General features: G+C 40.1%; 103 protein-coding genes and 1 tRNA gene (2 of these 104 cut by a window edge). 65 read left to right on the top strand and 39 right to left on the bottom strand.

Going from position 1 to position 115,343, the window contains the following annotated elements; translation table 11 throughout:
* From ACNKW3_RS08230 to ACNKW3_RS08220, 3 genes are all read right to left on the bottom strand, one after another.
* A protein-coding gene (locus ACNKW3_RS08230) for a hypothetical protein (RefSeq protein WP_427398806.1) crosses the window boundary here: on the bottom strand, window positions 1–153 show its 5' portion. The gene continues 447 nt to the left of window position 1, outside the view; only the first 153 of its 600 coding nucleotides appear in the window; it begins with the start codon at window positions 151–153; the stop codon falls past the left edge of the window.
* Between the two features lie 81 nt (window positions 154–234).
* Window positions 235–2,163 (bottom strand): bifunctional diguanylate cyclase/phosphodiesterase, encoded by a 1,929-nt coding sequence (locus ACNKW3_RS08225; protein ID WP_427398805.1) that lies wholly within the window; start codon window positions 2,161–2,163, stop codon window positions 235–237.
* Window positions 2,164–2,223: 60 nt separating this feature from the next.
* Window positions 2,224–2,838 carry a transglutaminase-like cysteine peptidase gene (locus ACNKW3_RS08220; protein WP_427398804.1) on the bottom strand — a complete coding sequence of 205 codons (615 nt, stop codon included), beginning with the start codon at window positions 2,836–2,838 and terminating at the stop codon, window positions 2,224–2,226.
* 225 nt (window positions 2,839–3,063) lie between these two features.
* On the opposite strand from ACNKW3_RS08220, the gene ACNKW3_RS08215 reads away from it, so the two are divergent.
* The 11 genes from ACNKW3_RS08215 (at window position 3,064) to ACNKW3_RS08165 (ending at window position 15,610) form a co-directional block, all read left to right on the top strand.
* Window positions 3,064–3,837 (top strand): WecB/TagA/CpsF family glycosyltransferase, encoded by a 774-nt coding sequence (locus ACNKW3_RS08215; protein WP_427398803.1) that lies wholly within the window; start codon window positions 3,064–3,066, stop codon window positions 3,835–3,837.
* Window positions 3,838–3,843: 6 nt separating this feature from the next.
* The gene (locus tag ACNKW3_RS08210; RefSeq protein ID WP_427398802.1) at window positions 3,844–4,929 is read left to right on the top strand and encodes a glycosyltransferase; all 1,086 of its coding nucleotides are present in this window, start codon (window positions 3,844–3,846) and stop codon (window positions 4,927–4,929) included.
* Window positions 4,929–6,035 carry a glycosyltransferase gene (locus tag ACNKW3_RS08205; RefSeq protein WP_427398801.1) on the top strand — a complete coding sequence of 369 codons (1,107 nt, stop codon included), beginning with the start codon at window positions 4,929–4,931 and terminating at the stop codon, window positions 6,033–6,035. Before ACNKW3_RS08210 ends, ACNKW3_RS08205 begins: the two co-directional genes overlap by 1 nt.
* A complete protein-coding gene (locus tag ACNKW3_RS08200; RefSeq protein WP_427398800.1) occupies window positions 6,032–7,309 on the top strand; it encodes an O-antigen ligase family protein in 1,278 nt (425 codons plus the stop codon). The genes ACNKW3_RS08205 and ACNKW3_RS08200 overlap by 4 nt, the downstream gene beginning before the upstream one ends.
* Complete coding sequence (locus tag ACNKW3_RS08195; protein WP_427398799.1) at window positions 7,302–8,192, top strand: beta-1,6-N-acetylglucosaminyltransferase; 891 nt, start codon at window positions 7,302–7,304, stop codon at window positions 8,190–8,192. Before ACNKW3_RS08200 ends, ACNKW3_RS08195 begins: the two co-directional genes overlap by 8 nt.
* Before the next feature lie 82 nt (window positions 8,193–8,274).
* The gene (locus ACNKW3_RS08190) at window positions 8,275–8,820 is read left to right on the top strand and encodes a serine O-acetyltransferase (RefSeq protein ID WP_427398798.1); all 546 of its coding nucleotides are present in this window, start codon (window positions 8,275–8,277) and stop codon (window positions 8,818–8,820) included.
* Window positions 8,817–9,587, top strand: coding sequence for a sulfotransferase family 2 domain-containing protein (locus ACNKW3_RS08185; RefSeq protein ID WP_427398797.1), 771 nt, complete (start codon window positions 8,817–8,819; stop codon window positions 9,585–9,587). Before ACNKW3_RS08190 ends, ACNKW3_RS08185 begins: the two co-directional genes overlap by 4 nt.
* Window position 9,588: 1 nt before the next feature.
* The gene (locus ACNKW3_RS08180; RefSeq protein ID WP_427398796.1) at window positions 9,589–11,004 is read left to right on the top strand and encodes an oligosaccharide flippase family protein; all 1,416 of its coding nucleotides are present in this window, start codon (window positions 9,589–9,591) and stop codon (window positions 11,002–11,004) included.
* A gap of 48 nt (window positions 11,005–11,052) precedes the next feature.
* Window positions 11,053–11,736: a sulfotransferase family 2 domain-containing protein gene (locus ACNKW3_RS08175; RefSeq protein WP_427398795.1), complete on the top strand. Its 684-nt coding sequence runs from the start codon at window positions 11,053–11,055 to the stop codon at window positions 11,734–11,736.
* A gap of 182 nt (window positions 11,737–11,918) precedes the next feature.
* A complete protein-coding gene (locus ACNKW3_RS08170; RefSeq protein ID WP_427398794.1) occupies window positions 11,919–13,034 on the top strand; it encodes an acyltransferase family protein in 1,116 nt (371 codons plus the stop codon).
* A gap of 236 nt (window positions 13,035–13,270) precedes the next feature.
* A complete protein-coding gene (locus ACNKW3_RS08165; protein ID WP_427398793.1) occupies window positions 13,271–15,610 on the top strand; it encodes a M12 family metallo-peptidase in 2,340 nt (779 codons plus the stop codon).
* 89 nt (window positions 15,611–15,699) lie between these two features.
* On the opposite strand, the gene ACNKW3_RS08160 is transcribed toward ACNKW3_RS08165, so the two are convergent.
* On the bottom strand, window positions 15,700–16,455 hold the full coding sequence (locus ACNKW3_RS08160) for a sulfotransferase family protein (protein ID WP_427398792.1): 756 nt from the start codon (window positions 16,453–16,455) through the stop codon (window positions 15,700–15,702).
* A 201-nt stretch (window positions 16,456–16,656) separates the two neighbouring features.
* On the opposite strand from ACNKW3_RS08160, the gene ACNKW3_RS08155 reads away from it, so the two are divergent.
* From ACNKW3_RS08155 to ACNKW3_RS08145, 3 genes are read left to right on the top strand one after another with little or no spacing between them, the layout of a single operon-like run.
* Window positions 16,657–17,457, top strand: coding sequence for a hypothetical protein (locus tag ACNKW3_RS08155; RefSeq protein WP_427398791.1), 801 nt, complete (start codon window positions 16,657–16,659; stop codon window positions 17,455–17,457).
* 30 nt (window positions 17,458–17,487) lie between these two features.
* Complete coding sequence (locus ACNKW3_RS08150; protein ID WP_427398790.1) at window positions 17,488–18,180, top strand: sulfotransferase family 2 domain-containing protein; 693 nt, start codon at window positions 17,488–17,490, stop codon at window positions 18,178–18,180.
* Window positions 18,181–18,191: 11 nt separating this feature from the next.
* Entirely contained in the window at window positions 18,192–19,163 is a 972-nt protein-coding gene (locus ACNKW3_RS08145) for a sulfotransferase (protein ID WP_427398789.1), read from the top strand.
* 24 nt (window positions 19,164–19,187) lie between these two features.
* Here the strand turns inward: ACNKW3_RS08145 and ACNKW3_RS08140 are convergent, their stop codons facing one another.
* The 5 genes from ACNKW3_RS08140 to ACNKW3_RS08120 form a co-directional block, all read right to left on the bottom strand.
* Window positions 19,188–19,907: a hypothetical protein gene (locus ACNKW3_RS08140; RefSeq protein WP_427398788.1), complete on the bottom strand. Its 720-nt coding sequence runs from the start codon at window positions 19,905–19,907 to the stop codon at window positions 19,188–19,190.
* Window positions 19,908–19,955: 48 nt separating this feature from the next.
* Window positions 19,956–20,603 carry a hypothetical protein gene (locus tag ACNKW3_RS08135; RefSeq protein ID WP_427398787.1) on the bottom strand — a complete coding sequence of 216 codons (648 nt, stop codon included), beginning with the start codon at window positions 20,601–20,603 and terminating at the stop codon, window positions 19,956–19,958.
* Between the two features lie 174 nt (window positions 20,604–20,777).
* Complete coding sequence (locus tag ACNKW3_RS08130; protein WP_427398786.1) at window positions 20,778–22,469, bottom strand: right-handed parallel beta-helix repeat-containing protein; 1,692 nt, start codon at window positions 22,467–22,469, stop codon at window positions 20,778–20,780.
* A 7-nt stretch (window positions 22,470–22,476) separates the two neighbouring features.
* Window positions 22,477–23,880 carry a mannose-1-phosphate guanylyltransferase/mannose-6-phosphate isomerase gene (locus tag ACNKW3_RS08125; RefSeq protein WP_427398895.1) on the bottom strand — a complete coding sequence of 468 codons (1,404 nt, stop codon included), beginning with the start codon at window positions 23,878–23,880 and terminating at the stop codon, window positions 22,477–22,479.
* A gap of 72 nt (window positions 23,881–23,952) precedes the next feature.
* Entirely contained in the window at window positions 23,953–26,301 is a 2,349-nt protein-coding gene (locus tag ACNKW3_RS08120) for an EAL domain-containing protein (protein ID WP_427398785.1), read from the bottom strand.
* Window positions 26,302–26,457: 156 nt separating this feature from the next.
* Here ACNKW3_RS08120 and ACNKW3_RS08115 point away from each other — a divergent pair, with 156 nt between their 5' ends.
* The 5 genes from ACNKW3_RS08115 (at window position 26,458) to ACNKW3_RS08095 (ending at window position 34,397) form a co-directional block, all read left to right on the top strand.
* On the top strand, window positions 26,458–27,003 hold the full coding sequence (locus tag ACNKW3_RS08115) for a heme NO-binding domain-containing protein (RefSeq protein ID WP_427398784.1): 546 nt from the start codon (window positions 26,458–26,460) through the stop codon (window positions 27,001–27,003).
* Complete coding sequence (locus ACNKW3_RS08110) at window positions 27,003–28,952, top strand: response regulator (protein ID WP_427398783.1); 1,950 nt, start codon at window positions 27,003–27,005, stop codon at window positions 28,950–28,952. The genes ACNKW3_RS08115 and ACNKW3_RS08110 overlap by 1 nt, the downstream gene beginning before the upstream one ends.
* A gap of 4 nt (window positions 28,953–28,956) precedes the next feature.
* The gene (locus ACNKW3_RS08105; protein ID WP_427398782.1) at window positions 28,957–30,099 is read left to right on the top strand and encodes a response regulator; all 1,143 of its coding nucleotides are present in this window, start codon (window positions 28,957–28,959) and stop codon (window positions 30,097–30,099) included.
* A gap of 102 nt (window positions 30,100–30,201) precedes the next feature.
* Entirely contained in the window at window positions 30,202–31,260 is a 1,059-nt protein-coding gene (locus ACNKW3_RS08100; protein ID WP_427398781.1) for an efflux RND transporter periplasmic adaptor subunit, read from the top strand.
* A gap of 2 nt (window positions 31,261–31,262) precedes the next feature.
* Entirely contained in the window at window positions 31,263–34,397 is a 3,135-nt protein-coding gene (locus ACNKW3_RS08095) for an efflux RND transporter permease subunit (protein WP_427398780.1), read from the top strand.
* Here the strand turns inward: ACNKW3_RS08095 and ACNKW3_RS08090 are convergent.
* The 5 genes from ACNKW3_RS08090 to ACNKW3_RS08070 form a co-directional block, all read right to left on the bottom strand.
* Window positions 34,388–36,133, bottom strand: a complete 1,746-nt coding sequence (locus tag ACNKW3_RS08090; RefSeq protein ID WP_427398779.1) for an ArnT family glycosyltransferase — start codon at window positions 36,131–36,133, stop codon at window positions 34,388–34,390. The two genes, ACNKW3_RS08095 and ACNKW3_RS08090, sit on opposite strands and share 10 nt — an antisense overlap.
* On the bottom strand, window positions 36,134–36,850 hold the full coding sequence (locus tag ACNKW3_RS08085) for a TVP38/TMEM64 family protein (protein ID WP_427398778.1): 717 nt from the start codon (window positions 36,848–36,850) through the stop codon (window positions 36,134–36,136).
* Window positions 36,837–37,565 (bottom strand): glycosyltransferase family 2 protein, encoded by a 729-nt coding sequence (locus tag ACNKW3_RS08080; RefSeq protein WP_427398777.1) that lies wholly within the window; start codon window positions 37,563–37,565, stop codon window positions 36,837–36,839. The genes ACNKW3_RS08085 and ACNKW3_RS08080 overlap by 14 nt, the downstream gene beginning before the upstream one ends.
* Before the next feature lie 160 nt (window positions 37,566–37,725).
* Window positions 37,726–38,130: a phosphate ABC transporter substrate-binding protein gene (locus tag ACNKW3_RS08075; RefSeq protein WP_427398776.1), complete on the bottom strand. Its 405-nt coding sequence runs from the start codon at window positions 38,128–38,130 to the stop codon at window positions 37,726–37,728.
* An 11-nt stretch (window positions 38,131–38,141) separates the two neighbouring features.
* Entirely contained in the window at window positions 38,142–39,263 is a 1,122-nt protein-coding gene (locus tag ACNKW3_RS08070; protein WP_427398775.1) for a hypothetical protein, read from the bottom strand.
* Window positions 39,264–39,666: 403 nt separating this feature from the next.
* On the opposite strand from ACNKW3_RS08070, the gene ACNKW3_RS08065 reads away from it, so the two are divergent.
* Window positions 39,667–40,062, top strand: coding sequence for a phosphate-starvation-inducible PsiE family protein (locus tag ACNKW3_RS08065; RefSeq protein WP_427398774.1), 396 nt, complete (start codon window positions 39,667–39,669; stop codon window positions 40,060–40,062).
* Window positions 40,063–40,082: 20 nt separating this feature from the next.
* Here ACNKW3_RS08065 and ACNKW3_RS08060 read toward each other — a convergent pair whose 3' ends face one another.
* From ACNKW3_RS08060 to ACNKW3_RS08045, 4 genes are all read right to left on the bottom strand, one after another.
* Window positions 40,083–41,168, bottom strand: a complete 1,086-nt coding sequence (locus ACNKW3_RS08060; RefSeq protein ID WP_427398773.1) for a hypothetical protein — start codon at window positions 41,166–41,168, stop codon at window positions 40,083–40,085.
* A 105-nt stretch (window positions 41,169–41,273) separates the two neighbouring features.
* The gene (locus ACNKW3_RS08055) at window positions 41,274–41,906 is read right to left on the bottom strand and encodes a hypothetical protein (RefSeq protein ID WP_427398772.1); all 633 of its coding nucleotides are present in this window, start codon (window positions 41,904–41,906) and stop codon (window positions 41,274–41,276) included.
* Window positions 41,907–42,048: 142 nt separating this feature from the next.
* Window positions 42,049–42,429, bottom strand: a complete 381-nt coding sequence (locus tag ACNKW3_RS08050; protein WP_427398771.1) for a helix-turn-helix domain-containing protein — start codon at window positions 42,427–42,429, stop codon at window positions 42,049–42,051.
* A gap of 179 nt (window positions 42,430–42,608) precedes the next feature.
* Window positions 42,609–42,685: transfer RNA gene (locus ACNKW3_RS08045), tRNA-Ile, on the bottom strand.
* A gap of 194 nt (window positions 42,686–42,879) precedes the next feature.
* On the opposite strand from ACNKW3_RS08045, the gene ACNKW3_RS08040 reads away from it, so the two are divergent.
* The 7 genes from ACNKW3_RS08040 to ACNKW3_RS08010 all read left to right on the top strand — a co-directional run bounded on the left by ACNKW3_RS08040 (window position 42,880) and on the right by ACNKW3_RS08010 (window position 48,215).
* Window positions 42,880–43,209, top strand: a complete 330-nt coding sequence (locus tag ACNKW3_RS08040; RefSeq protein ID WP_427398770.1) for a hypothetical protein — start codon at window positions 42,880–42,882, stop codon at window positions 43,207–43,209.
* Entirely contained in the window at window positions 43,091–43,573 is a 483-nt protein-coding gene (locus ACNKW3_RS08035) for a CidA/LrgA family protein (protein WP_427398769.1), read from the top strand. The genes ACNKW3_RS08040 and ACNKW3_RS08035 overlap by 119 nt, the downstream gene beginning before the upstream one ends.
* Window positions 43,560–44,243: an LrgB family protein gene (locus ACNKW3_RS08030; protein WP_427398768.1), complete on the top strand. Its 684-nt coding sequence runs from the start codon at window positions 43,560–43,562 to the stop codon at window positions 44,241–44,243. Before ACNKW3_RS08035 ends, ACNKW3_RS08030 begins: the two co-directional genes overlap by 14 nt.
* 114 nt (window positions 44,244–44,357) lie before the next feature.
* A complete protein-coding gene (locus tag ACNKW3_RS08025; RefSeq protein ID WP_427398767.1) occupies window positions 44,358–45,350 on the top strand; it encodes a response regulator in 993 nt (330 codons plus the stop codon).
* Window positions 45,351–45,409: 59 nt separating this feature from the next.
* Window positions 45,410–45,853, top strand: a complete 444-nt coding sequence (locus ACNKW3_RS08020; RefSeq protein WP_427398894.1) for a hypothetical protein — start codon at window positions 45,410–45,412, stop codon at window positions 45,851–45,853.
* Between the two features lie 86 nt (window positions 45,854–45,939).
* The gene (locus tag ACNKW3_RS08015; protein WP_427398766.1) at window positions 45,940–47,673 is read left to right on the top strand and encodes a DUF1566 domain-containing protein; all 1,734 of its coding nucleotides are present in this window, start codon (window positions 45,940–45,942) and stop codon (window positions 47,671–47,673) included.
* Entirely contained in the window at window positions 47,673–48,215 is a 543-nt protein-coding gene (locus ACNKW3_RS08010; RefSeq protein ID WP_427398765.1) for a DUF1566 domain-containing protein, read from the top strand. Before ACNKW3_RS08015 ends, ACNKW3_RS08010 begins: the two co-directional genes overlap by 1 nt.
* 4 nt (window positions 48,216–48,219) lie before the next feature.
* Here the strand turns inward: ACNKW3_RS08010 and hemW are convergent, their stop codons facing one another.
* The 4 genes from hemW to ACNKW3_RS07990 form a co-directional block, all read right to left on the bottom strand.
* The gene (hemW, locus tag ACNKW3_RS08005; RefSeq protein ID WP_427398764.1) at window positions 48,220–49,368 is read right to left on the bottom strand and encodes a radical SAM family heme chaperone HemW; all 1,149 of its coding nucleotides are present in this window, start codon (window positions 49,366–49,368) and stop codon (window positions 48,220–48,222) included.
* Between the two features lies 1 nt (window position 49,369).
* The gene (locus ACNKW3_RS08000) at window positions 49,370–49,960 is read right to left on the bottom strand and encodes an XTP/dITP diphosphatase (protein WP_427398763.1); all 591 of its coding nucleotides are present in this window, start codon (window positions 49,958–49,960) and stop codon (window positions 49,370–49,372) included.
* Between the two features lie 2 nt (window positions 49,961–49,962).
* Window positions 49,963–51,168: an ATP-dependent RNA helicase SrmB gene (gene srmB / locus ACNKW3_RS07995; RefSeq protein ID WP_427398762.1), complete on the bottom strand. Its 1,206-nt coding sequence runs from the start codon at window positions 51,166–51,168 to the stop codon at window positions 49,963–49,965.
* Window positions 51,169–51,254: 86 nt separating this feature from the next.
* On the bottom strand, window positions 51,255–52,499 hold the full coding sequence (locus ACNKW3_RS07990; protein ID WP_427398761.1) for a multifunctional CCA addition/repair protein: 1,245 nt from the start codon (window positions 52,497–52,499) through the stop codon (window positions 51,255–51,257).
* A 154-nt stretch (window positions 52,500–52,653) separates the two neighbouring features.
* Here ACNKW3_RS07990 and ACNKW3_RS07985 point away from each other — a divergent pair, with 154 nt between their 5' ends.
* The gene (locus ACNKW3_RS07985; RefSeq protein ID WP_427398893.1) at window positions 52,654–53,565 is read left to right on the top strand and encodes an ExeA family protein; all 912 of its coding nucleotides are present in this window, start codon (window positions 52,654–52,656) and stop codon (window positions 53,563–53,565) included.
* Window positions 53,558–54,736 (top strand): general secretion pathway protein GspB, encoded by a 1,179-nt coding sequence (locus ACNKW3_RS07980; protein WP_427398760.1) that lies wholly within the window; start codon window positions 53,558–53,560, stop codon window positions 54,734–54,736. Before ACNKW3_RS07985 ends, ACNKW3_RS07980 begins: the two co-directional genes overlap by 8 nt.
* Window positions 54,737–54,757: 21 nt before the next feature.
* Here the strand turns inward: ACNKW3_RS07980 and ACNKW3_RS07975 are convergent, their stop codons facing one another.
* Together ACNKW3_RS07975 and ACNKW3_RS07970 are read right to left on the bottom strand one after the other, a co-directional pair.
* Window positions 54,758–54,991 (bottom strand): hypothetical protein, encoded by a 234-nt coding sequence (locus ACNKW3_RS07975; RefSeq protein ID WP_427398759.1) that lies wholly within the window; start codon window positions 54,989–54,991, stop codon window positions 54,758–54,760.
* Window positions 54,992–55,243: 252 nt separating this feature from the next.
* A complete protein-coding gene (locus ACNKW3_RS07970; RefSeq protein WP_427398758.1) occupies window positions 55,244–55,552 on the bottom strand; it encodes a hypothetical protein in 309 nt (102 codons plus the stop codon).
* A 4-nt stretch (window positions 55,553–55,556) separates the two neighbouring features.
* On the opposite strand from ACNKW3_RS07970, the gene ACNKW3_RS07965 reads away from it, so the two are divergent.
* Complete coding sequence (locus ACNKW3_RS07965; RefSeq protein ID WP_427398757.1) at window positions 55,557–56,153, top strand: substrate binding domain-containing protein; 597 nt, start codon at window positions 55,557–55,559, stop codon at window positions 56,151–56,153.
* A gap of 3 nt (window positions 56,154–56,156) precedes the next feature.
* Here ACNKW3_RS07965 and ACNKW3_RS07960 read toward each other — a convergent pair whose 3' ends face one another.
* The 8 genes from ACNKW3_RS07960 to ACNKW3_RS07925 form a co-directional block, all read right to left on the bottom strand.
* Window positions 56,157–57,356 carry an HD-GYP domain-containing protein gene (locus ACNKW3_RS07960; protein ID WP_427398756.1) on the bottom strand — a complete coding sequence of 400 codons (1,200 nt, stop codon included), beginning with the start codon at window positions 57,354–57,356 and terminating at the stop codon, window positions 56,157–56,159.
* A gap of 136 nt (window positions 57,357–57,492) precedes the next feature.
* Entirely contained in the window at window positions 57,493–58,092 is a 600-nt protein-coding gene (gene leuD / locus ACNKW3_RS07955) for a 3-isopropylmalate dehydratase small subunit (RefSeq protein ID WP_427398755.1), read from the bottom strand.
* Entirely contained in the window at window positions 58,092–59,495 is a 1,404-nt protein-coding gene (gene leuC, locus ACNKW3_RS07950) for a 3-isopropylmalate dehydratase large subunit (RefSeq protein WP_427398754.1), read from the bottom strand. The genes leuD and leuC overlap by 1 nt, the downstream gene beginning before the upstream one ends.
* Before the next feature lie 4 nt (window positions 59,496–59,499).
* A complete protein-coding gene (gene leuB, locus ACNKW3_RS07945) occupies window positions 59,500–60,606 on the bottom strand; it encodes a 3-isopropylmalate dehydrogenase (protein ID WP_427398753.1) in 1,107 nt (368 codons plus the stop codon).
* A 1-nt stretch (window position 60,607) separates the two neighbouring features.
* Entirely contained in the window at window positions 60,608–62,161 is a 1,554-nt protein-coding gene (gene leuA, locus ACNKW3_RS07940; RefSeq protein WP_427398752.1) for a 2-isopropylmalate synthase, read from the bottom strand.
* 268 nt (window positions 62,162–62,429) lie between these two features.
* The gene (locus ACNKW3_RS07935) at window positions 62,430–64,604 is read right to left on the bottom strand and encodes a malate synthase G (RefSeq protein ID WP_427398751.1); all 2,175 of its coding nucleotides are present in this window, start codon (window positions 64,602–64,604) and stop codon (window positions 62,430–62,432) included.
* Between the two features lie 110 nt (window positions 64,605–64,714).
* Window positions 64,715–65,659: a LysR family transcriptional regulator gene (locus ACNKW3_RS07930; RefSeq protein ID WP_427398750.1), complete on the bottom strand. Its 945-nt coding sequence runs from the start codon at window positions 65,657–65,659 to the stop codon at window positions 64,715–64,717.
* Window positions 65,660–65,931: 272 nt separating this feature from the next.
* On the bottom strand, window positions 65,932–67,533 hold the full coding sequence (locus ACNKW3_RS07925; RefSeq protein ID WP_427398749.1) for an isocitrate lyase: 1,602 nt from the start codon (window positions 67,531–67,533) through the stop codon (window positions 65,932–65,934).
* A gap of 475 nt (window positions 67,534–68,008) precedes the next feature.
* Here ACNKW3_RS07925 and ACNKW3_RS07920 point away from each other — a divergent pair, with 475 nt between their 5' ends.
* Together ACNKW3_RS07920 and ACNKW3_RS07915 are read left to right on the top strand one after the other, a co-directional pair.
* Window positions 68,009–69,766 (top strand): patatin-like phospholipase family protein, encoded by a 1,758-nt coding sequence (locus tag ACNKW3_RS07920; RefSeq protein ID WP_427398748.1) that lies wholly within the window; start codon window positions 68,009–68,011, stop codon window positions 69,764–69,766.
* 160 nt (window positions 69,767–69,926) lie between these two features.
* Window positions 69,927–71,282, top strand: coding sequence for an alkaline phosphatase (locus ACNKW3_RS07915; RefSeq protein ID WP_427398747.1), 1,356 nt, complete (start codon window positions 69,927–69,929; stop codon window positions 71,280–71,282).
* A 6-nt stretch (window positions 71,283–71,288) separates the two neighbouring features.
* Here the strand turns inward: ACNKW3_RS07915 and ACNKW3_RS07910 are convergent, their stop codons facing one another.
* Both ACNKW3_RS07910 and ACNKW3_RS07905 read right to left on the bottom strand, forming a co-directional pair.
* On the bottom strand, window positions 71,289–72,005 hold the full coding sequence (locus ACNKW3_RS07910) for a VC0807 family protein (RefSeq protein WP_427398746.1): 717 nt from the start codon (window positions 72,003–72,005) through the stop codon (window positions 71,289–71,291).
* A 149-nt stretch (window positions 72,006–72,154) separates the two neighbouring features.
* Window positions 72,155–73,174: a potassium channel family protein gene (locus tag ACNKW3_RS07905; RefSeq protein WP_427398745.1), complete on the bottom strand. Its 1,020-nt coding sequence runs from the start codon at window positions 73,172–73,174 to the stop codon at window positions 72,155–72,157.
* Between the two features lie 339 nt (window positions 73,175–73,513).
* On the opposite strand from ACNKW3_RS07905, the gene queA reads away from it, so the two are divergent.
* The 5 genes from queA (at window position 73,514) to secF (ending at window position 79,034) form a co-directional block, all read left to right on the top strand.
* Window positions 73,514–74,548, top strand: a complete 1,035-nt coding sequence (gene queA / locus ACNKW3_RS07900; protein WP_427398744.1) for a tRNA preQ1(34) S-adenosylmethionine ribosyltransferase-isomerase QueA — start codon at window positions 73,514–73,516, stop codon at window positions 74,546–74,548.
* A 140-nt stretch (window positions 74,549–74,688) separates the two neighbouring features.
* Entirely contained in the window at window positions 74,689–75,804 is a 1,116-nt protein-coding gene (tgt, locus tag ACNKW3_RS07895; RefSeq protein WP_427398743.1) for a tRNA guanosine(34) transglycosylase Tgt, read from the top strand.
* 39 nt (window positions 75,805–75,843) lie between these two features.
* Window positions 75,844–76,182 carry a preprotein translocase subunit YajC gene (gene yajC, locus ACNKW3_RS07890; protein WP_427398742.1) on the top strand — a complete coding sequence of 113 codons (339 nt, stop codon included), beginning with the start codon at window positions 75,844–75,846 and terminating at the stop codon, window positions 76,180–76,182.
* Between the two features lie 40 nt (window positions 76,183–76,222).
* Entirely contained in the window at window positions 76,223–78,067 is a 1,845-nt protein-coding gene (gene secD / locus ACNKW3_RS07885; RefSeq protein ID WP_427398741.1) for a protein translocase subunit SecD, read from the top strand.
* A 10-nt stretch (window positions 78,068–78,077) separates the two neighbouring features.
* Window positions 78,078–79,034, top strand: a complete 957-nt coding sequence (gene secF, locus ACNKW3_RS07880; RefSeq protein ID WP_427398740.1) for a protein translocase subunit SecF — start codon at window positions 78,078–78,080, stop codon at window positions 79,032–79,034.
* Between the two features lie 121 nt (window positions 79,035–79,155).
* On the opposite strand, the gene ACNKW3_RS07875 is transcribed toward secF, so the two are convergent.
* The gene (locus tag ACNKW3_RS07875; RefSeq protein ID WP_427398739.1) at window positions 79,156–80,592 is read right to left on the bottom strand and encodes a GGDEF domain-containing protein; all 1,437 of its coding nucleotides are present in this window, start codon (window positions 80,590–80,592) and stop codon (window positions 79,156–79,158) included.
* 192 nt (window positions 80,593–80,784) lie between these two features.
* The gene (locus ACNKW3_RS07870; RefSeq protein WP_427398738.1) at window positions 80,785–81,582 is read right to left on the bottom strand and encodes an inositol monophosphatase family protein; all 798 of its coding nucleotides are present in this window, start codon (window positions 81,580–81,582) and stop codon (window positions 80,785–80,787) included.
* Window positions 81,583–81,709: 127 nt separating this feature from the next.
* Here ACNKW3_RS07870 and trmJ point away from each other — a divergent pair, with 127 nt between their 5' ends.
* The 22 genes from trmJ to ACNKW3_RS07760 all read left to right on the top strand — a co-directional run bounded on the left by trmJ (window position 81,710) and on the right by ACNKW3_RS07760 (window position 105,685).
* Window positions 81,710–82,438, top strand: a complete 729-nt coding sequence (gene trmJ, locus ACNKW3_RS07865) for a tRNA (cytosine(32)/uridine(32)-2'-O)-methyltransferase TrmJ (RefSeq protein WP_427398737.1) — start codon at window positions 81,710–81,712, stop codon at window positions 82,436–82,438.
* Window positions 82,439–82,440: 2 nt separating this feature from the next.
* Window positions 82,441–83,244, top strand: a complete 804-nt coding sequence (gene cysE, locus ACNKW3_RS07860) for a serine O-acetyltransferase (protein ID WP_427398736.1) — start codon at window positions 82,441–82,443, stop codon at window positions 83,242–83,244.
* 164 nt (window positions 83,245–83,408) lie between these two features.
* Entirely contained in the window at window positions 83,409–83,888 is a 480-nt protein-coding gene (iscR, locus tag ACNKW3_RS07855; protein ID WP_427398735.1) for a Fe-S cluster assembly transcriptional regulator IscR, read from the top strand.
* A 12-nt stretch (window positions 83,889–83,900) separates the two neighbouring features.
* Window positions 83,901–85,124, top strand: coding sequence for an IscS subfamily cysteine desulfurase (locus ACNKW3_RS07850; protein ID WP_427398734.1), 1,224 nt, complete (start codon window positions 83,901–83,903; stop codon window positions 85,122–85,124).
* An 18-nt stretch (window positions 85,125–85,142) separates the two neighbouring features.
* Window positions 85,143–85,526 carry a Fe-S cluster assembly scaffold IscU gene (gene iscU / locus ACNKW3_RS07845; RefSeq protein ID WP_427398733.1) on the top strand — a complete coding sequence of 128 codons (384 nt, stop codon included), beginning with the start codon at window positions 85,143–85,145 and terminating at the stop codon, window positions 85,524–85,526.
* Window positions 85,527–85,565: 39 nt separating this feature from the next.
* On the top strand, window positions 85,566–85,889 hold the full coding sequence (gene iscA / locus ACNKW3_RS07840) for an iron-sulfur cluster assembly protein IscA (protein WP_427398732.1): 324 nt from the start codon (window positions 85,566–85,568) through the stop codon (window positions 85,887–85,889).
* Between the two features lie 26 nt (window positions 85,890–85,915).
* The gene (gene hscB, locus ACNKW3_RS07835; RefSeq protein ID WP_427398731.1) at window positions 85,916–86,428 is read left to right on the top strand and encodes a Fe-S protein assembly co-chaperone HscB; all 513 of its coding nucleotides are present in this window, start codon (window positions 85,916–85,918) and stop codon (window positions 86,426–86,428) included.
* A 45-nt stretch (window positions 86,429–86,473) separates the two neighbouring features.
* A complete protein-coding gene (gene hscA / locus ACNKW3_RS07830) occupies window positions 86,474–88,333 on the top strand; it encodes a Fe-S protein assembly chaperone HscA (RefSeq protein ID WP_427398730.1) in 1,860 nt (619 codons plus the stop codon).
* 15 nt (window positions 88,334–88,348) lie between these two features.
* Window positions 88,349–88,687, top strand: coding sequence for an ISC system 2Fe-2S type ferredoxin (fdx, locus tag ACNKW3_RS07825; protein ID WP_427398729.1), 339 nt, complete (start codon window positions 88,349–88,351; stop codon window positions 88,685–88,687).
* A gap of 93 nt (window positions 88,688–88,780) precedes the next feature.
* Window positions 88,781–89,212: a nucleoside-diphosphate kinase gene (ndk, locus tag ACNKW3_RS07820; protein WP_427398728.1), complete on the top strand. Its 432-nt coding sequence runs from the start codon at window positions 88,781–88,783 to the stop codon at window positions 89,210–89,212.
* A 105-nt stretch (window positions 89,213–89,317) separates the two neighbouring features.
* The gene (locus ACNKW3_RS07815) at window positions 89,318–90,472 is read left to right on the top strand and encodes a bifunctional tRNA (adenosine(37)-C2)-methyltransferase TrmG/ribosomal RNA large subunit methyltransferase RlmN (RefSeq protein ID WP_427398727.1); all 1,155 of its coding nucleotides are present in this window, start codon (window positions 89,318–89,320) and stop codon (window positions 90,470–90,472) included.
* Between the two features lie 19 nt (window positions 90,473–90,491).
* A complete protein-coding gene (pilW, locus tag ACNKW3_RS07810) occupies window positions 90,492–91,709 on the top strand; it encodes a type IV pilus biogenesis/stability protein PilW (RefSeq protein ID WP_427398726.1) in 1,218 nt (405 codons plus the stop codon).
* Window positions 91,702–92,769 carry a RodZ domain-containing protein gene (locus ACNKW3_RS07805; protein ID WP_427398725.1) on the top strand — a complete coding sequence of 356 codons (1,068 nt, stop codon included), beginning with the start codon at window positions 91,702–91,704 and terminating at the stop codon, window positions 92,767–92,769. Before pilW ends, ACNKW3_RS07805 begins: the two co-directional genes overlap by 8 nt.
* Entirely contained in the window at window positions 92,769–93,908 is a 1,140-nt protein-coding gene (gene ispG, locus ACNKW3_RS07800; RefSeq protein ID WP_427398724.1) for a flavodoxin-dependent (E)-4-hydroxy-3-methylbut-2-enyl-diphosphate synthase, read from the top strand. The genes ACNKW3_RS07805 and ispG overlap by 1 nt, the downstream gene beginning before the upstream one ends.
* 90 nt (window positions 93,909–93,998) lie before the next feature.
* Complete coding sequence (hisS, locus tag ACNKW3_RS07795; protein ID WP_427398723.1) at window positions 93,999–95,276, top strand: histidine--tRNA ligase; 1,278 nt, start codon at window positions 93,999–94,001, stop codon at window positions 95,274–95,276.
* Between the two features lie 32 nt (window positions 95,277–95,308).
* On the top strand, window positions 95,309–95,965 hold the full coding sequence (locus ACNKW3_RS07790; protein WP_427398722.1) for a YfgM family protein: 657 nt from the start codon (window positions 95,309–95,311) through the stop codon (window positions 95,963–95,965).
* The gene (gene bamB / locus ACNKW3_RS07785) at window positions 95,958–97,181 is read left to right on the top strand and encodes an outer membrane protein assembly factor BamB (RefSeq protein WP_427398721.1); all 1,224 of its coding nucleotides are present in this window, start codon (window positions 95,958–95,960) and stop codon (window positions 97,179–97,181) included. The genes ACNKW3_RS07790 and bamB overlap by 8 nt, the downstream gene beginning before the upstream one ends.
* 107 nt (window positions 97,182–97,288) lie before the next feature.
* A complete protein-coding gene (gene der, locus ACNKW3_RS07780; RefSeq protein WP_427398720.1) occupies window positions 97,289–98,734 on the top strand; it encodes a ribosome biogenesis GTPase Der in 1,446 nt (481 codons plus the stop codon).
* A gap of 239 nt (window positions 98,735–98,973) precedes the next feature.
* Window positions 98,974–102,213, top strand: a complete 3,240-nt coding sequence (locus tag ACNKW3_RS07775) for an MHYT domain-containing protein (RefSeq protein ID WP_427398719.1) — start codon at window positions 98,974–98,976, stop codon at window positions 102,211–102,213.
* Window positions 102,197–103,189, top strand: a complete 993-nt coding sequence (locus ACNKW3_RS07770; RefSeq protein WP_427398718.1) for a response regulator — start codon at window positions 102,197–102,199, stop codon at window positions 103,187–103,189. Before ACNKW3_RS07775 ends, ACNKW3_RS07770 begins: the two co-directional genes overlap by 17 nt.
* Before the next feature lie 127 nt (window positions 103,190–103,316).
* Window positions 103,317–105,188, top strand: a complete 1,872-nt coding sequence (locus ACNKW3_RS07765) for a choice-of-anchor I family protein (RefSeq protein WP_427398717.1) — start codon at window positions 103,317–103,319, stop codon at window positions 105,186–105,188.
* Between the two features lie 122 nt (window positions 105,189–105,310).
* The gene (locus ACNKW3_RS07760) at window positions 105,311–105,685 is read left to right on the top strand and encodes a PH domain-containing protein (RefSeq protein ID WP_427398716.1); all 375 of its coding nucleotides are present in this window, start codon (window positions 105,311–105,313) and stop codon (window positions 105,683–105,685) included.
* A gap of 42 nt (window positions 105,686–105,727) precedes the next feature.
* On the opposite strand, the gene ACNKW3_RS07755 is transcribed toward ACNKW3_RS07760, so the two are convergent.
* Entirely contained in the window at window positions 105,728–106,735 is a 1,008-nt protein-coding gene (locus tag ACNKW3_RS07755; RefSeq protein WP_427398715.1) for a hypothetical protein, read from the bottom strand.
* A gap of 111 nt (window positions 106,736–106,846) precedes the next feature.
* Entirely contained in the window at window positions 106,847–108,262 is a 1,416-nt protein-coding gene (gene xseA / locus ACNKW3_RS07750) for an exodeoxyribonuclease VII large subunit (protein WP_427398892.1), read from the bottom strand.
* 107 nt (window positions 108,263–108,369) lie between these two features.
* Here xseA and guaB point away from each other — a divergent pair, with 107 nt between their 5' ends.
* From guaB to ACNKW3_RS07730, 4 genes are all read left to right on the top strand, one after another.
* Window positions 108,370–109,839 (top strand): IMP dehydrogenase, encoded by a 1,470-nt coding sequence (gene guaB, locus ACNKW3_RS07745; RefSeq protein WP_427398714.1) that lies wholly within the window; start codon window positions 108,370–108,372, stop codon window positions 109,837–109,839.
* 25 nt (window positions 109,840–109,864) lie between these two features.
* A complete protein-coding gene (gene guaA, locus ACNKW3_RS07740; protein ID WP_427398713.1) occupies window positions 109,865–111,442 on the top strand; it encodes a glutamine-hydrolyzing GMP synthase in 1,578 nt (525 codons plus the stop codon).
* A gap of 88 nt (window positions 111,443–111,530) precedes the next feature.
* Complete coding sequence (locus ACNKW3_RS07735; protein WP_427398712.1) at window positions 111,531–112,145, top strand: pseudaminic acid biosynthesis-associated methylase; 615 nt, start codon at window positions 111,531–111,533, stop codon at window positions 112,143–112,145.
* Between the two features lie 9 nt (window positions 112,146–112,154).
* Window positions 112,155–112,607 carry a GNAT family N-acetyltransferase gene (locus ACNKW3_RS07730; RefSeq protein ID WP_427398711.1) on the top strand — a complete coding sequence of 151 codons (453 nt, stop codon included), beginning with the start codon at window positions 112,155–112,157 and terminating at the stop codon, window positions 112,605–112,607.
* On the opposite strand, the gene ACNKW3_RS07725 is transcribed toward ACNKW3_RS07730, so the two are convergent.
* Window positions 112,604–113,020 carry a hypothetical protein gene (locus ACNKW3_RS07725; RefSeq protein ID WP_427398710.1) on the bottom strand — a complete coding sequence of 139 codons (417 nt, stop codon included), beginning with the start codon at window positions 113,018–113,020 and terminating at the stop codon, window positions 112,604–112,606. The two genes, ACNKW3_RS07730 and ACNKW3_RS07725, sit on opposite strands and share 4 nt — an antisense overlap.
* Window positions 113,021–113,310: 290 nt before the next feature.
* Between ACNKW3_RS07725 and ACNKW3_RS07720 the strand changes: the two genes are divergently transcribed.
* Together ACNKW3_RS07720 and ACNKW3_RS07715 are read left to right on the top strand one after the other, a co-directional pair.
* The gene (locus ACNKW3_RS07720; RefSeq protein WP_427398709.1) at window positions 113,311–114,528 is read left to right on the top strand and encodes a YjgN family protein; all 1,218 of its coding nucleotides are present in this window, start codon (window positions 113,311–113,313) and stop codon (window positions 114,526–114,528) included.
* A 2-nt stretch (window positions 114,529–114,530) separates the two neighbouring features.
* Window positions 114,531–115,343, top strand: partial view of a M48 family metallopeptidase gene (locus ACNKW3_RS07715; RefSeq protein ID WP_427398708.1) — the 5' portion only. 240 nt of this gene lie beyond the right edge of the window; 813 of the gene's 1,053 nt are visible here — the first part of the coding sequence; the start codon lies at window positions 114,531–114,533; the stop codon falls past the right edge of the window.

Below are 115,343 nucleotides of genomic sequence, written 5' to 3'. Positions count from 1 at the left end.
TTGTTTGCCATTTTCAATACTAGCCAGTATCTCAGAATGCAAATTAGTACCAGGCTGTGACGGATCTCCAAACGGTGAACTTACTGGCTCTTGAGCAACAGAAATCCCTGAGAAGATCACAAATACAAACAACAAAAAATTACGGCGAAACATGTTTAGTCCTTAGTTTTATAGGGAACTACTTAAATCCTATGGGCCTATTTTAAACCGTGTACAAAAGTTAATCAACAGCGATTACTGTGGAGTACCTATAAAATATCCTTGTACTAAGTCTACGCCCGCATTTTTAAGCCATTCCAATTCTCCTTCAGTTTCCACCATTTCAGCGATTACGTTGATGGAAAGTCCTTTGGCAATTCCGATTAAAGAATTAACAAAAAGTTGATTATCTAAATGTTGATCAATGTTGCGAATAAATCGACCATCGATCTTTAAATAATCAGGCATAATATTGCGTAAGTGACTAATGCCTGCAAGTTGAGCACCAAAATGTTCAACTGCTATCTTAATGCCAAGGGATTTAAGCTCTTTCACCAGATTTTTGATAAATTGGATATCTTGCACCAAGGCTCTTTCGGGTATTTCTAGCACTATCTTGGGGCAAATTGCACTGTGAGAGTTCAGTGTGTGTAAAAACCAACGAGAAAAACCTGCGTCTAACAATGAAAATCGCGATAAATTTAATCCTATAGCCACTTCACTAGTACGAGCCACCTCTAATAAATTGATCACAATTAGTTTGTCAATCTGGGTCGCAAAATCCAATTTTATTGAAGCCGGCATAAGCTGGTTCATGGGAACGCCCATGCTGTTCACTTTATTTGGAAGCCGAGCAAACCATTCTTGATATTCAATGCCATCATCAGCACATCGTTTTATGGGTTGCTGAACAAATTCAGCTGAACCTCGGGCCAATAGCTCTTTTATTTTTTCACGCCAAACTTCGTTAGAATAGTTCACAGCGTTATCTTGGGCTAGGAACCAACGATTTTCATTTTCCAGTGCGCTAGTAAGCGCTGAATCAGCTTGCTCTAATAAGTCTGCTAATTCTTGTCCTGTACTGAATTTAGTAACGCCTACATGGGCAACGCCCAAGGTATGCTCAGACTTCTCTATGCGCTTAGTCGCTTGAATAATGGCAGAGGCTATTTCGGTTGAGGTATTTTCGTCAATGTCTTCGATAATCAGGGCAATATCAGCGCCATTCATTCGATAAATTGAAAAGTGCTGTACCTTAGATGCACTAACTTCTTTAATCAGACTTACTAGGGAAGCCAAATATTGATCACCCGCCAGTCCGCCTAAACTTTTATGAATAGAGCCTAAGCTGGTGGCTTTAATAAAGAACAAATGCCCCTGCGCATGATTATTCGCGTCACTTAATAGCTTCATTATTGCCAGTTCAAAAGAACGTCGATTACCAGCGCCTGTGGTCATATCAACGTAAGCAAAACGACGATACTCTTCACTTTGTCGAGTAATTTGTGCAAACATAGTCGCCAGCTTATTCGACATTCTATTGAGTGCTTGAATTATGCGCGAAAACTCAGGGGTTTTGGGTTGTAAATTTATGGTATTAAATTCTTGATGACTAATTTCATCTGCTTGTTTAAGCACTGCAGCCAAAGGTTTAGAGACAACTTTGGATATTAATAACCACACAAACAACCCAGTAAGCAAAAACGCCAGAATAAATATAACAAAGCTACCTTGAGCATTGGCATACAGTTGTTGGTAACCTAAACCCACATTACTAACTACTAATAAATTCCCTTTAATGTTCCAGCCATCGTTAATTTGAGTCTCAGCCTCAGGTGCATTCAAGGGAAATAACGAGGTGAACCAGTCGGGAAATTGCTCGGAAGTCACTGGATTACTCATAGTAACCAAAACTTTGCCATCAGTATCGGTTAATACAATTTTTTGATAATAACCGCGATCAAAAATCGCTTGTTGCATGGTTTCTACTATTGCTAAATCATCGTCATTGCCTATATAGGGAGTAATCGATAAGCCCAATGAGGTAGCTGTGTCTTGGGCATGAGATTCTAATTGCTGCTCTATATATTCTCTGGTGTTTTGAATATTCAGCCAAAGCGTACCAACAAATATCAGTAATAATATGAGAAAAAAGCCAATGCCAAGTTGTTTAGATAGTGACATCGCTAGCTCCTTGAGTGCCTTTTTTTGGTGCAAGTTGTGAGTGATGAATATTATGCATGGTTAATATCCTTGTTGCATACGTGAATTTAGTTCGATCCACATGCTATTGTTGTTTTTCCCTCGCATTTTACGCCCTGTGCCTTGTGACTTAGCTAGCCATAGCCCATCACCGTTAAAACTGTAAATAGGGATTAAATCACGACGCTTTGATGCTGGCAAAATTTGTTTATTTATATTATCTAAAACTAATGGTATTGAATTTGCTTTATCGTAGTAAGCTAACACCATATGAGGCTGACGAACAGGACGAGTTGCTGTAACATACATGAGCCTTAGTTTTTCTTTGGGAACACCCATGGATACCAAGGTGAAATATTTTGCAATGGCAAAGTCTTCACAGTCGCCTGCATAGGTGCCTAAAAATTCAATTGGCGTGGCCCAGTAATCTTGTTGCCCCCAATGAGAGAAGTCATCAACGAAGTTTACCTTGTTAAAAAAGCGATTAACTTCAAAAAGTTTGTCTTCAATAGTTGCAGCACGGTTTTGTTCAATTATTGATTGCCAATATTTAACTTGTTGATGAGCTGCATTACCGTATTTTGATGCAACATAGGCATATAATTTATCGGAAAACTTGATGTCGGAAATCGACTTTCCTAGCGCGAGCAGAAGCACAATAAGGCTTAAAATTTTAACTGGTCGAGCTATAAACATATTGGAAGTATGGTAATGTGCAATTGAAATATGGAAAGTTATAAGTATTTAACGGTTTGTGTCATCAAAACTTAATGTTTTATGGGATAATTAGCTGAGAATTGTATTGGTAATCATCAATAGCATTCTCAAATTTTGAATTAACCGCTTAGGGAATGCTTAATAAGCAAGGAATAAACAAGGCGTATGAAATTAAGTGACGTGCAAAACGTTGATGTTGGCGGTGTCTCAACTGCTTGTATTGATAGAAAACAGTTAGTTGAAATAATGGTTTCGTCTATCAGTGAATACCGAGACGGGCAAAGAACAAACCCGGTGGTTATTTTTGATTCGAACGGACATGGTATTTCCATGGCGAATTCGGACATAGAATTCAATGAAGCGCTAAAGCAAGCCGACATCATCCATGCTGATGGGCAAAGTGTTGTTAAAATGTCGACTTGGGTCAAAGGGCCTAATATTCCAGAGCGCAGTGGAACTACAGATACAATTCACGATGTTGCGACTATGCAGCCGAATCCTATGCAACATTTTCTATTAGGTGGAAAAGAAGAGATAGTGCAAAGCTGTGCTTCGATACTGTCTAAAAAATACGATAATTTTCTAATAGCTGGCATTCATAACGGCTATTTCTTAAATAAAAATGAAGAAGAAGTTATTGAGTTAATTAATAAAAGTGGCGCAGATGTTCTGTGGGTAGGTTTAGGAAAACCATTAGAGCAAAAGTGGGTAATCGAAAACAAAGATAAATTAAAAGTACCGGTTATTATTACCTGTGGTGGTTGTTACAACTATGTCACCGGAGATTATGCTAGAGCGCCGATGTGGATGCAAAATCTAGGGCTTGAATGGCTGCATCGTATGTTAACAGAGCCTAGAAAATTATTTTGGCGTTACCTTACAACAAACCCCCATAGTATTTATTGTGTTTTAAAGCATAAATATAAGTCTGAGCGTTAGTAGTTTATGGATAATATTTTGTTTTTACACAAGTGTTTTGTAAAAAGTGGCGGAATAGAGCGAGTCCATACAAATTTAGCAAACGGACTTAAAAGTGTCGGGAAGAATCCTTATTTTTTTGTTCTAGACGGATTTGGAGAGAGCGAAGAAGGGTTTCAGCGATTAGCGGAAGATTTTCCCGCAGAAAGAGTTAGCTCAGAGTTATCTTTTTATAAACGATTGGAAAAACTTTGGGCGTTTATCTCAAAGCACCAAATTCAGGGCATCATCAGTGCTACTGAAACAGCCAACATGTTTGCTTTTCTAACAAAAATAAGATTTCCAAAACTGAAAGTTATTTATACTCGACACTGTGCTTTTGATGTAAGTGATCAAAAGCTTTCGCCATTCGCAATTAAGTTACTTTATTCTTTATTTGCATTTAATGGGGCAGTGGTAGGGGTGTCAAAGTCTTTAAGAGACCAAATTAAACAGGCCGTAGTTTTCAAAAGAAAGCCCATAGAGTTTATTCCCAATGCCGTTATTAGCGATGAAATTTTACTCAAAGCAGAAAAATCTGATCAACAGTGGCCTGAGAAAAAATATTTTGTCGCAATTGGACGATTAGTTGAACAAAAAGGCTTTGATTTATTATTACCTGCTTATGCTTCCGCAGCAAATAAAGACGCTGATTTACCTGATTTAGTAATTATTGGGGAAGGTAAAGATGAACACGAACTTATACAACAAGCTGCCTCTTTGGGCATAGCCGAAAAAGTAATCTTTGCGGGCTTTACAACAAATCCTTACTATCCTATTAAAAATGCGCAAGCCTTTATTTTGAGTTCTCGGCATGAAGGAATGCCCACAGTGCTTATTGAATCGCTCAGTCTAAACACGCCTGTTATTGCATTCGACTGCCCAACGGGCCCCGCAGAAATTATTCAACATGAAGAAAATGGATTTTTAGTGAAACACCTAGATATCAATGCGTTATCTTTTGCTATTTTAAACTGGCAACAGTTGCCAACAGAAAATTTAGCCAACGGCGTTTCAAATTTCACTTTTGAAGCTGTTGCCAATGCTTACCATTCAATGTTGGAGAAAGCATAATGCATAAAATTACGCTTGTCTTGCATGATTTACGAGGTGGTGGCGCAGAAAAAATGATGGTCAGATTGGCAAACCAAATGGCCGAAGACGGTGATCAAATCGAAATGATTTTGATTACTGAAGGTGGTTCCAACAAAGCATTTTTATCAGACAAAGTAACCCTAACAGAATTAAAATGCATCAGAACGTTAAATGCCTTTGGGCCACTTAGACGAGCTTTGAAAAAATCAAAACCCGATGCAATTCTTGCAGTGTTAACCCACATAAACGTGATAACAGCAATTGTATGTTTTAGCTTAGGGTGGATTAAGCGATTAAGCGTGAGTGAACGCAACACCTTTTCGTTAGATAAAAAAGTTAACACCAATGCAGTAATGCGTACCGCTTACTTTTTAGCTCCATTAGTTTATCGATTGTTACCTAAGCCTGTAATAGCAGTTTCACAAGGTGTAGCGCAAGATTTGGTTGATACAACCATGGTCAGGCAAAAAGACGTAATAACAGCACCTAACCCAGTGATTACAAAAGAAATCGAAGAAGCATCCAAAGCACCACCATCTCACCCATGGTTAAAAGATAAAACAAAACCAGTGATCATTAGTGTAGGTCGTTTAGCCTACCAAAAAGGTTTTGACATGTTATTGGATGCGCTTTTTAGAGTAAGAGAAACCATTGATTGTCGATTGATTATTTATGGTGAAGGTGAATTAAGAGAACAATTGCAAAAACAAGCAGAAAGTTTAGGAATAACAGAAGACGTGGATTTTCCAGGTTACACTGACAACCCCGTAGCCGAGATGAAAGCTGCTGATTTATACGTATTGTCATCAAGGTTTGAAGGAAGCCCCAATGCCATAGTTGAAGCTATGTCGGTTGGAACGCCAGTTGTTGCGTTTGATTGTCCTCATGGGGCAAGAGAAATTCTGAAAGATGGTGAAATTGCGCCTCTGGTGGAGTATCAAAATGTTGAAGAGTTGGCTTGTAAGATGGCTAGTACATTAGCTAAAACATACGATACAGCTAAAGCTACTGAAATAGTAAAAGATAAGTTTACCAGTGAAAACTCTGCTCAAGCATACAGAGATCTACTTGTGAGTAAAAAATGAAATTAGAGCTCGTTACATTCAAACGAATGTTCTTGGGAATGTCGCTTTTTTATTACATGGGTTTTCTTAACTTTGTTACATCGTTTCTAGGATCTAGAGGCGATGACGTTTTTGCTGCAAATGCTTCAGGTTCTTTATCAAACCAAATCTTAGGAATAATTTTACTTGCTATGTGCTTGATATTAATTTTTCAGGCAAGAATTGTGAGTTTGAATAGCTTTGCAAGGCAATTTTTTCTTTGGGGACTTTTGATTTTTTGGGTTTTCCTTTCAGTTTCTTGGTCATATGCACCAGCAGTTACATTTCGAAGAGGAATTGCGTTTACAATTCTAGTACTTACCGCTTTTTGTCTTGTGCAAATATTTACACCAAAATCCTTGCTAAGAGCTTTTGTCATAGCTGTTTTGCTCGCAGCCGTTATAGGTTTAATTGAGGCTGTTATTTCCCCGAGTAGCGCCTTTGTTAGTTCTGGAATTCGCGCTGGAGCTTTCACCGGAATGTATTTTGATAAAAACGGCGGGGCTAGAGTTTATGCTTATGCCTTACTTCTGTTATTCGGTTTAGGTTTTTACAAACAAAAGTGGGGAATGTACGGTTTTCTTATACTGAGTTTATGTCTTCTGATGACTAGATCTGCGACTGCAACAGTTTTAGTAGTTGCTGGTATCACTATGCTTTTCGTTTTTAAAGCATTTAAAGGTAAAAACGCTACTATAAACTTTTTAAGGTTCGGCTTACTTGCAATTTTGTCCATCATTTGCGTTTACGCATTAATGCTTGCATATGAATTTATTCTCAGTTTGTTAGGCAGAGACCCGGGCTTAACCAACAGGACTATTATCTGGGAATTACTTGATAAGTATATAATGGAAGAGTTTTTCTTTGGCTATGGATTTGGAGCTTTTTGGGCAAGTGATGCCGTAAGCGGGTTTATGGAGCGTTGGGGCTTCATAGGAAATGCGCATAGCGGATATTACGAGGTTATGCTCAATATTGGGGCTATTGGTTTTATAATTCTTGCGGGCATCATGTTATTTTCATTTTTTAGATTAATACAAAGCTTTATTTTTGACAGAGATATCTCACTCAGCACCACGCTATTCGTTATATTAATTTTACAAGCTGTGGTGAATTATATTGGATTTATTATCTTAAATCATAACAGTGTTGACATGTTTCTTTATCTAATTTGTTTTTTCATATCAATGAAACAACATACAAATAAAAATCAAAGTTCAATTAAGTCGTATATTAGGAAGAGCGTCTATGAGTAACATCGGTTTTATCGTTTTAACTCATGCAAATCCGGAGCAAGCCATTAAATTGAATAAGGCATTAAATTCGCTTTATGATTACCCCCCAATAGCTTGGCATCATGATTTTTCTAAATGTGATCTACCAATAGAACAATTTTCTAAGAATGTTGAGTTTGTTAAAGAATATGAAGTCACGGGCTGGGGGACGTTCAGTTTAGTAGCCGCTAAAATGAAGGCCTTAAATCTTCTCTACAAAAATAATAAACCTGACTACTACATTATTCTAAGTGGAGCCGATTACCCCACAAAATCATCAGATGAGGTTTTTGAATTCTTAAAAGCCCAAGGTGCAGATGCTTTTATGCGCTCTGCTAAAATAGAGTATGGCCATTTCGATAAAAAGTGGAAAAAAAGATATTATATTCGCTATTGTAGCTTGAGTTTTTTATTTAAGAGAAAAGATAAAAAAGGATTGGAAGTCGTCAGTCAGATACCATTACTCAAGCATCCACTATTGGTTTCAAGGTTCACACCATTTAATGACAAATATAAATGTTGGGGGGGAGAGTTTTGGTATACAGGCTCAGCAAAATGTGCTGAATTTTTAATTGAAAAATTTGCAGATAAATCGAACTCTGTCATTAACCACTTTAAAAAAACTAAGATACCTGACGAGGCTATCTTTCATACAATGATAAATAACGCCTCTGAACTTAACTGTTTCCATGATAATAGAAGATATGTTGATTGGTCACAGGGGCTTCCTCATCCAAAAACCTTAATTTTACAAGACTTGGAAAGTATATTTAATTCACAATGTCACTTTGCAAGAAAGTTTGAATGTAATCAATCTAAAGAATTAATTTCTAGCATAAACGTAAAACTAAATATTAATCCTTAATAAGGTTTTAAACAAAAGGTTGAGATAAAAAAAGCTGGCTTAGCAAAATGGCTCTATATTCAAGATTGGCAGAAACTGAAAAATGATTAGCAATAAAAAAACGTTGAGAATCTATCTGGAAAAGGATAGAAAAAATAATAAAATATCTTCGACTTTCAAGAACTATTTGTTTTCTGATACATGGCGTTTTCTTCGTTTACTTCGGAAGGCTGAATATTATAGAAATGTTCGCTTACCAATCTATTTAAGGTGGCTTCGGATTTACACTGACTTTCGTTTCAAAGCTCAATCAAAAAAACTTGGTTATAGTATTCCTCCAAATGTGTGTGGACCAGGATTAATGCTACCTCACTATGGAAACATCATTATAAATAGAAAATGTAAAATAGGAGAAAATTGTAGAATACATGTTGGAGTTAATATTGGTGCTGGACATGATGGAACGGGCATGACTCCTCAAATTGGAAATAATTGTTATATTGCCCCTGGAGCAAAAATTTTTGGCGGTATAAAAATAGCAGACAATGTTCAAGTCGGAGCAAATGCCGTCGTAAATAAAAGCTTCGAGGAGCCCCATATAGTCATTGCAGGGATTCCCGCCAAGATAATTAAGAAGATCGAGCCATGAAAGCTAACTGGAAGTACAAAAAAAGAATTAATATATTAATTAGTAAATTAGTCAAGTTTCCTTTTATTGCAAAACTTGTAACTCGAATAGTTTATACATTTCGATATCTTCTAAAACGAGGAAACCCCGCTTTTTCAGATTATCTTTGCGGTATACATGTGAATTCCAAGCGAAATTACGCTTATGTATCAATCCCCAAAGTTGGCACTACTACAATTTTACGGCACTTAAGAAAAGTCGATGACACATCGCTAAAACAGTTCAAAATTAATCTCGATGAATTGGAAAAGAGTAAACTTATTGATTCAAATAGCTTTTGCTTTAGTGTAACTAGAAATCCATGGGCAAGGATTTACTCATGTTGGTTTGATAAAATTTCTGGACAGAAAAGATTTTGTGATTTTTTTATTATAAGTCGTTATAAGAATCTCTATCCAGGTATGCCATTTAGAGAATTCTTGGAATGGTTACAAACAGAAGAGGGGGGGGACTCCTTTGCAGATAGACATTGGATATCACAGCACGTCCTTTTAGAAAACGCGAAAGGAAAAGAGAGATTTAATTTTTTAGGTAAAATAGAGTCTTTCGACGAAGATTTTACTACAATATTGGATTTTCTAAAAATAGAAGACAAGAACTTTGAGAAAGCAAATAGTTTATCGAATAGTCCCTCTCAATCTTATAGACAATTTTATGATGATTACCAAAAGGAACTTGTAGCAAAACGTTACTCAGAAGATATTGCTCAGTTTGGGTATAGGTTTTGAAATGAGCAAAAGTAGGTTAATAAACGTATTTTGGCTATTTTTTGAAAAGTTCGGATTAATTCTCTTATCTGCAGCTTCGTTTTTTTGTTTTGCTATATTTCTCACTCCAGCTCAATTGGGAATGGGAACCTTAGTAATCGTTTATTGTGAACTTGTAAGTTCGTTTTTCAACGCTGTTTTTGAAAACCCCTTAGTTCGAAGAAACTGTGAATCAAACAGAGAATTAGCAACTGTATTTTGGTTGGGGAGCATTTTAGCAGTACTCTCTATATTGTTAATAGCATTGGTTTATTTTTTCATTGATGATGTATCTGTAGTTTTTCTACTGATTTTTTCATGTATTTCAGCAATCTCAAGTGTGATGGCTAGACCTTTTATAGCGGTACTTCGTTGTAAAAGGCAGTTTAAAGCCTTAGCAATTAGAACCATTTGGGGTAAATTGTTGGGAGCGATTTGCGGTATTACAGCAGCAATTTATGGATTAGGGGCTTGGTCTTTAATCATCCAATTAAACGTTATGAATCTATTAGCACTAATTATTCTACTTCTTCGAAATAGCAATCTAATAGCTGTCCGTCCTTCGTTTGAAGACCTCTTTTCTTTATTTCGTGAAGGTAATTCAATTGGGTTAAGAAAGTTACAGAATGGTCTATTCGGTCGAGGTTTGGTTATTATCCTATCAATTGCGACAAGTGCGGCGACCATCGGTTACTACTCATTTGCTCGCCGACTAATTGATCTACCGAAACAATCGATTGTTTCGTCAGTTAATTCTTATTCACTTCCCGTCTTTTCAAGCAGAACTAAGGACTCTAAAGTTATCTCTAATCTTTTTAGCGAATTGACAATATGTTCAATAATTTTACTGTTCCCTATATTTGTTTTGATGGGAATTTTTGGTAAAGAACTTGTCATTTTTGTATTTGGCGAAAAGTGGCTTGGCGCAGTTGATTTTCTGATGATATATGCATTTATTAGTGGCATTCACGTACTAACATATTTTACAGACAGTTTGTTAGCGGCATATGGTCAATCGAAAATAGGATTAAAACTAGAATTCTTAAAGTCAATTATTTTGCTTATTATTGCTTATTACATTTCATCAATATATGGACTATTGGGAGTGGCGTTAATAATCTTACTTGATGTAGTGTTTACCATAGTAATAAGGATTCTATCAGTTAAAAAATTAATTGTTTTAAATAGTTGGATTATATTTACAACGGTTTTAAAAGTAATTATTCCAGTTTCAATAATAGGAGGGATAGTCACCTACTGTCTCTTTATTTACGACTTTTCCATTTTTCAGATATTCATAATAGGCTTCGGGACTGTGATGATTATGTTTAGTGTTCTATTTGTTACATCTGGAAATTATATAAGCCGACTTCAACGTCTAATTACTGACCGACATTAGTAAAAACTTAACTTCAGATGATTATCAATTTCAAAAAGGATTTTAAACATGCCAATTTTAAAAAATAATAAAGGGAAAATGCTGTTTTTTATCCATATTCCAAAGGCTGCAGGTACCTCGATTAAAAAAATGTTATTACCTGATGTGCAATTACTCTTCGATAGTGAATTCAAAAAAGAATTACCATGCCCACCACAACACTTTCACGCAGAAGTGCTTAATAGATTAGGAATAGATGAGCTTGTAAAAGATTCGTTCGCAATAGTAAGGCATCCAGTGGCTCGTTTTCTTAGCGAGTTTTCGTATCGCAAAAAAGTGGATAGGAAGTTCAAGTACTTTAATACCTCTACCTTTTTTTATTTTATTAGAAAGGCCTATGCCTATAATCCCTATATCTTATCAAATCATATACGGCCGCAATCAGGCTTTATTTGGGATCAGAGTAAAATATTTAAATTAGAAGAGGGTATTGAAGCAATTTGCAAAAATTATCCAGAATTTTTTATCCAAGACGGTCATGACAGTATTCAAGCAAACAGCTCAAATTCAAAAAAAGTTCGTCTGGATCCAGTTATCTTGCACGGGTTATGCCAGTTCTATAAACACGATTTTGAGCTTTTTAATTATAACAAAAAATATGAAGTTGAATTGGTACAAAATAGTAGAATAAAGCGTTTTGTTTTTAAATGCATAGGCACATTGTTTTTCCATTTATACCGAATCAGCAATTAGTGAGCAACTCTATTGAGATTTCTATGTTGCAAACATTTTTGACAGGTAAAAATAACGATGGCATATTTAGTTTAGCCATTTACAAATGGTGGCACCTTTGGGATTGATTTTTATATAGTTGCAACAAAGCTGCGTCAAAATTGGTTGATTGCTTTTAGCTTTTAGAGATAAGGTGTCATTGGATGATACATAGAGAAATATCAGATAAGAAATATCAAATGGACTCTCTCGATGGGTTGAGAGGTTTGGCTGCGTTGATTGTTGTTATGAGCCATACAAGTAACGCAGGGATGTTTTATCTTCCGTTTTTGGATTTACGCGGTACTGGTAAGTCGGGTGTATTTTTATTCTTTTTATTGAGTTCATTTCTTCTTACGTTACCCCTTTTAAAAAAGGGCAAGCAGATCTTTACCTTTGCAAATATGTCTCACTATTGGCAGAGACGTTTTTTTAGAATTTATCCTCTTTATACCATCTATCTGTTACTTGCCGTGTTTAGTACTATTGCAATTGGTATGTTCTTAGGGCGAGAAGACGCTGGCGTACCTTTTAGCCTTGATTGGTTCGGGTTTTTAAAACATCTAGCCCTTATGGAAGGGAAAGGTGTAACTTGGAGCATCGCGGTAGAGTTTAAGTTCTACTTTACACTTCCTTTTTTTGTTTTTGCGATAGTTCTTGTTCGTCCCTATGGAGCGCCTGCATTAATTGCTATGTTCCTGTTGTTAATGGTGTTATCACAACTTATTTCTCCCCAAGATGAGTCTCTTCGAAATGATGCTAGGTTATTACCCTACATGCCTATTTTCATCATTGGGATGTTTTTAGCGGTTTTACAAGATTATATAAATAACTCCTCCAATAAACATATAAGCACAGTTTGTCGATATTTGGGCTATGTAGGTTTGATTGGGGTCGTGTGTATGACTCCATTAGTGTTTTCATTATTCGGCGAACGTGTTGAAAATAATTACTTTCATAAGCAATTTATTCTGTATGCAATATTTTGGTCGTTAGTGCTTCTTTCTTCAGTAAACTATGACGGTATGTTAAAGAAATTTTTTACAATGCCAATTTTGCGATTTTTTGGTGCGTTAAGTTTCAGTCTATATTTATTCCATCCAATCTTTATTAATACCTTAAGAAAAACGGAATTAAACGGATATCTAAGCGCTTGGCTTGTTTTGTTGGGCGCAACCTGCGCCGCGTATATTTCGTTTAAACTTTTCGAGGGGCCAATATCAAAGTTTAAGTTAGAAAAACGATTGTTTGAAAGGAAGACCTCATCTTCAAATAGTTAACCTTATTCACTAAGGATAAGCTGACGTTGTTTAAATAATGTAAAGCTGATATAACGACTTGAACTTAAAATCCTAACCATAAATAATTTACAAATTTTGCTAATGTTGACTATTCTCTAGTATTAGATAGTAGCTCTAACCAACCGCACTCCAAATTTTGCATGGATAGTTTTTTTGCAGATGCATTTTAAAAAATTTAAAAAAAAGAAATAGAAACCATTCTTAGGATTAATTCTATGTTTAATAAATTTAAAAGTGTTTCGACCAATAACAAATCATTGTTACTGGTAGTTGCTATTTTTCTTATGTCAATTTCTACAATACCACACGCAAGTGTGGAGCATGAAGTTATTTCAAAAGCCTACAATGTCGAAATTCTCGATTCGAGCCAAACTGATGATGGAAAATTAAGCAGACTAAGCGTTGAAATAGCAGGTCAAAAATTACAATTTATACTGTCAACAAATAACGGGATTTATACGTCAAATGTTCCTGTTAATTTTAAAAAAGAAACATTTTTCTATAAAGGCAAGATTGATACTGTGACGAACTCTTGGATTCGTTTAAATTACTTTAATGGTAAGTATAGTGGGGCTTTTTTTGATGGAAATGCGCTCTTTTTGCTCGCAGCATATAGCGACATTAGCTCCCGGCTTTCCCCGGAAATTAAACATCAGTTTATTGCATCTGACAGTGACCTTTTTGCAGTTAATGTCAAAGACATTAAGCATAACGGAATTTGTGGTAACAACTCTCATAATCACAATAGCTTATCAATTGATTACTCTAAGTATGTAAGCGATTTAAATGACTTGGTTAAAAGTTACGCAACCCGAGAGATACAAATAACTTTGGTAGCAGATACTGAATATGTAACAAGTAGTTCTGATGCTACTGTTGAGATGTTAGGAGAGCTAAATATTGCAGATGGAATTTTTCAAGAGCAATTAGATATCACTATTGTTGCTGATTCAGTTATTCCATTAACTTCTAATGAAAATTTAACATCTACCAATCCTGAAAGCCTTTTATATGCGTTTACTGGCAGTGGAATTCCGAATCCTGGACTACGTCATTTGTTTACAGGGAAAGATTTAGATGGATCTACTGTCGGGATAGCCTTTGTTGGTCAACTTTGCAATTCTTACTCTTCAGGCTTAAGTCAAAGGCTTGGACTTCTAACATCGCTCGTGTTTACTCATGAACTAGGGCACAATTTTGGTTCTCCACATGATGGACAACCAGGTACCGCTTGTGCAAGCGTGGGCGCCGGCTTTATTATGTTTCCATCAGTCAATGGTAACCATACAAGCTTTTCTTCATGTAGTGTAGATCAGATGGTACCTTTGATAGAACAAGCAAGTACAGGTCCCTTCGCTTGCGTTAATGAGATCTCAGGCGAAAGTCCCATTATTGTTTCAACGCCAAATACAGAAGCTGATGTCGGGGAAGCTTATACCTATGATGCCGACAATAGGGTAGATATTGAAGGAACTGAACCGGTAGAGTTCACGTTGGAGCAGTCTCCAGAGACAATGCAAATAGACAGTACTGGACTAATTACTTGGACGCCAACTGTTAATGAATTAGGTGACAATACAGTTGTAGTGCGTGTCGATAATGCTTTTGGAAGTGATTTTCAAACATTTACTATTTACGTGACCTCTGAATATATAAATTTTGAAGAAGTGGTAATTAGTCCATTTGGCGGTAATCAAGATGGTATTGGTGAAGCAAGTATAGGGGAGAATGCTAATCAATTGGTGCTGAGTGGAAACGCTTGGAAAAGCATACCGATTGATTATAACTTTACCGTTAATACAATCCTGGAATTTGAATTCAGTAGCACTGAAAAAGGTGAAATTCATGCAATTGGGGTTGAAAGTGATAATACGGCAAGTACAAGAACTATATTTAATTTATTTGGTAGCCAAAGGTGGCTAAATATGTCGTATCGATATTCAAATTTTGGTACTAGTCAGAGTTTCAGTATTCCCATAGGTGCAATTGCTTCAGGTGACTATGATCGCTTAGTTTTTGCGATGGATAACGATTCTAATTTTGGCAACCCAAATGCAATTTTCACTAATGTAAGATTATATGAGCGTGAAACCGAAATATTGCCGTCTGAGGCTTTAAATTTAGATAACTACAATATTTCTTCGTACGAAGCGCAAGATGGTTCTGGCAGCTTAGAGATAGTAGAAAATGGTTATGGAGCAGAACTATACGGGAATTCATGGAAAGTAGTCGATTTAACTGATATCGAAATTAATGCTTCCACCGTTTTAAGTTTCGATTTTAAAAGTACAAAACAAGGTGAAATTCATGGCATTGGTTTTGTAAGAAAAAATGAAAGCTTACAACCTAGAGTATTCCAAGTTTATGGCACTCAACGCTGGGGAAACAATACGTTTAAGTATTCTGGGTCTGGTGTGTATGAAGAGATTACAATTCCCATTGGTGAATTTCATACGGATTCACCGGTAAAAATGATTTTGATTATGGATCAAGATGCCGAAAACGATGAGGTTAACAGCAGCTTTAGAAATATAATCTTCAACAATGTCGAATAAAAAATAACTTTCAAGATGGTTGAAAATATTTAGTTGTTAAAGTTTGTACCAAAGCGGTTTCCGCTTTGGTACAAACATCATGTCCATGATTATTGGAATTTATTGTGTAATCGATTGAAATTGCTTTTTTCTTCATCAGAAAATATTGAGCTGAGTAAACTAGCTTCTTTTTCGTTTAAATCGTTTTTAGTTTTTATTATTTTACCACTTTTGATGTTTTCGCTCATATCACCTTTGCCGCTCTGGCCGGTGTGCTCATTGGTTTTATATTCAGGCTGAAGCGGGTTAGCTAAATCCAAGAAGTCAGTTAACTCGGCTAATACATGGGTTGGTTGTTCGATTAAAGTATCTGAATTTATGTATATACGTTGCTCTGGATTCAATTTATCCCAAAGCGACTCCATAAATATGAGTCTTTCATTGTAGTAGCGTTTAAGTTTAAAAATAGAATCTTCGCCTTCTATTTGCAAATGGCGCTTTAATAGGCTTTTAAATGTATCCTCGGGGTCTCTTAGGTTGAATATAAACTTCGCATTAGCATACCTTTCTAAATTGATTACAAGCCTGTTATGCAGCAATTTATCGCATATATATCTTGCTTCATTATAATCTTTTTCGTGTACGCGAAGCATTTTAGATTTTAATTCATCTATCGCATGCCTGTATCTCACATGCAGTTCTGTATTACCTACTATTTCTGGTGATGAATCCAATAAATGAGAGATAAGTGTGGTTCTTGCTCTCATATGAGAAATTATAAAAATATAATTCTTTTCAGCAAATAAAGGGATTAATTTGGGTAAAGCCTTTAAGCACAGTAATGCATTTTGTTTGTAATTTGCCATGATGAAGTTTCAAAGTCCCTGAATATGTAAGTCAATTGGAAAATAATCGTTAACCAGCGTGATAATTTGGTTAGATCAAAGCTTATTTAAATGAATTCATTTGATTTCTATTGCTATATTGAAATGCATAAATAACAATGAAACTATGATTCAAAATATATCAGAGAGTTGAAAGTGTTATCAAGGAAGAAACAAGCGTTTGTGTTATTTGCAAGAGAGCTATCTCCTGTAACTTATAAACTTGCAAAAAAAATACAAACAGATGTTTCTGAACATGCTGATTTTTATATTTTAAGTTATAGAGAAGAAACTAATCTCAATAAGTATGAATCTGAATTTAAAGATTGTTTCTATGTGGTAAGCAGAAAAGACCTCTCAGAGCATTGTTCGCAATACCATAATAAATATAATGACACCGCGGAATGGAAAATAATGCCGGGTAATTTGGATTTGGCTCAGATTGTGTTTACTTCAATTGTATCTGGTTACAGTTATTATTGGTTTTGTGAAGATGACGTTAGGTTTACCTCAAATTATGGATCATTAGTTACAGCGTATGATGCAGTAGAGGATGATCTTTTGTGCACTAATCTACGGAAAATACCTGACCGTTGGTTCTATAAAAACACTTATTTAAGTAACGATAGTGTGGTCCCTGACAAAATTGGATTTTTACCATTTTTTAGAGTTTCTTCCAGTGCGATTGACTGTTTAATAGATGAATATTCGAAGGGAGCAGGTGGCCATCATGAAATTAGTTGGCCTAATTTGCTAGCTCGAAACAATTTATCAGTTAAAGATTTAAAAACATATGTCCCTAATCTGTACACTTCCAATAAAAACAGGCTAAGCCTAGGTTGGGGGACATTTTGTTACTTTCCTCCGAAATATTTTGTTGTTCCAGGTACTAAGCGGCTTTATCATCCTGTAAAACCTTTTGCAGCTTACGTAACATTGTATAAAAAATATTTATTGAGGAACCTCTCGAAAATATTTAATTGACATAAAACTACAATTTAAAGAAGTATAATAATGATAAGTCACGAGCATAAATGTATTTTTATCCATATCCCTAAGTGTGCAGGATCTAGTTTTGAAAAGCTTCTTGGCCATTTTGATGAATATAGTGGGCGCGAAAGACAGGATCATCGTTCGGTTAGAATGATTCAACAGCCAGTTAATTATATAGACGTTATTCGTTCTACTGAAAACGTAAAAGACTATATTAGAAGGATCCGAGAATACACTCGAACACAAAAAAATCCCAAAAACAGACTTACTGTCAACTCCAGTCAATATAAAGAATATTTTAAATTTACTTTGATACGAAATCCTTGGGATAGATTGTTTTCCTGGTATAAAAATGTACAGAGAGACCAAGCACACCAGAAAAATTATAATATACCTTCAGACATTAGTTTTCTTGATTTTGTTAAACGGTTTGCAGGTACAGGCTATTTAAGGCCCCAAACCTATTGGTTGGAGCAGTTTGATGGAACAATCAATTTAGATTATGTTGGAAAGTTTGAAGAGCTAGATTCTGTATTTTCTACCGTAGTCAGCAAACTCAATTTACCCGGAGCTCCAGAGCTTCCTCATGAAGTTCACGGAAGCGAAAAGAAGACGCAGAAACCATATTGCCAAGAAGTTGTTGACTTTATTGCAAATTATTACCAAGAAGAAATATCCTTATTTGATTATTCGGTGCCAGAAATTTCGGAGTAACTGGATTTTTAATGAAAGCAGTAAAAAGTCGTTCTATTGAGCTATTAAAGAAAGCTATTGTTTTCCCATTAAGAGATAGTGCCATTTCAATTAATCAACGGTTGGGGGCATTTGAGAACGTATTGTGGTTAATTGGAGATGGGCGTAGTGGCACAACTTGGGTTAGCTCTATTTTAAACAGTCAGGGGAAAGCTAGAGAGTTATTTGAGCCTTACCATCCATTAGTATTGCCGGAATACTGCAAAGATTATAGACCATACGAATACTTTGAGGTGTTAAACAGCCAAGATCCTCTGGTTAACCTGTATAAAGAAATATTTTCAGGAAAGTTTAAACATCGAAGAATAGACTTTGATAATAGAAAATTGAAATACAATGGCTTACTAGTAAAAGACATTTTTTCGACTACCTTTGCGCACGCCATTTTGCCTCATTTTCCAAATGTAAAAACATTACTTTTGGTTAGAAATCCATTCTCTGTTGTAATGTCGAAAGCCCAAAAAAAGCATTGGTTTTGGCCTCAAGAACTTAGCATTTATTTATCTAACGAAGCGCTTATTGGAGAATTAAATTCGCAACAAATTGCTTTAATAGAACAATCAAGTAAAGAAAATGATTTTTATAACATTCAATTAATACATTGGTGCGTTAATTATTTTCTTGCTTTTAAACATCTTCCGAAAACAATGTACTTAACCGTACATTATGAGAACTTTGTAATGGCGCCCCAAGAATGTTTAGACAACATCAATCGGTATGTTGGAGATGCATTCAATTTCATTCCTAAGATTGTCGATAAGGCGGTTCTAGAAAGACCAAGTAGAGTAATGGGTAAACAGAAAGGTTTTTCTAATCCTATGCTTACTGAGGAAAAAGCAGTAGAAAAGCTCGGTAAAAAACGAGTTTTGCAGATGAAAGCTATTTTAGAAGTATTTGGATTAGATGATCTATATGACGCGGCAGGCGCCCCTAGGAATGATTAGGGGCGATGACTACAACTTAGTTGATTAGTTGAGTTTTGCAGTTCTTTTTCTAAAGCTTGCAAAATAAACACCTAGCAAAACCAAAACCATGATTGCTATTGCAGGTGCTGGAACTTCATTTGCAGAGGCTCCTGAAATTGACCGACTTCCTTGCGTAAATTCATAGATACCTTCGACATCAGTAAAGTCTTTAGTAACAGCGTTGTCGAACAAGCCATTGCCAAAAGATACAAATGAAACAGTATCAATATTTCTGGTATTGGTAAGGGAAAGGTTTACGTTCCAAACGTCAGTGTTATCAAATCCTGCATAGATAAAGCCATCGTTACGGAAACCATGCCAAAGATAACTTCGTGAGTATAGAGAGCTAAGCGTACCCCTTTCATCTGGGTCATCCGTAAAAATGATACTGCCTGACTCATCTAAAAAATCAATACTTATATCACCGCCTTTTTTTGATTCAGCAGAACTGAAAAGACCAAAAATCGCGAATTCATTATTCACCTCTGCACCAAAAAGTACAGTCCCGCCGACTTTTTCTAATCCAGTATTTGATGAGTAAATATTAGCAGTGTCATAGTCATAAAAGTCGTAAAAGGAAGTGTATCCATTTTTTTCTAAATCTAACACTTCCATTAGCTGACCATTGATACGCATGAAACTTGCGTTCGCTGCCGTGCTTGCGAATAGTAAAACTGCTATTACCAATGCAATAACGCTTGGTGTTTTCATTGCGTACTTCATAACCACAACTCCATTTATTAAAAACTTACTTTACAACTACGACCGGAATTAAAGCTTTTTTCTTCCAAACAAAAAGCCTAACCCCATTATTAATAACCCTGCCATCACAGGTTGAGAGACAAGGTTTGCACTAACTTGATTAGCAACTACGAATGTACCGTCTGGTCTCATGATGTCGCTATAATCAGTGCTTATTAAATGACCATCTTCAAATGATGCATATCTCACACCGCTAAGAGTTGAATTGCTGAAAATTGAAGTAAACATCCAATCAACATCTGCTAATCCAGACCAAATATAACCATCATTTCTGTCAGCTGCCCAACGGAATGAAATACCGCTACCAGAAACAGTTTCATCAGGGTCATCTAAAAACAAAAGACTTCCAGCAGTACCAGAAAGATTGGCAAATACACTACCATTGCTACCATATGGACTACTAAATGTAGTGAAAACTGCATATTGGTTACTTAGTTCCGCTACAAAAATTAATGCTTCGTCAGTTAATTCAATGCCGATGTTTGATGACCAACGATTTGCGTTGTCATAATCATAGAAGTCTTCAAAGCTTGAGACGCCAAGGGTGTCAAGATCTACAGCTTTTACTGCGTTGCCATTGATGGTTAATAAACCAGCATTGGCAATAGTGGTTACGAGAATACTAGTTGTTACGAATAGAGCTTTAATTAATTTCACGGAGATAAAATCCTTTTGTTACGGCTTGCTCGCATCTTAGAGATTGTACAGTTTTTATGCAAGCGATTTATATCGTATATTCTTAAATGTTCTAAATAAATGTTATATTTGCATATATTTGATTTCTAAAGGTTAAAATAATGTTAATGAGGCATCAAAAAACATCAAATTACATTAAAAAATCGTTCCTTCCACCCAAACACTGCTGTCTTTTTGAAGCCCAGGAAATGCAATTTTCAATTTTGGATTATAAAATTGATTGTCGGCAATTAAACTAACGCCTCCTGGGGCAACAAATAAGCCTCCACTTTTTATATTGCTATAGGATCTTCCTCTTGAATCACCTAACATTAAGAAGGTGTTATTAAAAATATAGCTAGGTCCCCACATATTCGGGGCTATACTTATCCCGCAAAATCCATATTCCAGCTTATTATTATAAAAAGCCACATTACTTTGACCGCCATCTAATTCGATCAAATCATCATTTGAATATGCTAAATAATTATTGTGGATGACGGAATCTCGAATAAACCCGCCATGGCGTCGACCATTCATTTTACTTTCAATAACATCGTTAAAGCGGTTATTGTCAGAACCATAAAATTGGTTAAAGCGAATAATGTATTGACCTTGTTTTTGTTTATTAGGATGGTCTGCACTTATTTGTAGGGCGCTGGCACCGCGTGGGTGGCCGAACTTCCAACTATTCGCAGAATGGTTGGGCGAAGTGATCTTACAATGTTCAATTACCACCTGACCACTTTGATTAAGAAATATGCCGGCATCGCGGTTGACTGCTGACGTATCTGATGCAGCCGCATATCCTATCCCATTGCGATGTTCAACTATGTTACGTCCAAAATTTCGAATATCACAACTATCTATCCAAATATTAGAGGCTTTATGGGCATAAATGCCGAATCGTTTAGCATAATCAATTTTAATATTGGTTAAATACACATATTCCAAATTACCAAGATTGATAGCAAAATCACTGTTCTTATCTCCCGTTATGGTAACGCCTGTGCCGTCAATTTGGGTCCATCCGTTTTTCGTTATTTCTTTTTCTAAATCAAGTACGTCAAGGCTACCGCCTTTATATAGGTCTTTTAAATAGATGATTTTTTCAATACGGGGTTTATTCGCTCGCGTTTTAAAAGAATATTTCTCTTTCTTGAGGAGTTCAGATTCTATTACTACTTCGTATTCTGTTGCTGGATTCAGATCAAAGGCACTTCCTGACATAGTACCGTATATAGGCTCCCAATGAAGTTTTACTTGTTGATAGCGAACTTTTTTATCTTTAGGTTTAATCTTTACATTAACCAGTTGATTGGCCTGAGTGTTTACTGTGATGCTTGCAGAATTAATAAGCGGAGTGATTCTAACTGTCTCAAGCGTTTCTATTGGAAATGACATTTTTTGTTTATATGAAGCACCAATTTGCCTTAATGCTTTTTTTATATCGCTTCTCGATAAAACATTATCCTTCATCAATTGATAGGCGAGCCATGGTTGATCCAATGGAAGTAAAGCAGATATCAGCGCAAATGTCTGAATTTTTTCATCAGTGCTGGTTTTTGATTTAATATTGGCTAACATCTGCGGCCGAGTCAGAGCCTTATTTGCAACGAGATCATTTAAATCGTCTTTGTTATTGTTTAAAAATTTTTTCGCTTTGTATTTTAAATGGCTTACTTGACTTAATGACGTGTGTGGTGGGGAAGAAGAGACAGTAGATAATTGCTTGAGTTGTTCACCAGGTTGTAATGTGTTGCTATATTTTTTCTCTTCAAACACACTGGTACAAGAAAGTACCAGTGTTAATAACAAGAATAAGAGGAAGTTTCTTATTTGCCACAAGTGTAGCTTACTCCGTACGCCCATACCGATCAGAGAAGCGTACAATATCGTCTTCTCCAAGGTAAGAGCCAGATTGAACTTCGATCAGTTCTAGCGGGATTTTACCTGGATTTTCTAGTGCATGAACTTCACCAATCGGAATATAAACCGATTCGTTTTCAGTCACTAATTGGGTGTCTTCACCTATAGTAACACTGGCAGTGCCACTTACTACAATCCAGTGTTCAGCTCTATGATGGTGCATTTGCACCGAAAGCTTCTCTCCAGGTTTCACTGTGATGCGTTTTACCTGATAACGTCTACCATTGTCTATGCTATCGTAGCTACCCCAAGGTCGGAATACTTCACGGTGGAATTCAAACTCCGGACGTTTCTCTGCTTTAAGTTGAGAAACCACGGTTTTGATGTCTTGCACTTTATTGCGATTGGCGACCATGACTGCATCTTTGGTTTCAACAACCACAACATCATCAAGACCAATAACGCTAATTAAACGCTCTTCAGCATTGATATAACTGTTATGCACGCCGTTGACTATGACGTCACCAACACACACATTACCATCTGCGTCTTTCTTGTTGGTATCCCATAAAGAGCTCCAGCTGCCAACATCATTCCAGCCTGCATCTAAAGGCACCATACAAGCATGAGAGGTTTTTTCCATTACCGCATAGTCAATGGATTCGTCTGGGCACGCAGCAAATGCTTCAGCATTTAGGCGAATAAAATCAAGATCTGTGGTGGTATCTTTGCAAGCTTTTTCGCAAGCTTCATATATGTCAGGGCGATATGTTTTTAGTTCTTGCAAATAGATATTAGCTTTAAACATAAACATGCCGCTATTCCAGTAATAGTCACCACTATCAATATAGGTTTGTGCTGTTGATTGGTCGGGTTTTTCAACAAAACTGTCGACCTGATAACTACTAGCAATACTTTCGCCGGCCTTAATGTAGCCATAACCCGTATGGGCTTCTGTCGGCACAATACCAAAGGTAACTAGCTTGTCTTGCAAGGCGAGCTTTTCAGCTTCGTCAATGGCAGTTGCAAATGCGCTATTGTCAGAAATTAAATGATCAGCAGCTAGTACCAATAAAATTTGCTCAGGGTTTTGTTTAGCCATTAACATAGCCGCAATGGCTATGGCTGGGGCAGTGTTTCGACCCACTGGCTCTAACAAGACATTACCGCTTTGACTGCTGATTTGGCGTAATTGTTCGGCCGCTAGAAAACGATGGTCTTCATTACAAATCACCATAGCATCGCTCACTTTATCGGAAGGTAAACGAAGAATAGTATCTTGTAACATAGTGTTTTCTGACGTGAGCTTTAAAAATTGTTTTGGCAAAGCAGCGCGAGATTTTGGCCATAGTCTGCTTCCAGTGCCTCCGGCAAGTACAACAGGTTTTATCATTTTTCCTTTTCCCTTATAGGTTTTGCTCAGTATAACAAACTCAATTGCAAAAAGAAGCGTAAGGCTGGGCTATACGTTTGCATCTTGCGATAAGTTATTTGCTTGGTATTCTTTTACCCAACGCACAAATTCTTTGGCTGGTACAGGACGATTTATATAATAACCTTGTCCCCAATGACAGCCCCAAGATTTTAGTAATGTTAAAGATTCGACATCTTCGATACCTTCAGCCACCACTTCCAATTCGAATTTACTCGCTAATTCTATTACAGTTTGGCAAATTGCTTGGTCACCCGTTTCTTTCGCCAAGTTACGCACAAAGCAACGATCGATTTTCAATAGGTCGATAGGTAACTGGGTTAAATATGAAAGGGAACTGTAACCTGTCCCAAAATCGTCTACCGCAATTTTAAATCCGGCATCACGTAAGATTTGTATGCGTTCAATGGCTTTTTGGGGTTCTTTCACAATAACACTTTCAGTTAGTTCAAATGAGATAGCTTCACAATCTAACTGACTTTCATCTAACAGTTGCTGAATGTAGGGCACAAATTCGTTGTCCATAACATCTTCAGGGGAGATGTTTACCGCAACATTTATGTCGATACCGTGGGCTTTGAATGCCAACACATCTCTCACTGCGCGTTTAAGTACCCACTTGGTAACAACGCTAACGAATCCTGCTTGCTCTGCTATACCAATAAATTCATCTGGCGCAACAAAACCTAAGGCGGGGTTATTCCAGCGGATTAATGCTTCAGCTTGATGAATACTGTTATTGATCAGATCCAGTTTAGGCTGGTAGACCAAGGCTAACTCTTCAGAATCTTCAAACAAGGCTTTTTTCAGGTTTGAGATAATAGACAAACGCCGCAAATATTTACGTTCAATAGAATCGTCAAAGGATAAAAATAGTTTTCGTGAAATTTGCGCTTCGTCAATAATAATATTGAGTCGTTTAAACAGATCTTCTGGATTTGTAGTCGAGGTTTGACAATCAACAATACCCACAGCTGTTTTTAGGGGCACTTTAAATTCTTTATAATTAACCGGTACATCAAAGGTGCGCTTGATTGCAATGAGTTCATCTTGGGTTTTTACTGTATCAGGAAGCCAAAGGATTTCACCACCCGTTAATCGAGCGGTTTCGCCACCTAATTTTTTGACGCGATTTGCAAGCTCTTGTAGACATAGATCGCCGCAGTGATAACCAAACACGTCGTTGATGCCTCTAAAACCAAAAATATTGATACCAATGGCTTGAAAATATCGAATACCAAGGTATTTTTCTTTTAAAAGTTCTTTTACATAAGTGCGCGTGTGCAAGCCTGTTAAGGGATCGGTTTGTGCGGTTTGTACTATTTCTCTTTCGCGTTCTTGCACACTATTTTGCATTGCATTAAAAGCGTGGATCATCTTTTCCAATTCAATAGAGCAGGTATCCATGGAAATAGGCTGAGAGTATTCGCCTTTAGATATCTGACTGGCGTGTTCAGCGACGACTTCTATTGGCTTGGTTATATCTTTTGATAATAGTCTTCCGGCAATAAGGGCTACCCCAACAGCAGATAAAGCAATTAGCGAGATAGTAAGTTGTAGTTTTAAAAAGTCTTGGGTGACGGTTTCAGCATTTAATGAAAGATAAATCGTGTTAATAATGGGGTTTTGAAATTCGGAAATATCATAATTTTTTGAAAAGTAATGTTGTTTGCTCCAAAGGGGGGCTAGTTTCCAGGCGAAGCCAGAATCATCATCTATTAAGCTATTTTTCAGCGACATATGACTTACTTTATCTGCCGGCAAGGTGCTTAACACATAGTTTGATTCTAGCCCGGTAATAAAGGAAACTTCTGCGTTAATAAGTGCTTTTATACCCTCAACAAATCGTTTGTTAACCACATAAGTTATGATAATTAATTTGGCATCATCCAAAGATTTTGTAGGCACATAAAGGGTGTAATACAGTTGACTACCAATCTGTCGAATTTCTGCGGTGACGCCAGTTTCTCTTGCTAAAAGCGCCATTTTTGAAAGTTGTTCTTGGGGAATAGAAAAAATCAGACTATCGGTAGAACTTTGGATTTTATCGTTCTCATCTAAAAGCGTAAGCATATTGGCTTTAAGAAAAGATTTTGCGGACTCCATGGCCTCTGAAATTTCAGTTTCATTGCCATTAGTGAGTGCGTTTATAAATTTGGGATTATTCGACAAATTATGCACATTTAGCATAAGTTTATCTTTTTGCTTGTCGATTTGCCGCATCATAGTGGCATGCGCCAGATCAAGGCGAGAATTTAGCGTGTTGTGAATATTCTCAACATTGTTATTCCAAACCGCCATCAGCAAGATCGCCGACGTTGTCACCATAGTGATCACAAGCAGTCTGAAAATACGATTGTTAAGAGTATTTTTTATCATTCAAATCATACTAAATGCTAAGTCTACACCGTATATCGGTTCTGCTAGCAAATTCTTTATTTGATTACTTGCTTAAAATCCTGGTTTTGAGTTTATTTTTTCTCGTATCTTGCCGATAAAAAACAAACCCATCTCACTTTAACTTTGAGGTTATTGATGAAAGGTATAGTGTTTACCGAATTCGCCGAACTAGTGGAGGGAACTTTTGGCGAAGATATGATGGATACATTAATAGAAAATACCAATCCACCTTCTGAAGGTGCGTATACGGCTGTTGGCTCTTATGACTTTGAAGAACTAGCGGCTATGGTGACAGAATTGTCGAGATTGACCAATATAGAAGCGTCAAAACTTCTTTATGTGTTTGGTGAGCATTTAGCCAAAACATTTACTTCCAAATTTGCCCAATTTTTTGTTGAAGCAGGTTCTGCAACTAAATTCTTAAAGCATGTTGACGACCATGTGCATGTGGAAGTGAAAAAGCTTTACCCAGATGCAGAAACACCTGCATTTGATTTTCGAGAAGATCCTCAGACCGGTATAGTGACTATGGTGTATGAATCTCGCCGCCCTTTGGCAGATGTTGCACACGGTTTGATCGTCGGAGTATGTAGCTATTACGACGAGCAATTTAATATCAGCCGAGAAGACTGGTATGTTGAAGATGTTTATTGCTGTCGGTTTACGTTAGAAGCTGCATAATGAATGACGAAATCGAAAAACTAAAACGCAGAGTCGCCCGCGAAAAATCAGCGCGACAAGAATCAGAACGACTGCTAGAAGAAATTAGTGCTCAGTTATATGAGAAGAATTTAGAACTTTATTCTTTGAGCGAGAGTTTGGAAAAGCTAGTGGCTCAAAGAACCGCTCAGATGCAAAAGGCAAGAGACGAGGCTCTAAGTGCGTTAAGAGTACGCTCAGATTTTATTGCGAATATGAGCCATGAACTACGAACACCTATGAACGGTGTTTTAGGCGTGCTGACCTTACTAAAAGATACCGCCTTGAATGATGACCAAAATGAATTGGTGCAGGTGGCCGAATCTTCAGGCAAGCACCTACTTGAAGTCATCAATGATATTCTTGATTTCTCTAAAATCGAAGCTGATAAAATCAGTTTGGAAATGTCCAGTTTTGCTATCCGGCCTTATTTAGAAAACCTAGTTAGCGGCTTCAAGCTGCAAGCAAAACAAAAGGGCATAGAGTTAAATCTGCTCATAGATGATGATGTGGAAACCATTATGGAGTCAGACTCCTTAAGAGTGACCCAAATCATTACTAATTTATTGTCTAATGCGATTAAGTTTACTAACGAAGGCGGCGTAGAGCTTCACTTTTCACGTCTCAGTAATGGTCTTTATCAAATCATGGTCAGTGATTCTGGCATAGGCATTAGCCAGGATAAACTGATGTCAGTATTCTCAGCTTTTGAACAAGCCGATACTAGTATTACACGCCAATTCGGTGGCACTGGTTTGGGCATGAATATTACCAAACGCTTGGTGGAACTTTTTGGTGGCAAGATTCATGTAGAGAGCGAACTGAATAAAGGCACACAATTTTTTGTGACCCTACCCATGAAGGTCATTGAAGACAGCGATGCAGTAGCCGCGATGTCAGAGAAGATTCAAGACAGTTTGCAATCAGATGCGCATGTACTCTTGGTAGAAGATAATCATGTCAATCAAATGATAGCGCAACGCCTATTGCAAGGATTTGGATTTAAAGTGACCCTTGCCGAAAACGGTGAGCAAGCGCTGGCTGAACTCAATAAAGAAGCTGATTTCGACATGATTTTTATGGATCTTCAAATGCCAGTGATGGGCGGAATAGAAGCCACCCAACAAATAAGACAACAACAACTTATAGAGCCGCATATTCCAATTATTGCTATGACCGCACATAGTTCGCCTGAGCATGTGAAAGAGTGTATTGAAGCGGGTATGCAATCCCATATTTCTAAACCTATTGATAAACAAAACCTGATAACTGTTATCAAAGAGCATTTAGAAATTAAGCAGCAAGTAGAACATCAAGAAAAGCTGGATTTACCCGAAATTCAAGGGGTCGATATTGCTAATGCAATTCAACGAATTAATGGTGACTGGAATTTATATCAGCGTCTGGTTGAGCATTTCTTGCAAGAACACAGCGACACTTTTGAAAGATTTAGTAGCCTCAAAAGTGATGTTTTGGTAATCGAAGAATTAGAAAAGTTAGAAGCAATTTTTCATCGTTTGAAAGGTAGTGGCGCTAATTTAGGTATGGTGGCATTAGCAGATTTGGCCGCGGATTTGGAAGCTAAAATTCGATTATTTAAAAGCTTGGATGCATCTAAGCTTGCAGCCCTGTCTAGGGAGTATTTTAAGTTAAAAGAAGCTTTCGATACTGTTATTCGAAAGGATAACCAAGAATCTCAGGATAATCTCAGAGAAGTGTCAACTGCCGACATTAGAGCTAACCTGCAAACCATTAAAGAAGAAGTTTACAAAGATTTATCGTTGGCTGAAGGACATTTAATTTCGTTACTGCAATGCAAAATGCCAGAAGCCACTTTGGCATCAGTTCAAAAAGCTAGCCAAGCCTTGCAGACATTTGATTTAGCAAATGTTGATAAAGCTATCAACCAAGCCCTTGTTACATTGGAATAAAACTATGCAAAAACATCGAATTTTACTCGTTGATGATTCTCCTAATGAATTACGCATTATGATGGAAGTATTGAAACATGATTACGCCATCGTTGTAGCGACTAATGGCGCACAAGCCATTGATATGGTGAAAGACGATAAAGAAATAGAATTAGTCATGCTTGACGTTAATATGCCTGAAATGGATGGATATCAAGTGTGTGAGCAAATATTGGCAATAGCACCTAAAATGCCAGTGCTATTTGTATCGGGTAATGATTCTAATGAAGAAATTCTCAAAGGTTTCGATGTGGGTGGTTTGGATTATCTGACCAAGCCCATTGATAACCATTTAATGTATCGCAAAGTAAAACTCATCTTAAATGAGCGCGCGCACTTACATGAGTTAGAAGCGGAAAACAAATCTAACTCTGACATGGTAATGTCAGTCATTACTAGTACTGGCTATTTAGGAACTGTACTAGGCTTCTTGCGATCAGGGCTTAAAATCAAAACCCATGAGGGTTTGCTTGAAGCACTTTTTGATGTTTTTCATTCGCTCAATATGGAAGCTTGTTTACAACTGAGAGCACCGAAAAAGATCATCAATCGTTCCACAACCGGCAGTTTAACGCCTTTAGAGCTGGATTTACTCGACCGCGCGGCTACGATGTCCTCTCGATTTCTAGAAAAGGGTACTCGCTATATAGTTAACTTTGGTACTGTTTCAATCATTGTAAAAAACATGCCCTTGGATAATGACGTTTTGCGCGGTGAAATGCGTGACAATTTAATGATGATCTTAGAAGATACTGATGCTTTAAATAAAAATCTTTCCGCGTCTTTAGCCTATCCAGTTGCTGCTATTTCACCATCTGCCGGCGGGCAAAAAGAGGAATTGACGGATATTGCCAGTACCCTAGATATGCTGGCTAAGATGCATGAAAAACACAAGCAAGCCATAATGAATGTGATAGAAAATATGCAGTCAGAGTTTGAAGATAGTTTTTCCCAATTAGGTCTAATGGAACATCAAGAAGAAGTCTTAATGGAAATTGTCAATAAAAAGACCAGCGCTTTTACAAAACAGGTCGAAAAAAGCTTAGAAGTAGAAGACGGTTTTTTTGCCATTCAACAACAGCTTAAGAAGTTGGTGAGTAGCAATTAATAGAATTTTACAAATGACTTTGCGCAAAAGGCTTGTGATCGCGTCGAGGGATGACTACATTGAAGTTATAGTGGTTTAAATACGCTCATTGGGTAAAGGAATATGAAAAAGTCATACATGGTTGCAGTTGGGTTGGTGATTGTGTTTACATTGTGGATGCTATCTGGCTTATTAACACAAGACACCGAACTCAACGCTGATTCAGCCAAAGATGACCAAGCTTTTTCAGTTGAAGTTAAACAATTAAAGGCACAATCAACGCCTATTTATTTGGTGGTTCAGGGGCAATCGGTACCCAACCGTACTATCGATATTCGTGCCCAAACCGAGGGTGTAATAACACAGATTGACGTAATTGAGGGCACTTTGGTGGAAAAAGGCGCTCAACTACTTAAACTGGATTTAGAAGATAGACAGGCCCAACTAGAGCAAGCGCAAAGTGCCTTAAGCGTCAGTCAAAAAAACCTCCAACGTATTTCTAAATTAGCAACAAAACAATATCAAAGCGATAACGAATTAGAGCAAGCTAAGGCCGATGTAAAAACTGCCGAAGCTAACATTGCGCGCATTCAATTAGATATCAAACACACCACACCTGAGTTGCCTATTACCGCTTTTATTGAACGTTTACATGTTGAGCAAGGTGATTTTCTGCGTGTCGGCGATTCAATTGCCAGTATTATTGAAACAGATCCCTTGGTGATAGAAGCTCAAGTTGCGCAGCAGCAAATCAATCATATCGAACTTGGCACCTCTGCAGAAGTGATGTTAGGCACAGGTAATAAAACCACTGCTCAAGTACGTTTCATTTCGCCTAAAGCAAATGAAGAGTCGCGCACATTTTTAGTGGAATTGGCAGTTGAAAATCCAAACCATCAATTAAAATCCGGCACCAGCGCTAGGGTGAAGTTTTTACTGAGGCAACAATTAGCACATTATGTGTCAGCTGCGCTTTTTTCCTTGAGCAGTGAAGGAGAGATTGGCATAAAAACCGTCAATGCAGCCAACCAAGTGGTGTTTAACCAAGTCGACATTGTGCAATCGGATGAGAAGGGCAGTTGGGTACTAGGTTTACCAGAAACCGCTAGGGTTATTGTTACCGGTCAGGGCTTTGTGCAAGCAGGCGCTACCGTAAATGTCGTTGAAACAGGCGACAACTGAGTATGAATGCACTAATTGACGCCGCTTTTGCCCGATCTCGTACCGTTGGTCTCACATTTTTGATGTTAGTGATCGCAGGTGCAAGTGCTTATTTTGCTATTCCCAAAGAATCAGAACCTGATGTTGCCATACCTATTATGTATGTGTCTGTGGTGTATGAAGGTATTGCCCCAGAAGACAGTGAACGCTTATTGATTCGGCCTTTAGAAAAAGAACTGCAATCTATCGAGGGCTTAAAAGAGATGCGCTCCAGTGCCACCCAAGGTTTTGGCTCGGTAACCCTAGAATTTGATGCTGGGTTTGATGCAGACCAAGCGCTTTTAGATGTACGAGAAAAAGTCGATCTAGCTCGCGCAGAATTACCACCAGGCAGTGAAGAGCCAAGAGTAACAGAAGTGAATGTGTCTCTGTTTCCTGTGTTAACAGTTGTGCTTTCTGGGGATTTGCCCGAGCGGACGTTATTAAAAGTTGCACAGCAACTCAAAGATAGCATTGAAGCTTTATCTGGCGTTTTAGAAGTAGATATTGGTGGGGATAGGGAAGAACTGTTAGAAGTTATTATCGATCCTTTGGCATTAGAAACTTACAACTTATCTTTTACCGAAGTGTTTAACTATGTTAGTCAAAATAACCGACTTGTGGCTGCCGGTGCCATAGACAACAACGCTGGACGCATGGTATTTAAAGTGCCAGGCGTTATTGAAACCCTAGAAGACTTGGCGACGTTACCAGTAAAACGCGTGGGCGATACCATTATCACTTTTGATGACGTTGCCACTATTCGCCGAACCTTTAAAGATCCTAATAGTTTGGCCAGACTGCAGGGCAATAATGCCATTGCATTAGAAGTTTCAAAGCGCACAGGGGCTAATATTATTGAAACTATCGCTGAGGTAAGAGCCTTGGTTGATTATGCGCAAACTCAATGGCCTTCAACCTTAAAAGTTACCTATCTACAAGACAAATCTGATCAAATAAAAGATATGTTAGGGGATTTAGAAAACAACGTAATGACAGCTGTGATATTGGTCATGATTGTCATTGTTGCTGTGCTAGGGATTCGGCCTAGCATACTGGTGGGGCTTGCTATTCCCGGCTCGTTCTTGGCGGCGATGTTGGTGATTTTCTTTTTCGGAATGACATTAAACATAGTGGTGTTGTTTAGCCTTATTCTAGTTGTAGGTATGTTGGTAGATGGTGCCATAGTGACCATTGAATTGGCAGACCGTAAAATCAGTGAAGGTGAATCACCAAAGACAGCTTTTGCTTCAGCTTCCAAGCGCATGGCATGGCCAATAATAGCATCGACAGCGACTACTTTAGCCGTGTTCTTTCCTTTACTTGTATGGCCGGGCTTAGTGGGCGAGTTTATGTCGTTTTTACCGCTAACGGTTATTATTACCTTAACTGCATCTCTTTTCATGGCCTTGGTTTTTATTCCGGTGCTTGGTGGGATTATTACGAAAAAAGTCTCGGTGGATAATGAGTCGACAACGGTACAAAGTATTCGAGCAGCCGAGAGCGGCAATTTAGATGATATTACAGGTTGGCTGGGAAGCTATTTAGGTATTTTAAAAACAGTACTAGCTCATCCTTTGAAAACACTGTTAGGCGCGGTTGTTATTATGTTTTTGGCATTCTTTGGATATTTTTCGTTAGGTCGAGGAATGGAGTTTTTCCCTGCGATTGAACCTGAATTTTTGCAGGTACAAGTACAAGCAAGGGGAGATTTGTCGATTCATGAGCGGGATAAAATTGTGTCCAAAGTTGAAAACTATTTGCTAGAAGAAGACCATATTAAATCCATTTACACCAGAACGATGGGCGGAGGAACCAATCCTCAAGAAGACATGCCTGAAGACGTGATTGGGGTCATTCAGCTTGAGTTAGACGATTGGCAGTTAAGACCTAAAGCTGAACTGATCATTGATAAAATTCGTGACTACGTTCAAAGTATTCCCGGCATTAAAGTACAAGTTAGAGAGCCAGCAGCAGGACCTACGGCTGGTAAACCCATTCAATTGACATTGCAAGGTAATGACCAAGCCGTTTTAGCTAAGGGCGTTGAGCATTTATTAAAGCTGATGAACCAGGTTGGTGGTTTTGTGGATGTCGAAGATAGTCGACCTTTGCCTAGTATTGAATGGAAATTGGTAGTAAACCGCGAACAAGCTGCCAAGTTCAATGTTGATGTAACCCTTTTAGGCAATGCGGTGACTTTAATTACTAATGGGGCACTATTAGCAGAATATCGGCCTGATGATGTGGAAGAAGAAGTGGAAATCAGATTGAGATTCGCTAAGGACTTCCGCAGTATTGAACAGTTGTATCATCTTCGCATCCCAACTCCAAACGGCGCAGTACCTATTACTAATTTTGTGTCTATTGAGCCGGCGGCGAAAACTGGACGAATTACTCGCACAGATGGGGCCCGTACTTTGACCGTGAAAGCGGATGTGGCGCCTGGGCTTTTGGCTGATCAATTAGTAGACCAGGTAAGGCAAGCATTACAAAAAGATCCATTACCTGAAGGTGCTCGCATTGTATTCAAAGGCCAAGACGAAGACACTCAACAAGCGGTAACCTTTTTGAGCAACGCCTTTATTGGCTCCATCTTCCTAATGCTGATTATTCTGGTGACCCAATTTAATAGTTTTTATCAAGCCTTTGTGGTGTTAAGTGCCATTATCTTTTCAACAGCAGGGGTGTTGATTGGCCTGTTAGTCACAAATCAAGCCTTTGTGGTAGTGATGAGTGGTATTGGTGTCATTGCATTAGCAGGCATAGTGGTTAACAACAACATAGTGTTAATTGACACCTTCAATGATTTGAAAAAGCAAGGGATGCCAATCACAGAAGCCATTTTACGCACCGCAGCTCAGCGTGCGCGGCCCGTGCTACTCACCTCAGTAACCACCATTTTAGGACTCATTCCCATGGTATTTGCTTTAACGATAGATATTGTGGGTAGAGACATTTCAGTAGGAGCGCCATCAGCACAATGGTGGACGGTATTGGCAAGTACTATAGCAGGTGGATTGACTTTCGCTACAGCGTTAACCCTGTTACTAACACCAGCGTTAATTGCCATTGGTGAAAATTTAAAGAATAAATGGATGAATACAGTTCAGCGTTGAACAGGTTTATAGTGATATTCTTGTATTGGATTTTCTATTCCAGCACATTGCTCCTGCTTACTCTCTACATTCAACAGAACCCAGTCGGTGCGGTGAGCATAGCCTACAGAAATAGCCCTGTTTTGATCATAGCAGCCTTTGTTGAGTAGCGTTTTGTCAATGAGTATAAAACGTTTTGAGTTTTCGCCTTGCCAAGCAAAAGCAGCTCTTAATTGTTGAGCTGGCTCGCTGTGATAGCCAAAGTGGGTAATTGGATAGGGCGAGAAAAATATAAATTGTTCTGAAAAGTCGACCAGAGCCAATTCGGCATCCTCGGGCATATAGGTTTGCATTGCTTTAAATACATTCTTTGGGGTTTTAACTTCATCTAACAACATATATCCCCATGAACTGTAGATTAACCATAAGACAGTTAAAAAGCTTGGCCAGCTTAACCAGCGATATGAACGACTAACGCCCAAACAAATGAACCCCAAGATTCCCGCACTGATAAAAAGTAACCAAGGAGAAATGTTAAATTTATCTGCTAATTTGCTAGCAAACGAAAGCTCTAAAATGCCGCCGATACCAAAAGCTAAAATGAGTATCGATAAAATTAAAACCAGTCCCCAGATGAGCCGTTGAATTATCTTTTTGTTTAGCAGGTCTGTTAAATAGGGCGCACTTATTAGGGCTAGCATAGGTAGAGCAGGTAATACATAAACGCCGCGTTTACCAGGGCTTAAGCTAAAGAATAAAACTACCAAAAGTATCCAGCTAAGAGGCAAGATGATACGTCCGTCTACTTGATAAATTGCTTTTTTCCATTGTATTACCAACCAAGGCAATAATAAGCTGATGGGCAACCAAAATACGGGAATAACCGCCACTATGTAGTACCAAAATGGTTTTAGATGGTGCCATGAATCGGAATATCGAGTGACAGTTTGCTTGAACAAAATGTTGTTCTTGTAGATCTCTAACAGCGGATTGTCACTGATATGTACTAACCACAGCATAGGAAAAAACCAGAGCCCTATGGCGAGCAACATAATTACAGGACCCGCTAGCCATTTCAGGAGGTTTTCGTTGATAGGAACAAGAAGCTGATTTGTTGCTTTAAATTTGCGGTAGATAAAATAGGGTATAAGCATCAACAATGGTAAAAAGCCCACGCCTTTGGTAATAACGCCAATCCCCATGAAAAACCAAGCCAGATAATACCAACGCCATTTGCCATCAAACAGCATGAAGCGCAATAAACCATAACATCCGATAGTGATCCAACAGGTCACCATGGCATCTATTTGAGCGGATTTTGCCTGTAGAGTGAATTGGATGCTAAATAAGAGTAACAAGCCAGCACTAATGCCTGTATTAAACGACCATAGTTTTTTACCAATATCTACTAGCAAATAAAGGGTGAGCATTGCACACAGGGCAGAAGGAAGCAAAAATGCGAAGGTAATGGATCCAGTAAGAGCATAAAGCAGAGCAATGCTCCACATGAATATTGGCGGTTTATCTGGATAAAATTCGCCAGCTCTGGCGGGGAAAAACCATTGTCCGGTATCAACCATTTCTTTGGCAATAAGCGCAAAGCGGGGTTCATCAGCGGGCCAGGGATCACGTAAACCTAACCCGCAAAAAATTATGACCAAGGCAAGCACCATGAATCCGACTAATTTTTGCTGGTTGCTTAACTCACTAAAAATGAGGGGGAGTTTCAATGTTGAGTAAGAAGTTTGTTGCTGCATTTATTTAGCCGAATAACCGATGTCATTTTTACTCAAGGCACTTAGTCTTTTATCCGCTTTATATTGTTTAAACAAATATACGCCAAGCATGCCGGAAACAGCCAATAAGACTGCACTCAAACTGATTTTGAAAGTTGATTGTATGATGACGCCTTTACCCATCAACGCGAACACCGCCATTTGCGGAAGGTAACCAATAAAAGAACCAGATACAAAAGTTCCTATATTAATTTTGGTGACACCTGCAATTAAGTTGGTTGCTAAATTGTTTCCAACAGGCAGTAAACGGATGATAATTGTTTTTAAAAAAGGCCCTTGAGAGAAAAAGCTATCTAACTTGCAGATTTTCTGATTAAAAAATTTACAAACGATTGGGCGCGCATAGAAACGAGAAAAAACGACAACAAATAGGCAGCTAAGAGTAACTGCGATTGTGGAAAAAAGCATACCTTCCATAAAACCGAAAGCGTATCCGGCTAAAAAAGCCACGATTTGTCTGGGGATGCCTAAACCGCTTAATAGAGCGGCAATCAAAGTAAATAATACTATGCCTTGAACACCATTATCTCTTGTATGAGCGTCGATCCAGTTTTGATTAAATGCATCAAAGGACGGAACCGCTTGCGCTATTTCACTTGCACCTACTGCTAAAATCAACAAAACGAGTGATTTTAACAGTACTTTTGTGGTGTTTCTGTTGAGATTAAATGTCATCATTAGGAACAATCTGCGCTAACTTATTTCTTCGAAGCAGCCACATTACGCCGATAAGATCGACAACTCCTGCACCTAACCTTCCTAACATATTGTATTTAGATACACCGTGGCAACGGTCTCTATGATTCACTTCTACTACAACTATTTTTCCACCTAAGCGCTTTATTAAAGCTGGTAAAAATCGGTGAATGTGATCAAAATATGGGAGCTGTAAAAAGGTCTTTCGAGGAATTATTTTTAGACCACAACCTGTGTCGGGCGTGTTGTCTCGTAATATTTTGCTACGCACGCCATTTGCGATGCGAGATTGAAATCTTTTCCAAGGTGTGTCTTTACGATTTTTACGATAGCCTGCAATGCAAAAGTGCTCAGAATCAGTAAAAGCGTTAGCTGCTTCTAGCATTTTGGGGATATCCGCAGGGTCATTTTGACCATCCGCATCCATGGTGATGATCAATTTACCTTTGGCATGATTAACCCCTGTAAAGATCGCAGTACTTTGACCGACGGATACGCGATGTTTTATCACCACTAGGTTGCATTGAGTATTTTCTGATAAGCGAGTCAGGGTTTGGTAAGTTGCATCGTCACTACCGTCATCAATATAGATAATTTCAAAAGAGGCTCGACCGTGCAAAGCATCTACTATTTCGGCCACCAAAGGCAATATGTTTCCTTCCTCGTTTTTGGCAGGAATAACGACAGATATGTCCACTAAAACTCCTTTTGCAACTTGAAATTTTTACAAAAGCTGTGTGCGCTTTTTTAATTTTATGTGCAGAGTCTAGTAGTTAATTCTTAAGACAAGCTTAAGATTTGGATAAAAAAAGCCTAGTGCAGAAAAACCGAACTAGGCTTTTGTCTTTTGCTAAGAATTAGAGTTTAAATAGTACTTTTACTGAATCATCGACAGAAGCAGCATCTACAAAACCAATGCTATCAGCAGAACCTTTAACAGTATTGATAACATCTGCGTCACTAGACAATTCTTTCGGAGGACGACCACCGCCTGTGAAAGCTAATTTTGCCCAATAAGCTTTAAATTGGCTTGAATTTCTGGACAGTACTTTTTCAACAAATTCATCAGTCACGCCGCCTTTTTGCATCAGTGGCGTTAACGATTTGTCTTTGCCTAGATAAATCTGGGCTACTTGATCTTTATCAGCACCGCCGGAATAGCTTGGGTTTACAATAACAGCAACTTCCGCCATGGCATTGAAACAAATGCCAGATAGCAGAATCAACCCCGCAGCGCTTTTATATAAGAATGAACTTTTCATGTGCGTACTCCTTAAAAAACAAACACAACGGCAGCCTGTAAAGCCCCAGATTTTTCACCACCTACAACTTCAGAGTGCGTATATTCTGTTTTAAATGCCGCCGAAGGATGGAAATCCCATCGTAAACCGATTGAGTAGAAGGGGAGAGAAAAATCTCTAGCGTCAAGCACTGCTTTGGTGGTGTAATAAAGTGCGTCCAAGCTTGGATCTAAGCCTACGGGAACATTATTCAAATTATCTCTGTACGGCTCATTTACATCTTCTCCAACTGTTGCATGAAGCATAAAATTATCAAAGCGTTTGCCTACAGAAACCATCCAAGGTTTATAGTCACCTACTATGGTTTCATCTACTTGAGATGGAATATATTCAGCAACGAATAACCAATCTTGGTTGTCGAAGATGACCCCAAATTCCAAAGCAACGGATTTGTCATCTTTGATTTCTAGATCGGTACCAACGCCAGGGAATGGCGTCATTTGCCATGCAGCAATCAGCGGGTCTAAGCCGATATTGCCTTCAAAAGTAAAGGTTAGAGCGCTACTTCTGAACGTCCACGATCCATAGTTGACACTAATAACGCCACTTAAGATGTTAGACATTTTGTAGTCATTACCAAAGGTAGTGAAATCTTCTTGACCGAAATATACGCGTAAATTTACGTTTGCGTCACCAACGGAAAAGTCATGTATTGAACCAATGCCGTTAATAGAATCGAAAGGTGCTTTATATACTTCTGTTGGTGGCGTAATCCAATGATAGGCAAAAGATACGTCCAAATAGTCAGAATACAAGTACATGGGAATACGTTGGCGTCCTAATTGAATGCGCCAAGAGTCATTGACTTCATAAGATAAATAGGCCCATGTGAATTCTGGATCCCAGTCATCACGTCCTCTAGCTCGGATCTGCATAGTTGCGCTTAAGCCTTCAGATAAGTCTGAATATGCTTGTAGGGCGAAGAAAGAGCCTTGTTTAAAGTTGATATCGTCTGAATAGTTTCGAATAGGTATATCGCTGTCGGTCGCTATGCCGCCGACTATGCTACCAAAGCCGCTAAAATTAACTTCGGCATTTGCCTGCATTGTTAGAGTTGAGAATAACAGTGCAGCTGTAGTTACTATTTTTTTCATATTTGTTTCCAGTTGGTGTTGTCAATCAAGCCTTTTGGGCCACCTTCGTTGTTATCACTGCCAAGAATCCGTTGGCTTGGTTGGTTTCGCTCAATCAAAACTTCAGGTTGGTAACTAAGTGTGTGAATCGAAACGTTACAAACCTGTGTCTTGTTATCGGCATAATCCTTATAAAATTTAGGGTTAATTTATACTTAAGTTGACTTTAGGTGTTGCGAGCGAAGGCTTTGGGGAGGTTGTTAATGGTGATCACATTAGGATTGAAGGAGTTAATTGGCTTAGTGTTTGATAGTTTTAAGATTTTTTATTATCGATGTTTACGAAATTTATTAAACAAATTACTTGAGGTAGTTGTAAACTTCACGCAAACTGAATTGATTGTTTAATTTTTGAGTTGCTAATTATGATGTCTAAATTCATTGAACAAGTAGAAAAGGCCCTTTTAATACTCATCATGTTGGCAACGCTCGTTGCCGTTGGTGCAGAAATCATGCACATGATTAAACAAAGAACCGTAGAGCTATCAGACCTTTTATTGCTATTCATCTATGCAGAAGTCATGGGAATGTTGGCGGCTTACTACAATAGCAGCCGAATTCCAGTCACCCTACCTTTAATTATTGCGATGACAGCGCTTAGCCGCATGATCATTTTACAAGATAAAGAACTCGATAAAATAGTCCTGCTTTATCAATCGGGCAGTATTTTACTGTTAAGTATTGCCGCGCTTATCATGAGCATTAAAGATAAATACAGTTTAGATAAACTAAGAAACCGTATAATTCGAACGCCAGATTAGCGCGTTTTTATCTTTGTTCATTAATAACGTTCAGCTTGGGATTTTAGGGCGTCTAAATCTATTGCTGCTACTCCTTGTTGCAGTTTTTCATCAGTGAATCCTTTGGTCGATAGGTATTCAATGACGAATTTAGGAAAGGGGTATTTAGACACTTGAACGCTGTCTGGAAATCTGAACGTAGAGTTAAATTGAACCGTGATTTTACATTCAAATTTAGCGCTTGATTTTTTTGCACAATAAAGCCCACGTTGGTTTGTACCTTGATTAGTGACTAGCTCAAATTTTTCTTTGGTGCCGTCTACGCCACCGCTGAAACGCGGTATTTCAATCGGCAAAATATTAGTTAACGAATAAAACAGGTAAGTATAGCTAATGTGATTGTTTTTAATTAATGATTTGTAGACTTGCTCTAAAAATGAATACGAAGGTCCCATATAAAAACTCTCTACGTATTTTGAGTCTAGTGTCTTTTTTCCCATTTGGTTGGCGAAAAATGTGCCGTTTTTAAATACTATGTTCACATCTTGAGTAAAGGCATTTGTATCTACCAAGTTTCTAACATTGTAATTTTCACCGTTAATCTTATCTACTTCCTCAAATGCAGAGTAGGGATCATCCAACGCATACGAGGACGAAAGATAAATATGCTGCTTAACAAATACATCTCGTTCCTCTTTATTTGTGACGTTATGGTTGTTTAACACATGGTTGACAGCGTTTGAAATAGTATTGTGAGGCGCAAATTTTTCTTGAAAACTCAGTTTGGATTGTTTAAACCAATATGAATCGTCATAAGCATAAAAATCGTCAAGCACGATGGAGAGTTTTACCGTTTTATCTTCCCATTTTCCTGGTTCGTCAGAATAAACAAAATTTTGATATGGACTATCAGGTGCTAATGACCTATCTGGTTTAAATTCAATTTTTGAACTTTTAAACACCTTGTCGCTAGATAATCGAATGCCACTTCGAGTTTGGTTTACCACACTCATTTCAAAGCTATATTCGGTGGTAATGGACAAATGTATATCAGCGTTGCCGTAACTAGATGTTTCGGCAAAGGCTAAATTTGCAAAGAATAGCGATAATAAAACTAGGTACTTCATATTTTGACCCAATAACGGTAATAAGATTGGTATCGGCAGCGTTGTAAATACCGCCAATTAGCTTACAAAACTAGATATTAGTCTTTTTAAACCTGGAAGTCGTCACTAAAACCATCCTGAAATTTTTTCATAATATCCTTCTGGTAGTAAATGACCACTATCAAAACGTATATGTTTTTTATTCTGCGTAGGATTCATCTCAAACAAACTATCATTTTCTTGACCATGGGTCGCTAAAACAGCACCGCTGGGGTTATCTTTATTCGATTCCTGTAGTTTACACTCATCTAAATCAACTCCCATGCCTTTGGTAAATTGAAACATGAGCCTTTTGAATACGTCACCGAGTGGGCCCATGGTCCCCACATTAGGCATTTTTATGGTTTTTTCAGGTAGTTTTGGTCCTAGAACGGCATATCCATCGCTCAAATTCCCCTCTGCACAAGACCATTCACTCCAGTGCTTGATGCCACCGGAACTCAAAGATAAAGCGTTAGAAGAGCCAGAGTTAAAATACATAGTCATTACCCATACGTTATCAGGATCTTTAACAAGAACTCGGCTCCCTGAACTGTTTTGGCTAGGTACATATTCGTATAGATACTGATTTTGTTCTGCGTAAGCTTTAATTGCATCATGTTTGATTTTGGTACGTCTTGCCGCATGCATCATAAATAGTGCGCTAAGTAGGCTGGCGCCCGCGAAAAGAATTATTATTCCCTCCAGTTCCATGTTCATAGTTCCATATTCCATACACTTTCAATAGATATCAGTCTAGGATAGATGAAGAATTAGTCATCCCCCAAGTAGGGTAGATGAGTATCTATTGAAACGAAGTAAATAGTAGAGGGATTTTTCTTTCGTTAGTTACGTTTTTGTTTTAAGAAGAGGTTTTGGACTGAAAACTTGCTAGTAAGCGTTTTGCATATTTTAACGCATCGAGCTCGATTTTCGTTAACAGCTTGTTTTCTCTTTTGTTAGGGTTGCTTAATATTGATTGAGCAAATTCTAAGGCGTCCCGTTCGATTTTCAGTAACTGCACTTTTTCAGTTTTATCGTTGTATTTTTGATTAGTCATTGTTTGCTCATGTACCAGAACGCTGATTGAGGTTTCGAACACAGCGGCAAGACATTTTAAAGATTCTAAACTAGTACTTTTACTTGTCTCTATTCTTTGAATTGTGCGTGTGCTTAGTCCTGAATGTCTAGCTAACTCCTCTTGAGTCCAGCCCTTTTCAATTCTGCGTTCTCGAATACTCATACATTTTCCTATTAAACTAGTCGCCTAATTTATAACGTAAAACATTGAATAAAAACACGACATTGTCGCGACATGTCATGTTGTACCCGTAAATATTGGGCTTAGCAAGGTTATATAGTTTACGATCAATGCGGCTCCCTCGTTTTTGGGGTAGAGCCTCTTTTTTGAGTAGGAAGAAATGGTGGCCCCTCCCAGACTTGAACTGGGGACCTACCGATTATGAGTCGGGTGCTCTAACCAACTGAGCTAAAGGGCCATGCTTTGAAGCGGTGCGCAGTATAATGAACTTTTTTTCGAATGTCACCCGCTGAAACCAAGATTTTTATAAAAAAGATTGCTAACTCTTTGCTTAAATTAAAGTTTAGCTTTGTTCTGCCGTAATAATAGTGCAAACAATATTAAAATTTGCTATTTTGATATAGCACTTCATAACTTTAGTGGAGTATAGCGATGAAAGATGCGCCGTATTTATTAAGCGGACGTAACACCATTATTCACAAACTACGAAAGGTCGACTTACTGGTTGTTAACAGTCGTCAAGACCCTGTGTTAATGGTTGTACATAATGGTATTGAAGAGTACAACGGATCAATCCCTAAGAATAAACTTGAAGCCAAGCGTATGGACGTAGCCGTGGTCGATGTTTCTTCTGCAGAGAATTTTGGGGATTATAAAAACATGTTGTTTATTCAAACACTCAATAATAAAGAATTTAAAGTTGATTACACCCGAAAAGGAACGCCTTACTTCATTACAGTACATCAAGAGAGTACTTTTTAACGTCGGTTTTGCCTTACTAGGCTTACTGGCGTTAATCCTTGTATTTGAATGCGCGGATTTTCTTAAACGGACGTTTAGTATCAGGTTATCCTCAGGATTAATCGGTCTCGTAATACTTTTCATATTTTTTATTATCTATAAAAAAGTTCCTAATCCAATTGCGACAATAACGTTGCCTTTGCTCAAGCATATGTCATTGTTATTTATTCCTGCGATTGTGATGATAGTGTCATATCAAGAGATTCTGCTTAAGCATCAACTGGCGATCATATTGGCGATTGTGGTAGCCAGCTTAATTGCCTACCTAGTCACATTGTTAATAGCAAAGCTAACCCTGTCAGGTGTATCAAATGACACAGATTAGTTGGGTACTGGGCTCTTTATTAGCAACACTTGTTATCTATTTTGCTTTTTTTACTTTATATGTGCGATGTCGCCAATTTCCGCTTTTGCATCCTCTCATTGGCAGTACTTTGTGCATAGTGGGCTTGCTATCCTGGTTTGGTATGAGCCTTAGCGATTATCAAAAAAACACCCAATTACTTTCTTATTTACTTGGTCCCGCAACCGTTGCTTTAGCTGTTCCTTTATTTAAGCAACTACATCTTCTAAAACGTTTTGGTTGGCGAGTATTACTGCCAATAGTACTGGGTGGCATGCTAGCGCCATTGCTGTCATGGTTGAGTATTTATTGGTTAGATTTGCCGATAAATTTACAAATGACAATGTTAGTAAAATCCATTACCACGCCCTTAGCGATGGATACTTCGTCACTTATTGGCGGAATCGCCGATTTGGCGGCTGTGTTGGTGATTTCTACCGGTATCATTATTGCCATCCTCGGCCCTATGATTTCGCAACTGCTGAAACAACAAAATCAAATGGTAAATGGAATTGCATTAGGAACCGTTGGACATGCCATAGCTACAGCTCGCGCGGTAAGTTATGGTGAAGTTTGTTTAGCATTTTCATCATTAGCGCTTTGTTTAAATGGCCTAGTCACTTCTATTGTTTTGCCTTTACTGTTTGGTTAGCGGTTACTTCTCTCTAATTTCATTGATTTCCTATGTTTATTCCTAAAGCCAGAGTGCTTTACAGCCGATAACTTCTAGTAGTCTTAAAATTAACCTAATCACTAGAGAGAACACATGTTATCAGTTTTGATTTGTGACGATTCAATGGTTGCTCGCAAACAAGTCGCTAAATGTTTACCTCAGGATTTAGGGGCTAGTATTCATTTTGCCAAGCATGGGCAAGAAGCGATCAATGCGATTGCGGATGGAAAGGGAGAGTTGCTGCTTCTAGATCTCAATATGCCTATTATGGACGGTTATGAAACCCTTGAAACTATTGGTTCATTGAGTTTACCCACCAAAACCATAGTTATTTCTGGGGATATTCAACCTGAAGCGGCGCAGCGCGTTAAAAACTTAGGTGCACTGGATTTTATTCAAAAACCAGTCAATGCAGAAGAACTTAGAAATACCTTGATAAAACAAGGGTTTATTCAGCAAGAAGAAAGTGCATCTCCAGAGCCTGAAGACCTACCAGAAGAAATTCGCGATTGCTATCAAGAAGTTGCAAATGTCGCTATGGGGCAGGCGGGTGATTATTTAGCGCGCATTATGAATGTTTTCGTAGAATTACCAATCCCCAACGTCAACTTAATTGAAATTTCTGAGTTGCACATGATGCTATCTGATGTTGATAAGCAAGAAAGCACTTCAGGCGTATGCCAAGGATTCTTAGGTGATGGTATCAGTGGCGAAGCCTTATGTATTTTAAGTGACTCTAGTTTTGAAGATATTGCCACCATTATGGGTGTCGAGTCTAAAGTGGATGACCAGTTGCAGTTAGAATTGCTAATGGACTGTGCAAGTTTGTTAGTCGGCACTTGTTTAAGTGGCATAGCAAACCAACTGGATATGCATTTTAGGCAAGGTCATCCGGTGGTTTTGGGCCAGCATCAGAACATTCGAGAACTGATTAAAGCCAATGAACGCACTTGGAAAAAAACCTTAGCCATTGAATTGAGCTACGGGCTAGAAGATTTTAACGTCAAGTGTGATCTCTTGTTGTTGTTTACCGAAGAATCAATGGACATGATGACTTCTAAATTATCTCATCTGTTGGAGGATTAATTTTGACTTCTTCTACTGTTGAAAAAGATGCACTTAGCGAATTACTCGAATTTCATTGGATGATGGACATGATCCAAACTGTAGATGTGGGTATTGTGGTGCTCAATCGCGATATGAAAATCAAAGTCTGGAACGGCTTTATGGAAGCTCACTCAGGTTTGTTACCTTCTCAAGTACGAGATTTGCCTATATCTGAGCATTTTCCTGATATTAAAGAAAGCTGGCTGAAACAAAAACTCAAACCAGTATTTGAGCTTAAAACTCGCGCTTTTATTACGTGGGAACAACGTCCTTATTTATTTAAATTTCGCAATTATCGTCCAATCACCAGCTCGGCACCTTATATGTATCAAAACGTGGTGTTTTCGCCCTTAGTGTCTGCTACTGGTGCGGTAGATAACGTTTGCATGATGATCTACGACATGACAGACGCAGCTTCTGCCAAGAAAATGCTATTGGCATTTCAGGTGAAAGAAAGCGAAGCCCGAGAGCGTCCATATTAGAAATTTTTTATTCAGGTTAACTTGGTCTGTTATTTGCTGAATGCCCGTTATCTTTTACTGTAAAATGTCGTGTGATTTGACCGAAGATGGCCAAGAAATTTTTAAATAACCTAAGTAAATTTATCCTTGTTGTAACTGTAATGGTCATCGTCGGATGTGGGGGCGGTTCGGAAGATAAAATTCCACCAAGTCCAGTGCCGATAACAGTTTCTGCCAATGTTGACCTTGTTATGGACGAGCAAACGTCGGTGAATATCTCAGGCGCGGCCTCTGGCGGAGATGGCGTGTTTACCTACAGTTGGCAGGTGCCGGCAGACTTCGGTATAGAGCACACAGATACCAGTATTCCTGACGCAATTTTGACGGCGCCAAGCTTAATTACTCAAACCCAATTTGACGTGACATTAGTGGTGCGTGATGCCAAAGGCACAACGAGTTCGGACACTTTTGTGGTAACTGTGATGCCGGTAAATATAGCGCCAACGGCTGTGGTGACGGTTAATCAAATTGACGGTTATTCGCTAAATCATTATCCCGTAGATACCAGTATCATGTTGGACGCTAGTAACAGTTCAGATACAGACGCGCCAGACCAATCACAACCAATTGCTAGCTACCAATGGCAACAAATTTCCGGTGTCGATATTACCCAAGGGCTAGATTTGACCGCAGCAGTGCTTGAAATTGTAACGCCCATTGATAATGTTCAAAATGCAGTAACCATGCAATTAACTGTGACAGATCATGAGGGTGCTCAACATTCCGTCCAACAGCAACTAACCTTGGTCGGTCAGTCTGGCACCTTACCTGAGTTAACCTTTATTCAACCCAGTGACGTATTTTCTGGTGAACGCATTTTGTTATCTGCAATACCCTCAAGTAAAGCGCCTGCTGCTGCGCCATTTTCAGTGGTTTGGGAGGTTCAAAATCCTCCGTCCAATGTCACTGTATTTGTGGATAATGCCCAAAGCGCGCAAACCTTTGCCCTTGCACCTTTGGTTGAACAAGATTATGAGTTAATCGTAAACGCACAACTTACGGATAGCTTTGGTAATCAGTTATCTCAGTCTCAAACTATCACGGTTTATCCTCAAAGGAATGCCACTATCAATGATACAGGCATTAGTCGTCATGGCTCTTTAGACGCAGTGAGTTTTACCTATGACCCTGCGTATGCTGGCCAAGATGCGGATTATGGGAATGACCGTATTTCATTGTCGGGGATCTCCGATAAAGCGGGTAGGGGTGATAAAGGCTTCGATTTTACTCGTTTGAACACCAATGGGGACCAAGTGGACGATGAAAATTTGCCTTGGGAATGTGTGCGGGACAATACAACTGGTTTGGTATGGGAAAATAAAATGTTGAGTGATAGCGCCCATATTCAATATGCCGATAGTGTGTTTACTTGGTATTCAGAGGATGAAAATGGCGGGTTTGAAGGCGCTATTAATGCTGCTTCTGCAAGTTGTAATTTGACCAGTCAAAATTGTAATACTCAGGCCTATGTAGACGCGATTAATCAGCAGGGGTTGTGCGGATTTTATGATTGGCGTTTGCCTAGTCATGAGGAATTGCAAAGCATAATGCACTACGGCTCCATTGTTGGGGTGGCGGCGGATGTCAATTTTTTCCCTGTGTGGTCAGCGACAACGCAAAGCACGTTATGGTACTGGACCAGTCAATCCAGTGCAGATGGCGTTAACAATGATACCGCTCGTAATGCGTGGGCATTCGATTTTGTGTCTGGGGTGGATAATTTTATCAATAAAAACACTGAGCTTCGTGTGCGTTTAGTCAGAGCGGGTAGAGGTAACTAATGAAAAGTAGAACGTTAAAGCGATTATGCTTAGTCAGTTTTTGGGCCGCATTGGCGATGGTGAGTATGTACGTAGATGCTGAATCTATCTGTCCTGCGGGCATTCCAGAAACCGCTAAAGACGAAGAGTTTATGCTCACAACTAACGGTGAAGCCATTCATTTACCAAGTAACCTGGTATTCATGCGCTGTAGTTTCGGCCAAACTTGGACGGGGAATAACTGCGAAGGAGAGCCTCAACCCTTAACTTGGCAAGAAGCGCTAAATTATGCAATGGGGTTTGAATATGCAAACTCTAAAAACTGGCGCTTACCCAACGTAAAAGAGCTCGCCCAAATTACCGAAAAAGCTTGTGTACGACCCGCTATCAATGAAGCCATATTTCCGGTGACTTCATCAGATGATTATTGGACTTCCAGTCCTTCGATTCAGGATGTATTAAGAGCTTGGTCAGTATCATTTGAAAATGGCAGCACATCGCTGAAAGCCAAAGATAGAACTATTTTTGTTCGTTTGGTCAGAACTCGACTACCCCAAGAGTAGTAGACTACACAAAGTCAGCAAGTAGCGAGTTTAAATAGCGTCGGCCTAGGTCAGTGACTTGCCAATGTTCTGATGTTTCATCTATTAAGCCTTTTTCCACATTTCGCTTTAAAATGCTTTGGGCTTGGTTTGAAAGTGGCTGGCCTGTGTTTTGGGTATAAGCTTCTTTTTCACAGGCTTCTAAAAGCCTAAAGCGATTCATGAAAAATTCAAAGGCTAAATCTTGCGCTTGTATGGGGCTTTGAGTATCCAAGTAATCCTTACTCAAATCCATGTAGCCAATGGGGTGTTTTACCTTAACCGTGCGCATAATTTGTTTAGTTACCAAGTCTGTAATTTTACCGTGGGCGCCACAACCAATGCCTAAATAGTCGCCGAAGCGCCAATAATTGAGATTGTGCTGCGCAAATTCTGCATTTTTTGTATACGCAGAGACTTCATACTGCTGATAGCCATTTTCTTCTAACAGGGCGTGACCCTGTTGTTGAATTTCCCATAGCACATCATCATCAGGCAATTCAGGCGGCTTAGAAAAGAATTGCGTATTGGGTTCTATGGTCAACTGATACCAGCTAATGTGTGGAGTTCCCAATGCGATAGTTGTTCTTAAATCATTCAGTGCCTGTTCTGCGTTTTGCTCGGGCAATCCATGCATTAGATCCGTATTAAAAGACCTTAAAGGCAGTTGTTTGGCTAATTCAATAGCTTTTATCGCTTGTTGGCTATCGTGGATTCTACCCAGTTTTGTGAGATGGTCATTTTCAAAACTTTGCACACCAATTGAAATGCGATTTACTCCAGCCTCAACAAAACCCGCAAACTTATTGGCTTCTACAGTACCCGGATTGGCTTCCATGGTGATCTCAGCGTCAGGTTTTACGGGAACCAAGGTTTTTACGCCACTTAGTAACAGATGCATCGCATCTACACTGAGTAAACTCGGAGTACCGCCGCCAATAAAGATGGTGGATATTTCTCTGCCTTGTTGGCGTATCTTATACTTTTTAAGATCTTGTTTGAGATCGTCTAGCAGGTGAGCAATATAAGCTTGCTCAGGAATCACGCCTTTTTGCTTATGTGAATTGAAATCACAATAAGGGCATTTTTGCACACACCATGGGATGTGGATGTATAAAGATAAAGGGACTTGCACGTTAAATGATACCGTGCAGCTTTTGCATTAGCGCTCGCAGTGCCTGTCCTCTATGACTAATTTGGTTCTTCACTGCTTTATCCAGCTCTGCTGCTGTGCATTTTTGTTCAGGCACATAAAACACAGGATCGTATCCAAAACCACCGTTACCAAAAGGCGTTTGGGTAATTTCGCCGTGCCATTCACCTTGGCAGATAATAGGTTCTGGATCTTCAGCATGTCGCATAAATACTAAAACACATAAGAATTTAGCTTTACGGTTTTGATTGTCGGTTAAGTTAGCTAATAGCTTTTCATAGTTAGCTTGGTCATTGCCATGCTCGCCGGCATATCGCGCTGAATAAATGCCCGGGCCACCATTGAGGGCATCAACCACCAAACCACTATCGTCAGCAATGGCGGGTAAATTAGCTTGTTCCGAAGCATGTCGGGCCTTAATAATAGCATTTTCCACAAAGCTTAAGCCTGTTTCATCCGCGTCACTGATGGAAAATTCTGACTGCGGTAAAACGCTAATGTTGTATGGTTCAAACATGCTCGAAAATTCTGCAAGTTTTCCTTTGTTACCACTGGCTAAAACGATTTGTTGCATGCTTACTTTTTACCCTTTTTCTTTGCAGATTTCTTCTTCTTGGGTTTTTTACTCAATTTAGGCGCCTTGTGCTTAGGCCGCAATTCATCAATCACTCTTGGTTTGAAAGGTTCACCGGTAAATCGTGCAACCTTACCTACCCAAACAAAGTCATGTGCTTCGATTAAGGATATTGCAGTGCCTTTTTTACCAGCTCTTCCTGTTCTGCCAATTCTATGTAAATACACATCTGCGCCGCGTGGCATATCGTAGTTAATAACATGCGATACATCAGGAATATGAATACCTCTCGCGGCGACATCTGTGGCCAATAAAATATTGATTTGGCCTGTGGTGAATTTTTCTATTGCCGCCATTCGTTTATCTTGCGGCATTTCACCTTGTAGCCAAATCACATTAAATTCATTTGAAAGCCTATCTTTCAGGGCTTGTAAACGCTCGCGTGTTTTAACAAACACTATGCAAGACGTAATGCTATTTCTCAGGTGGTAGCGTAATAAGGCTTCTTTATGTGCAGCGTCATCTGCTAAGTGGTACCACTGTTGAATTTTGGCTTTTTCCCGACGGGACGGATCAGCATTAATGCTAACAGGGTCGGTCAATAAATCCCGTGCAAAGTTCTTCACACCTTTGCTGTCTAAGGTGGCAGAAAATAACATAGATTGTTTTCGCCATCTGGCCTCAGATGCGATTTGATTTACTATCCCTGAAAAACCCATGTCTAGCATGCGATCTGCTTCATCAAGTACCAAACTTTCAATATCTCGACAATCTAGGGTTTCTTTTTCAATATGTTCAAACAATCGTCCTGGAGTGGCAATTAAGATATCAGGTCGAGTTTCTATGACTTCTTTGTCTGTACCGTAATTGATGCCACCTGTAATTACGCCTACGGACAAGTCAACATGGGCAGTGATCAATTCTGCTTGTTTAGCCACTTGCAGTGCTAACTCACGGGTAGGGACTAACACTAAAGAACGGCACTGGGTTGGATGGCCCGCTGGATGATCCAACAAGTATTGGGCTAAGGGCAGCAAAAAGGCCGCAGTTTTTCCCGTTCCAGTTGGCGCTGAAGCTAGAATATCGTTGCCCTCTAGCGCGTGGGGAATCACCATGGCTTGTACACTTGTTGGCCGCGAAAAGCCCATTTCTGCCAGTGCATAGCAAAGTGCATCGTCTAATTCAAGTTGTTCAAATGTTGTGCTCATGGCATTCCAAGTATAGTAAATCTGTTTTTAACGTGGTGCCCACACTATAAACGTTATAGCACCAAAATATTGTGGTGGAGTTTACCCTAAATCTTAAGGGTTTGCTCATGTTCCCGTTGCAAGAATTGATGAATAATTCTGATGCGCTCTTCTTCAATACCTTGTTTTATAGCTACGCCAGTTAAGCCTTTTTCTACAAAGGTTTTGGCGGTAACCTTGGCACACTTACGAGACAGCCAAATAAGATCGGGTTTTTGCGGGTAGGCCCGCGCAGAAAAGTACTTTCTGCCAAGAAAATCGGCTTTGCAAACGGTTAACAGTTTTTCAAATCTTTCGGGTTTACGCCAAACATCAGCGCGATTAAACAAATTCAACACAGCTTCCGCCGATTGAGTGTATAACCTATGGATCAAACTATGATGCTCACTGGTTAGCAACGCTAGATCACGACAATCATTGGGGACTAACAAGCGCTTACAACAAGCTTCTATCGCTGGCAACCCTAAGGTATCGTGGCCATGATGAGACGGCCAGTTGGTGGTATCTGTCAATGCTTTGCCTAGATCATGCACTAGGGCTGCAAATCTAACATCAATATCCTGTGACATCATTACGGCTTGTTGTAACACCATCATGGTATGCACGCCGGTATCAATTTCTGGATGCCAAGTGGAAGGATTGGGAATGCCCCATAATTTGTTCAACTCAGGAAACCAATACCTCAACGCATCAACAGCCTTGAGCACAGTAAAATATATTTCCGGTCGGTTTTCACCTAGGCTTTTAGCTGTTTCTTGCCAAACCCTTTGCGCACTTAAGGCTTCTAGTTCTTTGGTTTTGGCGATATCCCGCATCAGTTTTAAGGTGTCGTTGTGTATGGCAAAACCATACTCGTTATAACGAGCGGCAAATCTGGCGACTCTAAGTACTCGTAATGGATCTTCAATAAAAGCATCGGATACATGGCGCAAAATGCGTTGAGAGAGATCTTGTTGACCATTAAAGGGATCTATCAGGTTGCCATGCTCATCCATTGCCATCGCATTTACGGTGAGATCTCGGCGTATTAAATCTTCTTCAAGAGTTACTTGAGGTGAACTGTCACAAACAAAAGCGGTATAACCTTTACCCGTTTTGCGCTCGGTACGCGCCAGCGCATATTCATGCTTGGTTTTAGGGTGCAAAAATACGGGAAAATCTTTACCGACACGTACATAGCCGAGGTCTAGCATCTGTTGCTCAGTTGCGCCCACCACTACATAATCTTTGTCTGTTACTGGGTGGCCAAGAAGATTGTCTCTTACTGCGCCGCCCACCAAGTATATTTGCATTTGAATCTTAACCAAATTTAGATGTCTCAATTGTATCAAAATAGGTTTGAATTGCAGTACTTAGATTTGAAGCAGGGAAATAGTGCTTGGGATATTGACTGAACTTGCATTCATGTTACCTTTTACCCAAGTTGCAAGAGATAGAAGAACAATAGTGTACTTGAATTATTATGGATTGACTGACAATCCATTTTCCATCGCGCCTAACCCCGACTATTTGTTTATGAGTAATCGACATCAGCAGGCGCTAGCTCATTTGACCTATGGATTACAAGAATCCGGTGGTTTTGTGATGTTAACCGGCGAAGTAGGTACGGGGAAAACCACTGTATCAAGAAAGCTCATGCAAGAGCTGTCTGACGATACTCAAACTGCAGTCATATTAAACCCTACCTTGTCTGCACTTGAGTTGTTGGCAACTGTTTGTGATGAATTACATATACAATATGATGAAAATGCAGCTTCGTTAAAAGTGTACACTGACAAGATTTTACAAAAGTTGGCGGATAACCACGAAAAAGGCATTAATACTGTTCTTATTATTGATGAAGCTCAGCATTTATTACCTGAAGTGCTGGAGCAGCTTAGGCTTTTAACGAATCTAGAAACTAATCGCGAAAAACTACTTAAAGTGGTGTTAATAGGACAGCCCGAATTACAACAATTGTTAAGACGCAATGAATTGCGACAGTTAGCGCAGCGAATTACAGCTCGGTACCATTTGTTACCTCTAACTAAAGAAGAAGTCGGGCAGTACGTGAGTCACAGGGTTTCGGTGGCAAACGGAAAACAACGGCTTTTTAATAACGCGGCTTTAGCTCACCTATATGCCATTAGTGGTGGTATTCCTCGGGTGATAAACTTACTTTGTGATAGAGGACTCAGTTTGGCCTATTCACTACAACGCCCTTTTGTGGACAACCGCATCATGGTGTCTGCTAGTTGTCAGGTGCTAGGTGAAGATATAGTGACTCAACGGCATCAAGCAAGATGGCGCAAGCGTTATATCGGTGCTTTTGTAGCGGCAGTATTTGCTGGTTTAGTGGCAGGAGCTTTGTATGCTTAAGCAAGTGAGTGTTGATAAGCTAGCACCAGGCATGATGGTAACCCAAGTGCTAGAACAACACGGGCCACTTAAGATTCGCCGAGTCGGCATGGTGAAATCTCAAGAGATGATCAAAGGATTAACCGAAATGGGAGTTACCTTGGTCGAAGTGGATATGGAGCAAAGTCTTACCATAGGTCTTGATGATGACGAGCAAGTCGAGCAATTACCGGATAAACAAAAAGAGTCGCTAACTAAAAAATTATTACATCAAAATAAGGCTGTTGAGCAGGTGGATCGCCAGTTATCTCAGCAGTTTCATAATTCCCTATTTATGCCAGCCACGGATGAAATGCCATCCCATTGGCAATTGTACGCAAAACCTGTCGCCAGTTTGGCGGCTTTTGTGGTACTTGGATTTACCTTAGGTTTTGCGGTAATGCAAACTCCGAAATTGTGGCAATCGTCCGGTAATGAGAGTGTGATTGTAAACACTACTGAGGATAAGCTTCAAACATCAGATTCAACTAGTGACCAAGGGTTAACTGCTCAGCAGCAACCACTTAAAGAATCTGAAGTTGTTGCCCAAACTTCGAATGATGTTTCTGAATCGACTCAAAGCGTACAACAAGCGGCACTGCAAAATACGCCAGAACTAAACGCCAGTACAGAGAATCAAACGGCCAAACAGCCTGAACAGGTTAGTTTTATCAATGGTGTGGCCTTGGCTGACGGTGAGCGTGTTTTGGGCTATCAAAGCGACAATATCGAGACCTCAACTAGTCAAAGCACAGCCTCACACAACGATGCAGATAGCAATGAATCAAGCAGCGGAGGTTTGAATCCTGAGTTATTACGACGGATTAATCAAGCGGTTGCTGAGCTAGATCAGCAACCTTTGCCTGAAGCTCAAGACCAAGCTGGCACTGAGACAACCAGCAATACTCAAGTGCTACCTCGCATCGACCAAATCAGCCCGAGTTTACAAAATGGTTTACCTAGCATGAGTTTTAGTGCGCATATGTATGCGTCGAATCCCCAAGATAGATGGGTAAGAGTAAATGGAAAGCGTCTTGAAGAAGGGGATTATATTGCTAATCAAGTACAGATTGTGGAAATCACCGCTGATATAGTAGTGTTATCTTACAGCGGCGAACGTTTTACCATGAATGCACTAAGTGATTGGCAATAAAAATAAACAGGCTCTAATAATTTAAAGAACACCTGGATTATATTTTGCTGCATTGATTATGCACCAAATGTGGATAAGAAAACCTAATACCGTCGAGATGAAAAGAGTAAAAGGTGATAATCCATATAAGGCTGAAATGATAATAAAAAACAATATTGCAGGAATAATTCTACCTTGCACTAATTGTCCTAAACCTGGGATAAAAAAACTACAAATTGCGGCGAGAACGTTGCCGCCAGAACCTTGACCAGCCATAGCGCTTCCTTATGTTTTTATTGATTAAAATCTACTGCTTTTGTATCGCAAGCACCAGTATATAACAAAGAGTGTGCTTGCGAGTAGTAATTTTCTGGGAAACCTTGCTTTGCTTCAAAAAAGCCAAGACGCCAATTTAAATGGATTGTTTTATCACTTCAACAATAGATGGTGTGGCTCGGCCAATCAAGGAGTGTAGCGTAGCACTGGGTCCAGACAGATCGCCAGATTGTGCAAAATGCTCTGAATCTGCTAATACATGAGCAAAGCCTTCAGGTATCCCTGCGACATTGTTAAAAAGGCTTTATAAGCTTCTTGATCCTTAGACTCCAATGCGATGTTTTTGCCAGTCACCGCTGAGATGGCATCTGCGAAACCCTGTAGAGTAAAGGATGCGTCTCCGGCCAGTTCATAAACCTTACCTAGATGTTGCTCGACGTCTATTAACACCTTGGCGGCGGCTTCCGCATAATCATTTCGTGTAGCAGTGTCTAACCGTCCATATCCCGCAGCGCCAACAAGGACACCTGATTCAATAACGCCCTCTGGGCGAGTCGCCATCACCATGAATCATGATATTGGACATCATTTTGTTTTGCCTGCTATTCAGGAGTTCGTAAAACAGTATCCTCAAGTCCACATTGATTTTGTATTAGATGATGACAGAGTCGATCTAATCTCCGAAGAAGTTGATTTAGCCATTCAGATTGGCATCCCTAAAGATACCTCGTTAATTGCAAGGCTATTGTACGAAGAAGATTTCGTACTTTATGCGCATCCTGAATTTTTAGAAACCTTTGGTTATCCAAAAACAATAGACGATCTAAACACTTTGTATTGGGTTGTTTTAGACTTACCAAATTGGAACAATGCAGTACGTTTGCACAAGCAAAACAGCACTAAGATTGTATATTCCAGAGTATTTCAGCGATGTAATTCACCTTTCATGGTGCAAAAAATGGCGGCATCAGGGATGGGAGTAGCATTAATGCTTCCAGCCACGATGAGAGAGCAAGTTTCAGCGGGGCAATTGGTGCCGGTATTACCTGATTGGCATGGGGAACGTACAGCATTTTCCTTGGTATACCCTTCAAGAAAGAATTTACCGCAACGAATACGGGTGCTGATTGATTACATTGTGAAAGCAAATATTTTTGCTTGATGGTTAGAAGGGCAATACAGCTGTTCTGAAGAATTTAGGTAAATTGATGTCGAATTCTTCTGGTCTTACCGCGACTTTTATTTTGTCTGTATTACGTTTTAAATCGACGATTTTTATTGGAATGTGGTGTTTATTTTTCACATGATAAAACACCATAACTTTTGGTTTGCAATGATCATCTTCGTTGGCTTGGGTCACCAACGCTAATTTATCACTTTTTAGCAATACTAGAGTGCCCACAGGATATAACCCAATAGCAGCGATGAATTCATCGATGAGTGTATTGTCGAAAACGCCGCTCTTTTTCATTTGGTTCAGAGTTTCTTGGGTATTTCCTGCCATTCTATACTGACTTTGGGTAAGCATAGCATCATAGGTATCTACAATCCCTGCCATTTGGGCATATAGACTAGGTTCAAAAATGCCCTTAGGAAAACCAGAGCCATCAATACGTTCATGATGGTTTTGGATGATTTCATTAATCATAGGCGGAAGATCAGAAAAACGCTCTACCACTTCTAACCCTATATCCACATGAGATTGCATAACCGACAAATCAGAACCCGAATAATCAGCGTTGTAGCCCACCAGTTCTGGAGGAAGCAATGCCATGCCAACGTCCATCAACAAACCACCGAGGGTAAGGTCTTCTACTTCAGATGGAGATAACTCTTTGTGTCTTGCAAAAATGCTAAGCAGAATCGAACAATTCAAACTGTGTTGTACTAAATATTCGTTACTTTCTTTGAGCATTACTAAACAGGATAGGGCGTCTTTATTGTCAAACACCGAATCTATTATTTGTTGACTGAGATTATTCAGATCTTGAAAATCAGGCGCACTGCCATTGCGCAATTGTTTAACAAACCGGCTTTGCACAGCGCAAGCTTCTGAATATAAACGATCAGCTGCGGCTAGATCTTTTTGTTGGGTTTCGAAACTTACTGTTTTTTTTGCGGTTTTTTTCGTAACTTGGCCACTAGACTGTTCAGACTCAACCTGAACTTCATCGTCTTCTAGTACCACTTCGCTCTTATCTAAGTCGACTTCAATAGCCAACACACCCCGATTTTTAAGGGTGTCAATAGTGCCTTCAGATCTTATTACGCCTTGGCTTTTAACCTGAATGTTAGAGGATGCATCTGTTACGCGAACGAGAAACATGCCGATGCAAAGTTGGTCAATGGGAACTACTTTTTTCATCAATTCTATTTTAAAAGGTAAGAATGCCGCTAAACACAAATTTATTTTCGTACGAATATTATCGGCAGATACTACTATTACCTGAATCTAATAGATAGACTAAAGTTCATTTTCCATTGACCTTTGATGTTAGCTATTACAACCAAGCCATACGTTGTTTTTCAAACGCCGATATTTTTTCGTCTAACTCAAGTGTCTGCCCTATGGCATCTAACCCTTTAAGTAAATTATGTTTATGCTGCTCGCTAATTTTGAAAGCGAAGCTTATTCCATTTGCCGTAACAGTTTGTTGCGGTAAATCAATTAAAAATTCGCATTCTGGATTTTCATAAACAATGACAAACAACTGGTCAATCTGCGCACTTTCCAAGGTAATAGGTAGCAATTGATTATTCATGCAGTTGCCATAGAAAATATCGGCATAACTAGTCGCGATAATCGCAGCAAAACCATAATCAGCTAACGCCCAAGGGGCATGCTCGCGGCTTGAGCCACAGCCAAAGTTTTCTCGCGTAAGCAAGATGTTAGCTTTGCTGTACTCGGGTTTATTTAACGAAAACTCTGGATTAAGCACGCTTTCGTTGGTATCGAGATAGCGCCAATCATGGAACAGATGTTTACCATAACCAGCGCGAGTAACGCCGGTAAGAAACTGTTTTGGAATTATTTGATCGGTGTCCACGTTAGCTTGATCTAAAGGAGCTACTTGACCTTTGATAATTGAAATTCCTGTCATTATTTTGCTCCCATTGCTCTTACGTCGGTAAATGTACCTGTGATGGCAGCTGCGGCGGCCATTTCAGGACTTACCAAGTGGGTTCTAGCGCCACGGCCTTGGCGGCCTTCAAAATTTCGGTTACTGGTTGAAGCGCATCTATCTCCTGGCTCTAACAAATCGTCATTCATACCAAGACACATAGAGCAGCCTGGTAAGCGCCATTCAAATCCAGCTTCTATGAAGATTTTGTCTAAACCTTCATGCTCAGCTTGTTTTTTCACTTCCACTGAACCAGGCACCACTATTGCGGTAACCGTAGGCTTTACTTTTGATGATTGAACAACTTTTGCTGCAGAGCGTAAATCTTCAATTCGGCTATTGGTGCATGAACCTATAAATACATGACTAACACTGATTTGATCTAGCCTATCGCCTGCAGTTAGGCCCATATATTTAAGCGCTTTTTCAGCAGAAGTTTTACTAATGTTATCGTTAAAACTTTCAGGAGATGGAATAGGTTGATTAATTGCGACTACTTGCCCTGGATTTGTGCCCCAAGTGACTTGAGGTGCAATGTCATCGGCATGTAGCTCGACCACGGTATCAAAGGTTGCATCATCATCTGAAGACAGGGTTTGCCAGTATTCTATTGCGGCATCCCAATGTTGATCGGCAGGCGCAAATTCCTTGCCCTTTAGATAATCAATAGTGATCTGATCGGGCGCTATTAAGCCGGCTTTGGCACCTGCTTCTATGCTCATGTTACAGATTGTCATGCGCTCCGCCATATTTAATTGACGGATGGCTTCACCTGCATACTCAATGACATATCCTGTTGCGCCAGCGTGACCAATTTTACCGATAATGGCTAAAATAATGTCTTTAGCGGTAACACCTAATCCAAGGGTGCCATCTACTTTGACCAGCATACTCTTGGCTTTAGACTGTTTTAGGGTCTGGGTTGCTAGTACATGTTCAACTTGTGAAGTACCTATACCAAAAGCCAAGGCACCAAAAGCACCATGGGTAGCAGTATGAGAGTCACCACAAACCACTGTCATACCAGGGTGAATAAGCCCTAATTGTGGCCCAATAACGTGAATTATACCTTGGTTTTTATGACCTACCGGATAAAGCTCAATGCCATGTTGCTCACAGTTGGCAACTAGGGTTCTTAACTGTAATTCGTTTTGCGGACCGCAAGCATCAAGGGCTAAAGAGCGAGTAGAAATACTGTGATCCATAGTCCCAAACGTAAGGTCAGGGCGGCGTACTTTACGATTTTTCTCATTTAAACCAGCAAAAGCTTGGGGAGAAGTGACTTCGTGAATTAAATGACGATCAATGTATAAAAGTAAATCATCACCCACTTGATCAATGACATGTTGTTCAAGTACTTTTTCATACAATGTTTTACCCATTGCGTTATTTCTCCGAGGTTTGCTGTAAAATGGTGCTAACGATGTAGTTGCCCACTTCAGACGTCGATTTCGCCAAATGTTTTTGATCTGCGGTTAACAGTTCACCGGTCAAAACACCATCTTCAAGCGTTTTTACCACTGCGGCATCAATGGCATCAGCAGCTTGTTCTAATCCAAGGCTAAATCTTAACAGCATCGAAGTAGAAAGAATCTGTGCAATAGGATTGGCAATGCCTTTTCCTGCGATATCAGGCGCAGAACCGCCTGCGGGCTCGTACATGCCAAAACCGTCGCCATTAATACTTGCTGATGGAAGCAATCCCATTGAACCTGTAATCATGGCGCATTCATCGGACAGAATATCGCCAAACAAGTTTGAGCATAGTAATACGTCAAACTGATTTGGGTTTACGACTAATTGCATGGTCGCATTGTCAATATAGATGTGTTCCAAGGTAACTTCAGGGTATTCTTTAGCTACTTCTTCTACCACTTCGCGCCACATACGGCTAGTCACCAAAACATTGGCTTTGTCGACAGAGGTTACTTTTTGTTTGCGCTTTTGTGCAGCTTGGAATGCTGAATGTGCAATTCGACGTATTTCAGCTTTGGTATAACGCATGGTGTCAAAGGCGCATTGTTGCTCGCCTTCGCCTTCAATGCCTTTTGGTTGGCCAAAATAAATGCCAGAGGTCAATTCACGCACAACTAGCACGTCTACATCGTTTTCAGCGATATCTAAACGCAAAGGGGATAAATGGGCGAGTCCTTGATAAATTCTGGCCGGACGCAGGTTACTAAAAAGATCAAAATGGCTTCTTAGCGTCAATAAAGCTGCACGTTCAGGACGTTTTTCCAGTGGTAATGCATCCCATTTTGGACCGCCAATTGAGCCAAATAAAATGGCGTCAGAAGCTTCACAACCGGCTAAGGTTTCTTGTGGCAGAGCTTCGCCACAATGATCAATGGCATAACCGCCGACAGGATATTGCGTGCAGTTAAAGCTATATCCAAATTTTTCTTCAATCGCAGTCAATACTTTTCTTGCTTCTTGCATCACTTCAGGGCCAATACCATCGCCCGGCAAGACTGCGATGTTAAAACTCGCCATTCTATACTCCCGCTATTTTTTGTTGTTTTTGCTGATCAATTTGGTCAGCTAAGTGTGTGTTGTTTAGTACAAATATTAACGCTTTTACACCAGCTTCTACGATATCAGTGGCCAAGCCTATACCGTGAAAACGTCTATGCTTGTATTCTACGATGACACTGACCTGTGCCAATGCATCTGCCCCTGCACCTTTGGAATCTAATTTAAAATCAACTATCTCAAGGTCGTGGCCATTTATGGCACTAATAATAGCATTGAACGCAGCATCAACTGGTCCGTTACCTGTGCTAGCCTGGGTGATTTCTTTATCACCAGCGGCTACAGTCACTGTGGCAGAAGGCACTATGTTATGACCACTGGTGGCATGTAAATAGTTTAACTTATAATAGGCATCTTCATGTTTTTGCTGGTTAAAGAATAAGAGCGCCTCTAAATCATAATCAAACACTTGGCCTTTTTTATCCGCTAGCTTTAAGAATGACGTATAGATTTCATCCAAGTCATATTCGTCATCTTTGTAACCAAGCTCATGTAATCTATGTTTAATCACATGGCGGCCAGAGCGCGAGGTTAGATTTAAATTATTCTTGTTTATGCCGACACTTTCAGGTGTCATGATTTCGTAAGTATTTTGCCCTTTTAACACGCCATCTTGGTGAATGCCCGAAGAATGACTGAACGCGTTAGCGCCAACAATGGCTTTGTTGGATTGCACTGGCATATTACATAATTGGCTAACCAATTTAGATGCTTTGGAAATTTCATGGCTATTGATGTTAGTGCTATAGCCAAGCATTTGCTCACGAGTCTTCAAGGTCATGGCAATTTCTTCCAACGAACAGTTACCGGCTCTTTCACCAATACCGTTGACAGTACATTCAACCTGACGAGCGCCGTTTTGAATGGCTGATAGTGAATTTGCTACAGCTAAACCAAGATCATTATGGCAATGCACGGAAATCACTGCTTTATCAATATTAGGTACGCGGTTAAACAATTGTTTAATAATACCGCCAAATTCGGTAGGAACTGTGTAGCCAACGGTATCAGGAATATTTACTGTGGTTGCACCTGCATCAATCACAGATTCTACCATACGACATAAATAGTCGATTTGCGTTCGACCTGCATCTTCACAGCTAAATTCCACATCGTTACTGAATCGACGCGCGTGTTTTACCGCTTTTACAGCCATTTCTACAACGTCGTCTTGGGACATGCGTAACTTAGTACCCACGTGGATGTCTGAGGTTGCAATAAAGGTATGAATTCTAAAATGATCAGCTACTTTTAACGCTTCCACACAAGCATCTATGTCTTTTTCTAATGCGCGAGACAAACCTGCAATAGTGGAGTTTTTAATTTCTTTTGCGATTAGTTTTACTGACTCAAAATCCCCAGGTGAAGAAACCGGGAAACCTGCTTCAATAACATCTACTCCTAAGCGTTCGAGCATGAGAGCAATCTGCAACTTTTCACGCATACTCAGACTTGCTGGTAATGCTTGCTCACCGTCACGTAGTGTAGTGTCAAAAATTATGACTCTGTCACTCATATTACTCTCCTGTTCAGCTTCTGCTTATGTTGTAAATTGCCTAAAAAAAAACCCGTGCAATGCACGGGTTTCGTAATTTTTTGCCAAGCGCTACCCGTGCGTCAAATTTGCCAGACCGAGTAGAAGCAGGTTTAACATGCTTATCATTTTCATGTGTTCCTTTGCTTAGCGCTTAAAATATCCTGCAAATGTAATAGTCTTTATAGTTTAAATCAATAGCTATCATCAGAAATATTTAAAAACGTGATAAATATCCTAAAGAGTCTTTTTAATTTTTCAAAGCTGCTTTCATTTCGCGACGTCTTTCATGAAGCAAGGGCTCAGTATAACCGTTTGGTTGTACCTTGCCTAAAAAGATTAAATCTCGCGCAGCTTGGTACCCAATTGACGTATCTACATCTGGGGTCATTGGAATATAGCTACTATCAGTCTGATTTTGTTCATCTACTAATTTCGCCATACGTTGTAATGACTCATCTACTAATTCTGGGGTAACAATATTGTGTTCCAACCAGTTGGCAATATGTTGGCTGGATATTCTCAGAGTCGCTCTATCTTCCATCAAACCAACACCATTGATGTCTGGTACTTTAGAACAGCCAATACCTTGATGCACCCAACGTACTACGTAACCAAGAATACCTTGAACGTTATTATCTATTTCTCGTTGGATAAGTTCGTTAGTTAAATCCGTTTGTGCTGAAAGTAACGGGATATCTAAAATGGTGTCTATGCCATCAAAGTCTTGCGAAGCGAGTTCTGCTTGAATCCCAAATACATCTACTTGATGATAATGCAGTGCATGCAACGTAGCCGCCGTAGGCGAGGGCACCCAAGCAGTATTGGCGCCTGATTTAGGATGACCGATTTTTGCTTCCATCATTTTGGCCATTTGATCAGGAATCGGCCACATGCCTTTACCTATTTGTGCTTTACCAGAAAGTCCAGCAGCTAGACCCGTGCATACGTTGGCTTTTTCGTAGGCAGTAATCCAAGGACGTTCTTTTAACTCGGCTTTTGGTGCAAAAGCACCTTTTAACATTGATGTATGGATTTCATCGCCAGTTCTATCTAAGAAGCCGGTATTAATAAATACCACGCGGTCTTTTGCTTGAGCAATACAGGCGGCCAAATTAAGACTTGTACGTCTTTCTTCGTCCATTATGCCCATTTTAATGGTAAACCTTTCAAGTCCTAACATATCTTCAATGTCAGCAAATACCTGATTGGTGAAGGCGACTTCGTCCGGCCCGTGCATTTTGGGCTTTACGATGTAAATGCTCTTAGTTTTACTGTTGGTTACACTGCCATTGCCTAATAAATCGTGTTTGGCAATTAAGCTGGTGATTACCCCATCCATCAAACCTTCATAAACCGGTTGATCGTTGAGTAAGATAGCATCGTTTTGCATCAGGTGACCTACGTTCCTTACGAACATCAAGCTGCGACCGGATAGCACAACTTTTTGGTCACTTTCTGGGGATATATATTCACGATCTGCATGCATTTTGCGTAATACGGCTTTTCCATTCTTACGCATTTCAACGCTAAGATCGCCCATCATCAGACCGAACCAATTTTGATATACCAAGGTTTTATCTTCAGCATCTACCGCGGCGACCGAATCTTCGCAATCCATAATGGTCGTAAGCGCTGACTCGATTAACACATCTTTAATAAATGCCGGATCATCTTTGCCAATGGCATCTTCGGCATCAAATTGGATTTCAGCATGAAGACCGTTATGCACTAATAAAATAGCGGTTGGTGCAGCTTTATCACCTTTATAACCTGTCAATTGACTGTTATCAGACAACTCAGTGCTACCACCATCTGCTAATTTAACCACTAATTTGCCGTCTTTAATTTCGTATCCAGTGCTGTGGGCATGGAAACCTGATTGTAAAGGTGCAATTTGGTCTAGTAATTCTCTGGCTTTTGCTACTACTTTTTGACCACGAACAGGGTTAAAGCTTGCTGTTTTTTCTGCGCCATCTTGTTCGCTGATAACGTCGGTACCATAATAAGCGTCGTATAAACTTCCCCAGCGTGCATTTACCGCGTTTAAGGCATAACGTGCGTTATTAATTGGCACTACTAATTGCGGACCAGCCATAGTGGCAATTTCAGCATCGACATTTTTAGTTGCTATGGGTTGTGCTTCTGGCGTTGGCAAAAGATAGCCAATGTCCTGTAAAAATTGTTTGTAGCTAGCAAAATCGGCTTGCTGGTTAGTTTGATGAAACTCGTCTATCTGCGCCTGTAGTTGATCACGTTTATCAAGGAGAGCCTGGTTCACAGGGGTATTTTTTACCAATAAAGCTTCAAAATCCTGCCAAAATTGACCGGATTCCACTTGCGAATTTGGCAAAACGGATTGCTCGATAAAATCAAATAATTGATTTGCAATTTTAAGTTGACCGCGCTCGGTATAACCTGACATAAGCTGACTCCTAAATATGTGTAGGCATCAGTTTATTCAAGCCGCCACCTAATGTTTAGTTTATGATAAATATGTTTGACATAAATATCATGAATGAGTTTTGCTTTTTATTACTGAGATTGAATTTGTTGTGCGACATCGTTGATTAAACGACGTAGCCAAACATGTCCTGCATCATGGTGTAACAATGCGCTCCAGGCCATTTTCAATGCAATTGGTGGGATATCAAAGGGAGGCTCAACCACTGTCATTGTAGGATCATCAGTGAAAATTTTAGCTGCTCTGCTAGGCAAGGTAGCGATTAAGTTTTGTCGCTTAGCAAGTTGCAGAGCTGCATGGTAGTGTCGAGTGAATACGCGAATATCTCGTTGTTTACCCAACTTAGTTAATTCAGCGTCGACCCAACCCAGTTTTTGTACCTCCGTTGGATCTATACCGACACCGACACCAAAACCTGTTTTGCTGACCCAAATATGATGTCCTTTTAGATAGGCATCCAAGGTAAAGTTGCTTTTAGCTGGATGATCTGAGCTGATCACGCAAGCAAAGGTATCATACCAAATGACTTTTTGATGGAAGGACAAAGGCAATTCTTCAAATCGGTTTATTGCCATATCCACTTTACCTTGCTCTACGTCATGAAAGGTAACGTCACTTGGTGTAATCAGGTCTAGGGTAATGTTCGGTGCTTCGGTTGCGATTCTGCCAATTAACTCTAATAACAGTGTTGATTCGGCATAGTCGCTGGTCATTATACGAAATGTACGAGTACTGGTTAGGGGATCAAATTCAACTTCAGGTTGGATAGAAGATTCCAATTTCGCCAGAACATCTCGGATAACTGGTTGCAGCTCAAGGGCTCTTTTGGTTGGCGTCATGCCGTCGCTGGTTCTCACTAATAAGGGATCTTTGAACAAATCTCTTAGCCGTTTTAAGCCATTACTCATGGCAGGTTGGGTGATGCTTAATTGGTTGGCGGCCTTGGTAACACTACCTTCACGTAACAACACATCTAGATATACAAGTAGGTTTAAATCAATTTTTGCGATATTCAAAGCAATTCCTTTTCTAACGTCGAGGTTAACCAAATAAGCTAGGAGATAGATTATATAACCTTAACAGATAGCGATAAGATGCACTATTAGTCGTATGAATACAATCAAATTATAACTTGATGTAATTCAAATAAATAATGATTTTTATTCTGCAAAAGAATAGCTAGGTTGCCAATAGGAAAAAAGTGTTACCTTTGACGTTAGTTGAGACAATAAAAAAACGCCCCGAAGGGCGCTGAACAAGAGTCTAAATGACTTTCTGAAGGGAAAGGTTAAGCAACCACGTCGAACTGGTTCATGGTGTTATCTTCACCAGCAGCTTTCAATGCTTGGTCACCAGAGAAGTACTCTTTATGAGTATCACCTAAGTCTGAACCAGCCATTGCTTGGTGTTTAACACAGGCTAGACCTTGACGGATTTCTTGACGCTGTACACCGCGTACATAAGCCAACATACCATCATCACCAAAGTAACCTTTTGCCAAGTTATCAGTAGACAATGCAGCCGTGTGATAAGTAGGTAGCGTGATAAGATGGTGGAAGATACCTGCTTCTCTTGCGCCGTCTGCTTGGAACGAACGAATTTTTTCATCCGCTTCTTTGCCTAGGTCAGAATCGTCGTAAGAAGATGACATTAGTGCTGCACGATCATAACCTGAGACGTCTTTACCAGCTTCTTGCCACGCATCAAATACTTGCTGACGGAAGTTTAATGTCCAGTTAAACGATGGGCTGTTGTTGTACACAAGTTTCGCGTTTGGTACTTGCTCTTTAATCGCATTTACCATTTCAGCAATTTGTCCAACGTGTGGTTTTTCAGTTTCAATCCACAACAAATCAGCACCATTTTGTAAAGAAGTTACACAGTCAAGTACAACGCGTTCTACACCTGTATTTTCTTTAAACTTATATAAGCCATTTGGTAAACGAACTGGCTTAACTAACTCACCGTTAATTTTAAGCACTTGGTCACCTTCACCTAGTTCATCTAACGAAGTAACAGGTGTAGTGTCTAAAAATGCGTTGTATTGTGATGCTAAGTCACCAGCAGATTGAGACACTGGGATCTTTTGAGTAAGGCCTGCACCTAAGCTGTCAGTTCTGGCTACGATAACACCATCATCCACACCTAGTTCTAAGAAGGCATAACGTACAGCGTTAATTTTAGCTAAGAAATCTTCGTGAGGAACTGTTACTTTACCGTCTTGGTGTCCACATTGTTTTGCGTCAGATACTTGGTTTTCTATTTGAATACAACATGCACCTGCTTCAATCATCTTTTTAGCAAGTAAATAGGTTGCTTCTTCGTTACCAAAACCTGCGTCGATATCAGCAATAATTGGAACAACATGAGATTCAAAGTTATCAATTTGTGCTTGGATACCTGCAACATCACCACCATTTGCTTTTGCAGCATCTAATGCATCGAAAAGGTTTCCTAATTCACGCGCATCTGCTTGGCGTAAGAAGGTATAAAGTTCTTCAATCAATGCTGGCACTGTGGTTTTTTCATGCATTGATTGGTCAGGTAACGGACCAAATTCAGAGCGAAGTGCTGCAACCATCCAACCTGATAGGTATAAGTAACTTTTGTTTGTAGTGCCTCGATGCTTTTTCACTGCAAGCATTTTTTGTTGGCCAACAAAGCCATGCCAGCAACCCAGTGATTGTGTGTACTTAGATGAATCTTCATCGTATTCTTGCATATCTTTACGCATAATCGACGCAGTATAACGGGCAATGTCTAAACCAGTTTTAAAACGGTTTTGAGCTTTCATGCGCGCTGCATATTCAGGGCTTATTGCAGCCCAAGTACTACCATATTGGTTTTTTAATTCAGTTACTTGGTCTATATCCTGTTGATAAGTTGACATAGCGGTATCCTCTTGTTTCTCAATAGTCTTGATCATTAGCGATCACTGGTTTTCAAAAAGCGATATGCCCCGGGGCTTTTCGAATCTGATTCCATGCTAACCACTCAACTCAGATAAATAAAATATATAAACCTAATCACCGCCATAAAAACTATGAATGATTATCAAATGTGAATATAAGTTTATGATAATTAATAAAAACACTGCTCATATTGCAGTGCAACATAAAATGCTGAGGGGAATTATTTGAGCAAATTTAAGGGATTAGCAGGGGGAATATCTTTGAATCCCTATACTAGGCATTTATTTGCTAAATATTGTCTGTCAATTCTTGGTAGATATTGTAATTTATTGTCTTACTGTCAATAATTGTTAAATAAAAAATAACAGTGCACCCAAGTTTGCTTCTGAAGTAAATGGACAAACCTATTCGAGTGCTTTACGCACAGGTGCCATTGAAAAAGGACAAAGGACTATGGACTCTGAAAATCAAGCAATCCCCATTTCTTCGTACACCAGTTTAATCAATGGTGATGTAGGTATCTGTATGTCAGGCGGTGGCTATAGGGCAGCGGCTTTTCACTTTGGATGTTTAGATTACCTGAACAGTTTTGGCTTAACAGAAAAGTTAAATGCTATTTCAACGGTTTCAGGTGGTACTTTTACTGGCGCGAGATATGCCTTATCGAGAGCTGAAGATAAGAGTTTTGATGAGTTTTTTAAAGCTTTCTATAAGTCATTGAATAATACAAATTTAGTCGCTGATGGTTTAGAGCGCCTAGCTCACAAGGAAAATAAGGTCAGCTCAAATCGACAAGACTTAATTGTGTCTATGGCTCAAGTGTATGCAAATACGTTTTTCTGCAAAGAAGATAAATCTCCCTATTATTTTGGCGATATTCTGAATGCCGACAATGCAGGAGCCTTAAAAAATGTGGTGTTAAATACCACTGACTTTAGATCAGGATTAGCGTTTCGGTTTCAGAGAACAGAAACCTTCGACGGAAAAATTGGCAATTTTTATAATAATATAAGCAAAGAAGATGCTGCTCAGATTCGCTTGTCGGATATAGTCGCCGCTTCCTCATGTTTTCCAGGCGGTTTTGAACCCATTTCATTTCCATACGATTTTACATGGCAAAATGAAGAAATTCCGGCCACAGTAACCTCATCGTTTCCTTTTAAACGAGATTATAGTGACCCAACAGCCCCTAAGGGACCTATAGGTTTGATGGATGGTGGGGTTTTTGATAATCAGGGGCTTCAGAGTTTATTAACGATTGAAGAAAAAAATCCTGATGACTTCGATGTATTAATTATCAGCGATGTTGATCAACCTTCTTTGACGCTTTATCAAATGCCACTGCCTGAAGATGCGGGTGGATTATCCTTGAATACAATATCCCGCATGGCAAAGGCTTTTGTGGTGTTATGCGGTATTACTTTGATCACCATACTTTATCACGCAGTTCAAGATTGGCAGACTGACCAATGGTCATGGGAACGCTTTGTGTTTTTATATTCAATTCCCTTTATTTTAACCACTGTTGCGTCAACGGCTGTTTATTTTATCTATACGATCATTCGCGATGATGTGTTACCTAAGATCCCAAGTGTGGGAGAAAGAGCGTGGGATTCGCTGAAAAAATTAAAGTTTGGTCAGATCCGCGCCATGATAAATTTAAGGTTTGGCTCATTAATGACCTTGACCACCAGTGTGTTTATGAAACGGATAAGAAGTTTGGTGTACGGATTGGCTTATAATACGCATGATTCACTGTCTAAAAACAAACGAATTTCCAATCTTATTTATACCTTGTCACCGTCAAAAACTATTTCGCCACCCTTTCCCGCAGTTGAAAAGCCTTCTACTGAATTAAATAAGGTCGCTTGTGTTGCGTTTAATATGGGAACAACCTTATGGTTTGATAAAGAGTATGAATTGCCTTGCTTAGTCGCCGCAGGTCAAGCTTCACTTTGTTATAACCTGTTAAAATTAATGGCACGGCGTTTAGGACAAGATCCACAGTTGTACTCTCCAGAGTGCAAGGCCGAATATGACAAATTGTTAAGCGACTGGCAGTCGTTCAATAAGGACCCATTTTTCGCGTTAAAACAACATCAAGTGAAAGAAGATTGGCTTGCAATTCACGAGGCTGTGAAGAAAATGGAATGTGAATGGGGCATGTTTGAGCATAGAACGGCGAGCCTGCAAGATGTGGAGTTGACCTAAAGAGTACGTTGTTTAAACATGCACATAACTTGGGATTAACAATTACGGATATTTTTCGAATAATTGCCTGACTTAATGCTAAATAATACCAATTGGCTGTTAATTTTTGCTGTGCCTTGTTCTATCATCACAGACCAGACAAAAACTAAATTGAAAATCTATGATAGACAGAGTTAGCAAAATTGCAGTCGCATGCGGCTTGACTGCTTTATTCATCGCTGGGTGTACTTCTACGGACAAGCAAACAGAAACATTAGTTGCAAAGCCTAGCCTACCTAAAAATATAATTATGGTTGTTGCCGATGGTATGGGGCCAGCCTATATTACTGCGTATCGAAACTATAAAGATGATCCTGACACCGAAGTGTTAGAGCCCATAGTGGTAGATGATATTCTGCTAGGTACTGCGCGCACTTATCCTCATCCAGATTCTGGATATATTACTGACTCAGCGGCGTCAGCTACCGCATTGGCAACTGGTGTAAAAACTTATAATGGCGCGATTGGCGTTGATATAGACAAGCAGCCTTTGGAAACCGTTTTACATCGCGCAAGAAAATACGGCATGAAAACGGGTTTAACGGTAACTTCTACCATAGTGCATGCAACACCAGCGTCATATATGGTAGCCAACGAGCAACGAAAAAATTACAACCAAATCGCTGACTCATTTTTTAATGACCGCATTGACGGAAAATTCCTTGCCGACGTTATGTTAGGTGCGGGGCAAACCCACTTTATTCGCGAAGATAGAAATATCGTAGATGAGTTTGTTGCCAGCGGCTTCCAATACATTGATAACTACGATCAATTAGACACAGTTAATGGCGAGCAGCCATTGCTGGGACTGTTTGGACCCGATGAACTGCCTTGGGCGCTGGATGATTCAGATCCACTTCGTTTAAGCAGAATGACAAAAACCGCGTTAAACCAATTAACCAGTGACCAAGGCTTTTTCCTATTGGTTGAAGCAAGCCAGGTTGATTGGGCAGGGCACGCAAATGACATAGCGTCTTTAGTAAACGAAATGGAAGACTTTGCGCAAACAATTAGTTTATTGAAAACTTATGTGAAAGATCATCCTGATACTCTAGTGGTAATTACTGCTGATCACAGTACTGGCGGACTTACCGTTGCGGCAAACGGTGATTATCGATGGGATCCAAGATGGCTAAAAACCATCAAAGCTTCGGTTGAAACCATTGCCGGTAAATTGGCTGAACAGGATGATAAAGCCGGATTTTTAAGTCAGCAATTAGGCTTTGAATTAACCATAGAAGAACAAAATTTATTGTCACTGATTGATCTTGATATGCCATCAAAAGACGTGGAAAAAATCGTAAAACGCATTATTGATAAGCGCACAAACACCGGATGGACGACGAGTGGCCATACTGGTGTGGATGTAAATATTTATGGTTTTGGACCTGGTAGTGAAAGGTTTACAGGTAATATAAACAATATAGAAATTGCAGAGCGTATCTTTACCTTGTTGGATGAAAAATACGCTCAATAAGCTTTTTTATTGATTTAGAAAATTCTCAATAGGCTCCCCAGTACAGGAGCCTATTTGTTTAAATAAATAAATTAATGCGCCAATCAATAAAATCATACTCGGAATAACAATCACCGGATAACTAAGTGCGGTCATTCTGCCGAGTTCTTCGGTATAGGCGGTAGTACCAGGCTCAGAAACCAATATCCACTTCGCTAGCAAATAATTCAGCACAGCGGATAAGAAAAACGATGAGGCCACTATATAGCTACTAACCGCAATCTTCTTATTAAATTCACCATGCATATTCTTTTCGTCTAATCGTTGATTGAGTTTTTCCCAATTTACAATTTGATCGTTCAATATTAGGACTTTAACCAGAGGGTTTGGGGTGAATTGAGTAATTAAAACCGCGAGACCTAAAATAGAGGGAATACTGGCTTCTTTGATAGCCATATATTCAGCAGGTAGTTTGAGTAATGCAATACCGCCAGTGAGTAAAACACTGACCACACCTAGCACAGAAAAAAGGTTAACCTTGTGGCTTTGTTTAAAATCATACAGCCCGTACACCAATGGAAAGGATAGGGCGAGCACAACGCTCCAAGCAGGACCTAAGTATTCATCTGAGCTTAAATAACTCATTATCAGGACAGGTACAGCGATATTAAAAATTAAATTGCCAAAAAAGCCCTGCTGCTGCGGCTTTTGTTGCTGTGTAGTATCTTGTTGCGTACTGCTCATGTGTTTACTTTTTGAATCCTAAAATCAGCGAAAGTGTACGACAATCGGACAACAATTAACATCTAAAGTTTATACCTTGATATAGCAAATTTTCCCTGACTTAACTTCGATACAAAGCGGCTTTGCTATCAAGGTTTTCTCGCTGAATGTTATTTTTCCGTGTCAGTCAAGTTTTGAATCTTTTCCCAATCAATATTATTGATTCGCTTATTGGCGATATAAAATATTTTATCTTTTCCGTAGAGTTTGGTTTTAAGTGATGGATTAACACTAATTTTGTGCGACACATCGCCAGTGGCAAAGCCTATGAAAGTTGCATCATAAGATTTTTTTAATTGATAGAACAAGGCTTCGGCGCAAATCTCTTCGATTTTATTGGGGATTATCGCTGAAAATTGTGCTTGTCCTTCATATACATCTAGCAGGTCATGATGCAGCATGCTTGAACCAGGATCAAAGGCTGATTTAGCCAACATTTCTACTGCCACGCTTGGTGTACATTCTATCTCAGGACAATGTTGTTGCAGCAAAGGTACCAGACTTTCATCATCGAAATACGCCACTTTGTGAGCACTAGGGTTACGTTTGGAACAATAGAGCGCGCAGGTCATTGTCATGTCGTCTTCTGGATTGTCGATCAAGATAGTGGAAGCGTCAGCAACGCAAGCTCTATCCATATCCTCATCCTTGTTAAAGGAGTCAACTTTGACAAACTCTATTTCGCCAGGCAGCGGGTTGGTAATATCTGCGCGAACGCACAATACAATTTCTGGCTCGCCAATTACATCTTCTCGCTCTTTTAATAAAAGTTTGAGTAATTGTTCGGTACGTTTGCCATTCCAGCCCAAAATGAGCACATGCTCACTGACATTTAACTCGTGCATACCCTTAGATCCTTTCTGCCATTGAAGAGACACCCATCCAGCCACTCTTCCCAGTACTAACGCGAAAATACTTAAGCCAGCTGGGATTACATAAACAGCTACTAGAATTTTGCCACCTTCAGTTTCAGGTGACATATCACCATAACCCACTGTCGATCCGGTCACTACTAGCCAATATAAATAGTCTCTTATATCTAGTAATGCTTCTTCACCTGCAAGCAAAAGCATAAACCAGGTTGAAACAGCGTAAAAAATGAGAAGTGCCATGATGGTGTACCACTTCATTTCTGTGAAGTGTTTCATCATTGCTTTTTTAATTTTCGGCCAGACCATTAAATCATCAGTTGGTTAGTGATTTTTTTGTAAATGATACTTGCTAACAAAAAAAAGTGAACCAAAAAACAAGGATTTGTGAAAAACGTGATATAAAGTGGCCAAAAAAAACAAACCCGACGAAGAAGTCGGGTTAAAATCAACATAGGGAGATGTCAATGAAGTCTGTAAAATTTCCTGACACAAAGAGTAGAACAAGAACAAAAAATAATCACTAAAATTGAGGTATTGGGATTACTTACTATGTATGAGATTCAATACCTTTTAATCAAAAGACTATATGACTAACCGATGAAATTATCTGATTTTGACTTTGAATTACCCGATTCTTTAATCGCTAAACACCCGGCTGAACAGCGCACAGGCTCCAGGTTACTTACCCTTGACGGTAAAAATGGCAGGTTGGAAGATAAGCTTTTTCCCGATATTGTAGATTTGATCGCGCCAGGGGATTTATTAATTTTTAATAATACTAGAGTTATTCCTGCGCGTCTTTTTGGCCAGAAAGAAACCGGCGGTAAAGTAGAAGTCATGCTAGAACGGGTGCGCCAAGATAATACTGCAGTTAGTCATATCCGTGCCAGTAAAGCACCTAAACCAGGGACTAAAATTATTGTAGAAGGCGGTTTGCAAATTACAGTTTTGGGCCGTGAAGATGAGCTATTTTTGATCAAGTTCGATGCAGATGAAGATGTCTTTAGCCTACTTGAAAAGCATGGCCATATGCCTCTGCCTCCCTATATTGACCGACCTGATGAAAATGCTGATAAAGAAAGGTATCAAACTGTATACAACAAAAATCCCGGTGCAGTAGCCGCACCGACAGCAGGTCTGCATTTTGATACCCAAATTTTGGAGAAGCTTAAAAATAAAGGTGTACGCATAGAAGAGGTTACGCTACATGTGGGCGCTGGTACCTTTCAGCCAGTACGGGTGGAGAACATTCAAGACCATAAAATGCACTCAGAATACGCTAACGTACCTCAAACGGTCGTTGATGCTGTTTTGCAAACCAAGGCGCAGGGCAATCGCGTGATTGCAGTGGGAACAACCTCAGTAAGATCTTTGGAATCTGCTGCCCAGCACCCAGATGGACAGATTCGCCCATTTATGTCTGACACCAATATTTTTATTTATCCGGGGTATGAATTTAAAGTGGTTGATGCCATGCTGACCAATTTTCACTTACCGCAGTCTACTTTGCTAATGCTAATCAGTGCATTTGCAGGACGAGACAATGTGTTTAACGCATATGCCCATGCAGTGGCACAAGAATACCGTTTCTTTAGCTACGGAGATGCAATGTTTATCGAAAAATCGGATTGAGGTTTGATTTATCAGATAGCGCATTAAGAGTAATCCCACTATAAACGGTTTTCAGTGCCATCTTGTGTTCAATTTTGCTATACTCTCGCGCAATTTTAATTCGGTACTCAAGTTACCGCCAATATTACGTATTTGATTAAATGAAGTTTGAACTAATTAACACAGATGGCTTGGCGCGCACTGGGCGTTTAGTCTTCGATAGGGGCGTGGTTGAAACGCCTGCTTTTATGCCTGTTGGTACTTATGGCACCGTAAAAGGAATGACCCCAGAAGAGCTTAAAGACACTGGGGCTCACATATGTCTGGGCAATACTTTTCATTTGATGTTGCGTCCTGGTACGGGCATTATTCAGCAACACGGTGATTTACATGATTTTATGCATTGGGATAAACCTATCTTAACTGACTCAGGTGGCTTTCAAGTGTTTTCCTTGGGACAGTTACGTAAAATCAGTGAAGAAGGTGTGACCTTTAGATCACCCATTAACGGCGAAAAAATCTTACTGACGCCTGAAAAATCAATGCAAGTCCAGCGTGAACTGGGTTCTGACATTGTGATGATTTTTGACGAGTGTACGCCTTTTCCTGCCACCAAAGATGAAGCAAGGCAATCGATGCAATTGTCCTTACGCTGGGCAAAACGCAGTAAACAAGAGCATGGTGAAAGTGAAGCTGCTCTTTTCGGTATTATTCAAGGCGGTATGTATGAAGACTTGCGCGATGAGTCTTTAGCTGGGCTAGAAGAAATTGATTTCGATGGTTACGCTATTGGTGGATTATCAGTAGGCGAGCCTAAGCCAGACATGATGCGCATAGTGCGTCACACTGCGCCGAAAATCAATCCGAATAAACCCCGTTATTTGATGGGCGTTGGCAAACCTGAAGACATTGTGGAGTCTGTGCGACGTGGCGTTGATATGTTTGATTGTGTAATGCCAACACGCAACGCTAGAAACGGCCATCTTTTTGTTTCTGAAGGGGTTATAAAAATACGTAACGCCCAATACAAAACGGACACAGGCCCGTTGGATAAAAAATGTGACTGTTATACTTGTAAAAATTATTCTCGGTCATATTTACATCACTTAGACAAGTGCAACGAGATACTCGGCGCGCGACTGAACACTATTCATAACCTGAGATATTATCAAAGGGTTATGCAAGGCTTACGTGAAGCTATTGCAAATAATGCATTAGATCAGTTTGTTGAAGAATTTTATGCTGAGAAGGGACTGGAAGTTCCAGTGTTAGATTAGCTGCAAAATAATAATAATTTGAAAATATAAGGAATCATTATGAGTTTATTTATTTCTCCTGCATATGCCCAAGAAGCAGGCCCTGGTGCATCGGGTGGTTTTGGCCCTCTGATCATGCTCGCGGTTTTTGGTTTAATTTTTTACTTCTTACTTTATCGTCCTCAAGCGAAACGTGTGAAAGAGCATAAGAAACTTGTGTCAGAACTAGGTAAAGGTGATGAAGTACTCACCCAAGGCGGTCTAGTAGGCAAAATTACTAAGGTTGCAGAAGATAAAGACTTCATTGAAATTATGCTAAATGAATCAAATAGCATCATGGTACAAAAGTCTGCCATTACCGCTGTGTTACCAAAAGGTACCATGAAGTCACTCAACTAATGCATATTCAATGTCATTAGGCGATAGATAGGAAGTTATTGTGTTAAATAAAACGCCTTTTTGGAAGTATTTGGCCGTTATCGTGGTGTTGTTGGTGTGTGGATTATATGCACTTCCCAACATCTACGGAGAAGATAACGCGGTACAAATATCTCCTTCTCGAAATAGCGTCGTGAACGAGCAAATGGTCTCCCAAGTAGAAGAGCATCTCGAATCGACAAAAATTCCTTTTAAACGGATTGAATATAAAGATGAACGGGTGTTGGTTCGTCTAAACGATTCCGATACCCAGTTGAAAGCTCAGGAGTCTTTGGCGGAATTGCTCGGCGATGACTATTTTGTGGCGATGAACTTGGCACCTGATACCCCTGAGTGGTTGAATAACCTTGGCGCTGAGCCTATGAAGTTAGGCTTGGATTTAAGAGGCGGTGTGCACTTTTTAATGGAAGTAGACATGAAAAGTGCCATCGAAAAATCTCTTGAAAGTGCTCAGGCAGAAATCCAAACTCGTTTACGAGAAGAAAAGCTAAGATATCGCACTGTACGTGTGGTTGGGGAAGACTTAGAGATCGTTTTCCGAGATCCTGAAGTGTTAGAAAGTGCTCAGTTTTTCTTGCGTAATAACAATAACGAGATGAGCTTTACCGAACAGGATGAATTAACCCTTAGAGCTGCTTATACCCAAACGAGATTGGATGAAATTCGTGATTATGCTGTTAAACAGAACATTACGATAATCCGAAACCGTGTTAACCAGTTAGGTGTAGCTGAGCCCCTAGTACAAAAACAAGGGCAAAATCGTATAGTTGTACAATTGCCGGGTATTCAAGATACAGCAAAAGCCAAAGAGATACTTAACGCAACGGCAACGCTAGAATTTAGATTAGTTGACCAAGAAGGTGATATTGCCAGTGCAGTGCGTGGTCGAGTTCCTCCTCGTGCCAAGCTTCTTTACACCAGAGATGGAAGACCTTATCTATTGAAAGCAGATGTAATGCTAGAAGGTAGCCATATTACTGATGCTAATAGTAGCCGAGATGAAAATGGTTTCCCTCAAGTTAACATAGATCTTGATGGGAAAGGCGGGAGTTTAATGTCAAAAGGCACCAAGGATAACATTGGTAAACCTATGGCAACTGTGTTCATTGAATACGAAGCTACTAACGAAAAAGACGCTGAAGGGCGCACTATTTTCGAGAAAAAAGAAGAAATTATTAACGTTGCTACTATCCAAGCACAATTAGGTAATTCATTTCGCATTACTGGGATTGGCAGCGCATCAGAAGCAAGAGATCTTTCTTTATTATTAAGAGCGGGTGCTCTTATCGCGCCGATTCAAATTGTGGAAGAAAGAACGGTTGGTCCAAGCTTAGGTAAAGAGAATATTGAACTTGGTCAAACAGCGATTATTTATGGGTTAGCCGCAGTGTTGATATTCATGTTGATTTACTACCGTGCGTTCGGTCTAGTGGCCAACGTCGCCTTGGTGGTAAATGTCATCATGATCATTGGTGTCATGTCTATGATTCCAGGTGCAACCTTAACCTTACCAGGTATGGCGGGTATTGTACTTACTGTGGGTATGGCTGTAGATGCGAACGTACTCATCTTTGAGCGTATCCGAGAAGAAATCAGGGAAGGGCGAAGTCCACAACAAGCCATTCATTTTGGTTATGATAACGCTTTTTCGACGATTTTAGACGCAAATATCACTACTTTCATTGCAGGTTTGATATTGTTTGGAATGGGGACAGGACCGATCAAAGGCTTCTCTGTTACCCTGATGATAGGCATAGTAACCTCTATGTTTACTGCCATCATAGTGACTCGCGTCTTGGTAAATGCCATTTGGGGCGGACGCCGCGTAAGCAAGCTGGCGATATAGGAGAACGACAATGGCACTTCAAATATTAGATATAAATAAAACTGTCGATTTCATGAAGCTTCGTATGGTGGCTTTAATCTTTTCGACATTGTTGATTGTAGGTTCAATCGGTTCCTTAGCGGTTAATCAACTTAACTGGGGATTAGACTTTACTGGCGGAACATTGATTCAAATGCAGTATCCAGACGGCGCTGATTTAGAAAAAATCCGAGCTGATTTAGCCAACACTGAAAATGAATATAGTTTTCCAGATGCCGTTGTTCAGAACTTTGGTAGTAGCCAAGACGTACTGATTCGTGTTGCTCCAAGGGATGACCTTGAACAGGAAACTATTGGTGATAAGGTCGTAGAAGTCTTGCAAGCAGCGGACTCAACTGCCGTTCGAGATCGCATTGAGTTTGTTGGACCTAACGTTGGTGAAGAGTTAACTGAGCAAGGCGGATTAGCCATGATAGTGGCGCTAATCTGTATTCTTATCTACGTAGCAATGCGCTTTGAATGGCGATTTGCATTAGGCTCTGTTGCCGCGTTGGCCCATGATGTTCTTATTACCCTTGGGTTGTTCTCTGTATTGCAGCTGGAATTTGACTTAACCGTTTTAGCAGCATTGCTGGCAGTTATTGGTTATTCACTTAACGATACCATAGTTGTGTCGGACCGAATCAGAGAGAACTTCAGAAAAGTTCGTAAAGGTGCTCCGGTCGAAATTATCAACATTTCACTGACCCAAACTCTTAATCGTACAATAGTGACCTCATTAACCACTATTTTGGTATTGTTGGCGCTATTTTTTAAAGGTGGAAGTTTGATACACGGCTTCGCGACAGCCTTATTGATGGGTGTCTTCATTGGTACCTATTCTTCTGTGTACATTGCCAGTGCTGTAGCACTTGCCCTAGGCATCAGTAAAGAAGACTTAATGCCAACAGAAGTAGAAAAAGAAGGCGCTGATTTAGAACCTTTATAATGTGAAACTTAATACAAAAATAGCAGGCCTATGCCTGCTATTTTTTTGTCTAAAAGTGCTTGAGAATCTATAAGGCTAGATGTTCAAATAGACGTTATAAGTTGGCTTACAGCTAGCGCTACTAACCGCTTATTACCGTATTTCTGCCTTCTACTTTGGCTTTATACATTGCACGATCTGCACGTTCTACCAATACTTCCAAATTGTCAGCATATTGTCGAGAAGCACTGATACCAAAAGAACCAGTGACTGTAATTTCTGTTTCTTTGTGTACTATGCTCAAGCGCTCTATTTCAAGACGGCATTTTTCAGCAACTTCACGAGCTTCTGTGGAATCTTTGTCCGGTAGAATAATGGCAAACTCTTCTCCGCCCCAGCGTGCTACTAAACCTTGTTTACTAACTACGCTTTCAAAAGTTCGGGCGACTTTTTTAAGTACTATATCGCCTGCCATATGACCGTATTGATCATTAATATTCTTGAATCTATCTAAGTCACACACAATTACGGACATTTGTCTATGTACCCGACGTTCACGATAAAAGAAAGTGCGAGCGTATTCTCGGTTGGCAAGTAAAGTGAGAGGATCTTGATTAATCCGGCGATTCACTTTATCCATGTATTTATCGATGAGTTTGTACAACACCTTATAGGCGATGAACAAAATCAAAATACCAATGGCAACATATAACGCAAAAGATTTGTTTACTTCTAACTGACGTTCATTGAGCGGTGTGAGAATATAAATATTCCACTTAAGATTTTGCAACGACAGCTTAGAAATCAGCAAATCCCCAGTTTCACTGGAAACTATCACGCTAGGCTCTACATCGTCACCCGCTTGATTCACGAATTCGTCATACCATTCCACTTGGTTGATTTCTTTAATACCAATAACTTCATCTTCAGTAATAGCATGGGCAGGTGATAATTCGGAGATAGATGAAAGCACAATTTGTTTTTCGTTGTTCACAAAGATAAATTCGTGTCCGTATTCATTACGGAATTTTTCAAAAGACAATAAAAAATCAGATAACGACTTGCCTAAACCAGCAAAGCCAATAAAGTTACCCTGTTCATCATATTGGCGCACGTCTATATACAAATGCACATCTTCGCGCTTTCCTAGCACCGCCTGAATATCATTATCTGTCTGATCTTTTAAGGCAAAGTACCAAATAACCTGACCTTCTATAAGATCGAATACTTGGCCATTAGAGTTATATTGTTTTCTAGACTTGTCATGGGCAAGATAAAATTCGTATCCAAATGTGGAGTTAAACTTATCGAGAAGGGCGACTAACTTTTCTTTATCGGGTTCATCCGCAATGAAGAATTCTTTATAAAGCTCAATTTCAGCCAGAGTTTCGGCGATATGTAGTGGGCGCAAAAGCTCATTTTCTACCAAGGCGAATACTGGAGATATTGACTGTTGATGTTGTTGGCTTTGTTTACCCGCCAAATCGCCGATAGTGATATAAGCTGATACCGCAATAATCAGAAATACCAAAATTCCGACAAAATAATTTAATCTCTTTGATTCGTTATTAGTAGCCAAAATCAACTCCATTTGAGCTATGAATATATGAACACTGACTTCTACATGCTTACCATGTAGAAACTTTCTCTAGAATAAACTGTTATTGCACTGGAATAAATAGCTAAACAACTTATCTTAATTTATAAAAAAGGCCCATTTTGTCGCTAAATGAGCCTTATTGTCTTGAACGTCAAAAATCTAGTATAGAACCTATTTTAATATTTTGACTAATTGCTGCACCACTTTTGGTGACCCTGACACTATGCCGTTTGCAGAACCTGGCTTCTTCAATTCCGCATATAGGGGATCATTGTTACCAGCATAATCAGTGCTTAATCCGCCTGCTTCTCGCACAATTAGTTCACCGGCGGCCATATCCCAGGATTTTAGACCCTTTTCAAAATAACCATCAAAGCGACCTGCAGCAACATAGGCCAAATCAAGGGCCGCTGAACCCATACGACGAACGTCACCTGATTGCATGTATACCGCATTGAATTTACTGCTTGCTTCGGCAAATTGACTTTTATCTTTAAATGGAAAAGCGGTTGCTAGCACAGTTTCAGTTAAATCTTTGGCTTTAGACACCCGAATACGATAACCATTTAATTGTGCACCAGCACCTTTTGATGCAGTAAATAGCTCACCTCTGATAGGATCAAATACAACTGCTTGATCGAGTTTACCTTTGTACAATAATGCAATGCTAACGGCAAAATGTGGAATGCCGCGAATAAAATTAGTGGTGCCATCGAGGGGATCGATCACCCAAGTAAAATCTGAATTGTTGTCGATGTTGCCGCCTTCTTCACCAATGAAAGAATGCTCAGGATATGACTGTTGAATTTTACCAATGATGGCAGCTTCGGCTTCCTTGTCGATTTTAGTGACATAATCACTTGAACCTTTAGATTGAATTTGTAAATCGTCTAAGTTTTCGAAACCACGAGCAATAATGCTGCCCGCCGAACGCGCAGCACGTACTGCGATGTTGAGCATCGGATGCATAAGAAACCGCCAAATATTATAAAGAACTAGATTAAAAAACGGGCGGAGTCTACCAGATTCAATCCTTTAGTGAAAGAGAAACTATTGCGTGATATATTACGCGCCGATTTTTGCAAGGGGCAATGCAATGCTAGAAAATATACGAATAGTTTTGGTTAACACTTCTCACTCGGGAAATATAGGCTCGGCTGCGAGGGCTATGAAAACCATGGGACTATCAAAGTTGGTTCTAGTCGACCCTATTTCGCCTCCTGACGGAAAAAGCAGCGCGCTTGCCGCTGGGGCTGGAGATGTTTTGCAAAATGCTGAAATAGTCAGTGACCTTTCTCAGGCTATTCAAGGCTGTGGTTTAGTTGTAGGAACATCTGCGCGCTCAAGGACCCTAGATTGGCCGATGCTAACGGCCAGAGAATGTGGCGCAAAATTAACCCTTGAGTCACCGCAATATCCGGTGGCTTTGGTATTTGGACGAGAAGCAAATGGCCTTACCAACGAAGAACTAAGACTATGCCATTTTCACGTTTGCATAGATGCTAATCCTGAATATAGTTCTCTGAACCTGGCGGCTGCCGTGCAGACCTTGTGCTATGAAATCAGAATGAGCTTTTTAGAAAAGAAAGCCGCCCAATACGCCCCAAATGAAACCCCAGAGTATCCCTTAGTGGAAGATCTCGATAGATTTTATGTGCATTTGGAAGAAACACTCAGTAAGACCGGTTTTATTAGGGAGAATCACCCGGGCATAATAATGGCCAGACTTAAACGACTGTTCACTCGAGCACGACCAGACAGCAGGGAAATTAACATTCTACGGGGAATGTTAGCTTCAGTAGATAAATTGACTAAAGATAAATGATTATGTTCAGTAGAATTAAAGAAGATATTAATAGCGTATTTCATCGCGACCCTGCAGCTAAAAACAGCTTCGAAGTATTGTTTAACTATCCAGGGCTACATGCCATATGGATCCACAGGCTTAGCCATAAGCTATGGAATCTAAAGCTAGGCTGGCTAGCGCGAGTACTATCAACCTTTTCTCGCTTTTTAACGGGCATCGAAATTCATCCGGGGGCTAAGCTTGGTCGTCGTGTATTTATTGACCATGGTATGGGCGTAGTGATCGGCGAAACAGCCGTGGTGGGAGATGATGTAACCCTTTATCACAGCGTTACCTTAGGCGGCACAAGTTGGAGCAAAGGTAAGCGACATCCAACCTTAGGTGCAAACGTTGTGGTGGGAGCTGGCGCTAAAATTCTAGGCCCGATTCTGATTGGCGAAAACGCCCGTGTAGGCTCAAATTCTGTGGTTGTTAAAGATGTGCCTGAAAACGCGACTTGCGTTGGCATTCCTGGGCGCATTATTCAGCCGGCTAATAAACATAAAACTTCGCAACGCCAGGCCATTGCTAAAAAATATGGTTTTGATGCTTATGCAGTTGCCGAAGACAATCCTGATCCTGTTGCTAACGCCATGGGTATTATGCTCGAACATGTGCATTTGATGGATAAGAAAGTAGCTGAAATGTGCAAAGTAATACAATCATTAGGCGGGGATGTTTGTGCTGATAGTATTCCTCGCATTAGCGCTGAAGATTTTGAAAATACGGGGATTTCACCTGTGATCAAAGAACAGCAAAACGAAGCTTTTGACCCGCAGATTTAGGCATTTTTTAGCGTTGCGGAGTAAATAATACTGTAGGCCCTTGATTAGATGGAAGTTAAACCTCATATCAATAATAACCTAGTAAAATAGTCGGATAAATACTTGACAAAATTACTCAGGTAATTAGACTTTACGCATATTTTAGCACGCAGGCGCAATTGATTATGAAACTAACATCGAAGGGCAGGTACGCAGTGACAGCGTTGTTAGATGTCGCTTTACATTCACAGACTGGGCCTGTGTCTCTGGCGGATATTTCTGAGCGCCAGGCGATTTCGCTTTCTTATTTAGAGCAATTGTTTGCAAAGCTACGCAAACAGGCGTTGGTAGAAAGTGTGAGGGGACCTGGTGGTGGTTATTTGTTAGGCAAAGATGCTCACAAGATTGCGATTGGCGATGTAATCAACGCGGTCAATGAGACCATTGACGCGACTAGATGTAGCGGTCATGCAGATTGCCAAGGCGGTCAACGATGTTTGACCCATAATTTATGGCAAGAATTAAGCGATCGTATCGCTAACTTTTTAAATGAAATAACCCTTGGCGACTTGATGAGCAAAAACGATGTGAAGTCTGTCGCAAACAGACAAAATAACAGTGCCAAGAATTTAGTAGATAATATTGAAATTAGTATGCAACTTTAAGCGGAGTAACAGATGAGCAACTTAAAATTACCCATTTATCTTGATTACGCGTCGACGACACCAGTTGATCCTCGTGTAGTTGAAAAGATGACGGAGTGCTTATCGATGGAGGGTAACTTTGGTAACCCAGCCTCTCGTTCGCACAAGTTTGGATGGGTTGCAGAAGAAGCTGTCGACATAGCACGCAATCAAATCGCAGAGTTAGTAAATGCAGATCCTCGTGAAATTGTGTTTACCTCTGGTGCTACCGAATCAAATAATTTGGCAATAAAGGGTGCGGCACATTTCTATAAGAAGCGTGGTAAGCACATCATCACGGTGAAAACTGAGCATAAAGCGGTATTAGATACAACGCGTCAGTTGGAACGAGAAGGCTATGAAGTCACCTATTTATTACCAGAAACGAATGGTCTTTTAGACTTAAACAAGTTAAAAGATGCAATTCGAGAAGACACTATTTTAGTCAGTGTAATGTTTGTCAACAACGAGATTGGTGTCATTCAGGATATGCAAGCGATTGGCGATCTCTGTCGTGAAAATAAAATTATCTTTCACGTGGATGCGGCTCAAGCAGCTGGAAAAGTGCCTATTGACTTACAAACATTGAAAATCGACTTAATGTCATTTTCGGCACATAAAATTTATGGACCTAAAGGCATAGGTGCGCTTTACGTAAGAAGAAAGCCTCGCGTGAGAATTGAAGCACAGATGCACGGTGGTGGACACGAGCGTGGAATGCGTTCAGGTACTTTGCCGACTCACCAGATTGTGGGTATGGGCGAAGCCTTCAGAATAGCCAAAGAAGAAATGGCGACCGAAAATGAGCGTATCAAAATGTTACGCGACAAGCTTTGGAACGGCATTAAAGATATGGAAGAAGTCTATCTTAACGGTGATTTAGAAAAACGCGTTGCTGGTAGTTTAAACGTTTCCTTTAATTATGTTGAAGGTGAAAGTTTAATCATGGCATTAAAAGATATGGCGGTTTCCTCAGGCTCAGCTTGTACTTCAGCAAGTTTAGAACCTTCTTACGTGCTGCGAGCGTTGGGCATGAATGACGAGCTTGCACATAGTTCTATTAGATTCAGCATCGGTAGGTTTACCACTGAAGAAGAAATCGATTATGTGATTAAGGTTGTGCGTAGCGCTATTGTTAAGCTTCGCGAAATGTCACCTCTTTGGGACATGTTCAAAGAAGGCATAGATTTAGAATCAGTTGAGTGGGTAAACCACTAAAAGTAGAGGTGTGAGAACATGGCTTACAGTAATAAAGTAATTGATCATTACGAAAATCCAAGAAACGTAGGCGCATTTGAAAAAGATGACCCTACAGTAGCAACAGGCATGGTGGGTGCTCCAGCTTGTGGTGATGTAATGCGTCTACAGTTAAAAATTAATGACGATGGCATTATTGAAGATGCAAAGTTCAAAACATATGGCTGCGGTTCAGCTATTGCTTCTAGTTCTCTTGTTACAGAGTGGGTAAAAGGCAAAACTATTGATCAAGCAACTGAAATTAAGAACACTGATATCGCCCAAGAGTTAGCCTTACCGCCGGTGAAAATTCACTGTTCAATTTTGGCTGAAGATGCCATCAAAGCAGCAGTAGCAGACTATAAAAGTCGACGACAACAGTAAATCGTAAACCATTATCAGCGAGTAATTAGGAGCAGAAACTTGGCTATCACAGTATCAGAAGCAGCAGCGAATAGAGCAAAAACTTTCTTGCAAAACAGAGGTTCTGGCTTGGGCATTCGTCTTGGTGTGAAAACTACCGGTTGTTCTGGCCTAGCCTATGTTTTGGAATTTGTTGATCAAATCGACGAAGGCGACCATGTATTTGAAGATAATGGCGTAAAGGTTGTCATTGATGGTAAAAGCTTGACTTATTTAGATGGTACTCAGTTAGATTTTGCCAAAGAAGGGTTGAACGAAGGCTTTACCTTTAATAACCCCAATGTCAGTGGTGAATGTGGTTGCGGTGAGAGTTTTACCGTTTAATAGGTGCAAGCTAGAGTCCGATGAACATGACAGACTATTTTGCATTATATAATTTGCCACATGCATTTCAGATTGATGAAAGCCTGTTAAAACAGCGATATCAACAACTGCAAAAATTGACTCACCCTGACAGGTTTGCAAGTGCCAGCGAGCAAGAAAAGCGTCTTTACATGCAAAAAAATGCACAAGTAAACGACGCCTATTATGTGTTAAAAACCCCAGTAAAAAGAGGCGAACATTTGTTGGCGCTTCGGCAATTTCCCTTGCCAGATGAGCAAGCGACTATGGGAGACACTGAATTTTTAATGCAACAAATGGAATTACGAGAAGCCTTGGCTGACGCTGATAACCAACAACAGTTGGAAGCGTTTATTAAGAGTGTCGAATCTTTAGATGAAGATTTAACTCAACAGATAGAACAAGCGCTCAGTGCTCAAGACCATGCATCTAACGAAGCTGCTGCCTCAGCCCTGACAAAACTCAAATTTTTGAATAAACTTGCCGCTGAGGCTGATAATAAGTTACAGCAAGTTTCCTAACCAATTGCCCATAAGCAAAACAAAGAGATATAAAGGCATATATTAATGGCGTTATTGCAAATTGCTGAGCCGGGAAAGAGTGCAGCACCTCATGAGAAGAAAATCGGCGTAGGTATAGATCTTGGTACCACTAATTCTTTAGTGTCAGCAGTACGCAGTGGTAGCTGTGAGACCTTACCGGATGAAGCTGGACGACACATTTTGCCTTCTGTTGTGCAATACACGCCAGAAGCAGAAGTTGTTGGCTACGACGCAATCGAAAATGCGGTCAACGATCCACAAAACACTATAGTGTCAGTCAAACGATTTATGGGACGAAGTGTGCAAGATGTCACTTCGACTTGGGCCAATCTACCGTACTCATTTGTTAGTGCAGAGGGAAATCCTGCGTTTGCGACCGTTGCAGGAAATAAAACACCAGTGGAAGTTTCTGCTGATATTTTACGCCAATTGAAAAACCGCGCCCAAAGCACGCTTGGCGAGGAATTAACGGGTGCTGTTATTACTGTTCCTGCTTATTTTGATGATGCACAACGACAAAGCACCAAGGATGCGGCAAAACTCGCGGGCCTTAATGTGTTGCGTTTGCTGAATGAACCAACCGCTGCTGCCATAGCCTACGGGTTAGATACCAACGCCCAAGGCAGCATAGCAGTATATGATTTAGGTGGCGGAACCTTTGATGTTTCTATTTTAACCCTTACCAAGGGCGTGTTCGAAGTATTATCTACCGCTGGAGACACTGCGTTGGGCGGTGATGATTTTGATCTTGCCATAGTCAATTACATTGTCGATAAACTCGATATTGCAGCTCTTCAAACACGCTATCATAGAGATTTGATGGAAGCGGCCAAGAAAGTAAAAGAAATCTTGAGTGACGAATCAAGTGCCGTGTTTTGTGCACAACTAGGTGAACAAAACATTCACTTTGATATTGATAGAACGACCTTCGAAAGCTTAATACAAGACAAAGTAGATTTAAGCGTTAATATCGCCAAGCGAGCATTAGCAGATGCTAAGTTAAGCCAGAAAGACATTGCCCATGTCGTTATGGTTGGTGGTTCAACCCGGGTTCCTGCGGTAAGAAATGCGGTGGGTGAATTCTTTCAGTGTGAGCCTCTGACTAACATAGATCCAGACAAGGTAGTGGCCATAGGCGCTGGTATTCAAGCTGATATCTTGGTTGGCAATAAACCGGATTCTGACTTATTACTGCTGGATGTATTGCCCTTATCGTTGGGGCTAGAAACCATGGGCGGCTTGGTGGAAAAAATTATTCCACGCAATACCACTATACCAGTAGCGCGCGCTCAGGAATTTACTACATTTAAAGATGGTCAAACCGCCATGATGATTCATGTTTTACAAGGTGAAAGAGAGCTTGTAGAGCATTGTCGATCGTTAGCGAAATTTAATTTAACTGATTTTCCTGCCATGGCGGCCGGAGCCGCACATATTCGCGTCACCTTCCAGGTGGACGCTGATGGACTATTAAGTGTTTCAGCGATGGAGAAATCTACGGGTAAAACGGCTGAAATACAGGTTAAGCCAAGTTATGGATTAGAAGAATCAGAGATCTTGGAGATGCTGCGCGCTTCCATGAGCCATGCCTCCGAAGATATGCAGGCCAGAATGCTTAAAGAGCAGCAAGTCGAAGCGCAAAGAGTGTTAGAAGCAATGTATGCAGCCCTTGAGCAAGACGGCGATGAACTCTTGTCGTCATCAGAGCGTGAAGAAATCGAACAAGCGTTGCAAAAGCTAGAACAATTAAGAGAAAGTGCTGGCACTGATGACATCAAACAACAGATTGAAGCTGTGGATGCCATAAGCCAAACCTTTGCTAGCCGAAGAATGGACAAGTCTATTCGAGATGCTTTATCAGGTCAGTCAATTTCAGATATTTAATAATTGGGGAATAAAATGCCACAGGTAATATTTTTACCACATGATGAATTATGTCCAGACGGTGCCGTACTTGAAGGCAAAGAAGGTGAAAGTGTACTTGATGTAGCACTTAAAAACGGTATTGGTATTGAGCACGCATGTGAAAAGTCATGTGCCTGTACAACCTGCCACGTTATTCTGCGCGAGGGGTTTGACTCACTTGACGAAGCCGATGATCTAGAAGAAGATCTACTAGATAAGGCGTGGGGTTTAGAAGCAGAAAGTCGCTTGAGTTGCCAAGCGATTATTCAAGATGAAGACCTAGTAGTGGAAATTCCGAAGTACACTATTAACCATGCTTCAGAACAACATTAAAAAATTCATTGGGATTTTATCTTTAGTTTGCATATAATCCGCGCAGTTTTATAAATTGCAACAAAATTGATATTTAGTTAACAGGACAACAACATGGCTTTAGAACGCACTTTTTCAATCATTAAACCGGATGCAGTAGCTAAAAACGCGATCGGTGCCATCTATAATCGTTTCGAAACAGCTGGACTGCGCATTGTCGCGTCTAAAATGCTTCACCTATCTCGCGAAAAAGCTGAAGGTTTTTATGCCGAGCATAAAGAACGCCCATTTTTTGGTGCTTTAGTTGACTTTATGACATCTGGCCCTGTAATGGTTCAGGTACTTGAAGGTGAAGATGCGGTAGTTAAAAACCGTCAGATTATGGGTGCTACTAACCCTCAAGAAGCATTTGCAGGTACACTACGTGCTGACTATGCTGCATCTATAGATGAAAACGCTGTGCACGGTTCTGATGCTCCAGAATCAGCTGCACGTGAAATTGCATACTTTTTTACTGACGAAGAAATCTGTCCTCGTACAAGATAATTAAGTATGTAATTGCTGTAGCGAACGTTACAGGCATTAAGGGAGCAAATGGCTCCCTTTTTTTGCTTTATCGTTCGCCTTGTATATATTGTAAGGTTAAAGAGAATGACGACTAAGGTTGACGTGGAAACGCCAAAGGCCCCAAAAAAGGTTAATTTATTAAATTTTAATCGTGAAGGATTGCGAGACTATTTTGCATCCATCGGCGAAAAGCCTTTCCGTGCAGACCAACTTATGAAATGGATTTACCAAGCGGGTGAATCAGATTTTAATAAGATGAGCAATCTGAATAAGCAGTTACGCCAAAAGCTTACTGATAACTGTGAAGTAAGAGCGCCGGAAATTTCGTTTCATCAGCAGGCTACCGACGGCACCATTAAATTTGCCATCATGCTAGATGGTGGGCAAGAGGTGGAGACCGTTTGGATTCCTGAATCTGACCGCGCCACCTTGTGCGTGTCATCTCAAGTTGGCTGTGCCTTAGAATGTACATTTTGCTCTACTGCTCAACAAGGATTTAATCGAAACCTAACGGTGGCGGAAATCATAGGCCAGGTGTGGCGTGTTGCTACTTTTATTGGTTTATCTAAAGACACTTCCCAGCGCCCAATTACTAATGTGGTAATGATGGGAATGGGTGAGCCTTTACTCAATTTGAAAAACGTAATTCCTGCAATGGACATCATGCTGGACGACTTTGGATTCGGCTTGTCTAAACGAAGAGTGACTTTATCTACTTCAGGTGTCGTGCCGGCTCTGGATAAATTGGGCGATGAAATCGATGTTGCGCTGGCGATATCATTGCATGCGCCTAACGATAAATTACGTGACGAAATTGTCCCAGTGAACAAAAAATACCCAATTGACGAGTTTCTTGCTGCGGTACGTCGTTACTTGAAGAAATCTCGGGCGAATCAGGGTAAAGTAACCGTCGAATATGTTATGTTAAGTCATATCAACGACAGCACAGATCAGGCGCATGAGCTGGCTAAGGTGTTAGCGCAAACACCCAGTAAGATTAATTTGATTCCGTTTAATCCTTATCCGGGCTCACCTTATACTTGCTCGAGCAACTCTAGAATTGATAGATTTGCAAAAGTGTTAATGAACTATGGGTTTACGGTAGTGGTCAGAAAAACCCGTGGAGACGACATTGATGCGGCCTGTGGTCAACTTGTAGGTGACGTTGTCGATAGAACAAAAAGAATATTAAAAAAACAGATGAAAGGGCAACCTATCTCCGTAAAAGTATCTGATTAATGAAAGGAAATATCCTGGCATGTTGAAAAAATTGGCGATTGTAGGCCTAGTGATTGGGTTATCGGGTTGCGTATCCGAGCCCGTTGATCCAGCATTTGTAGGTACGGGTGCGATTGATAAAGAAGAAGCAGCCAAGACAAGAGTAAGCTTAGGGCTTACTTATTTAAAAAACGGAAACTATGCGCAAGCTAAGTCTAATTTGGATAAAGCTATAGAATTCGCGCCAAGATCTGGCGAAGCACACTATGCAATGGCGTATTATTTTCAGCAAGTCGGAGAGGCAGATATTGCTGAAGAATATTATGAAAATGCCTTAGGGTATTCTAGAAATGATCCGGACATAGTTAACAGTTATGGTGCTTTTCTTTGCGAACAAGGGCGCTATGAAAAAGCCAAAGATTATTTTTTAAAGGCGGTAAGTGCTAGAAGTTATTCAGCTACAGCAGAAACTTATGAAAACCTTGCCATTTGCTCGCAAAATCAAAACCAGATTGATGAAGCTATCACCTATTTTAATAGCGCGTTAAATCACCAGCCAACGCGCCCTAGAAGTTTATTTTTGTTAGCTAAACTATACGTTCAGAAACAACAATGGGAAGAGGCGAAAAAAATGCTGTGGCGTTACGAACGAAACGCGACGGTTAATCCCGAATCTTTGTTTTTAAATTATCAAATTGCTCAAGGTATGAATGACCTTAAAGCAGCAGTGGGTTATGGTGATTTATTGAAACAAATGTATCCAGAACATCAACATACTGCTACCTATGTTGCACAAATGGGTAAGTTTAAACCTGCTGCAAAAGTTACTCGCAAACTGCAAACCGTTGAACCTAAAGTGGTAGAAGCTGCTCCTGAAATAGAACAACAACAGACTAGTGCTATGGAAGCGCAGGTTGAAGAGGTGAGTGTGGCCGAAAGCTCAACACCAGCGCAGCAATTAGAAGTCGTAGAAACATATGAGGACACTACTTCTTCAAATACTGAAGAAGATATTGCAAGTGTGCAAGCAGATCCTGTTGTCGAAGAAGTTGAAAGTAGCACTCAAGAGACACCTACAGAGCCTGAGGAAGTGGAAGAGGGCTATCATATTGTTCAACCAAAAGAAAATTTGTATCGTATCTCGCTGAAATATAACGTTAAGATGGACAAATTGTTAGACTGGAATAATATTAATGATGCGTCAGACATCAAAATCGGCACAAAATTGCGGGTAAAGGAACCTAAAGCAGATGAATAACGAAGAGACACTTTCTAACGAACCTATTACTCCCCTAAGTCCAGGGACTCAGCTAAAAAATGCGCGAGAGAGAATGGGGCTATCACAAGAGCAAGTGGCTAATCGCCTAAAATTACGCTTGGCCAGTATTCAAGCCATTGAAGAAGATGGTATGGAGCAAGGTGTTTCAATCACTTTCACAAAAGGCTATGTGCGCCTGTATGCACGATTAGTGAATATGGAAGTCACGCCATTATTAGACGCGTTTGATAATATTCATGTGAATGATAAATCAGACACTAAATTACAAAGTTTTTCCCGCCGTGTAGAGCGTGAAGCCCATGACAGCCGATGGAACCTTGTGACCTATGGTGTAATTATATTAGTAATAGCCTCATTAGGTTATTGGTGGTATGACCAACAAGATTATAGTTTTGCAGATTTTACTTCGCGTACCTTCAATCAGTCAGATGATGCTAATGAAGCTCAGCCGGTTGAACAATCACAAACAGAACAAGTAATTGAGCCTGACTATAGTTTACAAGCGCCTGAAACAACGCAAACCACTCAACAACAAAGTCAACCAACGATTGTAGATAACGCTGATGATGTTGAGGCTTCTTCCTTGTCAGAAGAAGTTGAAGACGTGATGGATACTGCACAAGAAACAGTGTCAGAAACAGTAAATGATATAGAAGAGTCGGTTAGTCAAACTGTGGATTCAGATGAAACCCTAGATGACGATTCTCTTTTACAATCTGATACAGATATACAACCACAATCTGGCGCTGAAGTGACAGACGCAAATAGTTTTGAAGCTGACTTTGCCACTGAAGTACAAGTTGTATTTACATTTCGTGAAGATTGCTGGTTAAGTGTGAAAGATGCTAACGGCGAAACTGTGGCCGTTGGTGTGAAAAAACAAGGTAGAGTAATGACTGTCATGGCTTTACCTCCGATCAGTGTGAATCTTTGTCCGACTGAGAAGGTCGACATAGAATTTAACCACGAATTAGTCGATCTAAGTCGCTTTGGGGTAGGTAGCCCTGTGAAGTTTCAGTTACCTTTAGCGAGTGAATAATGTTTGCAGAAAGTCCAATTATACGACGAAAATCAAAACGTATTTATGTAGGTAATGTGCCTGTTGGTGATAATGCACCCATTTCAGTGCAATCTATGACAAACACCCTAACCACTGATGTGGATGCAACAGTGGCACAGATAAAACGAATCCAAGCTGCCGGTGGCGATATTGTTCGAGTATCTGTGCCTACCATGGATGCCGCCGAAGCATTTAAGTTGATTCGCCAACAAACAGATATCCCCTTAATTGCTGATATCCATTTTGATTATCGCATTGCGTTAAAAGTCGCTGAATACGGTGTGGATTGTTTGCGCATTAACCCAGGCAATATAGGCAACATTGACAGAGTAAAGTCTGTAGTAGATTGTGCCAAAGACAAGAATATTCCCATTCGAATTGGTGTAAATGGCGGTTCATTAGAAAAAGATTTACAAGAAAAATATGGTGAACCTACACCGGAGGCCTTAGTTGAATCCGCTATGCGCCATGTCGATATTTTAGACAAGCTGAATTTTGATCAGTTTAAAGTCTCCGTAAAAGCATCTGATGTATTTTTAGCGGTCGGGGCTTATCGATTATTAGCCAAACAAATTGAACAACCATTACATTTAGGCATTACAGAGGCTGGTGGTATTCGAGCTGGCGCTGTAAAAAGTGCAGTTGGTTTAGGCATGCTACTGGCGGAAGGAATAGGCGATACAATCCGTATTTCCCTTGCTGCAGATCCAGTAGAAGAAATTAAAGTGGGTTTTGATATCCTCAAATCGTTGCGAATTCGCTCTCGGGGCATTAACTTTATTGCTTGTCCAAGTTGTTCTCGACAAGAATTTGATGTGATTGCAACCGTAAACGCGCTAGAACAGCGACTAGAAGACGTACTTACCCCGTTAGATGTCTCCATTATAGGCTGCGTTGTGAATGGTCCCGGCGAAGCTGAGGTCTCTGACTTGGGCTTAACTGGCGCTCGCAACATGAGTGGCTTCTATGAAGATGGTAAACGACAAAAAGAGCGTATAGCTAACTCCGACCTTGTGGATAATTTAGAGCGTAAGATTCGAGCAAAAGCTGCAGCTAAAGCCAGTATGTTAGACAATACCAACCGCATTAGCATAAAAGTAGACGATAGCGTCGAATAATTTGTACTATTTGCCATTCCTTGATTTACCCCGCGCGACAAAATCCTTATAATGTCGCGCTTTAATTAATAGCTTTGCAGTAGGGATCCAGTGTCAAAAAGCATTCAAGCAATACGTGGTATGAATGATTGTTTGCCAGGCCAAACAGGTGCTTGGCAGTTTGTCGAATCTGAAATTCGCCAATTAGTTGCACGCTATAATTACCAAGAAATTCGCACGCCTATTCTTGAAAGTACAGATTTATTCAAACGAAGTATTGGTGAAGTTACTGATATCGTTGAAAAAGAAATGTACACCTTCGAAGATCGTAATGGTGATAGCTTAACCTTGCGACCAGAAGGTACCGCATGTTGCGTGCGCGCTGGTAATCAGCATGGTTTGCTGTATAACCAGCAGCAGCGATTGTGGTATATGGGTCCTATGTTCAGACACGAGAAGCCGCAAAAAGGGCGTTATCGTCAATTCCACCAATTTGGTGTTGAGGCTTATGGGTTAGAAGGCCCCGACATAGATGCTGAAGTTATTCTTATGGGCGCCAGATTATGGAAAGCCTTTGGTATTCAAGATAGCGTATCTTTGGAACTAAATTCCATAGGCGATACCCAAGCGAGAGTAGACTATAAAGATGCATTGGTGGCTTACTTACAGGCATTTGTAAATGAGCTAGATGAAGATTCTCAGCGCAGATTAACTACAAATCCGTTGCGAATTTTAGATAGTAAAAGTGCCAAGACGCAGGAAATACTCGTTAATGCGCCTGTATTGACCGACTATTTAGACGAAGAATCCAAAGCGCATTTAAGCGGTCTTTGTAAACAATTGGATGCTTTGGGTATAAGCTATCGAATCAATCCTAAATTGGTCCGCGGTCTAGATTATTACAACCGTACTGTGTTTGAATGGGTCACGAGTTTATTAGGTTCACAAGGCACCATTTGTGCTGGTGGACGATACGACAACTTGGTGACTCAACTAGGTGGAAAACCCAGTCCAGCGGTTGGTTTTGCTATGGGTATTGAACGTTTAGTGTTACTTATTCAAGAAGTGACTGAACAAAATTTTGCGCCCAAAGCTGATGTTTATATCACTGCTATGGGCGAACAGGCTCAGGTACAGGCAATGGTAGTGAGCGAACAATTAAGAGATGCATTTCCACAATTACAGATTCAATTACACTGTGGTGGCGGCAACTTTAAGAAACAAATGAAAAGGGCTGATAACAGCGGCGCAGAAGTCGCAATTGTTATTGGAGATAATGAGGTCGAATCTAAGCAATATGGATTGAAATATTTGCGTAAAGATGAACCTCAACAAACGTTGGACATTCAAGGCATTATGCAACACTTGAGTGGTTTAGAAACACAATAGAACCAGAAAATCTGGTCATTTTAGAGGGCATCATGGAACGTTACGAAACTGAAGAACAACAAATCGAAGCGATTAAACAGTTTTGGAAAGACAACGGTACAGCCATTATTATTGGCGTAGTGCTTGGAGTAGGCGGACTTTGGAGTTGGCGCTGGTATTCAAATAGCCAGTTAGAACAAAAAGAGATGGCATCCGTAGCTTATCAGCAAAGTGTAGAGAAATTTGTTGAAACTGAAGATTACGCTCCACTGCAAACCTTTATCAGCGAAAACGACGCGTCTGCATATACCGACCTAGCAGCTTTGATTGTAGCCCAGCAAGCCCTTGAAAAAGATGAGTTAAGCACGGCAAAAGAAGCTTTATCTAGAGTCGCAAAAGGTGACGATGCTGTTGCTGATATCGCGAAAATTCGCTTAGCCAAGTTACATATTCAAGCAGAAGAATATGATCAAGCAGTGGCTCAATTAGCTCAGGTAAAAGCAACAGCCTTCAATGATCAAGTATTTGAGTTAAAAGGTGATGCTTTGGTTGCCAAGGGTGATTTTAATGGTGCTGAAGCGGCTTACAGTCAAGCTTTGGTTGAACTTCCTGGAGATATTAATATCCAAATGAAACTCGACAACATAGCTTACGCTCGCGCGCAAGCTGAAGCAGCAGGTTCTCAGGAAGTGAGTCAAGATAGTGAATAAGTATTTAATAGTTGTATTGCTGATAGGGACACTATCAGGCTGTAGTACAATCTCAGGTTGGTTTACAGATGAAGAAGAACTCAAAATAAGACGTCTTCCGGAGATATCCAACGCTTTTACCCCACGTATCCTGTGGGATGCCGATTATAGTGATGGTACTGAAGAGTATTTTTCTCGCTTACGCCCAGCGGTAGATTACGGCAAAGTTTTTGTCGCTGATCGACAAGGTGGTATTTACGCTTTAAATCCCGAAACAGGTAAGCTGATTTGGGAACAAGACATTAGTACGCCGAGTAAAGACAGTCGTTTGACAAATCTATATGGTTTGTTTGCCGGTCGCGTTTCAGCAAAAATCGCTGGTGGTTTAACGGTAGCTTATGAAACTGTATTTTTAGGTACTGAAAATGGCACTGTTTTAGCGTTAAACCAAGAAGATGGCAGCATCAAATGGCAGACAAAAGTGAGTGGTGAAGTATTAGCGCCACCTGCAGTAGACTCTGGTGTTGTAGTGGTAAATACAGTCGCTGGTGTTTTATTTGGTATAGACGCAGATACCGGCGAAGTTAAATGGCAAAGTGAGACTGATGTACCGCCTTTGAGTTTGCGCGGAGTTTCAGCGCCTGCGGCGGCCAACGGTGGCGCCATTGTAGGCACGGCTTCCGGTAAACTAGTAGTAAATATTATTGATTCAGGTTTAACTGCTTGGGAGCAATTAATTGCCAAACCAGCGGGAGCCACAGAACTAGAAAGAATCGTTGACATCGATAGCACCCCTTTAATCTTTGGTGGCAATATTTACGTTGTTAGCTATGGCGGTACTCTTGCTGCCGTTGAGCTAAGAACTGGTCAGGTTGTATGGAATCGTGAATATGCTTCATACCAAGACCTAGCTATTGAAGGTAATCGATTATTTATTACGGATATTAACAGCAACTTATATGCGGTGGATCGTCGAAATGGGGTTGAGCTATGGTCAAACTCCATGCTTCGTAAGCGCGAATTAACTTCAGCTACGCCGGTTGGTGATTACATAGCAGTTGGAGACAAGTGGGGTTACTTGCACTTCTTTACCCAAGATGAAGGTGAGTATGTTGCTCGCATTGAAGTTGGAAGTGACGATGAAGATGAAGGCATCTATTCGGCACCAGTAGAGCACGAGGGTAAACTTTACGTGCAACTGCGAGACGGCGAACTTTATTCTATAGAGTTACCTTAGCCACAAGAAAATGCAGCCAAGCTTAGCGATTTGCGACTAACCTTGGAAGCTGTACAATAAGCGCCGATGGAAGTTTCCATTGGCGTTTTTAATTTGAGAGAAAGAACATGTTACCAGTGATAGCCTTAGTCGGGCGTCCGAATGTAGGCAAATCCACCCTTTTTAATCGCTTGACCCGCTCAAGGGATGCGCTAGTTGCTGATTTTCCCGGCCTGACACGGGATCGTAAATATGGCCAAGCAAATTTCGAAAACCGGCAGTTTATAGTGGTAGATACAGGCGGAATTACTGGTGATGAAGACGGCATTGATGCAGCTATGGCTCAGCAAAGCTTGTTAGCTATTGATGAAGCCGATGTCGTTCTTTTTATTGTAGATGCCAGAGCGGGTTTGACTCCTGCAGATATTGGCATAGCCGAACATCTTCGTAAACAAGATAAAACCGCTTATCTGGTTGTTAATAAAGTTGATGGAATAGATGGCGATAGTGAAAGCGCCGATTTCTATACCCTAGGTGTCGCCCAGCTAATTCAAATTGCAGCTGCCCATGGTCGAGGCGTAAGTCAGTTGTTAGACACTGTGCTAGGACCTTTGGAAGAGAAATTTCCTGAAATGTTGGTATCACCAACGCCTGTGTTAGAAGAGGAAGATGCAGAACAAAAACTCGAGCGTCTACAAAGCCTTCCCATAAAATTAGCCATTGTTGGAAAACCTAATGTGGGTAAATCTACCTTAACTAATCGCATATTGGGTGAAGAAAGAGTGGTGGTATTTGATATGCCAGGCACCACAAGAGACAGCATTTTCATTCCCATGGAGAGAGATGAAAGAGAATATATCCTAATTGATACCGCTGGAGTAAGAAAGCGAAAAAAGGTCAGTGATGCGGTAGAAAAGTTTTCAATTGTAAAAACCCTACAGGCGATAGAAGAAGCCAACGTAGTGCTTTTGGTAATCGATGCTCGGCAAGGTATTAGTGATCAAGATTTATCTTTATTAGGGTTTGTTTTAAATTCTGGACGTTCTTTGGTATTAGCTGTGAACAAGTGGGACGGCCTAGATTCGGATATTAAAGACGACATAAAGCGAGAGCTTGATCGTCGCTTAGGTTTTATTGACTTTGCTCGCTTGCACTTTATTTCAGCTCGTCACGGCACTGGCGTTGGGCATTTGTTTGAATCGGTTCAGGAAGCCTATGGGTCTGCTACTCGACGAATAAACACAGCCTTATTAACCCAGATAATGGAGATGGCCCAAGCTGATCACCAGCCACCACTAATTAAAGGAAGAAGAGTGAAAATGAAGTACGCCCATGCCGGTGGTTATAATCCGCCAGTGGTCGTCATTCATGGAAATCAAGTCAATGATTTGCCTGAGGCTTATAAGCGTTATCTAATGAATTATTTCCGCAAATCTCTAAATGTAATGGGAACACCAATAAAAATTGAATTTAGAGAAGGTAGTAACCCTTATGAAGGTAAGAAAAATCAACTTACCTTATCCCAACAAAGAAAACGTAATAGACTTCTTAGTTTTCATAAAAAGAAAAAGTAAATGTGCGCGGTAAATGCCTTAGTTTTTAAGGCATTTACTTTAATACCTAGTGACAAACTAGTATAAACTTTTCCTAATTCCGGCCGATAAAATTTATCTAATCGTTATTAATTAACCTCAGGGTAAATATTATCGTTTCCGAACTCTTCGGTGAAATAGAGACGAGCTTACTGATTCAAGGTGAGTACTCTTTTCCCTTCGTCATTTTATCCATCTGCATCGCAATTTTTGCCTCCTTTATGGGTTTTCAAGTTGCTTCACAGGCAGCTAGTACGGATTCTGTGTTTAGACGCAGAGTGTCCTTGTTTTCCGGTAGTATTGCCTTAGGTGGTGGCGTTTGGTCCATGCACTTTATAGGCATGTTAGCCTTTGTGATGTGCACTCCTGTGGACTATGGATGGGGGACAACAGCTATTTCATTGCTACCAGCAATAGTAGCCTCTTGGACTGCATTGCATTTTTTGACCCGCCATAGCATTAGTTACTTAGGCCTGTTGGTAAATGGTACTCTAATGGGCGCTGGTATTGGCGCTATGCATTATATCGGTATGGCTGCGATGGAGATGGCGCCACTATTGCGATATGACTTAGGCATATTCTTACTATCTATTGTCGTTGCGGTGTTCTTTTCCTGTGTTTCACTCTGGATAAAATTCAAGCTTAAATCGTTATTTAAATTAGAAAAATCGACTTTAAGCATCAATTTGATAGCAGGCGCAGTTATGGGAGTGGCTATTTCCGGAATGCATTATACCGGCATGGCAGCGGCTAGATTCGTGATGCCACCTGGCTTTGAACCTTCTGACCAATCTGCAGACATTTCGATCTATTTAGCGCTTTTTATCAGCATTATCACTATCAGTATTACAGGCATAGTGTTAGCTACAAATTTAATCTTTAAATACAAAGACTCTACAAATTTAGCTATTCGCAATGAAAAACGCTTAAAAGCAGTTTTGAATACCGCTGCAGATGGTATTTTAACAATCAATGAAGCAGGTAAAATCATCAATGTGAATGCTTCTGTGCAACGTATTTTAGGCTGGTCTGTAAACGAATCCTTAGGTAAATCTGTTGATCTTTTACTGCCTTCTGACAAATGCAAAAATTTAATGCAATTTGTAGCAGACTATATGCAAACAAAAGACCAACAATCTCTCGTTGAAGAGCATCAAGTGATAGCGTTGGACAAATATGGCACTGAGATTCCTGTACGATTGAAAATAGGGCATGTTGAACAAGACAATCAGCATATCTTTATTGGATTTATAAAAGATTTAAGACAACGTCAGGAAATGGAAGCGGCACTACGGGAAAACGAGGCCAAGTTCAGATCGCTCATTTCTAATATCCCTGGCATTACGTTTCGCTGTGAAGATTCTGACACCTGGCCAATGGTGTTCATCAGCGATGCAGTTGAATCTATTACCGGATATCCGGCCGAAGACTTTTTGATTCCCAACCCTAAACGATCTTTTACCGAGCTATTTGTGCCAGAGGATCTTAACAAGGTGCAAGAGATTTTGGCCTTTGTGAGTGACAGTTATGCAATCGAGTATCGTATTAAAGATAAAGACGGTAACATTAAATGGATGATGGAATATGGCCGTAGAATGCACTCTGATGATGGTAAAAGAACATATTTAGATGGCTTGATAATGGACATCACTGAGCGTAAACATATGGAAGACGCTCTAGTAGTCGAGCGAAATAACGCACAGGCCGCTGCTGAAGCAAGAGCAGCTTTCATGGCCAATATGAGTCACGAAATACGTACGCCCATGAATGCCATTATTGGCTTTAGCGATATTTTGCTTGAACAACAAATGACAGATGAACAAATTAAGTTTATCAGTACTATTCATCAATCCGCCCATTCATTATTGCATATTATCAATGACATATTAGATTCTGCAAAACTAGAAAAAGGCGAACTTTCACTTGAATACCGAAATTTCTCTATTATTGAATTAGTGGACTCTGTTATTTCTACTTTTGCTTTGCAAGCCCATCGTAAAGGCATAGATTTACAATTGACTATGGGGTCTTCTCTGCAAGGACTTATGCATGGAGCGCCTGAACGACTTCGCCAAGTATTGATTAACATTGTCGGTAATGCGATTAAATTTACCGAAAAAGGTTACGTGAATATATATGTTGATAAATCAGATGATGACAAATCTCTGCGCATAAAAATTTGCGATCAAGGGATCGGCATGAGTGAAGCTCAACTTGCAAAGGTGTTTGATCCCTTCATTCAAGCGGATGCCTCTATGAGCCGAAAATACGGCGGCACAGGATTAGGTACTACTATTGCTAAGCAGCTGGTAGAACTCATGGGCGGACAGATCAGCGCTACCAGCGAACTCGGTGTTGGTACCTGTTTTAATGTAGAAATACCTCTACTAGACGCCCAAGAAGAGGATGTTTTAGATAATAAAACAGTACTTGCTCAGTCCTTACCTGAGTTACGCATTTTAATTGCGGATGATGTACAGCAGAATCTGGATTTGTTGTCATTGTTACTCAGCAGAGAAGGGCACCAAGTGGTGAGTGTGCAAAATGGTCAGGAAGTTTTAGATAAACTCAATCAAGACACCTTTGATTTAGTATTAATGGACGTACAAATGCCAGTATTGGATGGACTATCTGCCGCCAGACAGCGACGCCAATATGAACGTGCAAATAAGCTATCCCCTGTACCTATTATTGCGCTTACCGCAAGTGTCTTAGAAAATGATCGAATCGCAGCCCAAAGGGCCGGTATGGAAGGTTTTACCAACAAGCCTATTAATAAAAACGCGTTGTTTAATGAAATGGCGAAAGTATTGAAATTAGGCCCTGTGTTTACTACTCAAGATGAGCAAACCTTGGATAAAAAAGCGATGCTTAATCTTAATTATGCGCTCTCCTTATGGGGAACGGAAAAAGCCCTTATTCAAGAATTACAAAGAGTACAACGGTTAAAAGCTTCCTTTGTTGAATTAGCATCTGAGCAGGCAACGAATGATCAACATGCGACTTCGCAAAAGCTTCATCAATTAAAAGGTGTAGTAGGCAATCTTGGTTTAGAACAGATGCATCAATGCATGAGCTGGATGGAAAAACATCTTACAACAGGTGATACACAAAATTATCTGCTAATAGCCGGTCAATTAATAAATAAATTTGAACATATCCCAGAATTAGTTTCTGGTATTAAGCAATCACCTCAACACTCTGAGACTGATATCAACAAGCGAATCTGGTCTAGGGAAAGTCTTGTTAGTAGCCTAAAAACCTTACTTGATGACGTTAAACGCAGTCATGTTGATGACGATGCTTGGCAACAACTTTCTGAGAATTTACCTTCAGAATATTTGCATCAAGTCGATCAAATAAAGGATGAAATTGATGATTTTGAGTTTGAACTAGCAGCTCAAGCCATTGAAAAACTCCTATCAGAAATAGAAAGTGAATTAAATGACGTCTACCAATAGCGCTAAATTACTCATCGTGGATGATGAGGCAGTTAATCTTCGAGTACTTAAGAAGACTCTTAATGATGATTATGAACTTTATTTCGCTAAAAATGGCGCCAATGCACTTTCATTGGTGGAAGATGCCCGTCCCGATTTAATCCTGTTAGATGTGATGATGCCAGAAATGACAGGTTTCGAAGTTTGCCAAAAGATCAAAGCAAACCCAAAATACGCACATATCCCCGTTATCTTTGTAACGGCTTTAAACGATGCAGTCGATGAGACTGCCGGGCTTGAATGCGGCGCTGTAGACTACATAGCAAAGCCATTTTCTCCTGCTGTTGTGAGAGCCAGAGTTAAAAACCATTTATCTCTAGTGCAAGCAGAGGAACTAAAACGCACAAGGTTACAAATCATACAGCGTTTAGGTCGAGCTTCTGAGTACAAAGATAACGAAACGGGTATGCATATTTTGCGCATGAGTCACTATTCTCGTATTGTTGCTTTAGCCTATGGCTATACGGTTGAGCAGGCTGATGATTTGTTTCATGCTGCACCTATGCATGATATCGGCAAAATCGGTATTCCTGATTACATTATGTTGAAACCGGGAAAGTTAACCGACGAAGAGTTTGCCATTATGAAAACTCACCCGCAAATAGGCGCTGAAATTCTCGGTGAAGCCGATTCAGATTTAATTGCTCTGGCAAAAACGGTATCTCTTACCCATCATGAAAAATGGGACGGCAGTGGCTATCCCAATGGTCTAAAAGGTCAAGATATTCCTATTGCAGGTAGAATTGTTGCAGTTGCAGACGTATTTGATGCTTTGACCAGTAAACGTCCTTACAAAGAAGCTTGGTCTGTAGAACAGGCGCTGGCGTATATGCAGTCGCAAAAAGGCATACATTTTGATCCAGAATTAGTGGATTTACTGGCTGAAAACCTTGATCAAGTACTTAAAGTAAAAGCCAAATACTTGGATGACGAATAATCACTAGATAATTTTAATTTGTCATCTAAGTGTCAAGAATTGGTAATCCCTTGTTAATAAATTTGAAATCCAACCGTCACTTAATGTTTTTATGCTCCTTGTTCCGAAATTGTACAAGGACAAAAAAATGTATAAAAAACACTTTGTTAAATCCCTAATAACCTTATCTTTAGTTGCGTCATTATCGGCTTGTGTATTAGAAGGCGATGATGGTGATGTCGGTCCACAAGGGCCTACAGGCGCTGATGGCGCTCAAGGCGACCAAGGCCCTCAAGGTCAAAATGGACAAGATGCTCCTCGAGATTTAGCGTTGCAAGTTGTAGGTCGATTTGCCACTGGTGTTTATGGAAAAAGTGCTGCTGAAATTGTGCAATTTCACACAACTTCAAATTCAGTATTCGCAGTCAATGCAGATTCAAATCAAATTGAAGTGATTTCTCTCACCAACGTCCCTACAACTGAAGTTGGTTCGCCAATCACAGATGAGAGCTTGACCAGTACAGCCTTTACCTTCCCTGCCACTGTGGATGTACTTGATGAAAACCAAGTTACTGAAACTATTACTCTTGGTGGGGCTAATTCTATTGCAATCTACGGCGACATGCTGGCTATTGCAGTTGAAGCTGAGTCTAAAGTAGAAGATGGCGCAGTGTTGTTTTATACCTTAGACGCATTAGGTCAGGGCACATTTGTGAAAGCTGTTAAAGCTGGTGCGTTGCCTGATATGGTAACCTTTACTCCAGATGGCAGCATGGCCTTAGTTGCTAATGAAGGTGAGCCATTGAGTGACTATTCAGTGGATCCTGAAGGCACGGTATCTGTGATCAGCATTACAGATGGTGTTCCTGCTGATGTTGCTAGCACAATCAACTTTACTGATGATTTAGTCTTCAGCAATGATTTACTGGATGCAGAAGATGTGGATACTGACGAAGAACGTATGGCTATCTTTATGGCCGAAGGCGTTAAGTTTGCAGGCCCGGAAGGCAATACTGTAGCAAAAGACTTTGAACCTGAATACATTACAGTGTCAGCGGATAGTTCAACCGCCTATGTGTCGCTACAAGAAAGTAACGCCATCGCCGTAATCAATCTTGAAGATATGGAAGTTGAAGTAAAAGGACTAGGCTTCAAAGATTGGGGAATGTTTGAAATGGATTATACCAACCGCGATGAAATAGCATCATTCCGCAAACTTCCAAACGTTTACGGCATGTATCAACCAGACTCTATCGCTAGCTACCAATGGAATGGTGCTACTTTTATTGTGACAGCTAACGAAGGTGATTCACGAGATTACGATGCATTCTCCGAAGAAATTCGAGTAAAAGATATAATTGATACAGACGAGTTGAACATGTTGTTATCCACTGAATTGCAAGCATTATATGATGCTACTGGTGGTGATGATGGCCTAGGCCGTTTAAAAGTGACGTCTGTATTAGGTGATGCCGACGAAGATGGCGTTTATGAAGCGCTTTATGCTTATGGTGGTCGTTCATTTTCTATTTATGACCAAAACATAAAACAAGTCTATGACTCAGGCCACGATTTTGGTCGTATTTCTTCTGCTGTATTAGGCAATGATTTTAATAGTGCACATACTGAGAACAAGGGTGACAATCGTTCTGATGACAAAGGTGGCGAGCCAGAGGCCATTGATGTAGGTGAAATAAATGGTCGCCAGTATGCTTTTATCGGATCTGAGCGTTCAGGTGATCTCTTTGTTTACGACGTAACTAACCCATTCAATGTGAGTTTCGTTACTCACTACAACAACCGTGATTTTTCCACTGACTTTGAGTTAGACGACGATTTAGATGATCCTTGTGATCCTAATGAAGGCATGAACTGTGATGAAGTCTCACTATCAGGAGATTTAGGTCCAGAAAGTGTGAAATTCGTGCCCGCTGAAAATTCACCTAATGGCAATGCGCTACTTATTGTTGGCAGTGAAGTTAGCGGTACAGTTACTGTTTACCAAGTGATAGAGCAGTAATGCCCCAATAACTGCGTTAAATATGAATGGATGCATTTTGTTTTTAATTAAAACATGATACAACATTAAGGTTACTGTAAGGCTCATAATGATTATGGGCCTTTTTATTTAGGAGAATAAACATGGGACTTTTAGACGGATTAATGGGTAACGCCAGTGAAGTTGATGCTGGGGAAATCAATCAGGCTTTGGCAGAGGTCTTAGCTTCCAATGAAAACGTTATGCATGCTTATAAACTTATTCGAGATATGCTGGTGTTTACCAATAAGCGAGTTATTTTCATTGATAAACAAGGCATGACGGGAAAAAAAGTTAGCTATTTAAGTATCCCCTACAAATCTATCACCCAATTCATCGTGGAAACCGCAGGTACGTTCGATACCGATTCTGAATTAAAAATTTGGGTTTCAGGGCAGGGAACACCTGTTGAAATTGAACTTAAATCCAAGCTTGCTTCATCTGTGCAAAAGAATTTAGCGCAATTAATGTTTGCTTAATCTACCCAAGTTCTATGATCTGTAAAGGAAAAGCGAATAGCTTTATCCTTTACGCATAGACCGCATAAATTCTGATTCAGGCGGAACTTGAATGGCCGCAATGCTTTGCTCTACAACAGATTGCATTAGCAAATTGGGGAAGTTACCGGTTAACTTCACGAACTTGTCACCCTTCTTAAACAGATATTGAGTGCTATACACAGGCTCGACATCACTTTCCAGTTTTACTTCTAAAATTACACCCTGAAGACTTTGTTCGGCAGTGCCAAGTTGGGTCAGTTTAATATCAGATATCTCATAATCCGTTATTCCAGCTTGATTTACCAAAGCCAGTAATTGCTGCTTTTCTACATCTAACTCTGCAGCCATAAGATCCGTATCAGGCACATCGGTAGCGTGAGTAAAAGGAGACACTGGATATACCGAAATATCTACAATAGCATTTGCAAATTTAGGATGTGTGTACCTAGCGATTGAACCCTGCAATGGATCTCTGTAAAGCGCTCTTTGCTCTAATTCAAAATCCCCAATGCGACTGGGGAGAGATAACTCTTGTTCATAATTACTAGCGCCAATGGTTTTATAGATTAATTCAGCGTCTAAAACATGGAAGTGCTGTATATGCTCTACCCAATTTGCCAATACCTGAGCACTAGCTTCATATACCATTTGATTGTCAGGGGCATTGTTTAGCTTTTGACTCAAATTAATTTCATCAATAGGAATGCCTCGCCAACTAGTGGTAATTTCCAATACGACCTCAGGGTTTGTATCTACATCCAAGACTACGCTACCGACCAGTATTTCATATTCGGATAAGTTTAACGCTTCTTGCAATGACAAAGATTCTGGATGTTCTGCAATTATGTTAGTCAGGGTCTGATTATCTAGATGATGAGTTAGACAGTTGTTGGTTTCGCAATATTGGGAAATATTGTCACTTAATTCAGCGGCAAAAATGGGGACTTGGGGGTTAGCCAGTGAAACACCTGCCCAACAATTGAGTATTGAGAAAAATACACATTTTTGAAAGATTTTTTGTCCCGGCATGATTACTACGTCCGCTGTATTTATGTCTAATTTGTAAACGGATTGTAGCAGTTATTGTTATGTTAAAAAATACTTTAACAATAATTTTTATAACTAAGTAACAAGCTTTTTTCATTTTTTTTCTATAAGGGTGACCTGAGAAGTGATTTCTCCGTCAAATACACGTGTAACAAGGGTTTGCCCAACTTCCACACTGTCAGCTTTTTTAACAATTTCGCCCTCATGGAAGCTAATACTGTAACCTCGTTTTAACGTAGCTAATGGGCTTACTGAATCTAAAAGCGCAGCTTTAGACGCTAGAAGTTGATGATTGATTTTTAATCTATCTGCGATTTCGTTTTCCAGTTGTTTTTGAAAGCTAGCGGTCTGATTTTGGAAATGCTTGATGGTATGCATAGGAGATACCTTAAAACATCTTTGTTGCCAATTTTGCTGTTGATATTTTGCTTGTTGCATATGTTGTGACATAGCGCGCGCTAAACGTTGTTTAAGTTGCGCCAGCATTCGCCCTTGCTGCTGAATTTGCGTATTTGGGTGTTGGTTGAATAGCCGCAACTGCAAAGCATCCAGTTTTTGATTTTGCTGGGTAATCAATGAGGATGGATGATTAAAGTTAAGTTGTTGCTTGGCTAATGCCTGTTGATGCTCTAACTGTTTAAGCCTTTGCAAAAAGGCTTTGGTTAATCGACGCGTTAGTTGGTGTACGCCATCGACAATTACTTTCATGTCACTGCTCAGTAATTCAGCCGCAGCAGATGGCGTAGGGGCACGCTGGTCGGCAACAAAGTCTGAGATTGTCACATCAATTTCATGACCAACAGCAGAGACTACAGGTAGGTTTGAAGCAAAAATGGCTCTGGCTACAGGTTCTTCATTGAAAGGCCATAAATCTTCTAATGAACCGCCGCCACGTCCAACAATTAACACCTCGACTTCATTGCGTCTATTTGCTGTTTGTATTTGGCGAACTATCTCTCCAGCGGCTAAATTACCTTGCACAGATGCTGGGTACAGTATTACTTGAATGGCAGGATTTCTGCGCGCCAGTACATGCAAAATATCATGTATAGCAGCGCCGCTGGGGGATGTAACTACCCCTATGGTTTTTATTTTTTGCGGAATGGGCTTTTTGTTTTCATTCGCAAATAACCCCTCTTCACTCAGTTTTAATTTTAAGGCTTCGAACTCTTGTTTAAGTTGTCCAATGCCTTCTGGCTCCATGTGTTGGATGATCAGTTGATAATCACCTCTAGGCTCATAAATGCTTAAGCTAGCACGCACCAGCACTTTATCACCTTGCTTGGGGATAAAATTAATGCGCTGATTAGCGCCTTTAAACATGGCTGAACGTATTTGCGCGCTGTTATCTTTTAACGTGAAGTACCAATGACCAGAGGCTGCTTTGACAAAGTTACTGATTTCACCCGTTACCCAGACCAAGCCAATTTCGCTTTCCAAAACACGTTTAGCGAATCGATTGAGTTTAGTTACACTTAAAATACTGACTTGATTTGAGGTTGCAAACATAGCGCCGATTTTTTTATTGATTTTACTCATTATTGTAGTTTACCTGAGAGATAAAAAACACTACAATTGCACCGCAATTAAACCCCCGACCTAACAGGTGAAATTGCATGTTGCGCATCGAAAAAGAAGCCTTAACATTCGACGACGTTCTTCTTGTGCCTGGGCACTCTACTGTATTGCCTCATACCGCAAGTTTACAGACGAAACTTACCAATAAAATTATTTTGAATATGCCACTGTTATCCGCAGCTATGGACACAGTTACAGAGGCGCCTTTAGCTATTGCGTTAGCGCAAGAGGGCGGCATGGGCTTTATTCATAAAAACATGACAGCAGAATCCCAAGCAGAGCATGTTCTGCAAGTAAAAAAATACGAAAGCGGTGTAGTACAAGATCCCGTAACTGTTTATCCAAACGTATCTATTGGTGACACTAAAGCGTTGAGCAAAAAACTAGGATATTCTGGTTTTCCTGTGATTGATGAAGACAATAATTTGATCGGAATTGTTACCGGACGTGATTTACGCTTTGAAAATCGTTTAGATCAGCCTGTTTCCTCAGTTATGACACCAAAAGAAAAGTTGGTTACAGTAACTGCTGACGCTTCGGCGGATGAAGTTATGCATTTGATGCATGAACATCGCATTGAAAAAATCTTAGTTGTCGACGATGAATTTCGTTTAACTGGCTTGATCACGGTAAAAGATTTCCAAAAAGCGAAAAATAAGCCTAACGCTTGTAAAGATTCAAAAGGTCGATTACGAGTTGGCGCCGCTGTTGGTGTTGGTCCAGGCACAGACGAACGCATTCGTTTGTTAGTCGAGGCTGGCGTAGATGTTTTATTAATTGATACGTCCCATGGACATTCTCAAGGTGTAATTGATCGCGTTACTAAGGTACGTCAAACCTATCCAGATTTACAAATTATTGCGGGTAATGTTGCAACCAAAGAAGGTGCTTTGGCATTAGCTGAAGCTGGGGTAGATGCAGTGAAAGTCGGCATAGGCCCGGGCTCAATTTGTACTACTCGCATAGTCACCGGTTGTGGTGTTCCGCAAATTACTGCCATAGCAGATGCTGTTGAGGCACTTAATGATTTGAATATTCCAGTGATTGCCGATGGTGGTATTCGTTTTTCCGGTGATATAGCAAAAGCCATAGTTGCCGGCGCTAGCAGTGTTATGGTTGGCAGCATGTTAGCCGGGACTGAAGAAGCACCTGGCGAGGTAGAATTGTATCAAGGTCGTTACTTTAAGTCTTATCGAGGCATGGGGTCCTTGGGTGCGATGAACCAAAGCCATGGATCTTCCGACCGTTATTTCCAAGATAGCAGCAACGCTGAAAAACTAGTACCTGAAGGTATTGAAGGACGTGTTGCTTATAAAGGTCCAATCGCTAATATCATTCATCAACAACTGGGTGGATTACGTTCAGCTATGGGATTAACCGGTTGTGCAACTATCGAAGAAATGCGCACTAAACCTAAATTTGTCAAAGTAACTTCCGCCGGCATGGGTGAATCTCATGTACACGATGTGAGTATTACCAAAGAAGCGCCTAACTACCGTATGGGGTAGTTGTTAAACCTGAGGAATAGAAAGAATGTCAGTAAATATTCATAGTCAAAAAATCCTCATATTGGATTTTGGCTCTCAGTACACCCAATTGATAGCGCGCAGAGTGCGCGAAATTGGCGTTTATTGTGAGCTGTGGGCGTGGGATGTTGATGAGAAAGATATAAAAGACTTTGCCCCTGACGGCATTATTTTGTCAGGCGGACCTGAGTCTGTAGGTGAGGAAAACTCACCTCGCGCGCCAGAATATGTGTATAACGCTGGCGTGCCTGTGCTTGGTATTTGTTACGGTATGCAAACCATGGCAGCGCAACTTGGCGGTAAAGTGCAAGGGTCAGATCTAAGAGAATTTGGTTATGCCCAAGTTGAGTTGATAGAACCCACCGCATTATTTGACAAAATTGAAGATGAAATTGGTCCTCAAGGTGAAGCCTTGTTAGATGTTTGGATGAGCCATGGTGACAAAGTCATGGAAATTCCTGAGGGCTTTAGCACAATTGCCAAAACAAACAATTGTCCACACGCGGCTATGGTGGATTTAGAGCGTCAATTCTATGGTGTGCAATTTCACCCAGAGGTCACACATACCAAACAAGGGCTTAGAATTTTAGAGCACTTTGTGATGGGGATTTGTGGTTGCGAAAAATTATGGACACCAGCGTCTATTATCGAAGATGCAGTGGCACGTATTCGTGAACAAGTGGGTGATGAAGAAGTTGTTTTAGGTCTTTCTGGTGGCGTCGATTCGAGTGTTACTGCAATGCTTTTACATCAAGCCATAGGCAAAAACCTTACCTGCGTATTCGTAGACAATGGCTTGTTGCGTTTGCACGAAGGCCAGCAAGTCATGGAAATGTTTGGTGACCACTTTGGTCTAAATATTATTAAAGTGGATGCAGAAGAACGTTTCTTAACTGCATTAGCAGGTGAAACGGATCCTGAGAAAAAGCGTAAAATTATCGGTAATCAGTTTGTTTACGTGTTTGATGAGGAGTCGTCAAAACTAACCAATGCGAAGTGGTTAGCTCAAGGTACTATTTATCCAGATGTTATCGAATCAGCAGGTTCGAAAACCGGTAAAGCACACGTTATCAAATCCCATCATAACGTAGGTGGCTTACCAGAAGACATGAAGTTAGGCTTAGTTGAGCCTCTTCGCGAGTTGTTTAAAGATGAAGTGCGTAAGATAGGTCTAGAACTTGGCTTGCCATATGACATGCTTTATCGTCACCCGTTCCCTGGACCTGGTCTTGGTGTTCGAGTACTGGGCGAGATCAAAAAAGAATATTGTGATTTACTGCGAAGAGCCGATGCGATCTTCATAGAAGAGCTGCATAACGCGGAGCTTTATCACAAAGTCAGTCAAGCCTTTACCGTATTCTTGCCTGTGCGCTCTGTAGGCGTGATGGGTGATATGCGTAAATACGACTGGGTAGTATCCCTACGTGCCGTTGAAACCATAGATTTTATGACGGCAAGATGGGCACATTTACCTTATGAATTTTTGGGTAAGGTGTCGAATCGCATCATCAATGAAGTCGATGGTATCTCGCGCGTGGTGTACGACATTTCAGGAAAACCGCCCGCTACTATTGAATGGGAATAAAACTTGCTAAGTCCCTAGAATAGGGTAAGTAATGGTTTATTTTTTGACGCCCGCTTTTGCGGGCGTTTTTATTTGAATAGGAAAAGGCATGCAGTCGTTTAAAACTGAACAAGAGGCATTTTGGGCAGGTGAGTTTGGAGAAGGTTACCGACAACGCAATCAATCATCACAGCTTTATCATGCCAAAGTAGCAGCTTGGGCGCAGATGTTAAAAGCTGCCAATAATATCAATTCAGCGCTTGAGCTTGGGTGTAACATTGGATTGAATTTACGTGCTTTAAATGGTTTGAATCCGGATCTTAAATTACACGGAGTAGAAATTAATGAGGAATCCGCGCAAGTCGCTAGAGATGCCAACGTCGCTGAGATCACTACTGGCAGTATTATTGAACCTTTAGCTCTGGAGTCGTTTGATTTAACTTTTACTTGCGGCGTTTTAATTCATATTCATCCTGATTTTTTACATCGGGTATATGCTAACTTGGTGAATTTAAGCAATAAATACGTGCTTGTAGCTGAGTACTATAATCCATCTCCTATGGCGATTCCGTACAGAGGGCATGAAGATAGATTGTTCAAGCGGGATTTTGCGGGCGAGTTAATAGAGCAACATAATCTGAAATTAGTTGATTATGGTTTTTTCTATAAGCGTGACCATTTAATTCCAATGGACGACATTAGTTGGTTTTTATTGGAAAAATAACAAATATCCATGTATGTAAGATTAATCAATAGAGCTGACTCTAAAGACGTGTTTGATTGGCGTAACGACAGTCAAACACGACTAAACTCTATTGACACTTCAAGTGTCAACCTAGAGCAACATCAGGCTTGGTTTGACAATAGTCTGAACAACCCTGATCGGGTTATGTTAATGGGACAACAAAAAAATCAGAAAATAGGCATTTGTCGATTTGATATATGCAGATCAACAGGTGTTGCTACCGTCTCAATTAATCTTAATCCTGCTTTTCGTGGTCAAAAACTCGCCTTTCCGCTACTCAAAAGCGGTTTAGATTTTATGCGTGAACATTACCCATTAACATCATTTAGTGCGCAAGTGAAAGCACATAATACGGCGAGTAAAGCTATTTTTGAAAAAGCTGGATTTACTTGCAAATCAAACAATGAAGATACATTGGCATACTCGCTTAGCCTGAACTAAAGCTTGTAGGTATGTTGAATCAGTTGAGCTTGTTGTTGTTCTAAAGCCGCCATTAACACTTTGTTAGTAGGGGCAACATTAAGGTAAAAATAACTAGGTGTGATAGAAGCTTCGGCTTTCACACATTCATAATGCCCGGCGACATAATCGATAACTTGCAAATACCAATCAGGTACATCTTTAATCAGATTAATACCTATAGCATTGTTATGCGTTAAATAAACACTACCAATAGTTTGTTCATCAGATTCAACTAACAGCCATTCTCTATAAGGATGTTCTAGACAAAATTTTTCATGTTGTTCGAAACTAGGCAGGCTTGTGTGACTAATATTGTGTTGCCTTTGTTGCAACATTTCATACAGCACTGGAATGTCAGTTTGGGGATCGAATTTCTTAAATCTAAGCGCCATTGGACAAAATATTGTTTTAATTTAGGGCAAACTATAGCAAACTTCCTATGATAAAAAAGTGATAATCTCTGTATAAACTGCATATAACCCTAAATACAGTAGATTTGAAAAAGATAAATGGAGCGGCTATCCTGATTTGAAAGCTTCGAAATCATGGATGATTTCGTAGAGCGCCCATGGATGGGTTCACAGCGTCTTTCAAATCAGGATAGCCGCTCCATTTACCTAAACAGCAATTGAGTAGCATCGCTAGGTTTTTTAGCAGATAAGTTAAAATAGGAAGTAGTAAAATGAACAAGGAAGAATCGCCAAATTTTGAGCAATATACTTTAGAGGAATTGCATCAAGCATTATTAGAAATAGACCATCAAGCTTATCCAGAGCGGGTTGAAAAAATTCAGCAATGCATTGCCGCAAAAAGCGCTCCAGTTGAAATATCTCAAGAGCAACAACTACATACACCTGAGCCTAAGCAATACCGCAAATGCCAAGTCAACTTTTTAGGTAACGGCAAAGAGTATTTTTCGATTTGGATAGTGAATTTATTACTTACTATAGTCACCTTGGGTATTTATTCAGCATGGGCCACAGTGCGAAATAATCGTTACTTTTATTCCAATACTGAGATAGATGGGCATAGATTTTCTTATCTTGCTCAGCCTAAACAAATTTTGATTGGGCGTATTATTGGGGTATTACTGTTTGCAATCTTTTACGCTGCAAGTGTAATTTCTCCTTTTGCCGCTGTGATTACGTCAATACTTATATTCTGTTTTGTTCCAGTTTTGGTATGCATGGCGATGCGATTTAGAATGCGTATGACGGCTTATCGAAATGTAAGATTTAACTTTACCAAAAACTATGGTCGTGCTTACGTGGTCTTTTTGCTGTACCCCATTTTAGCGCTTTTTACTTTTTACTTAGCCTATCCTTGGGCACTGAAAAAGATTGATGAGTTTCTTTATAGCCACATTACTTATGGCAACAAACAGATGAAACCCAATTTGCAAACGGCGGAGTATTATGTAGCGTCAATTGTGGCTGGAATTGCAGGTATGATCATTGCCTTCATTGGTGGATTCTTGATGATAGGTACTGTAACTCTTGCTTCCGAAAGTAGCTCTAGTGGCAATACCGAGGTTTTAGTCATGATAGTTACATTCCTGCTTTACGCTTTCGTTTTTGTAGTTTCAGGCAGTATCTACCAAGCATTTATTCGTAATCACGTGTATAACTCTACTCAACTTGAAGATGTGGCGAACTTTAATTCAGATGTAAAAATAGGTTCGCTAATCATGCTGCGACTGACTAATTTACTCATGCTGATTTGTACCTTGGGGTTTGCCATGCCTTGGGTAAAAGTCAGAACCTTAACCTTTTTCGCTAATGCAACTCAGGTCAATATTGAAGAAGGCGCTGAAAGTGTGATTTCTGATGACAGTCAATCGGATAGTGCAATAGCGGATGAAGTATCCAATATCTTTGATGTGGATATCGCCATAGGATAATTATGTTTGAGATTGAAGCAAAGTTTTATCCTTCGGGAAGCTCTAGCTGCCAGCAGATTCAGTTAAAATGCTATGATTCAGGTATGTTTAGTTTTGACTCTGAAACTGTGGAGAGCAAAGACTATTATATCGCGGATCACAATATTTCCGATAAGCTTGGTAACCTGCCGAGAGAGATAGCGATCAAAGAAGTAGGGCTTTTGGTGGTGGAATCAACCACAGAGTTTGATACTTGGTTAGCACAGCATAAATCCGAACGTTTGCATAAATTTGAGAGCAACAAAAAGATGATTGTTGCAAGTTTTTTTGCAGTTCCCATCACCCTGTATTTATTGTTTAAATTTGCAGTTCCATATGCCGCTGTTGCCTTCGCTGACATAGTGCCTTATGGTGCTGTTAAAATCGCTTCAAAACAGACCTTAGACACCTTAGAAGCAACCATTCTTGATCCCACCGAATTGCCTTCGGAATTTGTTGACGAAACTACCGAATACTGGGACGAGCTACTGTATCAGTTAGACACAGAACACTTGCACTTTCATATTCAATTTAGAAATTCCGAAACAATGGGCGCCAATGCTTTTGCCTTACCCGATGGCACTATTGTGTTTACTGATCAGCTGGTGGAATTGTTCGAGCAAGACAGAGATCTACTTACCTCGGTGTTATTACACGAGGTTGGGCATGTAGAAGAAAAGCATTCAATGCGCCTTATTGCAGAGACCTTAGTCAGCTCATTAGTGATCAGTTATTTTTTTGGTGATGTTTCGGGTGTTTTAGAGGTCTTAGGTGGTGTTACTACCACAGTGACTAAC

Origin of the sequence: Glaciecola sp. 1036 (assembly GCF_050306235.1) — a bacterium.
Classification (GTDB): Bacteria; Pseudomonadota; Gammaproteobacteria; order Enterobacterales; family Alteromonadaceae; genus Glaciecola.
This window is presented reverse-complemented; position numbering and strand designations above follow the sequence as displayed.

Coding starts and splice junctions, on each gene's coding strand:
- ACNKW3_RS08225 (WP_427398805.1), bottom strand. CDS start 2,163: ATGTCACTATCTAAACAACTTGGCATTGGCTTTTTTCTCATATTATTA.
- ACNKW3_RS08215 (WP_427398803.1), top strand. CDS start 3,064: ATGAAATTAAGTGACGTGCAAAACGTTGATGTTGGCGGTGTCTCAACT.
- ACNKW3_RS08210 (WP_427398802.1), top strand. CDS start 3,844: ATGGATAATATTTTGTTTTTACACAAGTGTTTTGTAAAAAGTGGCGGA.
- ACNKW3_RS08205 (WP_427398801.1), top strand. CDS start 4,929: ATGCATAAAATTACGCTTGTCTTGCATGATTTACGAGGTGGTGGCGCA.
- ACNKW3_RS08200 (WP_427398800.1), top strand. CDS start 6,032: ATGAAATTAGAGCTCGTTACATTCAAACGAATGTTCTTGGGAATGTCG.
- ACNKW3_RS08195 (WP_427398799.1), top strand. CDS start 7,302: ATGAGTAACATCGGTTTTATCGTTTTAACTCATGCAAATCCGGAGCAA.
- ACNKW3_RS08190 (WP_427398798.1), top strand. CDS start 8,275: ATGATTAGCAATAAAAAAACGTTGAGAATCTATCTGGAAAAGGATAGA.
- ACNKW3_RS08185 (WP_427398797.1), top strand. CDS start 8,817: ATGAAAGCTAACTGGAAGTACAAAAAAAGAATTAATATATTAATTAGT.
- ACNKW3_RS08180 (WP_427398796.1), top strand. CDS start 9,589: ATGAGCAAAAGTAGGTTAATAAACGTATTTTGGCTATTTTTTGAAAAG.
- ACNKW3_RS08175 (WP_427398795.1), top strand. CDS start 11,053: ATGCCAATTTTAAAAAATAATAAAGGGAAAATGCTGTTTTTTATCCAT.
- ACNKW3_RS08170 (WP_427398794.1), top strand. CDS start 11,919: ATGATACATAGAGAAATATCAGATAAGAAATATCAAATGGACTCTCTC.
- ACNKW3_RS08165 (WP_427398793.1), top strand. CDS start 13,271: ATGTTTAATAAATTTAAAAGTGTTTCGACCAATAACAAATCATTGTTA.
- ACNKW3_RS08160 (WP_427398792.1), bottom strand. CDS start 16,455: ATGGCAAATTACAAACAAAATGCATTACTGTGCTTAAAGGCTTTACCC.
- ACNKW3_RS08150 (WP_427398790.1), top strand. CDS start 17,488: ATGATAAGTCACGAGCATAAATGTATTTTTATCCATATCCCTAAGTGT.
- ACNKW3_RS08145 (WP_427398789.1), top strand. CDS start 18,192: ATGAAAGCAGTAAAAAGTCGTTCTATTGAGCTATTAAAGAAAGCTATT.
- ACNKW3_RS08140 (WP_427398788.1), bottom strand. CDS start 19,907: ATGAAGTACGCAATGAAAACACCAAGCGTTATTGCATTGGTAATAGCA.
- ACNKW3_RS08120 (WP_427398785.1), bottom strand. CDS start 26,301: ATGATAAAAAATACTCTTAACAATCGTATTTTCAGACTGCTTGTGATC.
- ACNKW3_RS08115 (WP_427398784.1), top strand. CDS start 26,458: ATGAAAGGTATAGTGTTTACCGAATTCGCCGAACTAGTGGAGGGAACT.
- ACNKW3_RS08110 (WP_427398783.1), top strand. CDS start 27,003: ATGAATGACGAAATCGAAAAACTAAAACGCAGAGTCGCCCGCGAAAAA.
- ACNKW3_RS08105 (WP_427398782.1), top strand. CDS start 28,957: ATGCAAAAACATCGAATTTTACTCGTTGATGATTCTCCTAATGAATTA.
- ACNKW3_RS08100 (WP_427398781.1), top strand. CDS start 30,202: ATGAAAAAGTCATACATGGTTGCAGTTGGGTTGGTGATTGTGTTTACA.
- ACNKW3_RS08095 (WP_427398780.1), top strand. CDS start 31,263: ATGAATGCACTAATTGACGCCGCTTTTGCCCGATCTCGTACCGTTGGT.
- ACNKW3_RS08090 (WP_427398779.1), bottom strand. CDS start 36,133: ATGCAGCAACAAACTTCTTACTCAACATTGAAACTCCCCCTCATTTTT.
- ACNKW3_RS08085 (WP_427398778.1), bottom strand. CDS start 36,850: ATGATGACATTTAATCTCAACAGAAACACCACAAAAGTACTGTTAAAA.
- ACNKW3_RS08075 (WP_427398776.1), bottom strand. CDS start 38,130: ATGAAAAGTTCATTCTTATATAAAAGCGCTGCGGGGTTGATTCTGCTA.
- ACNKW3_RS08070 (WP_427398775.1), bottom strand. CDS start 39,263: ATGAAAAAAATAGTAACTACAGCTGCACTGTTATTCTCAACTCTAACA.
- ACNKW3_RS08065 (WP_427398774.1), top strand. CDS start 39,667: ATGATGTCTAAATTCATTGAACAAGTAGAAAAGGCCCTTTTAATACTC.
- ACNKW3_RS08060 (WP_427398773.1), bottom strand. CDS start 41,168: ATGAAGTACCTAGTTTTATTATCGCTATTCTTTGCAAATTTAGCCTTT.
- ACNKW3_RS08055 (WP_427398772.1), bottom strand. CDS start 41,906: ATGAACATGGAACTGGAGGGAATAATAATTCTTTTCGCGGGCGCCAGC.
- ACNKW3_RS08050 (WP_427398771.1), bottom strand. CDS start 42,429: ATGAGTATTCGAGAACGCAGAATTGAAAAGGGCTGGACTCAAGAGGAG.
- ACNKW3_RS08040 (WP_427398770.1), top strand. CDS start 42,880: ATGAAAGATGCGCCGTATTTATTAAGCGGACGTAACACCATTATTCAC.
- ACNKW3_RS08030 (WP_427398768.1), top strand. CDS start 43,560: ATGACACAGATTAGTTGGGTACTGGGCTCTTTATTAGCAACACTTGTT.
- ACNKW3_RS08025 (WP_427398767.1), top strand. CDS start 44,358: ATGTTATCAGTTTTGATTTGTGACGATTCAATGGTTGCTCGCAAACAA.
- ACNKW3_RS08020 (WP_427398894.1), top strand. CDS start 45,410: ATGATGGACATGATCCAAACTGTAGATGTGGGTATTGTGGTGCTCAAT.
- ACNKW3_RS08015 (WP_427398766.1), top strand. CDS start 45,940: ATGGCCAAGAAATTTTTAAATAACCTAAGTAAATTTATCCTTGTTGTA.
- ACNKW3_RS08010 (WP_427398765.1), top strand. CDS start 47,673: ATGAAAAGTAGAACGTTAAAGCGATTATGCTTAGTCAGTTTTTGGGCC.
- ACNKW3_RS08000 (WP_427398763.1), bottom strand. CDS start 49,960: ATGCAACAAATCGTTTTAGCCAGTGGTAACAAAGGAAAACTTGCAGAA.
- srmB (WP_427398762.1), bottom strand. CDS start 51,168: ATGAGCACAACATTTGAACAACTTGAATTAGACGATGCACTTTGCTAT.
- ACNKW3_RS07990 (WP_427398761.1), bottom strand. CDS start 52,499: ATGCAAATATACTTGGTGGGCGGCGCAGTAAGAGACAATCTTCTTGGC.
- ACNKW3_RS07980 (WP_427398760.1), top strand. CDS start 53,558: ATGCTTAAGCAAGTGAGTGTTGATAAGCTAGCACCAGGCATGATGGTA.
- ACNKW3_RS07975 (WP_427398759.1), bottom strand. CDS start 54,991: ATGGCTGGTCAAGGTTCTGGCGGCAACGTTCTCGCCGCAATTTGTAGT.
- ACNKW3_RS07970 (WP_427398758.1), bottom strand. CDS start 55,552: ATGGCGACTCGCCCAGAGGGCGTTATTGAATCAGGTGTCCTTGTTGGC.
- ACNKW3_RS07965 (WP_427398757.1), top strand. CDS start 55,557: ATGAATCATGATATTGGACATCATTTTGTTTTGCCTGCTATTCAGGAG.
- ACNKW3_RS07960 (WP_427398756.1), bottom strand. CDS start 57,356: ATGAAAAAAGTAGTTCCCATTGACCAACTTTGCATCGGCATGTTTCTC.
- leuD (WP_427398755.1), bottom strand. CDS start 58,092: ATGACAGGAATTTCAATTATCAAAGGTCAAGTAGCTCCTTTAGATCAA.
- leuC (WP_427398754.1), bottom strand. CDS start 59,495: ATGGGTAAAACATTGTATGAAAAAGTACTTGAACAACATGTCATTGAT.
- leuB (WP_427398753.1), bottom strand. CDS start 60,606: ATGGCGAGTTTTAACATCGCAGTCTTGCCGGGCGATGGTATTGGCCCT.
- leuA (WP_427398752.1), bottom strand. CDS start 62,161: ATGAGTGACAGAGTCATAATTTTTGACACTACACTACGTGACGGTGAG.
- ACNKW3_RS07935 (WP_427398751.1), bottom strand. CDS start 64,604: ATGTCAGGTTATACCGAGCGCGGTCAACTTAAAATTGCAAATCAATTA.
- ACNKW3_RS07925 (WP_427398749.1), bottom strand. CDS start 67,533: ATGTCAACTTATCAACAGGATATAGACCAAGTAACTGAATTAAAAAAC.
- ACNKW3_RS07920 (WP_427398748.1), top strand. CDS start 68,009: ATGGACTCTGAAAATCAAGCAATCCCCATTTCTTCGTACACCAGTTTA.
- ACNKW3_RS07915 (WP_427398747.1), top strand. CDS start 69,927: ATGATAGACAGAGTTAGCAAAATTGCAGTCGCATGCGGCTTGACTGCT.
- ACNKW3_RS07910 (WP_427398746.1), bottom strand. CDS start 72,005: ATGAGCAGTACGCAACAAGATACTACACAGCAACAAAAGCCGCAGCAG.
- ACNKW3_RS07905 (WP_427398745.1), bottom strand. CDS start 73,174: ATGAAGTGGTACACCATCATGGCACTTCTCATTTTTTACGCTGTTTCA.
- queA (WP_427398744.1), top strand. CDS start 73,514: ATGAAATTATCTGATTTTGACTTTGAATTACCCGATTCTTTAATCGCT.
- tgt (WP_427398743.1), top strand. CDS start 74,689: ATGAAGTTTGAACTAATTAACACAGATGGCTTGGCGCGCACTGGGCGT.
- yajC (WP_427398742.1), top strand. CDS start 75,844: ATGAGTTTATTTATTTCTCCTGCATATGCCCAAGAAGCAGGCCCTGGT.
- secF (WP_427398740.1), top strand. CDS start 78,078: ATGGCACTTCAAATATTAGATATAAATAAAACTGTCGATTTCATGAAG.
- ACNKW3_RS07870 (WP_427398738.1), bottom strand. CDS start 81,582: ATGCATCCGATGCTCAACATCGCAGTACGTGCTGCGCGTTCGGCGGGC.
- trmJ (WP_427398737.1), top strand. CDS start 81,710: ATGCTAGAAAATATACGAATAGTTTTGGTTAACACTTCTCACTCGGGA.
- cysE (WP_427398736.1), top strand. CDS start 82,441: ATGTTCAGTAGAATTAAAGAAGATATTAATAGCGTATTTCATCGCGAC.
- iscR (WP_427398735.1), top strand. CDS start 83,409: ATGAAACTAACATCGAAGGGCAGGTACGCAGTGACAGCGTTGTTAGAT.
- ACNKW3_RS07850 (WP_427398734.1), top strand. CDS start 83,901: ATGAGCAACTTAAAATTACCCATTTATCTTGATTACGCGTCGACGACA.
- iscU (WP_427398733.1), top strand. CDS start 85,143: ATGGCTTACAGTAATAAAGTAATTGATCATTACGAAAATCCAAGAAAC.
- hscB (WP_427398731.1), top strand. CDS start 85,916: ATGACAGACTATTTTGCATTATATAATTTGCCACATGCATTTCAGATT.
- hscA (WP_427398730.1), top strand. CDS start 86,474: ATGGCGTTATTGCAAATTGCTGAGCCGGGAAAGAGTGCAGCACCTCAT.
- fdx (WP_427398729.1), top strand. CDS start 88,349: ATGCCACAGGTAATATTTTTACCACATGATGAATTATGTCCAGACGGT.
- ndk (WP_427398728.1), top strand. CDS start 88,781: ATGGCTTTAGAACGCACTTTTTCAATCATTAAACCGGATGCAGTAGCT.
- ACNKW3_RS07815 (WP_427398727.1), top strand. CDS start 89,318: ATGACGACTAAGGTTGACGTGGAAACGCCAAAGGCCCCAAAAAAGGTT.
- pilW (WP_427398726.1), top strand. CDS start 90,492: ATGTTGAAAAAATTGGCGATTGTAGGCCTAGTGATTGGGTTATCGGGT.
- ACNKW3_RS07805 (WP_427398725.1), top strand. CDS start 91,702: ATGAATAACGAAGAGACACTTTCTAACGAACCTATTACTCCCCTAAGT.
- ispG (WP_427398724.1), top strand. CDS start 92,769: ATGTTTGCAGAAAGTCCAATTATACGACGAAAATCAAAACGTATTTAT.
- ACNKW3_RS07790 (WP_427398722.1), top strand. CDS start 95,309: ATGGAACGTTACGAAACTGAAGAACAACAAATCGAAGCGATTAAACAG.
- der (WP_427398720.1), top strand. CDS start 97,289: ATGTTACCAGTGATAGCCTTAGTCGGGCGTCCGAATGTAGGCAAATCC.
- ACNKW3_RS07775 (WP_427398719.1), top strand. CDS start 98,974: ATGGGTTTTCAAGTTGCTTCACAGGCAGCTAGTACGGATTCTGTGTTT.
- ACNKW3_RS07770 (WP_427398718.1), top strand. CDS start 102,197: ATGACGTCTACCAATAGCGCTAAATTACTCATCGTGGATGATGAGGCA.
- ACNKW3_RS07765 (WP_427398717.1), top strand. CDS start 103,317: ATGTATAAAAAACACTTTGTTAAATCCCTAATAACCTTATCTTTAGTT.
- ACNKW3_RS07760 (WP_427398716.1), top strand. CDS start 105,311: ATGGGACTTTTAGACGGATTAATGGGTAACGCCAGTGAAGTTGATGCT.
- ACNKW3_RS07755 (WP_427398715.1), bottom strand. CDS start 106,735: ATGCCGGGACAAAAAATCTTTCAAAAATGTGTATTTTTCTCAATACTC.
- xseA (WP_427398892.1), bottom strand. CDS start 108,262: ATGTTTGCAACCTCAAATCAAGTCAGTATTTTAAGTGTAACTAAACTC.
- guaB (WP_427398714.1), top strand. CDS start 108,370: ATGTTGCGCATCGAAAAAGAAGCCTTAACATTCGACGACGTTCTTCTT.
- guaA (WP_427398713.1), top strand. CDS start 109,865: ATGTCAGTAAATATTCATAGTCAAAAAATCCTCATATTGGATTTTGGC.
- ACNKW3_RS07735 (WP_427398712.1), top strand. CDS start 111,531: ATGCAGTCGTTTAAAACTGAACAAGAGGCATTTTGGGCAGGTGAGTTT.
- ACNKW3_RS07730 (WP_427398711.1), top strand. CDS start 112,155: ATGTATGTAAGATTAATCAATAGAGCTGACTCTAAAGACGTGTTTGAT.
- ACNKW3_RS07725 (WP_427398710.1), bottom strand. CDS start 113,020: ATGGCGCTTAGATTTAAGAAATTCGATCCCCAAACTGACATTCCAGTG.
- ACNKW3_RS07720 (WP_427398709.1), top strand. CDS start 113,311: ATGAACAAGGAAGAATCGCCAAATTTTGAGCAATATACTTTAGAGGAA.